General features: G+C 35.7%; 102 protein-coding genes and 6 pseudogenes. 32 read left to right on the top strand and 76 right to left on the bottom strand.

Annotated features, from left to right (window positions below; all coding sequences use genetic code 11):
• Positions 1-157 precede the first annotated feature (157 nt).
• Genes ACIQZA_RS20970 through ACIQZA_RS20950 form a run of 5 tightly spaced genes read left to right on the top strand, consistent with a single transcriptional unit; the run spans position 158 to position 5727 of the window.
• The gene (locus ACIQZA_RS20970) at positions 158-1603 is read left to right on the top strand and encodes a discoidin domain-containing protein (protein ID WP_402883602.1); all 1446 of its coding nucleotides are present in this window, start codon (positions 158-160) and stop codon (positions 1601-1603) included.
• A gap of 18 nt (positions 1604-1621) precedes the next feature.
• Complete coding sequence (locus tag ACIQZA_RS20965) at positions 1622-2290, top strand: SPRY domain-containing protein (RefSeq protein ID WP_402883604.1); 669 nt, start codon at positions 1622-1624, stop codon at positions 2288-2290.
• Entirely contained in the window at positions 2287-2865 is a 579-nt protein-coding gene (locus ACIQZA_RS20960) for a discoidin domain-containing protein (protein ID WP_402883606.1), read from the top strand. The genes ACIQZA_RS20965 and ACIQZA_RS20960 overlap by 4 nt, the downstream gene beginning before the upstream one ends.
• 46 nt (positions 2866-2911) lie before the next feature.
• Positions 2912-3688 (top strand): hypothetical protein, encoded by a 777-nt coding sequence (locus ACIQZA_RS20955; RefSeq protein WP_402883607.1) that lies wholly within the window; start codon positions 2912-2914, stop codon positions 3686-3688.
• 2 nt (positions 3689-3690) lie between these two features.
• A complete protein-coding gene (locus ACIQZA_RS20950) occupies positions 3691-5727 on the top strand; it encodes a hypothetical protein (protein ID WP_402883609.1) in 2037 nt (678 codons plus the stop codon).
• Positions 5728-5904: 177 nt separating this feature from the next.
• Here the strand turns inward: ACIQZA_RS20950 and yfkAB are convergent, their stop codons facing one another.
• The 3 genes from yfkAB to ACIQZA_RS20935 form a co-directional block, all read right to left on the bottom strand.
• Complete coding sequence (gene yfkAB / locus ACIQZA_RS20945; protein ID WP_402883610.1) at positions 5905-7008, bottom strand: radical SAM/CxCxxxxC motif protein YfkAB; 1104 nt, start codon at positions 7006-7008, stop codon at positions 5905-5907.
• A gap of 547 nt (positions 7009-7555) precedes the next feature.
• On the bottom strand, positions 7556-8563 hold the full coding sequence (locus ACIQZA_RS20940; RefSeq protein WP_402883611.1) for an LLM class flavin-dependent oxidoreductase: 1008 nt from the start codon (positions 8561-8563) through the stop codon (positions 7556-7558).
• A gap of 73 nt (positions 8564-8636) precedes the next feature.
• Positions 8637-9062, bottom strand: coding sequence for a hypothetical protein (locus ACIQZA_RS20935; protein WP_402883613.1), 426 nt, complete (start codon positions 9060-9062; stop codon positions 8637-8639).
• 215 nt (positions 9063-9277) lie between these two features.
• Between ACIQZA_RS20935 and ACIQZA_RS20930 the strand changes: the two genes are divergently transcribed.
• The 3 genes and pseudogenes from ACIQZA_RS20930 to ACIQZA_RS20915 form a co-directional block, all read left to right on the top strand.
• A complete protein-coding gene (locus tag ACIQZA_RS20930) occupies positions 9278-10045 on the top strand; it encodes a TSUP family transporter (RefSeq protein ID WP_142506995.1) in 768 nt (255 codons plus the stop codon).
• A gap of 121 nt (positions 10046-10166) precedes the next feature.
• A pseudogene (locus ACIQZA_RS25590) lies at positions 10167-10673 on the top strand (IS66 family transposase); the annotation flags it as partial.
• An 82-nt stretch (positions 10674-10755) separates the two neighbouring features.
• Positions 10756-11043 (top strand): annotated as a pseudogene (locus ACIQZA_RS20915) (DDE-type integrase/transposase/recombinase); the annotation flags it as partial.
• A 206-nt stretch (positions 11044-11249) separates the two neighbouring features.
• On the opposite strand, the gene ACIQZA_RS20910 reads toward ACIQZA_RS20915, so the two are convergent.
• On the bottom strand, positions 11250-12146 hold the full coding sequence (locus ACIQZA_RS20910) for a DegV family protein (RefSeq protein ID WP_402883616.1): 897 nt from the start codon (positions 12144-12146) through the stop codon (positions 11250-11252).
• A 167-nt stretch (positions 12147-12313) separates the two neighbouring features.
• Here ACIQZA_RS20910 and ACIQZA_RS20905 point away from each other — a divergent pair.
• Positions 12314-12902, top strand: a pseudogene (locus ACIQZA_RS20905) (IS66 family transposase); the annotation flags it as partial.
• 228 nt (positions 12903-13130) lie between these two features.
• On the opposite strand, the gene ACIQZA_RS20900 reads toward ACIQZA_RS20905, so the two are convergent.
• Together ACIQZA_RS20900 and ACIQZA_RS20895 are read right to left on the bottom strand one after the other, a co-directional pair.
• Positions 13131-13817: a YqeB family protein gene (locus tag ACIQZA_RS20900; RefSeq protein WP_402883617.1), complete on the bottom strand. Its 687-nt coding sequence runs from the start codon at positions 13815-13817 to the stop codon at positions 13131-13133.
• Between the two features lie 43 nt (positions 13818-13860).
• Positions 13861-14022, bottom strand: coding sequence for a hypothetical protein (locus ACIQZA_RS20895; protein ID WP_402883619.1), 162 nt, complete (start codon positions 14020-14022; stop codon positions 13861-13863).
• A 298-nt stretch (positions 14023-14320) separates the two neighbouring features.
• On the opposite strand from ACIQZA_RS20895, the gene ACIQZA_RS20890 reads away from it, so the two are divergent.
• The 8 genes from ACIQZA_RS20890 (at position 14321) to ACIQZA_RS20855 (ending at position 22700) form a co-directional block, all read left to right on the top strand.
• Complete coding sequence (locus ACIQZA_RS20890; protein ID WP_323655275.1) at positions 14321-14839, top strand: RNA polymerase sigma factor SigV; 519 nt, start codon at positions 14321-14323, stop codon at positions 14837-14839.
• Positions 14832-15713, top strand: coding sequence for an anti-sigma-V factor RsiV (rsiV, locus tag ACIQZA_RS20885; RefSeq protein WP_402883621.1), 882 nt, complete (start codon positions 14832-14834; stop codon positions 15711-15713). Before ACIQZA_RS20890 ends, rsiV begins: the two co-directional genes overlap by 8 nt.
• A gap of 514 nt (positions 15714-16227) precedes the next feature.
• Positions 16228-17352 carry an endospore germination permease gene (locus ACIQZA_RS20880; RefSeq protein WP_400934586.1) on the top strand — a complete coding sequence of 375 codons (1125 nt, stop codon included), beginning with the start codon at positions 16228-16230 and terminating at the stop codon, positions 17350-17352.
• Positions 17352-18812 (top strand): spore germination protein, encoded by a 1461-nt coding sequence (locus ACIQZA_RS20875; protein WP_402883623.1) that lies wholly within the window; start codon positions 17352-17354, stop codon positions 18810-18812. The genes ACIQZA_RS20880 and ACIQZA_RS20875 overlap by 1 nt, the downstream gene beginning before the upstream one ends.
• Positions 18809-19966: a Ger(x)C family spore germination protein gene (locus ACIQZA_RS20870; protein WP_402883624.1), complete on the top strand. Its 1158-nt coding sequence runs from the start codon at positions 18809-18811 to the stop codon at positions 19964-19966. The genes ACIQZA_RS20875 and ACIQZA_RS20870 overlap by 4 nt, the downstream gene beginning before the upstream one ends.
• Positions 19967-20502: 536 nt before the next feature.
• Positions 20503-21264: a TerC family protein gene (locus ACIQZA_RS20865; RefSeq protein ID WP_402883625.1), complete on the top strand. Its 762-nt coding sequence runs from the start codon at positions 20503-20505 to the stop codon at positions 21262-21264.
• Positions 21265-21451: 187 nt separating this feature from the next.
• Complete coding sequence (locus tag ACIQZA_RS20860) at positions 21452-22084, top strand: Bax inhibitor-1/YccA family protein (RefSeq protein WP_142507004.1); 633 nt, start codon at positions 21452-21454, stop codon at positions 22082-22084.
• A 106-nt stretch (positions 22085-22190) separates the two neighbouring features.
• Positions 22191-22700, top strand: a complete 510-nt coding sequence (locus ACIQZA_RS20855) for a ferritin (RefSeq protein ID WP_248716244.1) — start codon at positions 22191-22193, stop codon at positions 22698-22700.
• A 111-nt stretch (positions 22701-22811) separates the two neighbouring features.
• Here ACIQZA_RS20855 and ACIQZA_RS20850 read toward each other — a convergent pair whose 3' ends face one another.
• The 25 genes and pseudogenes from ACIQZA_RS20850 to ACIQZA_RS20735 all read right to left on the bottom strand — a co-directional run bounded on the left by ACIQZA_RS20850 (position 22812) and on the right by ACIQZA_RS20735 (position 52824).
• Positions 22812-24878 carry an ankyrin repeat domain-containing protein gene (locus ACIQZA_RS20850; protein WP_402883627.1) on the bottom strand — a complete coding sequence of 689 codons (2067 nt, stop codon included), beginning with the start codon at positions 24876-24878 and terminating at the stop codon, positions 22812-22814.
• 13 nt (positions 24879-24891) lie between these two features.
• Positions 24892-25230 carry a hypothetical protein gene (locus tag ACIQZA_RS20845; protein WP_402883628.1) on the bottom strand — a complete coding sequence of 113 codons (339 nt, stop codon included), beginning with the start codon at positions 25228-25230 and terminating at the stop codon, positions 24892-24894.
• Between the two features lie 350 nt (positions 25231-25580).
• Positions 25581-26888 (bottom strand): DUF4179 domain-containing protein, encoded by a 1308-nt coding sequence (locus tag ACIQZA_RS20840; protein WP_402883629.1) that lies wholly within the window; start codon positions 26886-26888, stop codon positions 25581-25583.
• A complete protein-coding gene (locus tag ACIQZA_RS20835; protein WP_402883630.1) occupies positions 26889-27398 on the bottom strand; it encodes a sigma-70 family RNA polymerase sigma factor in 510 nt (169 codons plus the stop codon). It lies immediately after the preceding gene.
• A gap of 545 nt (positions 27399-27943) precedes the next feature.
• Complete coding sequence (locus ACIQZA_RS20830; protein WP_402883632.1) at positions 27944-29125, bottom strand: iron-containing alcohol dehydrogenase; 1182 nt, start codon at positions 29123-29125, stop codon at positions 27944-27946.
• Between the two features lie 17 nt (positions 29126-29142).
• Entirely contained in the window at positions 29143-29988 is an 846-nt protein-coding gene (gene ahlS / locus ACIQZA_RS20825; protein ID WP_402883633.1) for an AhlS family quorum-quenching N-acyl homoserine lactonase, read from the bottom strand.
• Positions 29989-30084: 96 nt separating this feature from the next.
• Positions 30085-31506 carry an aldehyde dehydrogenase family protein gene (locus ACIQZA_RS20820; RefSeq protein ID WP_402883635.1) on the bottom strand — a complete coding sequence of 474 codons (1422 nt, stop codon included), beginning with the start codon at positions 31504-31506 and terminating at the stop codon, positions 30085-30087.
• Between the two features lie 99 nt (positions 31507-31605).
• Positions 31606-32601, bottom strand: a complete 996-nt coding sequence (locus tag ACIQZA_RS20815; protein WP_402883636.1) for a LacI family DNA-binding transcriptional regulator — start codon at positions 32599-32601, stop codon at positions 31606-31608.
• A 90-nt stretch (positions 32602-32691) separates the two neighbouring features.
• The gene (locus tag ACIQZA_RS20810; RefSeq protein ID WP_400934565.1) at positions 32692-33924 is read right to left on the bottom strand and encodes an RtcB family protein; all 1233 of its coding nucleotides are present in this window, start codon (positions 33922-33924) and stop codon (positions 32692-32694) included.
• Between the two features lie 140 nt (positions 33925-34064).
• The gene (locus ACIQZA_RS20805; RefSeq protein WP_400934564.1) at positions 34065-35915 is read right to left on the bottom strand and encodes a dynamin family protein; all 1851 of its coding nucleotides are present in this window, start codon (positions 35913-35915) and stop codon (positions 34065-34067) included.
• A 233-nt stretch (positions 35916-36148) separates the two neighbouring features.
• Positions 36149-37030 (bottom strand): ribokinase, encoded by an 882-nt coding sequence (gene rbsK, locus ACIQZA_RS20800; RefSeq protein WP_402883638.1) that lies wholly within the window; start codon positions 37028-37030, stop codon positions 36149-36151.
• A 443-nt stretch (positions 37031-37473) separates the two neighbouring features.
• A complete protein-coding gene (locus ACIQZA_RS20795; RefSeq protein WP_185903359.1) occupies positions 37474-37644 on the bottom strand; it encodes a hypothetical protein in 171 nt (56 codons plus the stop codon).
• Positions 37641-38852: an MFS transporter gene (locus tag ACIQZA_RS20790; protein WP_402883639.1), complete on the bottom strand. Its 1212-nt coding sequence runs from the start codon at positions 38850-38852 to the stop codon at positions 37641-37643. The genes ACIQZA_RS20795 and ACIQZA_RS20790 overlap by 4 nt, the downstream gene beginning before the upstream one ends.
• 18 nt (positions 38853-38870) lie before the next feature.
• Complete coding sequence (locus ACIQZA_RS20785; protein ID WP_402883641.1) at positions 38871-40145, bottom strand: tetratricopeptide repeat protein; 1275 nt, start codon at positions 40143-40145, stop codon at positions 38871-38873.
• Positions 40146-40388: 243 nt separating this feature from the next.
• A complete protein-coding gene (gene leuD / locus ACIQZA_RS20780) occupies positions 40389-40979 on the bottom strand; it encodes a 3-isopropylmalate dehydratase small subunit (protein WP_402883643.1) in 591 nt (196 codons plus the stop codon).
• Positions 40980-41009: 30 nt separating this feature from the next.
• The gene (leuC, locus tag ACIQZA_RS20775; protein ID WP_400934557.1) at positions 41010-42419 is read right to left on the bottom strand and encodes a 3-isopropylmalate dehydratase large subunit; all 1410 of its coding nucleotides are present in this window, start codon (positions 42417-42419) and stop codon (positions 41010-41012) included.
• A 17-nt stretch (positions 42420-42436) separates the two neighbouring features.
• Positions 42437-43537 (bottom strand): 3-isopropylmalate dehydrogenase, encoded by a 1101-nt coding sequence (leuB, locus tag ACIQZA_RS20770; RefSeq protein WP_400934555.1) that lies wholly within the window; start codon positions 43535-43537, stop codon positions 42437-42439.
• Positions 43538-43707: 170 nt separating this feature from the next.
• Positions 43708-44049 carry an alpha-isopropylmalate synthase regulatory domain-containing protein gene (locus tag ACIQZA_RS25585; RefSeq protein WP_427495567.1) on the bottom strand — a complete coding sequence of 114 codons (342 nt, stop codon included), beginning with the start codon at positions 44047-44049 and terminating at the stop codon, positions 43708-43710.
• An 83-nt stretch (positions 44050-44132) separates the two neighbouring features.
• Positions 44133-44456: pseudogene (locus ACIQZA_RS25580) on the bottom strand (2-isopropylmalate synthase); the annotation flags it as partial.
• Positions 44437-45471, bottom strand: a complete 1035-nt coding sequence (gene ilvC, locus ACIQZA_RS20760; protein ID WP_400934553.1) for a ketol-acid reductoisomerase — start codon at positions 45469-45471, stop codon at positions 44437-44439. The gene ilvC and the pseudogene ACIQZA_RS25580, both read right to left, overlap by 20 nt.
• Before the next feature lie 98 nt (positions 45472-45569).
• Positions 45570-46085: an acetolactate synthase small subunit gene (gene ilvN, locus ACIQZA_RS20755; protein WP_049664470.1), complete on the bottom strand. Its 516-nt coding sequence runs from the start codon at positions 46083-46085 to the stop codon at positions 45570-45572.
• Positions 46082-47848: a biosynthetic-type acetolactate synthase large subunit gene (gene ilvB, locus ACIQZA_RS20750; RefSeq protein ID WP_400934551.1), complete on the bottom strand. Its 1767-nt coding sequence runs from the start codon at positions 47846-47848 to the stop codon at positions 46082-46084. The genes ilvN and ilvB overlap by 4 nt, the downstream gene beginning before the upstream one ends.
• A 463-nt stretch (positions 47849-48311) precedes the next feature.
• Positions 48312-49982, bottom strand: a complete 1671-nt coding sequence (gene ilvD / locus ACIQZA_RS20745; protein WP_142507030.1) for a dihydroxy-acid dehydratase — start codon at positions 49980-49982, stop codon at positions 48312-48314.
• 356 nt (positions 49983-50338) lie between these two features.
• A complete protein-coding gene (locus ACIQZA_RS20740) occupies positions 50339-51661 on the bottom strand; it encodes a D-arabinono-1,4-lactone oxidase (RefSeq protein WP_402883646.1) in 1323 nt (440 codons plus the stop codon).
• Positions 51649-52824, bottom strand: coding sequence for an amino acid deaminase/aldolase (locus tag ACIQZA_RS20735; protein ID WP_402883647.1), 1176 nt, complete (start codon positions 52822-52824; stop codon positions 51649-51651). Before ACIQZA_RS20735 ends, ACIQZA_RS20740 begins: the two co-directional genes overlap by 13 nt.
• 413 nt (positions 52825-53237) lie before the next feature.
• On the opposite strand from ACIQZA_RS20735, the gene ACIQZA_RS20730 reads away from it, so the two are divergent.
• Positions 53238-53783: a cysteine hydrolase family protein gene (locus tag ACIQZA_RS20730; protein WP_142507033.1), complete on the top strand. Its 546-nt coding sequence runs from the start codon at positions 53238-53240 to the stop codon at positions 53781-53783.
• Between the two features lie 194 nt (positions 53784-53977).
• Positions 53978-54235, top strand: coding sequence for a GlsB/YeaQ/YmgE family stress response membrane protein (locus ACIQZA_RS20725; RefSeq protein WP_142507034.1), 258 nt, complete (start codon positions 53978-53980; stop codon positions 54233-54235).
• Positions 54236-54623: 388 nt separating this feature from the next.
• Here the strand turns inward: ACIQZA_RS20725 and ACIQZA_RS20720 are convergent, their stop codons facing one another.
• Positions 54624-55319 (bottom strand): lytic transglycosylase domain-containing protein, encoded by a 696-nt coding sequence (locus ACIQZA_RS20720; RefSeq protein WP_402883650.1) that lies wholly within the window; start codon positions 55317-55319, stop codon positions 54624-54626.
• Positions 55320-55487: 168 nt separating this feature from the next.
• Between ACIQZA_RS20720 and mscL the strand changes: the two genes are divergently transcribed.
• On the top strand, positions 55488-55877 hold the full coding sequence (mscL, locus tag ACIQZA_RS20715) for a large conductance mechanosensitive channel protein MscL (protein WP_400934543.1): 390 nt from the start codon (positions 55488-55490) through the stop codon (positions 55875-55877).
• A gap of 106 nt (positions 55878-55983) precedes the next feature.
• On the opposite strand, the gene ACIQZA_RS20710 is transcribed toward mscL, so the two are convergent.
• Entirely contained in the window at positions 55984-56220 is a 237-nt protein-coding gene (locus tag ACIQZA_RS20710) for a Rossmann-fold NAD(P)-binding domain-containing protein (RefSeq protein ID WP_402883651.1), read from the bottom strand.
• Positions 56217-56531 carry a Rossmann-fold NAD(P)-binding domain-containing protein gene (locus ACIQZA_RS20705; RefSeq protein WP_402883653.1) on the bottom strand — a complete coding sequence of 105 codons (315 nt, stop codon included), beginning with the start codon at positions 56529-56531 and terminating at the stop codon, positions 56217-56219. The genes ACIQZA_RS20710 and ACIQZA_RS20705 overlap by 4 nt, the downstream gene beginning before the upstream one ends.
• Before the next feature lie 185 nt (positions 56532-56716).
• Here ACIQZA_RS20705 and ACIQZA_RS20700 point away from each other — a divergent pair, with 185 nt between their 5' ends.
• Both ACIQZA_RS20700 and ACIQZA_RS20695 read left to right on the top strand, forming a co-directional pair.
• Positions 56717-57850: a methionine biosynthesis PLP-dependent protein gene (locus ACIQZA_RS20700; protein WP_400934541.1), complete on the top strand. Its 1134-nt coding sequence runs from the start codon at positions 56717-56719 to the stop codon at positions 57848-57850.
• Positions 57834-59000, top strand: coding sequence for an aminotransferase class I/II-fold pyridoxal phosphate-dependent enzyme (locus ACIQZA_RS20695; protein ID WP_402883655.1), 1167 nt, complete (start codon positions 57834-57836; stop codon positions 58998-59000). Before ACIQZA_RS20700 ends, ACIQZA_RS20695 begins: the two co-directional genes overlap by 17 nt.
• A gap of 81 nt (positions 59001-59081) precedes the next feature.
• Here ACIQZA_RS20695 and ACIQZA_RS20690 read toward each other — a convergent pair whose 3' ends face one another.
• The gene (locus ACIQZA_RS20690) at positions 59082-59510 is read right to left on the bottom strand and encodes an NUDIX hydrolase (RefSeq protein WP_400934538.1); all 429 of its coding nucleotides are present in this window, start codon (positions 59508-59510) and stop codon (positions 59082-59084) included.
• 90 nt (positions 59511-59600) lie between these two features.
• Here ACIQZA_RS20690 and ACIQZA_RS20685 point away from each other — a divergent pair, with 90 nt between their 5' ends.
• A complete protein-coding gene (locus ACIQZA_RS20685) occupies positions 59601-60065 on the top strand; it encodes a GNAT family N-acetyltransferase (RefSeq protein WP_400935043.1) in 465 nt (154 codons plus the stop codon).
• A gap of 45 nt (positions 60066-60110) precedes the next feature.
• On the opposite strand, the gene ACIQZA_RS20680 is transcribed toward ACIQZA_RS20685, so the two are convergent.
• From ACIQZA_RS20680 to ACIQZA_RS20665, 4 genes are all read right to left on the bottom strand, one after another.
• Positions 60111-60281 (bottom strand): hypothetical protein, encoded by a 171-nt coding sequence (locus ACIQZA_RS20680; RefSeq protein WP_400934537.1) that lies wholly within the window; start codon positions 60279-60281, stop codon positions 60111-60113.
• Between the two features lie 172 nt (positions 60282-60453).
• A complete protein-coding gene (locus ACIQZA_RS20675; protein WP_402883656.1) occupies positions 60454-60969 on the bottom strand; it encodes a GNAT family N-acetyltransferase in 516 nt (171 codons plus the stop codon).
• A gap of 569 nt (positions 60970-61538) precedes the next feature.
• Positions 61539-61691, bottom strand: coding sequence for a YpzG family protein (locus tag ACIQZA_RS20670; protein ID WP_082172689.1), 153 nt, complete (start codon positions 61689-61691; stop codon positions 61539-61541).
• Positions 61692-61782: 91 nt separating this feature from the next.
• Positions 61783-62022 (bottom strand): DNA polymerase beta superfamily protein, encoded by a 240-nt coding sequence (locus tag ACIQZA_RS20665; protein ID WP_402883657.1) that lies wholly within the window; start codon positions 62020-62022, stop codon positions 61783-61785.
• A gap of 148 nt (positions 62023-62170) precedes the next feature.
• On the opposite strand from ACIQZA_RS20665, the gene ACIQZA_RS20660 reads away from it, so the two are divergent.
• Positions 62171-62803, top strand: coding sequence for a hypothetical protein (locus ACIQZA_RS20660; RefSeq protein ID WP_402883659.1), 633 nt, complete (start codon positions 62171-62173; stop codon positions 62801-62803).
• Between the two features lie 259 nt (positions 62804-63062).
• Here ACIQZA_RS20660 and ACIQZA_RS20655 read toward each other — a convergent pair whose 3' ends face one another.
• Positions 63063-64709, bottom strand: coding sequence for a sensor domain-containing diguanylate cyclase (locus tag ACIQZA_RS20655; RefSeq protein ID WP_402883661.1), 1647 nt, complete (start codon positions 64707-64709; stop codon positions 63063-63065).
• Between the two features lie 866 nt (positions 64710-65575).
• On the opposite strand from ACIQZA_RS20655, the gene ACIQZA_RS20650 reads away from it, so the two are divergent.
• Complete coding sequence (locus tag ACIQZA_RS20650; protein ID WP_400936843.1) at positions 65576-66166, top strand: hypothetical protein; 591 nt, start codon at positions 65576-65578, stop codon at positions 66164-66166.
• Between the two features lie 481 nt (positions 66167-66647).
• On the opposite strand, the gene ACIQZA_RS20645 is transcribed toward ACIQZA_RS20650, so the two are convergent.
• From ACIQZA_RS20645 to ACIQZA_RS20595, 11 genes are all read right to left on the bottom strand, one after another.
• The gene (locus ACIQZA_RS20645) at positions 66648-67214 is read right to left on the bottom strand and encodes a hypothetical protein (protein ID WP_400936841.1); all 567 of its coding nucleotides are present in this window, start codon (positions 67212-67214) and stop codon (positions 66648-66650) included.
• Between the two features lie 212 nt (positions 67215-67426).
• Positions 67427-68527 carry a C45 family autoproteolytic acyltransferase/hydrolase gene (locus tag ACIQZA_RS20640; protein ID WP_400936838.1) on the bottom strand — a complete coding sequence of 367 codons (1101 nt, stop codon included), beginning with the start codon at positions 68525-68527 and terminating at the stop codon, positions 67427-67429.
• A gap of 87 nt (positions 68528-68614) precedes the next feature.
• Complete coding sequence (locus tag ACIQZA_RS20635) at positions 68615-69469, bottom strand: MerR family transcriptional regulator (protein ID WP_400936836.1); 855 nt, start codon at positions 69467-69469, stop codon at positions 68615-68617.
• Between the two features lie 229 nt (positions 69470-69698).
• Positions 69699-70988 carry an alpha/beta hydrolase gene (locus ACIQZA_RS20630; RefSeq protein WP_400936835.1) on the bottom strand — a complete coding sequence of 430 codons (1290 nt, stop codon included), beginning with the start codon at positions 70986-70988 and terminating at the stop codon, positions 69699-69701.
• 13 nt (positions 70989-71001) lie between these two features.
• Positions 71002-72081: a DUF1648 domain-containing protein gene (locus ACIQZA_RS20625; protein WP_400936833.1), complete on the bottom strand. Its 1080-nt coding sequence runs from the start codon at positions 72079-72081 to the stop codon at positions 71002-71004.
• Between the two features lie 7 nt (positions 72082-72088).
• Entirely contained in the window at positions 72089-72466 is a 378-nt protein-coding gene (locus ACIQZA_RS20620) for a GntR family transcriptional regulator (RefSeq protein WP_142507049.1), read from the bottom strand.
• A 553-nt stretch (positions 72467-73019) separates the two neighbouring features.
• Complete coding sequence (locus tag ACIQZA_RS20615) at positions 73020-73319, bottom strand: carboxymuconolactone decarboxylase family protein (RefSeq protein ID WP_400936831.1); 300 nt, start codon at positions 73317-73319, stop codon at positions 73020-73022.
• Positions 73320-73529: 210 nt separating this feature from the next.
• Entirely contained in the window at positions 73530-74903 is a 1374-nt protein-coding gene (argH, locus tag ACIQZA_RS20610; RefSeq protein WP_400936829.1) for an argininosuccinate lyase, read from the bottom strand.
• Positions 74904-74986: 83 nt separating this feature from the next.
• Positions 74987-76180 carry an argininosuccinate synthase gene (locus ACIQZA_RS20605; RefSeq protein WP_400936827.1) on the bottom strand — a complete coding sequence of 398 codons (1194 nt, stop codon included), beginning with the start codon at positions 76178-76180 and terminating at the stop codon, positions 74987-74989.
• A 477-nt stretch (positions 76181-76657) separates the two neighbouring features.
• Positions 76658-77413: an SDR family NAD(P)-dependent oxidoreductase gene (locus tag ACIQZA_RS20600; protein WP_400936824.1), complete on the bottom strand. Its 756-nt coding sequence runs from the start codon at positions 77411-77413 to the stop codon at positions 76658-76660.
• Positions 77414-77421: 8 nt separating this feature from the next.
• Positions 77422-78369, bottom strand: a complete 948-nt coding sequence (locus ACIQZA_RS20595) for an MBL fold metallo-hydrolase (RefSeq protein ID WP_402883667.1) — start codon at positions 78367-78369, stop codon at positions 77422-77424.
• Positions 78370-78987: 618 nt separating this feature from the next.
• On the opposite strand from ACIQZA_RS20595, the gene proC reads away from it, so the two are divergent.
• The 3 genes from proC to ACIQZA_RS20580 all read left to right on the top strand — a co-directional run bounded on the left by proC (position 78988) and on the right by ACIQZA_RS20580 (position 82737).
• Positions 78988-79794 carry a pyrroline-5-carboxylate reductase gene (gene proC / locus ACIQZA_RS20590; protein WP_400936820.1) on the top strand — a complete coding sequence of 269 codons (807 nt, stop codon included), beginning with the start codon at positions 78988-78990 and terminating at the stop codon, positions 79792-79794.
• A 46-nt stretch (positions 79795-79840) separates the two neighbouring features.
• Positions 79841-80851 carry an NADPH dehydrogenase NamA gene (gene namA, locus ACIQZA_RS20585; protein ID WP_402883669.1) on the top strand — a complete coding sequence of 337 codons (1011 nt, stop codon included), beginning with the start codon at positions 79841-79843 and terminating at the stop codon, positions 80849-80851.
• A 1523-nt stretch (positions 80852-82374) separates the two neighbouring features.
• The gene (locus ACIQZA_RS20580; protein ID WP_402883671.1) at positions 82375-82737 is read left to right on the top strand and encodes a YobA family protein; all 363 of its coding nucleotides are present in this window, start codon (positions 82375-82377) and stop codon (positions 82735-82737) included.
• Positions 82738-82945: 208 nt separating this feature from the next.
• On the opposite strand, the gene ACIQZA_RS20575 is transcribed toward ACIQZA_RS20580, so the two are convergent.
• The 5 genes from ACIQZA_RS20575 to ACIQZA_RS20555 all read right to left on the bottom strand — a co-directional run bounded on the left by ACIQZA_RS20575 (position 82946) and on the right by ACIQZA_RS20555 (position 87258).
• Complete coding sequence (locus tag ACIQZA_RS20575; RefSeq protein WP_402883673.1) at positions 82946-83833, bottom strand: sensor histidine kinase; 888 nt, start codon at positions 83831-83833, stop codon at positions 82946-82948.
• Positions 83834-83847: 14 nt separating this feature from the next.
• Positions 83848-84630, bottom strand: a complete 783-nt coding sequence (locus ACIQZA_RS20570) for a hypothetical protein (protein WP_402883674.1) — start codon at positions 84628-84630, stop codon at positions 83848-83850.
• Positions 84623-85546 (bottom strand): ABC transporter ATP-binding protein, encoded by a 924-nt coding sequence (locus ACIQZA_RS20565; RefSeq protein WP_402883675.1) that lies wholly within the window; start codon positions 85544-85546, stop codon positions 84623-84625. Before ACIQZA_RS20565 ends, ACIQZA_RS20570 begins: the two co-directional genes overlap by 8 nt.
• 82 nt (positions 85547-85628) lie before the next feature.
• A complete protein-coding gene (locus tag ACIQZA_RS20560; protein ID WP_400936805.1) occupies positions 85629-86300 on the bottom strand; it encodes a response regulator transcription factor in 672 nt (223 codons plus the stop codon).
• Between the two features lie 409 nt (positions 86301-86709).
• Positions 86710-87258, bottom strand: a complete 549-nt coding sequence (locus ACIQZA_RS20555; protein ID WP_402883677.1) for a substrate-binding domain-containing protein — start codon at positions 87256-87258, stop codon at positions 86710-86712.
• A gap of 151 nt (positions 87259-87409) precedes the next feature.
• Here ACIQZA_RS20555 and ACIQZA_RS20550 point away from each other — a divergent pair, with 151 nt between their 5' ends.
• Positions 87410-88435, top strand: coding sequence for a DUF2332 domain-containing protein (locus tag ACIQZA_RS20550; protein WP_402883678.1), 1026 nt, complete (start codon positions 87410-87412; stop codon positions 88433-88435).
• Positions 88436-88757: 322 nt separating this feature from the next.
• Here ACIQZA_RS20550 and ACIQZA_RS20545 read toward each other — a convergent pair whose 3' ends face one another.
• The 15 genes and pseudogenes from ACIQZA_RS20545 to ACIQZA_RS20480 all read right to left on the bottom strand — a co-directional run bounded on the left by ACIQZA_RS20545 (position 88758) and on the right by ACIQZA_RS20480 (position 100832).
• Positions 88758-89816, bottom strand: coding sequence for an LLM class flavin-dependent oxidoreductase (locus ACIQZA_RS20545; protein WP_402883680.1), 1059 nt, complete (start codon positions 89814-89816; stop codon positions 88758-88760).
• A 15-nt stretch (positions 89817-89831) separates the two neighbouring features.
• Positions 89832-90773 carry a ring-cleaving dioxygenase gene (locus ACIQZA_RS20540; protein ID WP_402883681.1) on the bottom strand — a complete coding sequence of 314 codons (942 nt, stop codon included), beginning with the start codon at positions 90771-90773 and terminating at the stop codon, positions 89832-89834.
• A 52-nt stretch (positions 90774-90825) separates the two neighbouring features.
• Positions 90826-91269, bottom strand: a complete 444-nt coding sequence (locus ACIQZA_RS20535; protein ID WP_402883683.1) for a MarR family winged helix-turn-helix transcriptional regulator — start codon at positions 91267-91269, stop codon at positions 90826-90828.
• A gap of 97 nt (positions 91270-91366) precedes the next feature.
• A complete protein-coding gene (gene cdaS, locus ACIQZA_RS20530; RefSeq protein ID WP_400936793.1) occupies positions 91367-91987 on the bottom strand; it encodes a sporulation-specific diadenylate cyclase CdaS in 621 nt (206 codons plus the stop codon).
• A gap of 416 nt (positions 91988-92403) precedes the next feature.
• Positions 92404-93279: a hypothetical protein gene (locus ACIQZA_RS20525; RefSeq protein ID WP_402883684.1), complete on the bottom strand. Its 876-nt coding sequence runs from the start codon at positions 93277-93279 to the stop codon at positions 92404-92406.
• A gap of 13 nt (positions 93280-93292) precedes the next feature.
• Complete coding sequence (locus ACIQZA_RS20520) at positions 93293-94153, bottom strand: hypothetical protein (protein WP_402883686.1); 861 nt, start codon at positions 94151-94153, stop codon at positions 93293-93295.
• Positions 94154-94646: 493 nt separating this feature from the next.
• Positions 94647-94910, bottom strand: coding sequence for a hypothetical protein (locus ACIQZA_RS20515; RefSeq protein WP_403009970.1), 264 nt, complete (start codon positions 94908-94910; stop codon positions 94647-94649).
• A gap of 124 nt (positions 94911-95034) precedes the next feature.
• Positions 95035-95121, bottom strand: a pseudogene (locus tag ACIQZA_RS25575) (MazG nucleotide pyrophosphohydrolase domain-containing protein); the annotation flags it as partial.
• A gap of 117 nt (positions 95122-95238) precedes the next feature.
• Positions 95239-95810 (bottom strand): annotated as a pseudogene (locus ACIQZA_RS20510) (EamA family transporter); the annotation flags it as partial.
• Positions 95811-95886: 76 nt separating this feature from the next.
• Positions 95887-96186, bottom strand: coding sequence for a hypothetical protein (locus ACIQZA_RS20505; protein WP_402883687.1), 300 nt, complete (start codon positions 96184-96186; stop codon positions 95887-95889).
• A gap of 295 nt (positions 96187-96481) precedes the next feature.
• Positions 96482-97228: a 3-hydroxybutyrate dehydrogenase gene (locus ACIQZA_RS20500; protein ID WP_402883689.1), complete on the bottom strand. Its 747-nt coding sequence runs from the start codon at positions 97226-97228 to the stop codon at positions 96482-96484.
• Positions 97221-98171, bottom strand: coding sequence for a 3-hydroxyacyl-CoA dehydrogenase family protein (locus ACIQZA_RS20495; protein ID WP_402883690.1), 951 nt, complete (start codon positions 98169-98171; stop codon positions 97221-97223). The genes ACIQZA_RS20500 and ACIQZA_RS20495 overlap by 8 nt, the downstream gene beginning before the upstream one ends.
• A gap of 20 nt (positions 98172-98191) precedes the next feature.
• Entirely contained in the window at positions 98192-99502 is a 1311-nt protein-coding gene (locus tag ACIQZA_RS20490) for a GntP family permease (RefSeq protein WP_142507069.1), read from the bottom strand.
• Positions 99503-99526: 24 nt separating this feature from the next.
• On the bottom strand, positions 99527-100162 hold the full coding sequence (locus tag ACIQZA_RS20485) for a 3-oxoacid CoA-transferase subunit B (RefSeq protein ID WP_402883693.1): 636 nt from the start codon (positions 100160-100162) through the stop codon (positions 99527-99529).
• A complete protein-coding gene (locus ACIQZA_RS20480; RefSeq protein ID WP_400936782.1) occupies positions 100146-100832 on the bottom strand; it encodes a CoA transferase subunit A in 687 nt (228 codons plus the stop codon). The genes ACIQZA_RS20485 and ACIQZA_RS20480 overlap by 17 nt, the downstream gene beginning before the upstream one ends.
• A gap of 38 nt (positions 100833-100870) precedes the next feature.
• Between ACIQZA_RS20480 and ACIQZA_RS20475 the strand changes: the two genes are divergently transcribed.
• A complete protein-coding gene (locus tag ACIQZA_RS20475) occupies positions 100871-101089 on the top strand; it encodes a TetR/AcrR family transcriptional regulator (protein WP_400936779.1) in 219 nt (72 codons plus the stop codon).
• 258 nt (positions 101090-101347) lie between these two features.
• On the opposite strand, the gene ACIQZA_RS20470 is transcribed toward ACIQZA_RS20475, so the two are convergent.
• The 3 genes from ACIQZA_RS20470 to ACIQZA_RS20460 all read right to left on the bottom strand — a co-directional run bounded on the left by ACIQZA_RS20470 (position 101348) and on the right by ACIQZA_RS20460 (position 104022).
• Positions 101348-101578: an acyl-phosphate glycerol 3-phosphate acyltransferase gene (locus ACIQZA_RS20470; protein WP_132359946.1), complete on the bottom strand. Its 231-nt coding sequence runs from the start codon at positions 101576-101578 to the stop codon at positions 101348-101350.
• Positions 101579-101844: 266 nt separating this feature from the next.
• Positions 101845-102414, bottom strand: coding sequence for a DUF6434 domain-containing protein (locus tag ACIQZA_RS20465; RefSeq protein ID WP_400936777.1), 570 nt, complete (start codon positions 102412-102414; stop codon positions 101845-101847).
• A gap of 177 nt (positions 102415-102591) precedes the next feature.
• Positions 102592-104022 carry a DHA2 family efflux MFS transporter permease subunit gene (locus ACIQZA_RS20460; RefSeq protein WP_402883694.1) on the bottom strand — a complete coding sequence of 477 codons (1431 nt, stop codon included), beginning with the start codon at positions 104020-104022 and terminating at the stop codon, positions 102592-102594.
• 169 nt (positions 104023-104191) lie between these two features.
• Here ACIQZA_RS20460 and ACIQZA_RS20455 point away from each other — a divergent pair, with 169 nt between their 5' ends.
• The gene (locus ACIQZA_RS20455; protein ID WP_400936773.1) at positions 104192-104725 is read left to right on the top strand and encodes a TetR/AcrR family transcriptional regulator; all 534 of its coding nucleotides are present in this window, start codon (positions 104192-104194) and stop codon (positions 104723-104725) included.
• Positions 104726-104759: 34 nt separating this feature from the next.
• A complete protein-coding gene (locus tag ACIQZA_RS20450; RefSeq protein ID WP_402883697.1) occupies positions 104760-104960 on the top strand; it encodes a hypothetical protein in 201 nt (66 codons plus the stop codon).
• A gap of 36 nt (positions 104961-104996) precedes the next feature.
• Here ACIQZA_RS20450 and rnz read toward each other — a convergent pair whose 3' ends face one another.
• Together rnz and ACIQZA_RS20440 are read right to left on the bottom strand one after the other, a co-directional pair.
• On the bottom strand, positions 104997-105929 hold the full coding sequence (gene rnz, locus ACIQZA_RS20445; protein WP_400936770.1) for a ribonuclease Z: 933 nt from the start codon (positions 105927-105929) through the stop codon (positions 104997-104999).
• A 114-nt stretch (positions 105930-106043) separates the two neighbouring features.
• A partial coding sequence (locus ACIQZA_RS20440) for an IS3 family transposase (RefSeq protein ID WP_403009967.1) occupies positions 106044-106563 on the bottom strand: 520 nt, incomplete at its 5' end.

Here is a 106563-nt window from a genome sequence, read left to right as displayed (position 1 = left end):
CCCTTATTTAACAGAAAAGTAGCAGAACTAGAGCCTATGGCAATGTCAGATAAAAGTGAGATTTTAGATGTTGATGAAATAGGAAAAGTGTTTAGTAAAACAATAGATTTAAAGAAATATTTTGATATTAGAACGATTAGAACTGAGGTGAAATAATTTGCCTAAAATAACTATTGGCGATAAAAAACTGACATTTAATAATATCTTTTATGTTGATTCAATAAAAGGCTCAGATACAAATAATGGCTCATTTTCTTCTCCTTTCGCAACAGTAAATTATGCTGTTTCAAAATGCGCTACAGGTGATGCAGTTTTTGCAAAAGCAGGTACTCATGATGTCACTAGAATTGCAGGAACATATGACTCAGGTGGACTTTGGGATGATAATAAAGCAATATCATTTATTGGTGAAAAAGGAAAAACAATATTTCTATGTGATGGAAGAAAACATAACGGTAGAGATACGCACTGTATTATGTTTAAAAATGAAGGAACAAGAGCTTATCAAATTATTTTTGATTTTCACACAGGTAATAGAACCCTTAATTACGAAACCTCTATTTGTTATGTAGATGGTTCTAGCGTTAGAGGCGAAGTACACAATTGCGTTATAAAATACAGTACAAATGTAGCGCCAAGCTTAATGTATGGAAACAGCGCTTCATCTACTATTAAGTTTGTAAATTGTGTTTTTGATGTGCAAAAAAATTTTACTAGTAGTTATACAGGAATAGGTTCAACAACGTTAGAAAACTGTATTACAAACTTCACTTTTTACGCAGAAGGAACAAGACTAAATGTATACAACCAAAGTTCCTTTGATTCAAAATATCACATCTCAAACTATAATGAAGTTAATCTAGGGATTGGTGTTTACTCAGGAATATACCGTTGGGTTGCTGATAGATATTTATTTAAATCAAAACTTATAGGATACTCTTTTGAAGATATTGAACGTAATTTCGACTTTATTTTAACCTCTGATACTTCCCCTTCCCCATTTTCTGTAAGTTCTAGTGGTGTCTATGGTGTTGCTTATCCTGCTTGGAAAGCTTTTGATAGAGATATTACAACTTCTTGGTTAGCGCCTAATGGAAGTACAACAAATCAATGGATAACTCTTAATTTTGGTAAAAAAGTAAATATTGATTTTGTTAGTATTCAAGGTATATCTTCTGCCATAACTTCTGCATATGTAATAACAGCTAATCCTAAGCATTTAAGAATACAAGGCTCTAATGATAATGCTAGTTGGAACGAATTATACTACGCTACTAGTTTGACTTGGACAAAAGAAGAAATAAAAACCTTTTCATTTGAAAACAATAAAAAATTTCAATATATAAGAGTTTTCATTGAATCTAACAATGGTGCGCCATATATAGGAGTAAGCGAGATTAGGTTTGGTTTTAAGGGGCTAAAGTCTTATAAAATACCAACTTTTTCACAGAGTAATTTATCAGATTATGGTATGACGCTTATACCTCCTAATAGAGTTGTATTTGAAGATAATCATATATTACAAGATACTGTCTCAGAAAAAAAAGATGGTCTTTTGACAACTAAACTAGATAGAAAACCATTAAGTATAGGATTTAATTAAAGAACTGAGGTGAAGTAAATGGGTGAACAAGTTTCTATCATTTCTAAATATGGTAGTTGTACAATTAACGGCTACCAAGTAGCAACAGCTAGAGAAAGTGGTGTAATAACATCTAAAGTTGTAACAAACGGAAAATGGTTTTGGGAAGTAGATATTATTAAATTTGATATTAATTATAAACATGGTCTTATAGGTGTAGCTAGTAATAACATTACTGATTTTAGAAATTCGAATTATTCATTACAAAATAACATTAGCTATGCAGATTGGGCATTCGGGTTAACTGTTATACAACCAAAATTTTTTGATGGTTTGAATATTGGTGATGTTCTAGGCGTTTTTTTAGACGCAGATAAAAAAGAAGTAATTCTTTATAAGAATGGTGTTAAAATCAACACTTTAGATGTATCTAATCTTAATAACTTTTCTCCTTTTGTAGCTACCCCTAATTCAAACGCACTTATGACTATTAAATTTAATTTTGGTAACGAAGACTTCAAATTTATTCCTGATGACTTACCAAGTGGAGCTATATCATATGATGGCTCAAAAAATTTAACTAATAGATTACTTCTTCAATCTAACAATAAAACTTTTTCCTTAGATTTTATTGACAAATGGTATGAGCCAAAAATGACCTCTAATACCTCTCCTTCCCCCTATGTTGCTAGTGCAAGCAGTATTTGAACGGTACTTATGAGCCATATAAAGCTTTTAACGGTACAAACACAGCAAATACAGATGCGTGGATAACAGTTGGTGGCACTATAAAAGGTTGGATACTATTAGATTTTGGTTCCCCTATTAGCTGTAATCAAATAAAACTAACTTCAAGAGCAGGAGATACTGCTAATGCTTGCCCAAAAGATTTCACAATAACTGCTTCAAATGATGGAGTAGTTTTTGAGGAAATATTGTCTATTACTGGACAAACAAAATGGACATTGAATGAAACACGTAAGTTTACATTTAAAAACAATAAAAAATATCGCATATTTAAATTAACAATAATTTCTAATTATGGATACAGTAGCTATAGTGCTATCGGACAACTGCAATTTGGATATAAAAGCAATAGTATAATTGAGTTACCTAATTGTTCAGTCGATAATTTTATGAAATATGGTAAAACAGCGCTATCAGAGCCTGGTAAGCCAATAACTATTACAAGCTACATTTTACAGGATGAAGTTTCAGAAAATGAGCAAGGTGTTTTAACAACTAAATTAGATAGAAAACCACTCAGCATTAGTTTTAAATAGTGCTGTTTTTTTATTTTTTTAATACAATTAAGAAAGGATTGATTAAATGAAAGAAACTTATATAGTTGATCTTTTTGATTACTATTCATCTAATGGTGCAACCATTACTGAGTTAGAAACATATCTCAATGCTAAAAAGGTGTCATATCGAGTTTTAGGTGCTTATGATTCAACAACAAAGGGTCTACCTTATTACTGGAATAATACTAGTTATTGGAGTGTAGATAAGCTATCAAATGGTAATAAAACATATACAGATAACCCAACAGGTTCAAGTTCTTCTACCTTGTTCATATATAACAACTCAGTTTCTACAGCAGGACAAGGGAATTGGGCTAGGTTCTCAATAGAAACAGATAGCAAAATAGACAAAATAATTATAACAGCAGGCTCTCCCGAAGGTAGAATACCAAGACTAATTTCTGTTTATCGTGTGAAAGGTACTTATGACTCAAGTATTTTAAGTAACAGGTCATTAGACAATTTAGAAGAAATAAAGGTGTTAACATTTAATAGCACAAATCTAACACCTATGGATTTAGTAATAAATATTAATAAAGCAAGACTATCTATTAAAAGTCCAACAACCGATGAATACTACTCACTATCAGACAATACTCTAATCTACCTACCTGACAACTCAACTAAAAACATGATTTTACATGGCATTGAACAAGGTAAAGAAATTCAATTAGATGTGCCTTTTGATAAAAAAACCTATCCTATCACAGAAGGTAAAACACTAGGAATTGGGAAAGTGTTCGAAGTAAGTAATGGACTTAAAGAAAAAATAACAAATACATTTATAAGAGAGGTGAAATAAAGTTGGAATATGTAAGTATTATACCCGAATTTCCCTCTAACAAAGGAACAACAACAGTTGAGGGATTCACAGTTCAAGCGTCTGCAAGTAGTGGAGTTAATAATCCTACTAGTGGATTTGACAAAAAAGATAATACAATAACTCGAAGTAGTATTTTGCCGAAAGTGAATGATTATATTCAAGTAATGTTTCCAAAAGGATATTCATTATCTAGATACACAATTACAGTAGGACATGAATATGATACAGGTGGAGACTTAAAAACATGGGAGTTTCAAGGTTTGGTCGATGGTGTTTGGACAATTCTCCATAGTGGTAGTCATGGAATGGTAGTAGAGACTTTAACATTTGATTTTACACCAACACTAGTAACAGGAGTTAGACTTGTTCATAAATCAAGACACAGAACCAATAGTTGGGGGTTCGTTGAGTTATCTGTTTTCGAGCTTGTGTATACTAAGAGAGTTTTAGTTGAACATGAAAATACCTATAAAACATATAATCAATCAACCTCTACTTGGGAACTAGTTTCTACAGCCTATCCAACTGAAGAGCAATTTATAACACAGGGAATTGATGCTTCTTTGGAGCAAAATATTGAAATAGTGAATGAACTAGAAAATGCAAAAATTCTATATTACACAGATAGTGATTGCTCTTACATTAAGAAAATTGATGTAGTTGAACAATTTAGTGTTTATGACTACATCGGTGAATTACCTACTGTAGTAGCTTATACAGAGTCTACAGACGATATTATCGTATCAACAACAGTAGAGCCATTTGACATCTACGATGAATTTGGTGATAGTGTTGAGGTTCTTTATTACACAGATGATGAAGCCGTAACAAATGCTGATTTAATCTTAGAGGCAAATTGGTCGCCTGTCGATGAACTTGATGATGACTTCGAAGTTGTAACATGGACTGACGAAGCCCCTGAGACAGCTCAGAGAGCGCTTGAAATAAAAGCAGTACCCAAACCTCAGTTCATCAAATTAATAAGCCCTAAACGTGTGTATGGAGCTTTAGACGATGTGTTTGTTAATGACATATCTAAATCATATCGTGATGAAGCTCGTTACTTCATAGCAGGTGAAAAAACTGACAATTGGTATGCTTGGAGTAAAGCAGAAAATAAGTTTGTGGTGACTGATGCATCTACTGAGCAAGCAATCACGAAAAATGGTATGACACAAAAAGTCTTAAATAGCATTACTGACAAGCAATGGCGCACATGGAATAGTGAATATATTAATATCGGTATATTCTTAGTAGATAATCCTCGTGACACTATCAAAACAATTGTTGAGACAGTTTCATTTGAAGACTACCTTCCTCGTAATACTACAACTATTAAGGATACAAGTCTATACATCTTAAATACCACTGCTAAGATTGATATTTCGATAGATGGTAATATTCTAAAAGGTATTTTAAGTGATGATGATTTAACTCGTGTCCAATATCGTGTCCTATTAAACAATGGTCATTTCTACCCTACTGATGGAAGCTTTACAAAGCTTGGTGAATCACCACAAAACATTGAGTTAGTAATCGGAAGTAAAGATATTAAGATTGATGATTGGAATACACTTAAAGTTGAGTTCCAAGATTTCTATGGCACTATTGATTATTGGCAAGCAAACTTCATTGGAACATATTCAGGTCTTATGTTTAAAGATATATACGGGAAATACTTCTCTAGTGAGATTGGCGAAGTTCTACAGTATCTCGACTTTGGTATTATCATTGCAGGTCAAACTACACTTGAACATGAGATTGTTCTTAAAAACCAATATGGATATGATGTTGAAAATGTGCATCTATTTGCAAATACAACAAACTTTCCTACTGGTATGACTTGTGAGTTTAGCACAAGCAACTCCCCTTTCATTCCTCAGCCTGATTTAAGACTAAGTGGTGTGCTAAAAAACAACGAAGAAAAGTCATTCTTCATTAGACTAAAAACTGAATTAGGTTCAACGCCTGACGCTAACGGTTCATTTGACATTATCGTGAGAGCAGATAAAGCCTAATCACAAAAGGTAAGTTCTACTTCCAAACAGGCACATATGCTAACAAAGCTTCCGCTAAACAATATCTTCAAAAAAAGAAAGAATTGTAAATTCTTTGCGTTGACTCAATTATTAAAACATAAATTAATTGAAATAAAAAAATCTCCTTAACGTTATTGTTTAAGGAGATTTTTTTGTTTATTTGACAGAACCACTTGTAAAGACACTATCAGGATAATACATATTTTTCACAATTATATTAGAACCTAAACATTTTACAGCAGGACAATGACAATTAATACTATTAGAAATATTTGTATCCAACCATCTATTATAAATATTCTCCAATGATTCTGTTTTGATATTACCTAATGCAGAGCCATCATCTGAGAAATCTGATACTGATATATCACCTGTGAATATATTCAAGTTCATTCGAGAGCGACCATCTACATCATTTCTTACTGTGATATTTGGTGTTTTATTAATCTTTTCTAATAAAGCTAAATCACGTTGGTCAGAGCTACAAGCATAGAATGGCAGTGTACCAAATAGTACCCATATATCCTTATTTCTAAAATCAAGGATATTGTTCACTATTTCTCTATATTCATCAAGATTTATTGTTTCTAAATTACTTGCAAAATCACTAGAATACATAGGATGAACCTCATGTCGCTTACAAAGCATTTCATTAGCAACCTCATTATGAATCTTTTCAATGTAAGGAACCGTGTTGCGATTTAACATTGTTTCTGCGGATACAAACATACCGCCCTTTGAAAGTTCTCTAGCATTATCAAAAATATTTCTATATAGTTCTGCTCTTTGTTGAACTGTTGGTTTTCTTTCCATTATTGCGAAACCTGTTTCAACAAATTCTTTTTCATCACACCAATTATGTGAAATGTGCATAACATCTAAGTATGGTGCAACCATTTCATAATGCCCCATAGGCAATGTTAAATTAGAATTTATTTGAGTTTTAATTCCTCTACTTTTTGCATATTTAAGAAGTGGAAGCAAATTGTTTCTTATTCCACGTTTTGTTAATAAAGGTTCTCCGCCTGTAAAACTCATTACTCTAAGTGTTTCTACAGTATCTAAATGTTTTATCAACTCTGATGTAGGAATAGCTTCATCTTCTTTTGTTTGCAATGTATATCCTACTGCACAATGAGCACAACGCATATTACAAAGATTAGTAGTTGTAAATTCAATATTTGATAAAGTTAGTTTTCCATGCTTATCAATATCATGATAGCTTTCCCATTCATCATATGGTTTCTCTAGTGTTTTCATAAAAAAAAATCTCCCTTTCTATCCTATGATTTTCTCATAGATAAAGGAGATTTTAAAGTGCTAGTCTATATTATCTTCTTTTCCCTAAAAATTTGAGTTCCTTTTTTTACATTTGTATAAGCACATCTTATGTTTTTTCTTCTTACCATTTGATCTTCATTTTTACAAGTAATCTTATCTTTATCCTCAGCTTTCCCAGGTGTCACCTCTTATTTATTACTTTCATTTTAGCACGGACGAACTACTAACCCTCTTTTAAACACCCAAAATATATTTTGCTATTCTTAAAATCATAAAGTTCTTTAAAGAACTACACCTCCCTCAATTACAAGGTTCTTCATAAACAAAAAAAGTTTAATCAAAAAGCCATGCTCACATAGCGAACATGACTTCTTTTTATTATTTTCCACAAAACTTCTTTTTCCCAATATACATGGTGAATTGATTATTTACTGTACTCTCTTTTTCATGATTCATAGAATTCTTTCACTAGCAAATTCGAAGCTATCCTTGTTGATTAATAGGTTTTACATAAGTACTCCCGCCACTAATCCTGTGTGGTTCCTATTAATTCCTTTGCAATTAATTTGAAAGTATTCATGCGACTTTCTAATGCATATTGATTGCAGTTTAGCATCACTTCGTCAAATCCATAAAGCTCTTGCTCTGCTACTAAAAATTCAGCGACTTCTTTCGGTGTTCCGACCAGATTGGCTTTTCGATTATTGGCAATTGTCATTTTATCCAACTCCGTAAGTGGATAATCCTTTGCTTCCTCGGGTGACATCGCTTGAATGATTTGTCCCTTCATGAGATGGAGACGTGTAATATCAATCGGTTTCGCCAAATATTCCGCTTCCTCTAACGTATCTGCAACTGTCGCAGCATAAGTAACGATAATTTGTGGCTTCTCCATATAATAGGAAGGTATAAAGTAATCTCTATACGTATCAAATATATCCTTTGACATATTGCCAGTGAAAAATTGTGCATATGAATAACCTACACCTAATCGACCTGCCTGCATAGCGCTTTGACCACTTGATCCAAGTAACCAAGCTTCAGGTAATTGGATATTCACTGGTGCCGCAATTACTTGATCATAGACATCTTCCCCTGTTTTTTGATTATTCATCAGTTTTAATATTATTTCGAACTTATCGTATTGCTCTGTAAATCGTTGTCTCCGTCCCTCTGCTAGTGCATAAATAGAGGCATGATCACCACCAGGGGCTCTGCCGACGCCGAAATCAATACGATTTGGCGCCAAGCCACTTAATGTTTTAAAAACCTCGGCCAACTTATATGGTGAATAGTGCATCATCATAACGCCTCCAGTACCGATTCGAAGACGTTTTGTTTTTGCTGCTAAGAAAGCAGCTGTAACTTCGGGAGCTGAACTTGCCAGTGAATGACTATTATGGTGCTCTGCTAACCACATACGATGATAGCCAAGCTCTTCACCTAAAAGCGCTATTTGTTCTGTACGCTGAAAGGCTTCCTCAGCAGTATGATCTTTTGGAATAGGCATTTGATCTAAAATACTTAATCTCATTAAAAACACCCTCTCTGTCTAAACACTCCCCTCTACTGTAATATAGGAAAATCTTTTTACAAAGCAAAAGACCTTACTCATAGGCTAACCGCTTTGAATGCCATGTTTCATAAACCATACCAATAAGCAACCGGGTTTGTACGGGACTCAATACGACATCATTAAATTTCATTGCATAAGCAGTAAATTTCTTTGTTTGTTCATCCACTACGAATTGTAAAATGGCATGCCCTTTCTCACCTTCAAATGTAATATCACCTGATAATTCGACAACATGCTCACCTGTTTTTGCTTGGTAATACCGCCAATACGGTTCAAAAAATGCGTAATTAAATGCATTACGAACAGATACATCTGAAAAATTCCTCAAATATCCTTCTTTTACTATATCGATATATTCATTATCAGTTATATCTTTTTTGGCATTATATACATATCCGACAAGTAGCCCCATAAACACAACACAAATAAATACTCTTATATGATTCCCTAAACTCAAATGCTATCACGTCCCCTTTACGCAAAAAACATCATCACCTACATATTACATTAAAAAATACACACAAAGTAGAATATTTTTGTTTTTTGTAGAATTTTAAAATATTTAAAAATATCTAATTGTCAAAATTATTAGAGAAATACAATTTAAGCTATTTACAGTCCCGTTTCATTTCGCTACTATCAAATTATTATTATAGAAAAGAGATGACCACCGTGCCTTTCGATTTAGATGTAAACATTTTACTCATTCTTATCTTTTTTGGCTTTCTAGCAGCATTTATTGATTCTGTTGTAGGAGGCGGCGGACTTATTTCATTACCCGCACTTATGTTTGTTGGTCTTCCACCATCTGCAGCCGTGGCTACCAATAAATTAGCGGGCACTATGGGGTCATTAACGAGCACCATAACATTTTATCGCTCTGGAAAATTGGATATTAAAGCCGTTTATAAATTGTTCCCATTCGTTTTTATAGGTTCCATGATTGGTGCTTGGATTGTCCATCTTATGGACCCAAGCGTTCTAAAGCCGCTAATGCTTGTGATGCTCGCAGCTGTGGCTATTTATACTATTTTCAAAAAAGACTGGGGTAGCGTTTCTACCTATAAAAAATTGACGCCTAAACGTTACACATTTTTCGTAGTGATCATTACCTTAATCGGCTTCTATGATGGCTTTTTAGGGCCAGGAACAGGCTCGTTTCTACTGTTTGCCTTTTTAATAGTTGGCTTTGACTTTTTAAAATCAGCAGGCAATGCAAAGTTTTTGAATTTCGGAAGTAATATCGCCGCCCTTCTTATGTTTATATACTTAGGGCAAATAAATTATGCCTATGGTTTACCAATGGGACTTGCGCAAATTGCTGGCGCTATTGTTGGTTCTAAATTTGCCATTAAACGTGGAAGTGGATATGTACGTAATTTATTTATCGTTGTGACAATTCTATTACTTTTAAAAAATACATATGACTATTTTTCATGATTCTTTAGTAAGCCCGTAATCAAATAACGCATATAAATAACCAGGCATCTCCGGTACGATAAATGTATCAATTAGAGGAGGTGCTTCTTTATGTCAACTACCAAACTAACAATTGTCCCTCGGGCAAATTGGCGTGGATTACTGTGATCAACTATATCACTTAGAACGTCAATTCAAGCATCTTTCACCAGGTAAACGCCGAAAATCACGGCAAAAACATTCAAAGCCGATTGTAGAGAAATTCTTAAAATGGGTGGATGAATCACCTTTCTTCGGAAAAAATGCCTTAGCCAAAGTTGCGGAATACACATTAAATCGTGTACATGGATTAAAAGCTTTTCTGTTCGACGGTAGGATTGAAATCGATAATAATCCGGTTGAAAATGCGATTCGTCCAAATGTGATTGGTCGTAAGAACTGGCTTTTCTCTGTTTAGTGAAGCAGGCGCTAAAGCGAATGCCATCTGTTTAAGTTTGGCTGAAACGGCAAAAGCAAACGGCATCGATTTCTATCAATACCTAGTGACGCTAATGACAGAATTGCCAAATTTACCGATTCACCAGCAGCCAGAGATTTTAAATAATTACATGCCTTGGTCGAAAAAATCCAAGCCACATGTACAAACTAGCCATCTATCCGAAAAAAATTAGGATAGATCGCCATTCGTCGTGTGTACCGAAAAGGTGCGCTTTTTTTATATTTTGGGCTTACTCTATATCGGAGAAAGTGTAGCGCAAACAATTGATTCTACACAAGATACGTCATTCGTTTTGGATACTTTATATCAATTACCTGATTTACCGCAAGGCTGCATCTTGCATAGCGATCAAGGTTCTGTGTACACATCATATGCGTATCAAAAATCAGTCAAAGAAAAAGGAATTACCATAAGCATGTCCCGCAAAGGCACGCCCACTGATAATTCCCCAATTGAAACGTTCTATCTCGACGGAATCTACCGCACGACAAATGCGCATATGATTCAAATCGTCGAAGACTAAATTACCTATAATAACAATATCCGTATTCAAACAAAATTTAACAGCCAGTCCCCCATACCTGAATGAAAACACTGCTATCATTCAAAAAATAACGTTACATCTGCCAGTTTACTTAAGCTAAAATGCTCTCTGACTGTATAATAGTTGGTTTATAGGAATTTCGCAACTTCATGTACCTACAATAATTTAGATTACAATTATGTTTATATAGTAACTAATTCAGCTTTCTTTTTCTTAAGTGGTGCAAACTCTGTTAGACGTACCCAACTTAAACCAAGCGTTCCTTCACCTGCATGAACCGCTACACAAGCACTTAGTGGTAATACGGAGAAGTTTATGTGCGGATATTCGTTCTCTAAAGCTTTTTTCCAAGCGGTTGCGCCTTCTTCATCATTACAGTGAATAATTGCAACTTCAGGGATAATACTTTTTTCTAGATCTGTATTTAAAACATTTTGTACATATGTTTTAGCTCTAGTCGTAGCGCGTACTTTTTCTTTCATAACGGGCTTCCCATCTTCAAATGATATGACAACTTTAATATTCAACAAGTTACTTAAAAATGCTTGAGTCCCTGAAACTCGACCACTTTTATGTAATTGTGATAAGTTAGCCGGAATAAATGAAAGCTCACTGTTATCTGCCATCTCATTGATTCTTTCAACAATATAGCCAGGTTCAAAACCTTCACGCTCTAACTGCTGACCGAGTTTAATCATTTTCATCATCGGAAATGACCCGATTTTTGAATCCACTGGATATACTTCAAATTCAGCTTGACCAGCTGCTGTGAAAGTGCTTTGATAAGTGCCCGAAAGATGTTGAGAGGTATGAATTGCAATTGCACATGTATACCCTTGTTCTTTTAATGATTTATATAAGTCTACAACTTCACCAATAGTAGGTTGTGATGTCTTTGGATTTTTTTTAGCATTTCGTAGCTTTTCGTAAAACTGATCATGTGTCATATCAACAGTTTCGCGTAAAGCCCCTTCTTCGAACACTATATTAAGTGGTAATACGTGAATTTGATTGTCCTGTACGAACTTTTCATCTAACAATGCTGCTGTATCTGTAACCCATGCAATTTTCTTTCCCATTTAAAAGTAATCCCCTTCATCTATCGTAGAATATTATTCATTTTATCTTATGCAACTATACACAGATAAGATCATCATGAGTAGTGATATTTATAATACTGTATTTATTTTTTTACAATCTTCGACATTATTTCGACAATATTTGCGATAAAAATAGCATTTTATAAGCATACGGTAAGCTATCTAATATTTCATTCGCTAATTGTTGGGCGCATTTACGACGTTATTGGCTGAAAGCCGATAGCAAAAATGGGAAAATCGGCTTGGATTACTGTGATCAACTGTATCGCTTAGAACGGCAATATAAGCATCTCTCACCAGGAAAGCGTCGTAAAGCACAGCAAAAGTAATCAAAACCGATTGTCGAAAAGTTTCAGGAATGGGTAGATAAATCGCCTTTCTTCGGAAAAAACACCTTGGAAAAAGTTTCCGTAAACACATTAAATCGTGTACATGGGTTAAAAGTTTCTCTGTTCGATGGTCGGATTGGAATTGATAATAATCCAGCTGAAAATCCGATTCGTCCTAATGTGATTAGCCGAAAGAACTGGCGTTTTTCTGTGAGTGAAGCTGGTGCTAAGGCGAATGCACTGCTTGAGTCTGGCTGAAATAGCAAAAGCGAATGGTATCGATTTCTATCAATATTTAGTTAAACTAATGATGGAGCTGCCGAATTTACCGATCCATCAGCAACCCAAAATTTTAAATAAATACATGCCTTGTTCGAAAAATATCCAAGCCACATGTGCAAAATAGCCATCTATTCGAAAAAAATTTCAGATAGATGGACATTCGTAGTGCGGTCCGGAAAGGTGCGCATATTTTTTATATTTCGGGCTTACATTCTTTATAACTTTAAAAACGAAATAAAGCGGTGCAATTATATTAATTGCACCGCTTTATTGGTTTTGTAGATATATTGTTTTACAATGGTCAATTCTCAATTTTTGAATAGGCCATTTACTCTTCACTTTTCTTTGTCGTTTATCGATAATATTGACTTTTATTTTTTTCTTTTACAGATACTCTTAGCTTCCAAAGCTCTTTAGCTAACTGAAATACTTCTTCATCATTCCCATCTTCAATCGCTACTTTTCTTGCTTTTAATAGAGCATTTGCAGCAGGTGATAGATCAGGACAATCCAACACCCATTTTTTATAATCTTCTATAAAAGGTGCTGTATCACTCCAAACATAATGATGTTTTAAAAATGCAGCACCAACTGTATTTCTATTAAGCTCTTGTTTATATCGAAACAGCTCTTTCTCATCGTTACCTAATAATACTATTTGCTTTCCATCTATAAATACAAGTGAAATATCTTCCTTTTTTAAGATAGTTTCATCATCTCTAAGTTTTAACATAACTTTCTCATCGTAAATAGTCATTTCTAAGCTTTCATGAAAAGAAAATAATGTCACCATAATTCCCGCAAACAATCCAAGAACTATTGTGATAAAACCTACCCATGCTCCATTATAAGATGCAATTAGATTTAAAGGCCCTTGAAAGAAAGGTATCCATGGTAAAGTATTAGCCCATTTAGCAATACTCGGAAGAAACCAACCAAGCACTAAACCGAGAAGTGGGAAACCAAGCCACAAAATCCCTTTATCGGCTTTGGAAAAATTCAACAATGTATAATTATTATCCAAACTTTTATTCATCATTTCACCTTTATTTACTTAATATTAGGTAAATAATAACACTAGATTAATATACTGTCAAAACGATTTGTTGTTTGCTACTCGTATTACCCCCTGTATAGATTTGGCACTCTCCTAGAAACCCACCAACAGTTATTTCAATAATTTCAGAAGCTCTACTTCCTGCTTCAAATAAAGACTGCTCAACGACACTTCCAATTACACCCAACTCATTTTTTCCCCTTTCTAAGTAATAGCAAAAGGTTTATAATTTGCTATGATTTTTCGCCAAATTAAAATGGACGGTAAAGTGAAACTTTAATCTGCGGAGGTTTTCTTCATTCCCACTGATTGTTAGTCTTCACTATTGGGTTTTACGGATAATTAATGCTAGATAAATTACTAATTATTTTCCTTTGATGTTAAAAAAATAAGATAATTTTTTTATACTATCAACTTTTTTTCCCCTTTCACACGTCTAGTAGTTGTATACAATTTGAAAATGTTATAAAGGAGCTTCTTTGGACATGAAAACAAGAAATGCATTTCAACATGAAGAGGTGTTTGTCCAGTTAATTCGTGAACAGAAAGAGCGTTTTTATTTGCTCGCGTATAGCTATACGAAAAATGAACAGGACGCACTTGATGTCGTACAAGACAGTATTCAAAAAGCAATGCTTTCTCTAGATCGACTAGAAAATGTCGAGTATATGAAAAGCTGGTTTTACAAAATCGTCGTACGTACATCTATAGATTTTTTACGTAAGCATAAACGTTTACAAGTAACAGATGATGATACATTGCAATATTTAACACCTGCACAAGAGGATGTCTACGAAAACGTTGATTTAGAACATGCGTTAGAAGACTTACCTGTAATGTACCGTGAAGTTGTTATTTTACATTATTTCGAAGATTTAAAACTCGCTGATGTTGCAAATATTCTTAACATTAAGCTGAGTACTGCTAAATCACGTCTTTATAAAGCGCTAAAACTATTGAAAATACAGTTGGAAGATGTGAAGGGAGAAACAGCACATGGATGAAAAATTAAAAGAATTAGAAAAACAATATAATGAGGTATCTATTCCAAAGGAGCTTGATTTTGTGGTTGAAAACGCATTAAAACAAGGTAAAAAGAACAGAAAAAAAAGAGCACCACAATGGTTACTTGGATCTGCGGCAGCTGCAATGCTTTTTACAGCTGGTTTAAATGTCAGTCCTGCAATGGCACGAACACTTTCAGATATTCCTGTTGTTGGTAGTGTCGTAAAAGTCTTAACTTGGACTGAATATGAAGTAAAAGAAGAGACATACGATGCAGACATTAAAGTACCTTCTATTGAAAACTTAGAAAATAAAGATCTTGCTAATGCTTTAAATGAGAAATACCGTTCAGAAGGTAAAGCTCTTTATAATGACTTTATTACCGAAGTTGGTGATTTAAAAGCTAACGGTGGCGGCTTTTTAGGCGTAGATAGTGGCTACGACGTAAAAACAGATAATGACCAAATCTTGTCGATTGGTCGTTATACTGTCAATATTGTTGGATCTTCTTCTACAGTCATGCAATACGATACGATTGATAAACAAAATGAAATTTTAATAACACTGCCAATGCTATTTAAAGACGATCGTTATATTAAAACGATCAGCGATAACATTATCGAACAGATGCGCAAACAAGCCGCTTCCGACTCAGATAAAGTATACTGGGTAAAAGGTGCAGGTCATGTAGAGGTTACGGACAACTTTACAACTATTAAAGCAGACCAGCAATTTTATATTTCTGACAAAGGGAAACTTGTGATTTCCTTTGATAAATATGAAGTGGCACCAGGCTATATGGGCGTAGTAGAATTTGAAATCCCAACAGATGTCCTTAAAAAGGATCTTGTAAGCTCTAATTATATTCATTAATCATTTGCAATAAAGTGAAATTTTAATCCGTGGGGGTTTCTATACCCACGGATTATTAATTTTCACCAATCGGGCTTTTACGGGCAGTAAGTCTCCCACCTTACTTCTTAATGTGGGGAGACTTACTGCCCTTTAAAATATAATTCTAAAAAACGAGGTATTTGAATCGTCAATTACCTCGTTTTTTTCTATAAAAAATTTTTTCATGAACTATAGCAATTATGCCTCGGCATAATTGCATCCGGAATCGGCTTTAACTTCTTTCAGCGGATATTTTTTGTACCGAAAGCGTAGCGACAGGTACAGATGTTTGGACACCCACTGAAAAGTGACTTAAAACCGCTTTCACCTCACCACCTATAAAGGTTGGGGACTTCTGTAGCTGATTCTTTGCTTTCGCTACCAACTGCTGCAAGAAGTTAAAATTCTCTTTTCAGAGTAGTTTGTCATACTTATAATCCCCTCACTTTTTGTCTAAGCTAAAATGTATCAATTAACGTTAGAGGGTTTTTATATGAAAGGTGTAGGATCGATTAGTATTTTACATGTTGTCTTCTTATCTATGACTGTTATTGGCTTAAAAAATCACGTGACAATTATTCCCCCACTACTCGACGTTGTAGGGAGAGATGGTTGGGCATCTGTATTAATGGCTACTGTTATTATATTCTTCTGGCTATTTCTTTTAGTTTATATTCAAAAAAAGACGAATCAAGAACCTATTAGAGACTGGTTAGATGGGAAAATCGGGAAAATAGGCTCTACAATTGTCATCTATATTATCGTTATTTATTTACTCATTTTAGCTGCTTTTACGATGGTTGAAACATTGCAATGGGTAAACACAACGTTTTTACCTGAAACACCGGTCATTATATTATTACTCATTTATACGATTCTTTGTATTTTACTCGTTACAACTAGCTTACAAACCATTGTTATGTTAAATGTCTTTGTATTATTTGGTGTAGTAGTCTTTGGTTTTTTTGTAGCATTTACAAATATACAGGTAAAAGAATATGAGTTATTACGTCCATTTTTTGAGCATGGATTCCACCCCGTTATTAAAGGGATGGTTTACCCGGCATCAGGATTTATTGAATTAATCATACTGTTATTTTTGCAGCACCAATTTAAAGAACGTCTTCGTTGGTATCATTTAGGCATCATACTTTTCATTTTAATGGGGCTTACTTTAGGTCCACTCCTTGGAGCAATTGCAGAATTTGGTCCTACCGAAGCCGCAAAGCAAAGATATCCTGCCTACGAGGAATGGGGACTAGTATCAATTGGTCGCTATATTGAGCATCTTGACTTTTTCTCAATATACCAATGGCTTACTGGTACATTTATACGAGTTAGCTTCCTCTTATATGTTATAGCGGATTTATTGAAAATGACTGGGGCCCCGAAGCAAATATGGAGAATGCTAGCTCCACCCTTCTTTCTACTTTGTCTACCGCTAATTATTTTAAATGAAAACATATTTTTGAAGGTGAAAGGGAACTATATATTAACAGTGACTTTTATTTTCTTTTTTCTTCTGTCAATTTTTTTCGTACTAGTAGCGTTCTTTTCAGGTAAGTCTTCCCCAAAAAAGAAATCTGAAAAACAAGAGATGGAAAGTGGTGAATCATAATGTCTCAGCAGGAGAAGGCGATAGATCTAAACACCTTAAAAAAACTATTTCAAAAATCAGCAGATATTCAATTTCAGGAATATACATTTAATCAAAAAAAGGTTCAATTCATTACCTGTGATGCAATGATAGACCAGCAAATGCTCAATGAAATCATTATTCGGCGTGTTCAGTATCTTTATGACAATTTAGCTGATACAACCTTTGAAGATAATATTACACAGCAACTTCACATCCCGACTCTTCAAAAAATCAAAGATAAAGAAGAAGCCATTACCTTTGTATATACTGGTTTCCTACTGCTTTATTTTGAAGAGGAAGAACTTTTATACGCTAGTAATATTGCTAAAAAGCCTAATCGAAATCCAGAAGAAACGAGGATGGAAGTTCTCGTTAAGGGACCAAGGGATAACTTTATTGAAGACATCCGGGTCAACATTGCACTATTACGAAAACGTTTACCTACGAATTCTTTTTGTGTTGAAAAAATGGAGTTAGGCAAACGTTCAAAAACAAGTGTGGCTATTCTTTATTTTGATGATATTGTCGATATGGATATTTTACACGGAATTAAAAAGCAACTGACAGCTGTAGATACAGATATTGTCTTTAGTGGGGATATATTAATGGAGCGGATTAATAAAAACTCCAAACTTTTCCCAAAATTCGATTACACAGGACGACCCGATTATGCTATTCAGGCTCTAATTAGAGGACGCTTTCTTATTTTCGTCGATGGTGTAGCATATGGCGTCATCACACCTGTTAATTTATTTTTATTATTAAAATCCGCTGAGGATAATGAATATCCCATCGTTTTCAGTTCTATAGAACGACTTTTGAGGATCGTTGGCATTTTAATCGGTTTGCTATTGCCTGCATTTTGGCTCTCTTTGACGACCTATCATCAAAATCAGCTACCATTCCAGCTTTTAGCAACAGTCGTCCAATCAAAAACAGGTTTACCTCTCCCTTCCTCTCTCGAAATGCTAATCATGCTACTTATGTTTGAATTGTTTCGAGAAGCGGGCTTACGTCTGCCTTCTGTTATTGGTGGTACGATAAGTGTAGTTGGTGGTTTAATTATTGGTGATGCAGCCATTCGCGCTGGTGTGACAAGTCCAGAAATGATTGTGGTTATTGCGATTTCTACAATTGCATCATTTACTCTTGTGAACCAATCTCTTGTCACAACCATCAGTATATTGCGTATTGCGTTCATTCTTGCCAGCGCTTTCTTTGGTTTATTTGGCTTTTTCATCTCACTTTACTTTACACTTCTTTACTTATGTAACATCCGAATTTATGGTTATTCTTACATGAATCTTGCAACAGATTTAAATTGGACAACTATTAAAAAATCGATCTTCCGCTTATCACCAAAAGGCTACACCGAGCGTAATAAAGCACTTGCACCCCAAGATAACACACGTACATCTAAAAGCAGGAAGAAGCAATGAAGAAAAAAGTTATTTTACTGTCAAGCTTAGCTACTTCACTCCTTCTCTCAGGATGTTGGGATGTTAATGAAGCTCAAAGAATGTATTATGTAGATGGACTTGGTATTGATTATAAAGATGGTCAGTATGTAATATACATGCAATTAATTAACTTCACCAATGTTGCAAAATTCGAATATCCTAATCCTCAAACAGTACAGGCAGAAGTTGGACAATCTAAGGGAAAAACAATGGAAGAAGCACTTTATAAATTATTTCAATCCGTCGACCAAAAAGTGTTTTGGGGGCATATGACATTTATAATTTTCTCCGAGGAAGCGATGAAAAATAAAAATGCCCTCTCCATTATAGACACTGTGTTGCGGTATAGGGAAACAAGGTATCAAATATGGACCTATTGTACACAAGATTCTATAAAAGACATCCTTCTTCTAACGCCGATTTTGAATAAATCTCTTATATCATCAAAGCTTAGTACGCCTTTAGATACAGCTGATAAAGAAATATTCGTCGAGCCCGTAAATTTCCGAAATTTAGTTATTGGCTTAAATGAACCAAATCACGAAATTGGTATCCCTTATGTAACGATCAGTAATAACTGGGAAACTGCAGAGCAACAAGGTCAGGAAACTGCCTTAACAGGGGTCGGGGTACTTTCTAAAAGTGGGTTTAAAGGCTTTCTTAAGAATGATGCTGCAAGAGGCATGCAATGGATGCATAATAGAACGCACCGAGGTGAAATAACCTTTAAGTTAGATGATAACGAAACAGATTATTTGACAGCAACATTGGAAAAAATAAAAGTAAATATTGAACCACTTGTTAAAAATGATCAAGTAACATTTGATGTCCATGTAAAAATAAATGCAATTTTAAATGGTTTCAAAACGAATATTTCAGAAGATGAAATAAGAAAAAAGATTATAAAAGAAGTGAAGAAAGAAATTCGAACAACGTATAAAGAAGCATTAACGAAAGATATTGATATTTATCGCCTTTCTGAACAGCTATACCGAAAAAATGTGAAAGTATGGAAAAAGATAGAGAAAGACGGAAAGATCCCATTAACGCCAAGTTCTATTAGTAAATTAGAAATAGACGTTAACCAAGTAAATTCTGGCCGTAAAACATTTACGGGAACATTTAATGAGTAATCTAAAAATATCCCCTTAAATGTACATAACTATTTAAGAGGATATTTTATTTTGGATTAAATATAAATAAGACTTTATTTATTCATTTTCACATTCCAATTTATCTTGCTATTCCCCAAGGAGTCGCCCAGTCGTTACGAAGTTCAACTTATGGCAATATGCTGCGATATTGTCGAAATAATTATTTTTACCACAAAAAAATTAACATATCTTCACATATTGATTTGCAATTGATGATCAGCATGCTATAATTCATGTATAAAGAATTGAATAGCTTTTGACAATTATGTCAAAGGGGAGTAGCTAGCAGATGTAAACATAGCATCTGATTTCACATTCGTCATTACATGGTTATTTACCATCGGGTGTGAAGGCATATCTTGGCGTACAGATATTCTGTGCAACAACCAATTAATTAGCTTAGCAAGACCTTTGCCTATTTTTTTAGGCATGGGTCTTTTTATTTTGCCTAAAAAAGCAAAGAATAAGTTGAAAGCAATTTGATTTCTGTTCAAAGTATAAAGGAGGAAATACATTTGGAGGCAATTTTACTAGAATACGCATGGGTCCTCGTCGTATTAATTGTACTAGAAGGTTTATTAGCTGCAGACAATGCCGTTGTTATGGCTGTTATGGTTAAGCATTTACCAAAAAATCAACAGCAAAAAGCATTGCTATATGGTTTAGTGGGAGCATTTGTTTTTCGCTTTGCGGCACTATTTCTTATTACAACGCTCGTTAACTTCTGGCAAATTCAAGCTCTAGGTGCTGCCTATTTATTAATTATGTCAACGAAGCATATTTATGATTCCCGAAAAGCCAAACAAAATCCCGAGGAAACTCAGGAGAATAAAAAACAATCTGGTTTCTGGATGACCGTACTGAAGGTTGAGTTTGCTGATATTGCTTTTGCCATAGATTCAATATTAGCTGCTGTCGCCATTGCAGTTACACTACCTCATATCGGAAATTTCGATGTTGGCGGCATTAATGCTGGGCAATTCGCTGTGATGTTTTTAGGTGGTATTATCGGTGTTATTATGATGCGTTTTGCTGCTCGTTGGTTCGTGAAAATACTCGATAATTATCCATCACTTGAAACAGCTGCCTTCTTAATCGTTGGTTGGGTTGGTGTAAAGCTGGCTGTTCTAACATTAGCACACGAAAAACTAGGTATAATCCCACATGAATTTCCACACTCAACACTTTGGAAGGCCATTTTCTGGATTGTCTTAATTGCAATTGCCCTTGGTGGCTATTTAGTTGGTGTGAAAAACCAAAGTAAAAATGTAAAATAATTCCTAAAGCAATACCCGGTCTAGCAAAGGCCGGGTATTGTTTGTATCATTAAATCGTGGATACTTGGTAACCAGTCAGCACCACATGATGATAATAATACATATTTTTTTATAGTTGAATCTTTTTCAATGTTGATTCGTATGTTACTATATAAAAGTTATTTTACAAAAGAAAGGATTTTTCTATATGGCGTATGCTAAAAATCAAAACTTAAATAAGATCTTAAAACACTTTGCTTTTATGTGGGTATTAACAGTTGTCGGAATGTACATAGCAACATTATTACCTCCTGCAATTGTCATGCCAATATCCATTATTGCGCTTGTACTTCTTATCATTGTCATTTTTGTACGAAACTTGAAGCTTGCTAATTCTATTATGTATACAATCCCCTTTTTAATGGGAATTTCACTATTTTGGACAACACAATTTTACATTGTAGAGCTAGGGCAACAGCTTGTTTTACTTGTTTTCGTAGCGACTGTAGCTATTTTTATTGTGCTAGCACTGATAGGTATGATGATGAATAAAGACATTTCCAATTGGGGAACCTATTTATTCACCGTATTAATCGTCGTTATTGTATTTTCATTAGCCTTTATGTTTTTCCCTGTTAGCAACTTGGTCGCTTTGATTATTGCAGGAATTACTGTACTACTTTTTAGTCTCTATACGGTTTATGACTTTAACCGAATCCGACATAATCACGTTTCAGATGCTGAAGTAGTAGGCATGGCTTTAAATCTATACTTAGATTTCATTAATTTATTTGTCAATCTTTTAGAAGTCATTTGGCGTTTAAAAAATGAATTTGATTAAATTTCATAATTGAGAATAAAAATCAATTAAATTGCCACACTGTCCTTCTTCGCTGTATACTAAAAGAGATGCAGCAGGTATTTACTGCAAAGGGAGGAAAACTTTTATGTTATCTGAAAAACTACACACAGCACTAAACGAACAAATGAATTTTGAATTTTACTCTGCGCATGCTTATATGGCGATGGCGGCATATTGCACAGATCAAGATTACGATGGCTTTGCCAACTTCTTTTTAGTACAGGCTGAAGAAGAGCGCTTCCATGCGATGAAATTTTATAATTTCCTAAGCGATATGGGCTACCGTGCAACAATCCATGGCTTCGATAGCCCAGATAACCATTTCGAGTCTATTTTACATGCCTTCAAAACTGCTCTTTCACACGAGAAGGAAGTGACTCGCCGTATTTATAATCTATCGGATATCGCTTTAGACGAGCGCGAGCATGCGACAATGGCTTTCTTAAAATGGTTTATTGACGAGCAAGTGGAGGAAGAATCAACATTCGACACGTTAATTCGTAAAATTGAACGCATTGAAAATGATTCTAATGCCATCTTTATGCTTGACGCTGAATTAGCGACACGTTCATTTACACCAGATGCTGAAGCTTAAAATTTACTAGTAAATTGAGTCATTTTTTATTCATCCTCAATGTTTTAGTCTTACTTAACATTTACGCAGGAAGATTAAAAATGACTCTTTTCTTTTACATATTATATGGACTTAATCAAAATAGCCACTATAACTAAGAAACCCTACTTCTTCGTTTGGTTTTAAAAGCAATAGTTGATCTGTACCCTTTAAGTAAAATAACGGCGCTTCATCATTGACATACGGTTCTCCTAAATCTTTATACCATTTTTCATTTAGCTGTTTAGAATAAAATTCAAACGATATGTTTTCAATCTTATCGCTTTTACCTATATAAGAACAATATTGCGTCTCTATATCTTGTCCTGTACTGTCTTTCAAGTAATAAAAATCACAGTCTATTTCACCATATGCGGTATCGAACTGTTTCCTCTTAGCTGGTTTTCCTAACTTATTAACTACATCTTTTCTCGAATTACCTAGAGCAATTCCATTAACCATAAAACCATTCTTTTGTTTATCAATCTTAATAATAAATCTACCTTGCTCAAATAATCCCACCAAAGATTTATTAGACTTTTCAGCTATCTCTTGTGCTGAGTCACCGCTACTATTAACAGTTTTTATATCTGCCTTTTTATTAATTAGTTCTTCAACAGTTTTTTTATCCCCATTTACTATCGCTAAATATAATGGTGTTTGCCCTTGTTCATTGAATCCATTTACATTTGTTCCCTTTTTTATCAATTCTGCTAAAAAATCAAAATTATCTTTTTTATGATTTAGGAGAACATGGATTGCATTATTTCCAAATTTATCAACCTTATTAAGATCTAGTCCTTTATCTATAAATATTTGAACTACCTCTTTATTTTGAGTAAGAATAGCCGTTTCGTATGTATTTTGTCCATCTATATTCACTTTCTTTAAATCAATATCCAGGTTCAATAATTCTTTTATTAATGCTGTATTGTTTAACTGCTGTAATAAGGCTACTTGAACTATATTGTTTCCCTCGTTATCTACTTCTTGAAGATTTACTTTCATTTCATTAATAAGGTATTCAATCATCTCTCGATTCCCTGTTTTCATTGCAGAATATAGAACGGTATGCCCCAGCTCATTCTTTACGTCCATATCAATACCGTATTTATGAAAATCTTTTAATATTTCATATTGTTCATTATTGATTGCAACATGCGCAAGGGTATCCTTGTCTTTTCCAACTCTGATACTTCCCATTCCTTTATTCATTAAGGAAATAGCTAATTTTTTATTAGGTAATTTGATGGCTTCACTTATTGAATTTTCGCCATCTTTGTTAACAAAATTAGCATTGGCCCCGTTTTCAATCAAAAAATTTATATCATTCATATTTTGACTTTTTACTGCTTCAATCAAAGAGACATCCTTATCTTTTAATAAAAGATAATTTTCCCATGAAAAAGTAAACTTTGTTATAAAGCCATAAGTTGCAATACCAATAAGCAATAAAAGACTGATTAACACAGAGCTATATTTAATCATTTGCTTTACTTTTTTCTTAAATATTTCTTGTTGGCGTTCTTTTTCTAATAGCTCTTTCTTTTTTTTCTCTTCCAACTGTTTTTCATATAATTTAATTTGGTCATTAATCGCTTCTTCATTATTATAAATAGAAAGAACATGATCTTTTTCTCTTTTGCAACGCTTACATGTGTTCATATTCTCTACGTTAAGACGTCCACATACACATGTCCATTTATCATTCAATATTTGTGAATAATATTGTGCATCATTTCCTTCATGTGTTTTTACAAACGTTAATAGCCTAGGATTATTAATTTCTTTTAGTTCTACTTTTTCTAGCTCTGATTCAGTTTGAGTCCATGTAGTTCCATCACTAAAAAGTACTTTCTCAATGACTATATCAATGTTTCTTGCATGTGGAAAATTTTCTAATGAAATTTTTTCATTGTCACCAAATGCTCGGTTAGGACTTATTGATTCAGGTAGCTGAAGTTTATATTTAAAGCTATTTGATTCCCAACCAACTGGCTCACCAAATTGATCAAAACAATAAATGGTAGCATTAAAGCCTTTAATTCTATTTTCTGAAATATTATTAAATCTAAATGAGCAATAAACCTTACCAGTTTCTTTACTTCTATAAAGCTGATACTTAAGCACTTCAATTGGACAATTTATATCAACTAACATACTATTCCTCCGATTAATTTAACAACTCAAATTCCTCTTCTTGAGGCTTCTTATAAATTTTTAAACTTATGTCTTGAAGTAAGGAAATAATTTTCGCTATGGCTAGAAAGAATATTCCTGTTAATATAATAGATATTGCTGATACTAAAGTTATAGTGAGATGAGAGGTATAACTATCTTTTAATACAAAATATCTTTCTTCTATAAGGTTATTATCATAATGTTTACGAGTCACTTCTTCCCAATATTTCATATCCTCCCTTTCTTCTTTTAAACTTGAGATTTGAGATAAAGCAAAAATTATAGCGGAAACAATTAATATCACACTTGTTATCTGTAGTACTAATTTCACCAGTATGCCCTCCATATAATAAAATAATATCTATTATATACCAATTATTCATTATTTGCTATTCATTTACTAGGAAAATATTCATAATAACTTTCTTCTTCCTAATACTTTATTCATTATTAAAGTTTGTACTTTTTAATAAAAGGCTGTTTAACTTGATTGTTGTTTTTCTCAAATTAAAAGCGTATTCTTGTGGCAAATACTTATAATCTACCCTTTTAATTTGTCAGAACCAACTTTCGTAATAATTAAATATCAACACCGTAATTAAACAGAGCCTAAAAAAAAAGAAACGCTAAAAAACTAACATTTCTCTTTTTCTTACTTATTTCGGCACCGAAATTCCACCTCTATTTCAGTGGAATATCAACTGTTTGAGTTCCATCTAAAAAGTTTTCATAATGTGAGAAATAGATACGAACTGGGTTGACGACTCCCTTCATGTCATATGTTTCGGTTTGTTCGATTACGTATTCATCAGGTCTATAGTGACTTACTGAATTACTGATAACACTTTCGCCATTTGCATCTATGGCCGTGCCAAGTAAACCGATATTTTTATTTTCATAAGAAGTTGGAACATTTATTGTTACCATGTGCTTATTAACTTGAACTTTTAAGCCTGGGAGAGGTGGTTTTGATAGCACTTTCTTTTGGTTAAAATCTACCTCTATAAAATCTTGCCCTTTCGGCAATGCTTTTACTTTTCCAATGGATAATGTTAACTTTTTGGGCTCTCTAAAATAATTACTTTGCATAAAGAATGTCGCTTCCCAATCCATAAAATCCCCTGTAGCTGTTATGCCATTATTAATCGTCGTCCATTCCTCCCCTTTTTCATCCAATAGACGAATATCATCAAATCCTAAAATACGCTGATCATTATGTGGATCGAGAGCGATTGTAACACCTGTACGGAGCGGTGAAATTGATACAGACTTGATGATGATTTGCTGACCTTCAAAGCTCATTTTTTCATTCAATACATAGGACTTCGTTTTCGCTATTGGCTTTTTAAGTGAAAATGGGATCGTAAACTCTGTTTGTTTTTCATCTGCAAATTGTATATATAGTTCAAAATTAGCATTGTCATAATTTATAGGATTTTTAAATGAAGCCGCAAATTTATCTTCAATCAAAGATGTTTCTTTTTCGCTATACCAACTGTAACTTATTCCAGCGGGTAATACCTCACCATTTAGACGGAGCTCCATTTTCTTGATTGCTAAATCATGAACATCGAACGGTGCCGAAAATGTATAAGGCAATATCATACCTGTTTCATCAGCAATAACTCCTTGAAGTGTAAATGATACACCATTTTTCGTTTGTGACAGTCCTAGTTCCTCATAATAGTTGTTATGGAGTATATCTTTGACCCCTTTATCATACGTAATCATCTCTACTAACGGAGCAAAGCCTGGGATTTTTGCGATGGTACTCGCAAAAGCTGGAGATACACGGATAGACGTTACAAAAAGTAACAGCAATGCACAAGTAACAGCACTGCTTTTCCATATACGTTGTCGATTACGCTTTTCTTTTTGGAAGCGTATGACACTTTTCCTATGCGACTCTTTTAAATGCTCATGTGGTATGTCAATTTTCGCTAGTTCTTTGACAAAAACATCATAATCATGCTTTTCTACCTGTTTCATCTATAGCTCTCCCTTCTCCGTAAAATATAGTTTTAGCTTTTTCAATGCCGCATGTAACCTTGACTTCACAGTTCCTTCTGGAATATTTTGAAGTCTAGCAATATCCCGATTTTTATAATCTTGAAAATATTTTAGAAAAATAAGCTCTTGCTGCTCTTTTGGTAGCTTTGTAATGATATCTGTCATTTCAAAGCGCTCATAATTAGGGGCATTCTCGCTGATTTCTATGTCTTCTTGCAAATTAAGACGTCTGCTTCTTTCACGCATATCATGGCAAATATTGAGTAAAATTCGGACAAGCCACGTACTAAAATAACCTGGTTCTTTGACGGTATGTATCTTTTTTAGGCTTCGATATGTAGCTTCTTGTATTGCTTCAATGGCATCATGTTCATTTATTAAATAGGAAAATGCCATACGGTACATCGTCTGTTCATATTGTTTTATTAGATGTAAAAAAGCATCTTCGTCCCCAGCTATCGCACGCTTCACCAATGCTTGTTCATCCATCACATACACCCCCTTCTACTTATTAGACAGTCAAGCTGACATTTTCGTTCGATTTATTTTTAATTATTTAATCAATTGTAACAAATTTCATTTTCATTTATATTCTGTATCTATTACTTCATAGAATTTAAAAAAGGGCTTCTTTGATTGTTGCTGTTAAAACATAAAAACAGAGTTAATCTACAAGATGTGTAGAATCAACTCTGTTTTTATGTTTTCTTAAATCGAATATTTCACTAAAGCACTCCGTTACTTTAAGTGTATTCCTTCACAATCTTTAATTAATAGGTGTTAATATTCAATTTTCATTTGATGAAGAAAAATTAGTTTTTTCCATTAACAAGGAACTTAACGAAGAGGATTATTCTATTATTTTTGCAAAACCAAACAATAAAACCATTGCTGTATTAAAAGAGCATACGGATGCTTTGGAAATGTTTAAACATTATTTACCTGGAAGTAGTTATTTCACTAACAGGGACTTTAATCTTTGAGAAAGCTCCTAAAAAGAGAAACGCCCGCAATCAACGTTTCTCGTATCTTCTTTATAGTAGTTGTGGTTCTCGAACTTCTCCATCAAATGCAGCTCGATATATCGAATAGATATCTTCTCGCTTAAGCGGCATCGGACTACGTGCTAAAATTCTTGTTTGCATTGTCGCATCATCCGTTAGTTGTTCCAGTGCTAATTCTGGTATATTAAATCCTTGTAATGTGGACGGAATATTAACGTCCTTCACAAGTTGCTTCAATGCATCTATACATTTATAGGAAGCCTCTTCTTGCGATAAATACGCAGATGAAATACCCATTGCATCTAAAATATCTTTCATACGTTTTTCGCAACTTTGACGAATATAGCCCATGACATATGGTAATAGCACTGCGTTGGAATCTCCATGAGCAATATGGAACTGGCCACCAAGTGGATAAGCTAAAGCATGTACTCCTGCAACACCAGCATTGAAAAAGGCTAAGCCTGCCAAATAACTTCCATAACTCATATCCGAGCGTGCCTGCTTATTTTGACCGTCATGCACTGCAGTTCGAATGGAACCACTAATTAATTTAATGGCTTGTAGTGCAAGTGCATCAGTTACTTCATTGGCATTTACAGAAACATAAGCCTCTATTGCATGTGTTAAAGCATCTACGCCTGTAGCAGCGGTCACTTTGGGTGGTAAGGAAATCGTTAACGCAGGGTCTACAATGGAGACATCTGCTAATAAGTAATCATGTGTCACAACATCTTTAGTCGTTTCTAGTGATAGCACGGATATATTTGTCACTTCTGAGCCTGTTCCAGATGTAGTTGGAATTAAAACCTTAGGTAACCCTTTATTTTCAATATTTTTTGTTCCCGCTAAGTTTAAGTAATCTGCCACTTTCCCATCATGTGTTGCCAATACAGCGGCAAGCTTCGCTAAGTCTAATGCACTTCCTCCCCCTAGACCAATCACTAAATCAAAATGATGTTTTCTTGTAAATTCAACTAGTTTCTCACCAATTGCGAGCGGTGGCTCTGGGGCAATATCGGTATAAATAGTTGTAGCGTACCCATTTTCAAGTAATGGCTTTTCAAGATGATCTGTTAAACCTAACTCTTTTAAAAATGGATCTGTGATTATTAAAATATTATTTGCTTTCAATTTTTCTACTTCCGGTAGTAGCTGACTCAAACAACCCCAGCCTGTATAACTCGCAGGAGTAAAGGTTAATTTATGCATAATTGTTCTACTCCTATCTATTCATAATAGCCTTCTGTCGATTTTCTAAATGACTTAAATTGGACTGAATCATGGCCAAACCACACTTGCGAATTTGTTTCATTTGCTAATCTTCTAATTCGTTCAACCGTAGAATTATAGCCAACAGAATCATATAGTATTCCTGGTGGCTTGACAGGCGGCCCAAAGCTTTCAGCGGTGTAAATGGCATCTGAAGCTAAAATAATTCCACCCGTTTCTGGCATATTAATATGCAAACCTAGCATTCCCCAAGCATGACCGCTTCCAAAATTCAAAACTTGGATTCCTTCTGCAAGTTTCACATTATCCTCACCACGCTTAATTAATCGCCATTGTAAATTGTTTTTTATCCACATATCAATGTCACCCCAAATATAGGCACCTTCTTTTACATTTCTTGCGTATGTTTGTAAAGTTCCATTGAATTCATCTTCCTGTACAATAATCGTTGCATTTGTAAAAAGCTCTAAACAGCCTGCATGATCTAAATGTAAATGTGAAGCTACAACATATTTAATATCTTCTGGACGCACATTTAACTCTTCTAAACGATGATGTAAATAGCATTCTTCTGGCATATTAATCGGGAATGCTTTTTGAGTAAATTCACCCCAGCGCCCTTCAGATCCTATTGAATTTGGGTTACATGCTGTATCAAATAATACTTTTCCTTCTGGATGATCAATTAATACTGTATAAACTGGAAGCTCTATAAATTCATTTGGCTGGTTTGGATGATCAATCGTTGCAGGGTTATGCATGGCAATCAGATAGTTTTTATCCATTCGCATTGTTCCATTACCCATAACATACAATTTCGGGTGCTGTTTGATTATGTTCATTTACAACCATCTCCATTTCCGAATCATTTATGCCTCGACATAATTGTAGCTGTCGCTTTGCTTTCGCTACATAAAAACATTTGCTGCTGAAAGAAGTTAATTGTTATTCCAAATCACTAGCTTCATTTCTGTCATTTCCTCAACTGCATATTTGATGCCTTCTCGACCGGTTCCGCTTTCTTTAATGCCGCCATATGGCATATGGTCAACACGGTATGTTGGAACGTCATTAATAATGACACCTCCTACTTGTAATTTCTTTGAAGCTTTAAAGGCCATCTCGATTGAAGGTGTAAATATGCCTGCCTGTAAGCCGTAATTTGAATCATTGACAGCATCAATGGCTTCTTCTATGGAAGAAACCGCATTGACAATTACAACAGGTGCAAATATTTCCTCACAAGATACACGGCTTTGGGAGGATACATTATATAATACTGTTGGAAGTAAAATATTATTTTCAATACGACCACCTGTCAGTACTTCGGCACCTTCTGCTACCGCTTCTTCTATCCATGTGACAGCACGCTGTTGCTCAGTTTCTGAAATCATCATCGCTAAATCCGTTGTTACATCTAATGGGTCCCCTATTATTAGCTGTTCTATTTTTGCTTTTAGTTTTTCTAAAAATACATTCATCATATTTTCTTTTACATATATACGCTGTAGGGAGATGCAAACTTGACCTTGATTTGCAAAAGCCCCCATCACAATTCGGTCCATAATCTTATCGAGTTGAATCCCTTCATCAACAATAACACCAGCATTCGAACCAAGTTCTAATGTGACTTTCTTTAAGCCAGCGCGATTGCGGAGGGAAATACCTACAGCAGGACTTCCAGTAAATGTAATCATCTTTACTTTTGGATGTGCTAAAAAGGCATCTCCTACTAGTTTTCCTTGCCCAGTTACTAAGTTAAATGCACCTGCTGGTAATTTTGTTTGTGCCAATAATTTTGCTAAAAAATGAGCAGATAACGCTGTTTGGGTTGCAGGCTTCAAAACAATCGTATTTCCAGCTGCTAATGCGGGTCCAACTTTATGGGCTACTAAATTTTGCGGAAAATTAAAAGGCGTGATAGCCGCAATAACGCCCAATGGCTCTCGAATTGTATAACCAAATCTACCCTCTCCACTTTTAGATGCATCCATTGGAATCATTTCACCAGATAGTCGTTTAGCTTCTTCTGCTGCAAATTTGTAAGTTTCAATCGTTCGATCAATCTCAGCATAGGCATATTTTAAGGGTTTAGCTGATTCTAGTGAAATAATTCTAGCTGCCTCTTCTCGATTTTCTGCAAATAGATCCGATAATTGTTCTAAAATTTCTGCTCTTTGAAATGCTGTTAATGCTGCCATTTCGGCTTCTGCTGCATGAGCACTTTCAATTGCATGCTGTACATCATCTTCAGTGGCCATAGCAAATTGAGCAATGACCTCTTTTGAGTAGGGAGCTTGAACCTCCATAAATTCATCTGTCATTTGCCATTGTCCATTAATAAATAAGCTCTTTTTCAAGACCTTACTCACTCCTCTCTTTAAATGGTTACGTATTCATTTCTGAAAATAAAAAAATGAATACGTAACCATTTTGGTTTTAAAAAATAAACTGAGGCATCAGTTTATTTTTTTACTTGTTGTATTTCTCGGGAAAAGTTTAACAGATTCTGTTTGTTGGATGCAAGCACTTTTTTTCTCCATTACCTCAAATAACTTTTCAATAGCAATAAATCCGAGGTTTTTTTCGGATTCTAAACCTACTGTTGTTAAAGCAATTGAATGGTGCTTACTGAGCTCCACATTATCAATGCCAATAACATTAAAATCTTGAGGAACATGAAAGCCCCTCTCTAAGCAAAGGTTTAAAATTTCAATAGCAATTGCATCTGTTGCGGCACAAATAGCGGTAGGCCTCGTAGGAAATTTTAGTATTTCCTCAAATACTCGTTCAATATCGTCTTTTTTCGTATTTGTAAAAAATGCTGGCACTGTATTTATATCTATACCGCTGTCCTTTAATGCATTTTTAAAGCCAGTGTACCTTTCAAAAAAAGTACTGATTTCATGTGGGCCGCCAATCCAGCATATGTTACGATGACCTAAAGATAAAATATGATTCGTCGCTATATAACCGGCTTCCACATTATCAATTTCTACAAAATACCTGTTTTCTCGATGCTTACGATTATACATGATAAAAGGTATGCCTAGTTTTTCAAGCTTAAAAAATAAGTCATCTTCATATAACATAGACGATAAAATAATCGCATCAGCCCTAGTTTCCAAAACAGAATTATAAATGGAATCTAAATCATCTTCCGTACCAAAATAAACATTTACTTTATAGCCCCGAGCAGTAACATAATTAACGATTGCAGTAGTTGTATCGACAAAAAAAGGATTATGTAAAGGCCCTGATATCAAAGTAATAATGCCAGTTTTTTTCTGTACAAGCGATCTTGCAATATCATTTGGAATATAGTTTAAATCCTCAATTGCCCGCATCACTTTTTCAACAGTTTTCGGCTTTACGAGTTCAGGAGTATTTAACACCCTTGAAACCGTTGTTTGAGAGACACCCGCATACTTAGCCACATCTTTTGAAGATACCAAAAAACCACCCACTTCATCTTTGTAAGCCTATTTTATACCATTAAAGAAATAATGTTAATAGATAAGAGTAAATGCAAGTACTTTCTATTATTAGGAATTTTTTTGATTTTTTCGCTCATAAGGCTTAACGGCTTCGCTAGCTTTAAAATTATAAACAGGTGTAATTACTTTTATTATATCTGCAGTTTCCTCGAGAACAGATGTAATTTCTGACATCGGCTTATATGCCATTGGGGCTTCATCTAATGTTTCTTCGTTTACGGATGTTGTCCAAATGCCTTGCATCATTTCTTTAAAATCTTCCATGTTTAGTGCTTCTTTTGCAGCACGGCGAGAATACATTCTCCCTGCCCCATGTGGTGCTGAGTAATTCCAATCTGCATTCCCTTTCCCCATACAAATAAGTGAGCCATCTCGCATATTCATAGGAATAACGAGCTTCTCCCCTTTATTTGCTCGAACGGCTCCTTTTCTTAACGTCATTGTTTCTGTATCAATATAGTTATGGATCGTATCGAATGTTTCGTTAAAACGCCAGTTCATATGCTTGGAGATTGTTTCGGCAATTGTCCAACGATTCATCCGAGCATATTGCTGAGCAATTTTCATATCGTGAATATAATCATGGAAATACTCACCCTCTAAATAAGCTAAATCTTTTGGTACAATAGGATTTTGCTCTTTAAAAGCTTTAATCATCGCTTGAATTTCTTTTTCGCGCCCCTGATATTTCAGCTCGGCAATTTTATCTTTTAAATCTTCTTGTTGTAATGTTTCATAGGCTCTTTTTTGATGCCAATTCGCTACCTTAGCTCCGACATAACGCGACCCAGTATGGATAAGTAAGTAGTGTGTGCCTGCATCGTCTTTGGCAAGCTCTATAAAATGATTGCCTCCCCCAAGTGTACCAAGCGATAAATTCGTATAGTCATCTTTTAAACCACTTGCTACAAACTGTCTCCCCTCGAATTCAACAAAATGACGTGCAGAAGATACTTCCTGATGGATATTCTGTCCGCTTGGTATATGTGCTCGAATTGTAGTATCAAGTTTCGAAAAATCGATATCCGTCTCATTTAACTCAGCTACAAATACACCGCAACCAACATCAACGCCTACAAGATTAGGCACTACACGATTTTGAAGTTGAATCGTTGTGCCAATAACACAACCCTTCCCTGCATGATAATCTGGCATAATCCGTACTTTTGTTCCTTCCATAAAGGCTTGATTTGCCAATTCTTTAATTTGATCGATAGCTGATTGTAAGGCTGTATTTGAATAAATTTTCGCTTCAGTAAAACGTCCTTTAATTTGAATCATGTTAATCCCTCCTACTATCTATACGAAAACCGCCTTATTTAGTTCCAATTTTAGCCAATTAATCCATTTGTAAAAAACCGGAAATACATAAAAAATGTTCTAAAATTATAAATTAATTTTAGAACATTTTCTTTTAACATTTATTCTTCATATTGAATATCTAATTTTTTCGGTATTTCTGGTATATCGTTTGATTTTACATCTACTTCTGTTAAAGCTAACGTATGTAATGGATATTTTTTCTGAACATCGAAAGGAATTGCAATGCTCTCCATTTTATTGTTCATTTGACTACGTGCAAGTAGCCCATTATTTGTCAGGTCAATGCTTATAATACTGTTAATCGTTTCTTTTAGCATTAAAATATCTTTTTCTTTTAACGGCATTTGTTCGTCCATTAAAAATGGTTGAATATTTTCTTTAATATAGCCCTGCGCCTCAATTAAACAAGAAAATTCATTTAATTTATTTGCGTATAACTTTAATTGGCGCTTTTCTTTTGAACGTTGGTGATTTAGCTCTTGCACTTTTTGCTCAATGCGTTCCAAACGTTTTTTCGTTAACTCCATAAGATAACTTTGTATTGAATAAATGGACTGAAGCATCGTTGCCTCCGCTTCTTGCACTTTTTCATATTGTGCAATACAAACAACTTGCTGCTCATTTAACTTGTTGACACGTTCCTTGAAAAATCCATTTTGTGTATGCTGACCAAAAATAGCTTTCATAAGACCTTTTCCATGAATTTTTTTATGCTGAGCGTCCAATCGATCATATTCACGTATATAATCGCTATGCATATTACGGTATTCCCGTAACATTTGTTGATAAAAAACAGCCTTTTCTGTAAAGCTTTCCACAATTTCATCTTGAAAATAATCATTTTGTGAAATGGTTTGTAAAAGTTGGTATAATGTTTGAACATTTTCAAATACGTTGGCAACCTGCTCGTATTCTTGCTCATATTCAGTTACAATCGCTAAATCACGTTGATAGCGTGAAAATTCGTATTGTGTATCGCCTGCATACTTTTCAATGTTCTCAACTGCAGATTGGAATGGATCTCTTTGTGGAATAACAGTTAATTCGAAGCGGAATCGTTCAAGCCATTGCAAGAAGCGAATTAAAATGCCATACGTTTTCTTATCACTATTTTCTGCAACTCGATGAATTTCTGAAATTAATTGCTCATACTGACTTTTCTCCCAAAGCTCATCACTCTTAGTCTGTTTAGCTTCAATCGCTTCTCTTGCAGAGATAGCAACAAAATCACTTATTAAATACCCAATTCGTTCTCTCTCAGCATTAATAAACGCCTGCGTATTGTCATTTGAATCTATGGCATTGATTACACAAAGAGGCTCAACACCTTTGTTTTTTAGCGTTTCCATCAATAATATTTCAGGATAAATAGCCATCGAACCTGAGCGTAATACCCAAAAGATTTCGTCAACACGGTTCATCAATGCCTCTGGGAAGTAGGCTATTTCTCCTCCCCCAGCTTCCAATGAAACAGAATCAATAATTGTTACTGATTTTAATAAATCGTTTTTCAAATATACTTCTAAGTAATCTAAATGTTCTCGTAGTATTTGAGATGCAAAAGTATCGCTAGTTGTCAATAATTCTAGCTTGCTCATATCAAATATTGCTACAACGCCATCTAAAAAATAAGCCTTTATTTCTTCATGTTCACCGTATCGCAAAAATGTATTTACCCCTGTTGGATGCTGATCACTAACAGGCAAAACTTGACGTCCTAAAAGTCCATTTACAAGTGTTGTTTTTCCAACACGCTCTTTCCCAACAATAAGAATCATCGTTTCGTTGTTAGCATCTTGAATGATACGATTTAAATGTTTAGCTGTATCTTTTACATAAGTATTTTGTACAATAATGCCATGTAATTGGCGCAAATGGTCAACAAGCTGTGGCAAAATATTATTCGCTGAGGCTGTATATTCGATCGGAACATTACCAATATTTGTCATCCCCAAAACCTCTTTTCGTATGTATCTAAAGTTATTATAAATGAAAATATTCATTTATTAATATATAGTACTAAGAAATAACGACAAAAAAGGACAATATACTTAAATGCAAACGTCACAAATAGGTAATAAATCTTATGTTTTAAAACAGGTTATCTCAGATACTATTATTCATTCAGACTAAAAGAAATAAAAATTATTATTATAATTTCGTAAGAGAGTTAGTCTTTCCTTCATTCTTCCATTCCAGCCATACGTGAGTAAACCGCTCCAAGTGTTGGCATTCCACCTTGTGCACCGAATTTCTCCACTGATAATGAAGCTGCAATATTTGCAAAATACACTGCCTGATCCAATGATTGCCCTTCTACTAAAGCATAAGCGAGTGCACCGTTAAACGTATCACCTGCACCTGTTGTATCTACTGTTTTCGTCAAATAGCCCGGAACATGAATAGGATATTCACCATCAAAATAGCGTGCGCCATCACTACCTAGCGTAATAATCATTTTATTAGGATACTTTTCTAATATTTGTTCAACATCATCTCCAAAAATTTCGGCACACTCCGTTTCATTTGGTGTGATATAGGCAATATCCTCCATCCATTGCACATCAAAATTAGCCGCTGGTGCAGGATTTAATAAAACAGGTACATTCGCTTCTTTACAAAGTTTTATTGCATAAGCGGTCGTTTCCGTTGGGATTTCTAGCTGCATAATTACCATTTGACTTTTTTGAATGATTTCTTTCGCTGCCTCTATATGCGCAGGCATTAACTCATAATTTGCCCCTGGTACTACTATGATACGGTTATCATTATTGTAGATTAAAATATTAGCAATCCCCGTAGGTGCCGATACGCTTGTAATAGCTTCAGTTTGAACATGCTCTTGCTGTAAAACATTGCGCAATGTTTCGCCAAAACTATCGAAGCCTACGCAGCCTATCATTGTGACTTCACTTCCTAGACGTGCTGCAGCAATTGCCTGATTAGCCCCTTTTCCTCCTGGAATCGTTTGAAAATCTTTACCAAGGATCGTTTCACCTTGCTTTGGAAAAACCCCCATTTGTACAACTAAATCCATATTTATGCTACCTATAACTGTAATCATCTTTTGACCTACCTTCCATCTTATTTTTCCATTTTAACTGAGAAAACAGTAGAAAGACAGGCCATTTACATTTGAAAATTATGGGGTACTGATCTTCTTACTCAATGTTCTGCAATGCAGTTTTTCACCACCCTATATTAGTTATACCTCGACATAATTGCGTCCGGAATCGGCTTTGTCCTCGCACAAAGAACTCCTTTCCGATTTCCGTGACATCCGCCGGAGGCTTTGGGCCAACAGATTTTTTTGTGCGAAAGCGCAGTGCAACGTAGCGGCAGCAACAGGATGGTGGTCACTCAGTCATTGCCACAGGACGTGGCGTTCTTCGACTGAGTTCCTCTATTTCAGCGGACGTTTGGAATCCGCATTCATCTCACCACCTATAAAGGTGGGAGACTTCTATACCTGTCGCTTTCGGTATAATAAACACTCGCTAAAAGAGGTTAAAGTTTTCCCAATAAACCTTTCCTTGCCTCTAATTCAATTTTCCTATCACAATCTTCACAGGAAAACTTCCCGTCCATATTTTCTTTATATAGTTTATATTTCCTTGTGCCTTCTACAACTTCAAATATTTTCTTACAAAAAATACAATGAACCTTATAGCTAATCATGATACCTCCTCCTTTAACCCGATGTAGTTTTTCGGGGAATATAGTACAAAATATAATGAGAGCGACAATAAAATACTTATAATACCGAAAATAATTGCCGTCATTTGAAGTGTAAATAATTCTGCAAACAGACCTAATAGTAAAGTAAAGGAGATTTGTAAAATATTTTGAAAAACACTAGAAATACTACCAAATCTCCCCATCATTTCAGGTAGTACATTTTGCTGATAAAACGTTTCATAACCAGTATTACTAAATGCCATAAAAAAGCCTAAAAAAACAAAACTTACAAATGCCAAAATACTCGATGTCGAGGCATAAAAAGCTGTATAAAACAGCATTGTTAGCAACAAGCCAAAAGCCATATATGACCGAGTGGACCATTTTTTGGCGAAGCTTGCAGCAACCATTCCACCTAAAATTGCTCCGGCTCCTGCACTACCCACAAAGACTCCATATAAGCTATCGGATAAAGCCAAATCTTGCTTTATAAATGTTGTTTCCTGAGAATCAAGCGCAAATGCAATCATTAATGTACTTTGAAACAGTAAATAAATCGTTATAAATAATGAATTTTGTCGAATGAAAGCTATCACCGCTAGATAGTCACTTTTTAGTATTTGCCAAGTAATACGTTGCAGTGAAGTTTCCTTCACATCATCTACATCAGGTAATATGTATATGATTAAAGCACAAACAAAAAATGTAAAACTGTTTAACCAAATCGTAATTGTTGTATTAAAAAGCATAATGAGGAGTCCTGCAAGTGCTGGACCTACTAAAAACGAGCCTGAATTGAACGTGCCAAGTATTGCATTGAATCGTTGTCTATCTTCTGAGGGAACTAGCTTTGTAATATAATATGTACTACTCGGTCCAAAGAAACTACTCGCTATATTCGCTAAAAATAACAGCATATAGATGAGCCAAATAGATTCCATAAACGGCATACAAAAAACTATGAAACCTCGTATAATATCAGTTGCAATCATCAACTTGCGTTTATTCATACGATCAATGAAAGAGCCAGCTACCAAACTTGTTAAAACTCTTGCTATTGGTCCGACAATAAAGATTCCAGCCATCGCTGCCGGCGATTGCGTTAAATGCCATATTAATAAATTTAGCGCAACAAGGTAAATCCAGTTCCCTAAATTAGAAAAACCTAAGCCCCCAATTAACAAACTGTACTTTCGAAGGATTTTCATGATAGTTCCCCCCTCATGTTAACTACTCATTATTATACGAACCTTTTCACTTGCCATAAATGCTCTTTCATAACAATTACTTGCTTGTTTATATGTAAGAAGCGTTTTATAAAGCTCTGCAAATAATGGTGCATAAAATAAAATTAAAGAATAATATTTTTGTTGTTCAAAATAACATAATGTTTTTTCTTCTAATGCTTTTAATGACAATTGTTCAATTTTCTCGCTAGAGATAAAACTAAGTACTTCAAATTGGAGTTCTTCATGCTTCTTTTGAAAAGATAAATCTTTAAAACGTTTAATCATTTGTTCCATTTTTTCAAGGTTTTTATGACGATATAAAGTTCGAATATAATTTACAACAGTAAGTGACTGACATTCAAAGATTAAGGATTTTTCATAATTCTCGATGGCTTGTTCAAATAATTCCTGGCATTCATAGCAATAGCCTAAATTATTATAAATAGAACTCATTTGATTGGGTGTTTGTAAATCTACAACATGTTCAACTAAATCTAAACTTGCCTCATATTCTTTAATAGCTTTTTCAAATTGATAAAGCGAATTTAAAATAACTGCTTTCATTAAATATAAATTCAATTGAAATAAGGGTACGTAATAATGTGTAAATACATTATTCGCTGCGTCAATATAATTTAATGCTTCCTGATTTTGATATTCTCGGTTATAAGCAAACGCTAAATTATATAAACAATAGGCATGCTCGAAGCTTTTTCCATTTTTATAATATTGCTCTATATCGAACTGTTGATTCATGTTGATTAATTCTGCATATTTTTCAGTTAGTAAATAATAATTACTGATTGTTAAAATGTGCATTTGCGTGATGCGATTAGATTCCCATTGAATAAACGGCATAATTTTTTCTAAAAGCTTTTCAGCTTCCATCATTTTGTTGTCAAAAAGTAAATAACGACAATGAACAATTGCATATTTAAGTTGTATTTCATCTATATAATCAGTTTTAGAATATGCAATAATCTTTTCACATTCTTTTGAAGTTAATGGTCGATGACGAATGATTTTCTCCCAAATTATCTCCAACTGTTCATTTAACTGTTCTTGATTTTCTGTATGTTGATGCAAATCAATATTTAATCGTTGTAGCAATAATTCATAAATTGCTTTATCAGCAATCACGAGACCGTTTTCAATACGACTCAAATACGAAGATGTACATATGCCAATTGCTAAATCATCTTGTTTAATCTGCTGTTTTTTTCGTTGTTGTTTAATTAACTGACCTATATTTCTAGTAAAGCTAACATTCAATTGCCCCACCTCTATTTATATTTTATCAAAATATTAAATCAATTTGTTGTGTAATTATACTAAAAATAAACATTTGAATATTTAATTTTCGAAATATATACACAAGATTATTGGAACTGGCGGGGAAATATATTTTCTTTGCTTCTTAATGTTTATCCTTCGAATTATTATTCCTTTTCTCAGCAATAAAAAAACTGAAGACAACTAGTATGTCTTCAGTCAAAAGCTCATCGGCTCCATCAATTAAAAAGCAACACGTTCTGCTTCGTAAGCAGCAATATGTTCTTCGTATTTGAAGGTTAGCGCAATTTCATCCCAACCATTCAGCAATGTTTCTTTATAGTAAGGATCGATGCTAAATTTATAAATTACACCGTCTTCACCCGTTACTGTTTGTGCTTCGAGATTGACTTCCATCGTGTATGGATTTTCTAAGCCTTTAGCTAAAATTTCATCACACTCTGCTGCAGTTAGTTTGATGGGTAAGATCCCATTTTTGAAGCAGTTATTATGGAAAATATCTGCGAATGATGGTGCAATTACTACATTGAAGCCATAGTCTAAGATAGCCCACGGTGCATGTTCACGAGATGATCCACAGCCGAAGTTATCTTGAGCTACTAAAATTTTAGAGTTTTTATATTCGGGTTTGTTTAATACAAAGTCCTTAATTTCATTGCCCTCTCCATCAAAGCGCCAATGGTAAAATAAATACTGACCAAAACCTGTACGTTCAATACGCTTTAAAAACTCTTTTGAAATAATTTGGTCTGTATCGACATTTTTACGATCGAGTGGTGTTATTACACTATTTACGATATTAATTGGTTCCATTTGCAATCATCCCTTCCGTGTAAATGGCATTTACACAGTTTCCTTTACGAATTCACGTACATCCACAAAGTGACCAGCAATTGCTGCAGCTGCTGCCATTGGAGGTGATACTAAGTGTGTACGAGAACCAGCTCCTTGGCGTCCTTCAAAGTTACGATTTGATGTTGATGCACAGCGTTCACCCGCTGGTACTACATCATCATTCATTGCCAGACACATTGAGCAACCTGTCTCACGCCATTCAAAGCCAGCATCTGTAAAGATTTTATCTAATCCTTCTGCTTCTGCTTGTTTTTTCGTCGAATAGGAGCCTGGCACAACGAGCGCTGTTACATTTTCATGTACTTTACGCCCTTCGATGACATTTGCAGCTGCACGTAAATCACTGATGCGTGAGTTTGTGCAAGAACCGATAAATACGTGTTGAATATCGATTGAAGTTAATGGTTGACCTTCCTCTAAGCCCATGTAGGCAAGTGCTTTGCGAAGAGCAACTTTATCTGACTCATCCTCATACTCTGACTGTGTTGGTACATTACTTGAAACACCTGAACCCATTGACGGATTCGTTCCCCAAGTTATGATTGGCTCAATTTCTTCTGCTTGTATAATACGAACTGTATCATATGTTGCATCTTCATCGGACGCTAAGCTTACCCAATAATCTGCTACTTCCTCAAACTTGTCTCCTTGTGGTGCATGTTTGCGACCACGAATATAGTCAACAGTCGTTTGGTCAGGAGAAATTAGTCCTGCCTTTGCACCCGCTTCAATTGACATATTACAAATTGTCATCCGTTCTTCCATAGAAAGCTTATGGATAGCCTCTCCAGTGAATTCCACAATATGTCCTGTGCCGACACCGATACCGAATTTCGAAATAATCGCTAAAATTATATCTTTGGCAGCTACACCTACCGGAAGCTCACCTTCTACACGAATTTCCATTGTTTTCGGCTTGTTTTGCCATAGAGTTTGTGTTGACAATACATGTTCTACCTCAGATGTTCCAATACCGAAAGCAATCGCTCCGAACGCACCATGTGTAGACGTATGGGAGTCACCACAGACAATCGTTTTACCAGGCTGCGTTAAACCTAGCTCTGGTCCAATCACGTGAACAATCCCTTGGTCAGGATGCCCCATTCCTGCAAGTTCAACGCCAAATTCTTCAGCATTTTTAGCTAACGTTTCGATTTGGTTACGTGCAATCGAATCATGAATCGTTGGTAGATTTTTTGTAGGTACGTTATGATCCATTGTTGCAAAGCTTAAATCTGGGCGACGTACTTGACGTCCGTTCAATCGTAGACCTTCAAAGGCTTGTGGAGAAGTTACTTCATGAATTAAATGGAGATCAATATATAACAGGTCCGGTTTGCCCTCTTCCTGATAAACGACATGTTTATCCCAAATCTTTTCAATTATATTTTTGCCCATTATCTTCACCTATTTCTTTAAATGTATGTTGTCATAATGCTTTCTGAAACAAAGCTTGTATCTATCTCGTTAATGACTTTATCTGTCCATTCATTCGTCGATAGTATACGACTACCATCACGTGCAAGATCTGCTGTGAAATAGCCATCATCAAATACTGCACTTACAGCACGTTCGATTTCTGAAGCCTCTTCTTTTAAGCCAAATGAATATTGTAGCATCATGGCAACTGAAAGAATGGTTGCGGCAGGGTTCGCTACACCTTGACCTGCAATTTCTGGTGCTGAGCCATGTACTGGTTCATATAGACCAAAATTATCTCCGCGAATAGAAGCAGATGGTAGAACGCCTAAAGAGCCTGTAATAACAGATGCTTCATCACTTAAAATATCTCCAAACATATTTTCAGTAACGACCACATCATAATAACTAGGATTTGTAATTAATTTCATAGCAACTGAGTCTACTAAATTGTGCTCTACTTGCACATCTGGATACTCTTTTTTCTTCGCTTCTACAACTTCGCGCCATAAACGACTTGTTTCAAGTACATTCGCTTTATCAACAGAGCATAATTTGCCTCCACGTAAACGTGCTAATTCAAAGGCATTTTCAACGATACGTTCAACTTCAGCAGTTGAGTAAACAGTTGTATCTATCGCGCCATTCTCAGTACGCATACGTGGTTCCCCGAAGTATACGCCGCCTGTTAATTCACGTACAATCATTAAATCGACGTTTTCGGCTACTTCACGCTTTAATGGTGAAGCATCTAGTAAACTCGGGAACGCCTTTACTGGACGTAGATTTGCGAATAAGTCGAAATGTTTGCGAATGCGTAATAATCCTTTTTCTGGACGTAATTCCGGTGGATTATTATCCCACTTCGGACCACCAACGGCTCCTAGTATAACTGCGTCACTATTTTCACACATCTCAATTGTTTCATCTGGTAGTGGATTATTGTGTTGGTCGATGGCAGCGCCTCCGATTGTTGCATAACTTAAATGGAATGTATGGTTGAATCGCTTACCAATCACCTGCAATACACGTACAGCAGAAGCAACAACCTCTGGCCCTATTCCGTCACCAGGAAGTACTGTAATTTTTTTCTCCATCGTCAAAACACCTTTCTTTGTATAGCGTTGAACTACGCTATTTTAGTAAGACTCTCACCTATATTTATAGGTGAGGTCATCAATATTACGACTACACGTAATCGGAATCATTGCGTTTGGATGTGAATGATGTTGACTCTATTCACTACTATTAAAATTGCTGACATTGATTAACTTACAGATTGTGTACGAAGGCTTGCTTGGATTAAATGACGGTTGATGGCATTTAAATAAGCTTTTGCCGATGCTTCTAAAACATCTTGTGATGAATTTCGTCCGGTTGTTGACATACCATCATATCGAATATTAATCACAGCTTCGCCTAATGCATCTCGTCCTTTACCAACCAACTTAACTCGATAATCAACCACATGAATATCTCCTTGAACAAGTTGCTCAAGTGTATTGAAAATAGCTTCTACCGAGCCCGAACCCGTTGCCACAACTGTCTTTTCTAAACCTTCTGATGTTAAAAACAATCGCTGTAGCTGTTGGTATATTTTCTGTACCATATTGTACCTGTACCATCTTTAATTCGTAGAGTGGAACATCTTCTATTTGAACTTGTTCCTCAGTAAGAAGCGTTCGTGTATTCCATATGAATTGGGGAAGTTGCTAGGAAAATATGAATGTGTGGTTGTTCGGCCACTTGAATCGCTTCCCACGTTGTGCCGATGTCTTTTTGTACACAACGAGCTAAGCCTGTTACGATAGAGTGTTTCACTGTTTCTGCAATACGATTTACCGCCTCAAAGTCACCTGGTGACGAAGCAGGAAAACCTGCTTCAATAATTGTCACTCCTAGGCGCTCCAGTTGCTTGGCGATTTCAATCTTCTCTGCTGTGTTTAGATTAATACCAGCAGATTGTTCGCCGTCGCGAAGTGTTGTATCGAAAATATCAATTTTTCGTACTTGCAGCCACTTCTCTTACGACCTTTTCTTTACCTTCGTTGATGAATGGCATCATAGCACGTAATTTAGCACCAACTTCTTCGATTTGGTGGTTTGCACCAGCTTCTTTGAATTTTGTATATTCTGGACGACCGTTTTCATTTTCTTGAATCCAACGGCGAGCGAATGTACCATCTTGGATATCCGTTAATACATCTTTCATACGAGCTTTAACTGAGTCATCGATAATGCGCGGGCCTGCAACATAGTCGCCCCACTCTGCTGTATCTGATACTGAGTAACGCATTGTTGCCATACCACCCTCAAACATAAGGTCAACAATTAATTTTAGTTCGTGAAGTGTTTCAAAGTATGCTAGCTCTGGCTGGTAGCCTGCTTCTACTAAAGTTTCAAATCCTGCTCTAACTAATTGTGTAGCACCGCCACAAAGTACAGCTTGCTCACCGAATAAATCAGTTTCAGTTTCTTCTTTGAATGTTGTTTCAAGTAAACCGCCACGAGCTGCACCGATTCCTTTACCGTATGCAAGAGCTAAATCTTTTGCTTGACCAGTTGCATCTTGATGAATTGCGAATAAACCTGGTACACCAGCACCTTCTTGGAATTGACGACGAACTAAGTGTCCTGGACCTTTCGGAGCAACTAAGAATACGTCTACATCTGCTGGTGGTGTAATTTGACCGAAATGAATGTTAAAGCCGTGTGCAAACATAAGTGCTTTACCCGCTTCAAGATGTGGAGCAATTTCAGCCTCATATACCGCTTTTTGGCGCTCATCTGGAAGTAAAATCTGGATAACATCTGCTTCTTGCGCTGCTTCCGCAACAGTCTTTACATCTATTCCATCCGCTTTTGCTGCATCGAATGATCCGCCTGGACGAACTCCTACAACTACATCGAATCCTGATTCTTTAAGGTTTAATGCATGTGCATGACCTTGTGAACCATAACCGATGATTGCGATTTTCTTTCCTTTTAATACTTCCTCGTTGATGTTTTGTTCATAGTACATAGTAGCCATTGTTTTTTCCTCCTAATTTTGGGTTTGTTTTTTTCAACCTCAGATGCAAGTAAGCCAACAAGGGCTATGCATCCAAAGCTGTGAATTTTATATGCAAACTATTTTAAAATAGAGAGCTGCGTATTTGAGATTTTTTGTGTTTCACGAACAGATGCAGTAGCCCCTGTACGCGTTAATTCTTTAATACCATAAGGTCGAATTAGTTCAATAAAGGCATCAATCTTATCTGGATCGCCTACTACTTGATATGTGACAACGTTTTTCGCTGTATCAATAATTTGAGGACGGAATGGTTCCACTATTGAATTCATTTCTAGTCGTAAGTTTGGTGGTGAAATTACCTTCACAAGCGCTAACTCGCGTAGCACGATTGATTTATCTGTAATATCATTGACCTTTAATACATCAATTTGCTTCGATAATTGCTTCACTAGCTGTTCAATTTTACGCTCATCCTCAACGTTTACAACAAAAGTCATTTTCGAAAAGTTTGGTTGCTCTGTATGACCAACTGTGATTGATTCAATATTAAATTGACGCTTCATAAGTAAGCCTGTTACACGATTTAACACACCACTTTGGTTAATCACTGTTACTGTAATTACTCGTTTCAATTCTTTTTCACCCCAATCATTTCATGTAGGCCTTTGCCTGGTGCTACCATTGGGTAAACACATTGGCTCTGTTTTACACGACAATCAATTAAAACTGGCTCATCGGAAAGTAGTGCCTCACGGAAAATACTTTCCGCTTCATCGATTGTGTTTATTCGGTAGCCTTTAAGACCATATGCATCCGCTAATTTAACAAAATCTGGTTGGATCGGCATTAATGAAGATGAATAACGCTCCTCATAAAATGTTTCTTGCCATTGGCGTACCATTCCTAGACAGCTATTATTTAAAATCACTACTTTTACCGGTAAGTTGAATTCTTGTAGTATGGAAAGCTCTTGCGCAGTCATTTGGAATCCTGCATCACCTACAATGGAAACAACTTTTTTGTCTGGTTTCGCAAACTGGGCGCCAATTGCAGCTGGGAAGCCGAAGCCCATCGTACCAAGTCCACCAGACGTTACCCATCCGTGATCATTGTTTAAGCGATAATATTGTGCAGCCCACATTTGATGCTGGCCAACATCTGTAGTAACAATTGCGTCACCTTCTGTAATTTTATGCACAAGCTCTAGTGCTTCCTGCGGTAAAATCTCTTTGTCCCCTGGCTCCTTGCTGTACCATAATGGATATTCATTTGCATGGTTATTTAAGTACGCTAGCCATTCAGTTGTATCAGGACCATCAAAGTCCTTTTTCAATAATGCTTTTAATGCTTCTTTGGCATCTGCAACGATTGGAATATCTGTCGGCACGTTTTTTCCAATTTCCGCTGGATCAATATCGATGTGTATAATTGTTGCATTTGGAGCAAATGTTGCTAAATTACCAGTTAAACGGTCATCAAAGCGAGCTCCGATATTCAACAGTAAATCTGATTTTGTAATAGCTGTGTTCGCTGTTGCAGTTCCATGCATTCCTGCCATACCTATGAATAATTCATGCTCTCCATGAATTGAACCCAGTCCTAATAGAGTGTTTGCTACTGGAATTCGATATTTTTCAGCGAATGCTGTTAACTCTTCTTTAGCATCTGCAAAGAGGACACCCGCTCCAGCTAAAATGATTGGATTTTTGGCCAGTGAAATCGCCTGAATGGCCTTTTGAACTTGTAAATAATTCGGTTTGTATGTTGGTTGATAACCCGGTAAATAGATTTCATCAGGAGCCTGTGGTGGATTCTCCACATCAAATAACATTTGAGAAACGTTTTTCGGGAAATCCACTACAACAGGACCCTTCCGACCAGTGCTGGCAATATGGAAAGCCTCTTTAACAATACGCGGGATATCATTAACATCCTGTACCTGATAATTGTGTTTCGTAATGGGTGTCGTAATTCCCATAATGTCCGCTTCTTGGAAAGCATCTGTACCAATCACAGATGTTGAAACTTGACCTGTGAATACAACTAATGGGATGGAATCAATCATTGCATCAGCAATACCAGTTACTAGGTTTGTTGCCCCAGGACCGCTTGTCGCAATAACAACACCTGTTTTATTTGAAACACGCGCATAACCTTCCGCTGCATGGATTGCACCTTGTTCATGTCTAGTTAAAATATGACGAATCGGATTTTTATACATTGCATCATAGATTGGTAGTACCGCTCCACCTGGGTAACCAAAAACAATTTCAACACCTTGTTCATGCAGTGCTTGCACTAATACGTCAGCACCATCTTTCGCTTGATAGGTTTGTTCAGCTTTTGCCGTTGTTGCTAATTCTTCTTTCTCATTGATAGAAACATTCGTACTCATCAAATATGCCTCCTTCTTATCATTCAATTTCACATCAGTAATGTGCATCATTGAAGTATTACAAACTGGCTATCTCCTTGAAAAGAGATGACAGACTCTTTTAACGTCCTAAAAAAAATAAAAAGCCTTTTTCTCCACACGCAAAGAATTACCTTACGTAGGGATGAAAAAGACTTTCCATGGTACCACCCTTTTTTATAGCAAATAATTGCTACCTCGTGAATAAATATCAGCATTTATGCACCAATGCGAGATCATTCGCATCCAATACGGTGTCATAAATTATTTATTCATTAATAACGAGCACTTTCGATTATGCCCGGAGCTATCTAATGGCGAACACGCGTTTAATAGCTCACTCAGAGGGGATGTCGGATCTAGTTGTATTGCCGGCTTCCAGCACGACCGGCTCTCTGGTAATACAAGGCTCTAGAACCTTTAACCTCATCAACGCTTTATCTTTTTAAATTTTCATAACGCCACCTGTAGAGGCGCTTGTTACTAATTTTGAATATCTTGCTAGCCAACCGCGCTTAATTTTCGGTTCAAATTCCGGTAGTTTTGTACGACGTTCAGCTAATATTTCATCCGAAACTTCTAAATTAATAGTACGATTTGGTAGATCAATCGTAATAATGTCACCGTTCTCTACTAAAGCGATTGGACCGCCTTCTGCTGCCTCTGGTGAAATATGTCCGATTGAAATACCACGAGATGCACCTGAGAAACGTCCATCTGTGATTAACGCAACTTTTGTGCCAAGACCACGACCTTGAATCGCAGACGTTGGTGCAAGCATTTCAGGCATCCCTGGGCCACCTTTTGGTCCTTCGTAGCGAATGACGACTACATGGCCCTCTTTAACTGTCCCGTTATCGATATTTTCTTGTGCGGCTTCTTGTGAATCAAAGACGATTGCTTCGCCTCTGAATACTTTAATAGAAGGGTCTACAGCTCCTACTTTAATAACAGAACCATCTGGCGCAATATTACCAAATAACACTGATAAACCACCAACTGGGCTATATGGATTGTCTTTCGTACGAATAACTTCAGCATTTGTAATATGATAATCTTTTACAAGCTCACCCATTGTTACACCTGCAACTGTTGGTCGATCTGGGTGAATGGCACCTGGGATAGATGCTAATTCATTAATAATGGCACTAACGCCACCTGCTTTATTAATATCATCCATTGAAATATCTGAAGCAGGCATGATTTTCGCTAGATATGGCACACGTTCTGCCACTTTATTAATATCTTCAATGTTATAATCGATTTCAGCTTCATTGGCGATTGCTAGTGTATGAAGGACTGTATTTGTCGACCCCCCCATCGCCATATCAAGTGCAAATGCATCATCAATTGCTTCTTTAGTAATAATGTCACGAGGTTTGATGTCCTCTTTAATCATACGGACTAATTGTTTAGCAGCTTCTTTAATAAGCTTATGGCGCTCTTCAGAAGTAGCTACGATTGTTCCATTACCTGGTAAAGCTACCCCTAGCATTTCCATTAAGCAGTTCATAGAGTTTGCAGTAAACATTCCTGAACATGAACCACATGTTGGGCATGCATTGTTTTCAATATCTAACAGCTCTTCAGCTGACATTTTGCCTGATTTATGAGCCCCTACACCTTCAAAAACGGATGTTAATGACAATTGCTTGCCAGTAACAGATGTTCCTGCCTCCATTGGACCACCAGATACGAAAATGGACGGTACATTAGTACGAACTGCTGCCATTAACATTCCCGGTGTGATTTTGTCACAGTTAGGAATATAAAATACGCCATCGAACCAGTGTGCATTAATAACAGTTTCAGCAGAATCTGCGATAATTTCACGACTCGGTAAAGAATAACGCATACCAATGTGCCCCATTGCAATACCATCATCTACACCGATTGTATTAAATTCGAATGGAATACCACCCGCTTCAATGATGGCCTCTTTGACAACATCAGCAAATGTACGTAAATGAACGTGACCTGGTATAATGTCGATATATGAATTACAAACACCAATAAATGGCTTACCTAAATCTTTCGCTTTTACTTTGCCTGTTGCATATAAAAGACTTCGATGCGGCGCACGATCTACGCCTACTTTAATCATGTCACTTCTCATTTTAAACGCCCCTCATTTATTGCTATGTTCGTTGCTATATACGAAATGTTCTGTCTATTCCATTTTTGCGTATATGTTAATCTCTTAGGAGATTACTAACTGCTGTAACGAACGTGTTAAATTGTTGTAATCATAGTACGAAAAAAAGGTCTAGTCAACAGTATTTTTAGAATTGTTTGAACAATTTAAATAATACATAAAATTTGAAATCGTTTTCATGCTGATTAAGTGTCATTTTTATCTCGCTCCGAAGAATATTTTGACATTTTGTTCAAATTTTATTTTTTTAAATAATCTATCAATAATGTTGCCAAATCCTCCAAAAGTGGTTGGACAGCTTTTTAACGAGATAGCGCTTATAAAGTAAATAATTTTCTTAAGTACCCTGTCAAAAACACATGATCAGGATCATATTGTCTTTGAATGGCTAAAAATTTCTCGATATCTGGGTATAGCTCGTAGACATATTTAGCAGTTAAATGACTTAGCTTACCCCAATGCGGTCGTCCTTTATATTTCTTCATCATCGTATGGACCCATTCAAAATAAGGATCTTCCTGCATTCCTTTATACATATGAAAGGCAATAAACGCTGATTCTTGTCCTTGGGTAGGACTTAAAAAACCAGCTTCCCCTGCCGTTGTCCGACATTCTACCGGAAAATGCACATTAAAAATCCCACTTTTAAAGGTTGCGTGGATCTCTTCTATACATGCTCCAAATTGTGCTAACGGAATAGCATATTCACTTTCTTGGAACTTAACGCTACGTGGAGACGGATAAATTTCATAGCTTATCCCCGTTTTCTCCCCCTCCATAACATTGGCTGCTGCTAATTTACTCATAGCGCCACTTAACGCAGGCTTCCATTTACAAAGTTCAGACATAGCAAAAAAAGCACCGTTCTCTACTATTTGAAGCTTCAATGTTTCGATTCTCTTATTCCAATTACTCTGATAAACAGGCGCTATAGCGTTCATGCGCTTCACTTGAATGGTTTCGCTACCTGGGAAATAAAACCACTCAACATGTCGATGCTGTCGAATATCTTCAGCAAACATCGCCAGCCCATTTGCTAAAGTATCCCTTGTGCTCACATAATGTAAGCTATAAAGAGGTATCACCTTGATCGTTACTTTCACAAACACACCAAGCATACCAAGTGAAACATGCAAGGCTTCTGATAAATTATCCATTCCTCTCGTATGCTCCCTATAAGTACCTGTACCATCTACAAACCCCCATCTTGTTACAGCTGAGGATAACGAACCGAGTGTTACACCTGTTCCATGGGTACCCGTTGACACTGCTCCTGCAATCGTTTGCTCTTGAATATCTCCCATATTGATAAGGGCAAATCCGTGCTTCGCAAGCAATGGGCCTATTTCATATAAATACGTTCCAGCCCAAAGTGTCGCCTCTTGCTTCTCCTCATTTACAGCTATGAGCCCACGCATATTATGTAAAGAAAGTGCTATATGTTCAGGCATCGCAACAGCGCTAAAGGAGTGAGCTGCACCTGTGACACGAATCGTTTTTCCTAATTCACGTGCATGCTTCACGATATTTGTAACCTCTTCAATAGAGCGAGGCAAGTACATCTCAGATGGATAAGAGATGACATTACCAGCCCAGTTTGTCCACTTCTCACCATTTTTCCACTTATCTATAGAAAACATTGTCCATCCCCCCTGTAGGTTGTATAAGTTCCTACATACTTGTCTCCTCTAATTCCATGTAGTTCTTGAAATCTTTCACAAAGTTCACCAGCCTTCGCATGTCGAAAATAAAGCGTGTCTCCTATATTAACTGTTTTACGCTTTACTTTAACGGGTGTTTGAACTTCTCCTGCTCCTTCTAGACTAAGATATGAAAAAAAGGTCGGCTCATAGAATACCGGTAAACGATCAGCACTAATTGTCCCAGACGCCGTATAACCTCCACCATGACAAACAACAATATTTCTTTCTGGCTTTCTTGTTACACTTAAAGCAAATCCAGCTGCCTTTTCCAGCTGTAGATGCGTAAATTGATCAAACAAAGCTGGAGCATAAAATGCAGAGCCAACCGTAATTTCTGTTATTTCCTTCTGTTGTGCCGTGTATGCCATACTCCCTGAACCACCACCATTCACAAAGTGCAAGCTTGGAAAATACGCTTTTATATGCGCAATTGCTAATCTACGAAACTGGGTAACTTGCTTTTTAGCTTGCAATTGCATTACTTCAATAAATTTCCCTTTAACAGCATTGACTGGACGATTACCGACTCCTGCAATTTGAGCCTCATAGCCCATCGCTCCAACCACCTTAATAAATTCTTGATTTTTAATATAGTCGAGGAATGGTGTAAGTGACTCAAGTGAATGAAGCGAAGAGCGTTTTGTACCAAAATAAAGCAACTTAAAATCGTTAGATACATTAATATCAATACATACTTGCACGCGTACACTTAGCTCTTGCCCTAGCTCCGCCAAAAATCTGACATGTTCCCGCTTATCCACCATAAAGGTGACCGTTTTTCCCGCCTTTACGAAAAGTAATAACTGACGAACAGCAGTTTCCTCCATCACCGGATATCCTATTAATAAATTATCAAAATGCTGTTGCAGTAAAAATATTGTTTCTGCCGCTGTAAACGTCATAAATCCCGTCACATTGGGTAGATTCTTTTGTAAATAACGTAATATCTCCACAGAACGAACTGATTTCGTAGCGATACGTATTTTTTTCTGTCCACAAGCATTGTGTACTGTTGAAACATTGTGATCCAATGCATCAAAATCCAACCAAGCAAATGGACGTTCTAGTTCATGAAACGCGTGATTAAATCTAGTGGTCATGCTATCATTCCTTTATTTGTACTTTTTCTTTAATATTCATGTTAAAAATTATATTAAAACAATAAAAAACAACCGTGGACATATAATCAAATTTGCCTTCACGGTTGTTTTAATAATGGACAAGCATTTAACTCACCTTTCTATTATGTTAAGAGATTACGAGGAAAATATGAAATCCGCTGCTAAATTTAACAATACTAGCAGATGTATGCCTGCAATCAGTAATCCTTGGCGATTTAAACGTTTCATAGCTGTCATATTCATATAGACCACTCTCCTTTTTTCACATTATACTCTCAGAAAAGTCAATTTTCAAACTATTCGTAATATTAAATAAGAATCATTTTTCTGACAAACAGGCCCAAATATGGCATGATAAAAGTGAAATTATACCTATAGGGAGAGTGAAAAGGTTGAAAAAGGCTTTATTAGTCATTGATTATACGTATGATTTTGTCGCTTCTGATGGAAAACTAACTTGTGGAGAGCCCGGTCAAGCATTAGATAAAAAAATTTCATCCTTAATTCAAAAATTTATGACTGAAAACGAATTTGTCGTTTTTGCGAATGATTTACATGAGGAAGATGATCCGTTCCATCCTGAAACAAAGCTATTTCCCCCTCATAATATTCGCGGCACTAAAGGACGTCATTTATTTGGGCAAGTTGGCGAAATTTATAAGCTTCACAAGGATAAAGTTTTGTGGCTCGATAAAACTCGTTATAGCGCTTTTGCCGGAACCAATTTATCGATTTTATTGAATGAGCGAGGAATCAAAGAAATTCATTTAGTTGGCGTTTGTACTGATATTTGTATTTTACATACAGCAGTTGATGCTTATAATTTGGGCATTTCAACAGTTGTTTATGCAGATGGTGTTGCAAGTTTTGATGCTGCAGGTCATGAATGGGCATTACGTCATTTTGAACATACATTAGGCGCAACAGTTGTTAAGTAATTCATTTTCGCCTTCCATCTTCAGAAACGGGAATCTTCTGTACGTGCTGCTACGGTCAAAAAAACAATGCTGAATGACAAACATTATCGTGAATTTGTAATAATTACTAACGAAGCGAGACGCGGTTAATTTACTTCATTCAGGGCATAACTAAACAATCGCCATTATATCTTAATTTTAAGGAGATGAAAAAAATGATTAGCTTCATTTGGTATTTAATCATCGGCGGAGTATTAGGTTGGTTAGCTGGCGTAATTTTAGGTAAAGATGTACCTGGCGGCATCATCGGAAATATTGTTGCAGGGGTTGTGGGTTCTTGGATCGGTAGTATGGTTCTTGGCAACTGGGGTTGGCGAGTTAGTAACTTTTACGTATTCCCAGCATTAATCGGTGCGGTCGTTCTGATCTTCATCGTAAGCATTATTCTAAAAAGTATGCGTAAAGCAACCTAAATATGTAATAAAGAGCCATCATTTTTGATGGCTCTTTACATATATTTTTGAAAATAAAATGATCAAGGAATTTACATGAGTTTGTTGAGTCCTTTTCGCATGTAAAATATCCATTATCGAATTCCCCTTTTATAATAACAAATGATTTAAATTACATAACAGCTGATGTGGTTGATTGTGAGGCAGGGCTACTCCTTGGCGATTAGCAATAGAGGAACAAAGCCTAAAACCATCACATTCTGTGATAACACCTTCGTGACCAACACCATGTTGGCCAAAAGACCATGCAAGCATCGCGAGTGAAGTGGTTCATCGGACGCCCCCAGGGAAGTGCCATGTAGGAACGGAAATTACCGCCCATATTTTGCTAAATCGTAATAGAGATATTTTACTTTTCTTTATAAACGACTGCTTCCTTTAGCTCGTCATGATAGTCATTATACAAATTGAAATAATGTAACACCTTTTTTACATACTCATCACTATGATTGTACTTAAAAACAGCTTGCTTTATATGACCATCTGCTGCACCATTTTCCGATAAATAATTCGCAGCACTAAATATAGCGTCCTCAATATCATAAGGATCTGCTATGCCGTCTCCATTAGCATCTACGCCATACCCACCATATTTTTTAATGGTTTCTGGATTTATTAATTCAGCCTTCGATATGTCCCCTTTTCCTAACCCCGAGCAGGAAGGATGTTGCCAGCCGACAAAAGTACAAGGCATAAATTGCATCGGTCCTTCTGCCCCAGCTGGTGAAACAAGCGACTTCATTGAGGAAAATCGTGTTTCAATTCGATGATGGGCAGCAAGTAAAGTCCAAGGTACGCCGTACTTTTCTTCTGCTGCTACATAGATCGGAATATATTGCTCTGGAATTTTCATATCGAAATTTTGTTGAATTTCTTCTAGTGCTTTTTCCCGTGCTAATTTTTCAAATATAGGTAATGTTTGTAGCTCCTTCCATGCAAAAAAAGCGAAAACACAAACAGTTATCGCTATTGGTATTAATAAAGCTATCATGCCCAATTGAGCGGAAGGCGATAGCATTGGTTTTTTCTTCTTTTTTTTAGTCATATGTCACACCTAATCTTTTATTCTATTTCTATATTACCAAAATTTTTGATTATATAGCAGATTTTTCGGTATATAATTACCACTACTTTAATAGTTGAAAAGGGAGGGGGAAATATAGTAAAATATAATTCGATTATTTTATATGGATAATAATAGGAGGAATTGATTTTGTGGAAAGACTTTAAAGAATTTGCTATGAAAGGTAATATTGTCGATCTAGCAGTAGCAGTTGTAATTGGTGGTGCTTTCGGTAAAATTGTTACCTCTTTAGTTGAAAATATCATTATGCCATTAGTCGGTATCTTAACTGGTGGTATTGATTTAACAGAAAGTTTTAAGTATGGCTCAGGTAACGCTCAAGTAAATTTAGGCGTATTTTTACAGTCAATTCTTGACTTTTTAATAATCGCATTTGCAATTTTCATGGCATTACGAATTATGACTAAGCTATCTCGTAAAAAAGAAGAGGCTGTTGTGGAAGAACCAGCACCAGAATTAGATGCTAAAGAAGAGCTTCTAAAAGAAATTCGAGATTTATTAAAAAAAGAACACGCTTAAATTGAAATCAATTATGCCTCGGCATTTCAGCGGGCTGCAAGAAGTTGAAAAGAATCTGTCTAATTACCTCGACTTATACCGAGGTAATAGGCAGATTCTTTTTTCTTTAAGGTCGTAAATTCCATGGTTCAAAAACGCCTACATGTTTTTCCGGTACTTCTTGTTCTATTGCATCGATAATTCCTTGGGCAATTTCACTATTTGTTAGCCATCTTGAAGAGTTGTTGTCTTCAATGATAAACCCAAGTTTCACCACTCTATAAGTTATATTAGAAGGGATATTATTTTTTGTACGTTCATTATTTACGTAAGAGCTACTCCCTTTAATATGGTATAAAATCACATTCTTCGTGTTAGGAATTGCTCGAAAAAGCGCCTCCCAGACTCTTGTATCAGAGCCATGAATCCAAGAAAAACACAATCAAACGAACCATGTGTTTCTTGAGACCCCATTAACGCCGTTTTAAAGCTATTATAGTTCGTATAATCAACTATTAACGGTGACAATTTCGAAGAATAGTTAGCTTCATTTATCAAACTTTGCATTTTCTTTTGTTGTCTCCCGATAACGGTTACATGATTTCCTTGCTGTATAAGCCATAAAGAAACATCCTTTAGCATTCCTGTTCCGCCTATTACTAACCAATGTTTCATCGTTTCTTCCTCCCTCTCACATTTCCTACTATCCCTAGATGATTTAATATAAACAATCTCGCTAATTTTCTGAAATTATCTTGTTCTTCTTTAGTATACATGTTAAATTGGTAACAATTATTGAGATTATGGGGAAAAGAAGTAATAGATTCCCCTTTTATTCTGATGAAGAAAAGAGTGACGACATGACAAACAGCAGAAGTATTGAAACAAAACTTGTACAACTTGGGAATTTAAGTGATCCTAGAACTGGCGCTGTCAGCCCACCTATCCATTTATCGACAGCTTATAAACATACAGGTATCGGTGAATCCACTGGTTTTGATTATACACGTACAAAAAATCCAACTCGTGCTCTATTAGAAGCAGGAATTGCCGATTTAGAGGGCGGAGATGCGGGCTTTGCCTGTAGCTCTGGGATGGCAGCTATTCAATTAGTTCTATCCTTGTTTAAGCCTGGTGATGAATTAGTGGTGCCTGATGATTTATATGGTGGTACATATCGACTTTTTAATTTCTTTGAAGACACATACAATATTAAGCCTGTCTACTCAAAATTTGAATCAGTTGAACAGGTAGAAGCATTAATCAACGACAATACGCGTGCTCTATTTATAGAAACGCCAACAAATCCGCTTATGCAGGAATTTGATTTGCAAGTATATGCAGAATTAGCTCACAAGCATGGGGCTTGGTTAATTGTCGACAATACGTTTTACACACCATATTTCCAACGTCCAATCGAACTAGGTGCAGACATTGTCATTCATTCGGCTACTAAATATATTGGCGGACATAATGATGTGTTAGCTGGTTTAGTTGTCGCAAAAGGTACTGAATTAGCCGAACGTATTGGCTTTATTCATAATGGTAGCGGTATGGTTTTAGGTGCAATGGATTCCTGGTTACTTATTCGCGGATTAAAAACGATGCATCTTCGATTAAAGCAGCACGATGCGAACGCCAAAGCAATTGCCTCATATTTAGAGGAAGAAGAGCTTGTAACAGACGTGCTATACACAGGAAAAGGTGGCATGCTTTCATTCCGCTTGGCAAAGGCGGAGTGGATTGACCCATTCCTTCGAAACTTGAAGCTAATTACTTTTGCTGAAAGCCTTGGCGGTGTTGAAAGCTTTATTACATATCCAGCTACTCAAACACATGCGGACATGCCTTATGAGGAGCGTATTGAACGTGGAGTATGTGACCGATTACTACGATTTTCTGTTGGAGTTGAAGAGGCTGAAGATTTAATTACGGATTTAAAACAAGTATTCGGTACCCTTAGAAAAGAGGTTAAAAATGAAGCAGCATATTGAAACAAGTCTAATTCACGCAGGTGTCCGTGACGGCTATGAAAATAAAAAAGGTGCAGTCAATGTCCCTATGTATGTTTCATCTACTTTCCATCAGGAGAGTATCGATGAATTCGGCGAATATGATTATGCACGTTCTGGCAACCCTACGCGGGATGCATTAGAAAAAGCAGTAGCTGAGCTAGAAGGCGGCGTACGTGCCCATGCATTTTCTTCTGGGATTGCTGCTGTATCTGCAGCATTAATGCTATTATCTCAGGGAGATCATATTGTCATTACGGAGGATGTATATGGAGGAACATACCGCTTCGTCTCCAAGGTTTTACCACGCTTTGGTATTTCTCATACTTTCGTTGATTTCACAGATTTAACAGCAGTAGAAGCAGCCATTATACCAGCTACAAAGCTACTCTATATGGAAACACCGTCAAATCCAACACTTGGCATCACTGATATTCGCGGAGTCGTAGCACTTGCCAAGCAGTATAATTGCTTAACATTTTTAGACAATACGTTTATGACACCTTTACACCAACGTCCACTTGAGCTAGCTGTCGATGTTGTTATTCATAGTGCGACAAAGTTTTTATCTGGGCACTCTGATATTATCGCGGGATTGACAGTAACAGCTGACGAGAAGCTTGGTCAGGATCTGTACTTTATCCAAAATTCATTTGGCAATATATTAGGTGTACAGGACTGCTTTACTCTATTGCAAAATATTAAAACAACCGATGTACGTTTTAGTCGTTCTGCTGAATCGGCACAAAAGATTGCAGAGTTTTTAGCTACAAATCCCCTTGTCGAGCAAGTATACTATCCGGGACTTGCATCACATCCTGGCTATGAGATTCATCATAGTCAATCCACGAGTGCAGGTGCAGTACTATCCTTCCGCCTACCAAGCTATGGAGCTGCAAAAGCGCTAGTAGAGGCGATGAAAATTCCAGTTTTTGCTGTCTCTCTTGGCGGTGTTGAATCGATTTTATCCTACCCTGCTAAAATGAGTCATGCAGCAATGGAGCCTGAGGAGCGCGCAAAACGTGGTATTACTGATGGACTTTTACGTTTCTCAGTAGGACTTGAGCATGTTGATGATCTAATCGCCGATTTCGCTCAAGCATTAGAGGTAGTTGTCGCAAAGGCTTTATAACCACAAAACAACCGCGTTTCCTATTTACGGAAACGCGGTTTTATTCATTAAATGTACCTTCTATATGTTTGTGCTTAACAATCAGTTGTTCACACGAGCTAACACTCTATATAAATAATCTCCATGTCCCTTCACCAAAGTTACTTCTTGTTCATTCGATATCCAGTAAAATGAAAATTCTAAGCCTGCTTCGTTTACACCTGTCGGACAATGCTTCCAAGAATCTCGTTCTTCATTTGTCGTTAAATGATAAAAATAGCGTTTTTGTAATAGCCCTGAATGATGATTAAAATAATCCTGGGCAATTAACCCCTTCACTTCTAAAAAGGATAAACCTGTCTCTTCAAACATCTCTCGTGTTACTGCCTCTAGCGACGTTTCCCCTTCCTCTACCGTGCCTTTAGGAATTTGAATTCCTGCTCCTTCTGTATTTTGCTCAAATACTAACACTTGTAACTGACCCTCATGCTCTCTCGTAATATAGCCAAATGCCTTTTCAACAACTTGCATGAAGTCATCCCCTTTCGCGTCATTTAATGTTACAATAAATAGAAAAATTGGAATTGTTGGTGAAAAGTATTGATATCAATTATACGGCATATGCAAAAGAATGACATCATTTCTGTACAAGAAATTGCCAAAAAGAGTTGGCATCAAACATACAAGGGAATTATCCCAATTGAGATTCAAGATTGTTTTTTACAAGCTGCTTATAGTAGTGATCAATTACTAAGTCGTTTAGAAAAAAGTCTATTTTTAGTTGCTATACTTGAAGAATCAATAGTAGGCTTTGCAAATTTTTCAAATGTTGTAGATGGTGAAGCAGAACTTTACTCCATATATTTACTTCCAGAAACTCAGGGCAAAGGAATTGGTACAACCCTATTACAGGAAGGGATCAAAATGCTTCCAGATTTAACATCACTATTAGTTTGTGTAGAAAAGGAAAACACGAAGGGCATGAACTATTATCAAGCGAAGGGCTTCAAGAAATTGGAGGAGTTTGACGAGCTATTTGATGGTCATTTATTAAAAACAGTTAAACTAGGGTTAAATATAACTTAGTGTAACGGAGCTATAACTTACGCCGTTACACATTTTTTATGTCATCTATGAAAGATTGAATTGCTCTGATTGGATGACAAGTGCTGTTAACCCTGAATTACTTCCAGATTCATGTGCTTCACCTGTTTGCCAAAGAACACCTTCTCCAGTTTTTATAAATACTTGCTCTTGATCCTCACCGCAAACCCATCCTTCACTGTGGTACAGGCGCCTCATGCATCCCAACGACACCACTAGGCTCTATATACATGAAGCCAATATTTGTAGGCTACTCTGTTTTCATGATTTTCGTATAAAAAGCATCTATCGATTGATAATTATTAATTTTGGTTAGCCAATTCTTGTGTGAAATTATATTTTTTCAAGTAAGGATTCCCCTTCAAATTTTTTATACTATCTTGTACATTAAAATATCATCTATATATTTATTGTCTTGTAGCTTAATTTCATTTATTTTTCTTCCTTCTTCAACAAATCCCATCTTTTTATAGAGCGCAATAGCCCTTTCGTTTGTTGAAAATACGCCAAGGCTAATTTTTTCGATATAAGGGTTGTTCTCTGCCCATTCTAGTAGCTTTTCAATTAAGCGTTTGCCAATCCCTAGACCACGATATTTATTAAGCACCATCATACCAAAGGTACCTGTATGTGCTAATCGTTTTCTTTGTGGCGATTGAAATACAAGCCACCCAACTATTTCCCCTTGATATTGTGCGATAAAAATTGTTTCTCGTTCATTTGTTATTTTCGCTTGTATCCATTCTCTTTGCTCATCAATCGTTCGCTGAAATTCATCTATTGTAGTGATTAAGTAAGTTTCTTCTGCTAAAACTTCTTTCTGGATTTCCAACAAAGCTTCAGCATCTTCTTGATAAGCAACCCTAATTTTGATATTTTCTGTCATTAATCCACTCTCCTTTTATACTTACGAAGTCTTCTTAGGTGATTCATTTTATATTTTGTTGAGTATGTAGCATCAAGTACTTGCTGATTCGCTCCGTTTAAACTATTGACAAGCTTTTCATTTGTTTGAATATACAGAATAATTATAACGATAACATTAAGTTCAATCTCTTCGTTAAATTAGCCTGCTGTTCCGCACGAATAGTCTGTTGTTCAACCAAAATTAATTTCCCTCCATCCTTGAAAATTGAAGCGATTTTTTGAGCAATCTCTTCTAGAATATCTTGCAGTTGAATTTGGTTATCGAATAACTTACATGCTTACGCCCCGATTGTTACAGCGTCCTGTTCTTTTTACTGTTTGAGAATTTACACCCTTAGTTTAAACATTCGTAGATTGGAGAAAATTAACCGTATTCGTATAGGACGTTATCTTCATAATAAAAATGACCCCCTCTTTATTTGTGTTAAAGACTATATATAAAATAATACTTGGATAAATTTACAATTTCAAGAAAATAAAAAACCCAGAATATTTTCTGGGCTTGATGACACTTACTTTTCTAGCTGATTAAAACTGACGGGCTTTTGCTTCACTTCTCAAGATACGGTTATGGAGGGTAATCTCCGTTTCACCATTTACTTGAGATTTTGAGCGTTTAATCCTTGACCAGTTACGGTGGATTTTCTGAGATTTTGGGTCTAATTGTTCGAACCTACTCATTTGCCATCCTCCTCATCAATATAGACTTCATAAGTGAAACCTTTTTTAGTATGACCTTACAATTAATAATTATTCAATTTTTCCATCACCATTATCCCCAAACTTCTTGCAATGTCCTTCTAAATAACGCATCTAATTTTTGTGTAGGATCATCGACTTTAACAAAAAGATTTTTACAGTATGTCTCAATATGCAGTATTTCTTTATCTAAATATTCATTGATACTTTTAATTCGCAGCTCCATATTTAGTTCATCACCTGCCATTTTTCTCTGTAAAAGTTGCTGAATTTCTGTTTTTAATGGGCCCTCAGAAATTATTTCATTTAACAATTCCTGAAAATCAATTGGTGGAACAGTATTTTTTTGTTCGATCCATTTTCATGCTAAGATTGGTCTTAGAGGTATTCAAAGTATTAGTCCACAATCAGATGATAAGAAAGAGTTAATTAAGAAATGGGGAAATTAAGGAGGTTTTAGTATGTTGATCACTTTTTCAAAACGCGTCATCACACTAACAGTTGTTACACTCTTAATCTTATTATCTTTGTTTTTAATAATGGGAAAGAAAAAAATGACTCCAGTGGTTCAGGAAGACACAAATGAAATTCCAGTGGTTCAGGTAGACGCAAACGAAATAACTTTTGAAACTCCTGATGAACTGGATGCTGCTGCAGATCTCATTATTATCGCATCTCCATCTGATGAGTTTATGGACCGTGAACACAAGGTATCCTACTTTGATGACGGTACGATTCAAGACTATTATACTTTAACAGAAGTCCAAATTGATAAAGTTATTAAAGCACCTAGCGACTTTAATCTTGCAAACAATAATACTATCAGTATTGTTGAACCCGTCGGAATTGTAGACCGAAGTGTAGGTAAGAGAAAGTTAGTAACCAATCATTATGAGGAACTCAAGGAAAAAAGTTCTTACATTTTATTTTTAAAACAAAACTCAATGGGACAGTACGCAATAATTAATAACAATTTAGGGAAATTTATCCTGGATAATACGGATTCTTTATATAATGGAGATAAGAAATCATCAGAAGCTGAGAAATTTAAAAATGAAGTTTTCCAAAAATATTCTATCGACGAAACAAATTAAAAGTACACTTTCTTTGAGAACCGTAAAAAGCACTTGATTCCATAAATTTATGGATAAATATCCTAATGATGAAAAAGCCCAGGCTCAAATTGAGAATCTGTGCTTTAACATTAGTCTAGAATTCACTCAGCATACGGTTGTATGCCAAGACGTTTATTTCGAGGATAGCATTATTAGCAACCGCCTTTGAAAAAGCTGAATGCGATGATTTTAGGATAACGCCCTTTATTGAACTCCTTTTCGATTCCGTAACATCCCGTTAAAGCATTTGCCTTGTATCAACTATACCTGTTTTATCACATACTCTAAGTTGGTTTCGACCGCTTTCCTTTGCAATATAAAGTGCTTGATCCGCCTTGTCAAGTAGCTCGTAAAATGTTGAAATATTTTCAGAATCACCGTATCCTGCGATGCCAATACTCACTGTCACATTGATCTCAAAATCCGCAATATAAGGATGATCTTCAACATGTTGCCGGACTCTTTCCGCAATTTTCACTGCACTCTCTAGCATAGTATTTGGAGATAAAATGACAAACTCCTCTCCCCCATACCTTGTAACAATATCGATTCTTCGCACAGAATTTGTAATGATGTTTGCGACATGCTTTAGCACTTCATCACCGATTAAATGTCCATAGGTATCATTAACCTTTTTGAAAAAATCAATGTCAATCGCTATACATGAACAATGGTTTTGTTCTTCTAAACATTTCTGAAAAGCAAGCTCCCCCTGCTCAATCAAATAACGACGATTATACAGCTTCGTCAGCTGACAGGTAATCGATAATTCTTTCAGTAAAATAGTATCTTTTCTCACTTTGTCGCTCATTTCATTGAAGGACGCACAAAGCTCCTGAAATTCTTGCGCATATGGTGTCAGCTGTTGGTCATTTATTTGATATTCATAAAAACCTTGTTCTACCTTTCTAACACCTGTTAGAAGCTGCTGGATAGGTTCTTCAATTTTTTTAGAGAGATGTAACATCATTTTAATCATAAAAAATGACCCTACTACTAAACAAATAGTTATCCATAAAATTCTATTGATTAATGGTTTATAGGCCTCTAACAGACCAATTTCTGATATAATAAACCATTTCCCTCCATTTATAGGCTTACTTTTAGCAAGAACCCACTTATTATTCACGTCTTTATAAAGCTCGAGGCCGCTTGTTTTATTTTTTAAAGCTACGTTTAGGATATGGTCATCAACTAAATAATTTCCTGAAGACCGTTGTTGTTTATTGTTAAATTCAGAGAGCATAGTACCTTCTTGGTCTATAATATAAGCATGACCTAAAAAGCCCACTCTCGATTCTTGCAGCAGTTGATTGATGATATCTAAATTTACTGCGCCAAAAACTACACCATTGAATTGTTGCTGTGCATTAAGAATCGGTGAAGCAAATGCCATAATAGGCTGCTTTGTAACTTTACTTATTAAAATATCTGTTATATATGGTTGTTTCGTTTTTTTAGCAACTTGAAAATACTTTCGGTCATTAACATCCACGCTAACACCATTTTTACTGTATTCAGTAACTGTATCAACTTGCACGATGCCCTCTTTATTGACGAATATTAAGTCTGTGAAATTTGTTTTTTCTTTAAAATCTTGAAAAAATTTTTGTAATTTTTGAAAATTATAGTCCTTGACAAAATCAAAATTAGCTATTGTATGTATATCACTGGATCGCTCTGATAACCAGCTTTCAAAAAAATAGGATTGAGCATCCAAATAATGCGTCATCTTTTCATTTTGATGTTGAATGGTTTGTCGATATTCAATATAAAGCGTTGGAATAAAAATACATAAACCAGTAATAAAAGTGATCCATACAAGTGCTCGATGAAGCTGACCTTTTATTGTGTTTGGCTGTGGAAACTTTTTTAAAACCCTCAAAACACTAACCTCCAAATTAATCTAAACATTTCCTTAAAATGGGCAATAAATAGTAATTTACTCATTAAAAATACCACAACCGTAAAATTGCGGCAGTGATAAATTTAACTTTTTCAGAAAATGTTTTGGTAGTGAAAGCAAAGCGACCAGCTACAATTATGCCGAGGCATAATTAATTAGTTTATAAAATTTATTGCAACAAAATTTGGAGAGTATATAACAGCCGCAACAATAGGTACTATTGTCAAAGAGGTATAGCCGACTGAAGAAGTACATATTTGCTCTAACGGATCTTTCGTTGGCGAAGCTAGATTTGAAGAAAACATTGCCGGTCATAAGTCGGTAATCCTACTATTTCATATAGCTCTTCAAAATCATCCTTATAAAAAGAGCCATCACTCCACGAATTTTCAGATGCTGATAACTTGAAAGAAATTGGTGCTGTAGCGCAACTTGCTCATGCACATATTGGGACGAATCATTGAATAGAATGGAACCACCATCAGGTTTACATCTCCAGCTACACATTTGATAATGTAGATTTACCTGCTCCAATACCCATTTTAAATGTGGCATTCACACCATTATATTTTTTCACAATATCCTTCACAATAAGCTCCAAAATAAACCTCCCTTTTTATATGTTCATGACTATACAGGGGTTGCAAAAAGTTCATTTTGCGAAATGAAAATAGATGTTTCTATAAAATGATTTTTTATGTAAAATAAATAATTATTGGTAATCGAGGGAATAAAATCATCTTAACAAGATTCTGACTGAAGATGTCTATGAGCGGTTAAGGGAAAATTTCATCTTGTTTTTACTGCACGATTAATAGAATACTAAATTAAAGGGAGTAACCTAAGTGAGCGATTTTGAAGAACTTAAGTATTTTTTAGGACCACATTTTGGTCCGGAGATAGACTGGGAGCTAATCGAATACGCTGTTATTGATCATCGACAATTAAGTAAAAAAGAACGATCCAATTTCAAAAAAGAGCTCCTATATATGAAGCAACTGTTAGAACAAAATCAATATGATAAAATACAACAAATTATTAAGAAGAATAATTTAGAAGAAACAAAGCTTTACGATATTGATAAAATGCAAAAATTTATTGATGAAATTTTACCTATTATTGAGAAGTATGAATATAAGAAAGGTATCCCTTATGTCCCCTTTAAAGCTTTAAACTATTTGTTTGATACCATTATTATTCCAACTAAAACATTATTATCCTTCGACTTTATTGCCATAGATATTAAAAGAGAGGGAGATACATTTATACATCATATCTTGCAAGATTTAAAATATGTAGAAAAAGCCTTTATGGAGAAAGATGAAGCTAAGATTCAAAAGTTGCTACAACTATCCAGAGAAAAAGGCGTTAATATTTTAGAATCACAATATCGAGATGAATTTATCCAAGTTGTAACAACCGAATTAAGTTACTAAACAATTATGTCCTATAAAAAGAAAAAATTGACTACGAGAAATAACCACTAAATAGACTGTTCAGCCCCCATATTATTTGACCTATAAAATAAAAATACTTATTAAAAGTGATTCTTTCTACTTATAATTAGTAAAGATAAGCGGGCATTTACGCTTTAAAAATGTCAACACCGAGCACTATTGCAGAACGAATTTGGTGTGCTATTTCGTTCTCTTTCTCACTTTCGAACAGATTGCTTGTACATACAAAAAAGACCTTTCTACTCTGTAATATTAAAGACAAGTAAATGTACATGCTAGTTTATTACATCATAACTTGAGATACAAAATAGCCTTGTTAAATTATTTTTAACAAGGCTAACTTAACTTTCTTCTTTAACTAACGTATCTTATTATTTTATGTACATATATTCTCAATCTTTTAAGGTTTTTAACAAAAATAAATAAGTTAAATATAAATTATGTTCAATACATCAAGAATTTACTCTGGGGATTCTTGGCGTAATGCTTCCAAGAATATCTCGGCAATTCCATTTGGGTTTCCATTTTTCGTTGTTTCTTCTGAAAACCAAGAATATTCCAAATCGTGAATAATTATAGGTATTTCTCTTTTAAAAGTATTAATAATAACTTTATTGTCGTGTAATCTTTTTGCTACACTTGAAACTATCTGTAATAGCTCATAATAGCCGTTTGGTCCTTTTCCTATATAGTTATAATCCTCATCATACATTAATGTTTCGTCTTCGTACCCAATATCTTTTATGCCATTTTCCTTAAACCATTGTAATAAAATATTTGTTGATTCTTCATCACCAATAATTTCATGTTCATCTTGTCTCCAAAAGGCGTAATTCCATCTCTGCTCACTGAGCTGTGGACTATACTCGCAATCCTCCTCCGTATTGTAACTGATTACAAAAGTAGGGATATTATCTGGAACTTCATTTGTATATACAAAAAAGGATAATGCATATATTCCTTCCTCATTCCAACTTTCAATAATCGGTTTTATCTTTTTGTACAGATATTCAGTTAAGTTTACCATAGTGTCCCTCCTACAAAAGTAGTTAATTTATAATCGATTATATTAAATAACTGTTTATTTGTCATATTATTGACTACTATTCTTCCCTTTTGTTCAATAATACAAATTTAAGGCCTCACAAATATAAGCTGAACTAATTAGTTCAGCTTTTTAAATAAATTGTTATAATGTTGAACATTAATAAAAATCAAGAAAGGTTTTTTTGTTGTTTATTATTTTATGATTTTCCAAAACTCTGCTCCATAGCTTTTATTTTTAAATTCAACAGATGTTTGTGTTTTCGTAAAATTCTCACCAATCCCTATCTTGTTTACCTGATTTTGTAATGGTGAGCCAAATGAAAATTCCATTTGCAAATCAGTAAGGTTAAACAAAATTGAATGTACTGTTCCAAAGCTTTCTTTGTAATTATGGATGGACAATCCTTTAGGGAACTCTGTTAAAAGAAGTTCTTGGATTTCATCTATAGATCTTTTTCCACTTTCTTTAAATTTCTCCTCTAAAATATTATATCTTAATTGAGAATGCTCGAGCTTGCCAGGCTCCATTTCTTGTATTGCGGAAAATAGTCCGTGATTAGTTGCAATAAGATAATCTAGTTCTGCACGTTTTACCTCTTTTATTCCGTCATATGTTCCAATCAAAGCTGCGTCGCCATTTGCATCAGCAATAAGTAAATTCATGTTCGTTCCTACTGGCATAGTGTTAACCATATAAATTGCTTCTTCTACATTTTCGCAATTTTCTAATAGGGCTCTAACAATAACCATAAACTGTAATCCAGGTACTACTGGTGGTCTCATACCAGGATAATTGCCAATGGGCATGCCACACGATGCATATGCAACACATAGCCCCTTCTCATTTAAACCTTCACTTCGACCGAATGTTGAAACTGAAAATCCTGTATGAGCATATTTCCCTTCAACACGAGTAGTACATAAGCGCATATCCGAAATATCAGGTGATAAATCATAATTTCTTAAAACATATGTTTTACCATCTGCCATTTTTCCAGGTAAAATAGCCCCTAAACTACATCCCCCAGGTATTAACCATGCATTTTGATAAAAATTTAGTTGTTCAGGCGCATAGCCAAAGCCTTCTGCAAAGCCTTCTAATTCTTTATTTAAACCTGGGCAATACTGCTCTATTTGTGCTTTCATTTCAAAATAAGCGTTGTCACCAGTTAAATTTTCCGTAAAGAATAGCGATTTTGCAAAAGGATTCTTTTGAAACTCTCGCGCTTGTTGTTGTCCAATCTCATATGAACTACCTTTAAGAAATGCAAACTGTCCTGTATTTGTTTTCATCGATATACCCCATTCTATATTTAAGTAGCAAGACATTTCTTACCTTGCTAAATACAGAATAAAGTCTCCAGCTACTGGAGAGTTTAGCTAGTTTCTTAGTTTCACAAATACTTTTGTCAAAAAATCATTTGGATGTAGCTCAATATTTGGTTTAATATTAATTGGATTTACAACTTCAGTTGGGATTAAGCCCTTTATGTACTGCTCCATATATGTCCCTTCTGACTGGAGGGATTGCTCAGTCAGCCATTCCTGCAAGCGACTATAGCCAAAATGTAACTCTGAATACGGTCCCTTTATATTTATACAAGCATACTTGCCTTCTGTTATTACTTTAATATACTCCCCTTGTTGAGTTACTTTTACTGGTAACAGTAGTTCAACATCTGCTATATTTTGGTTCCTGTCCCTTTGGTGGAAAATTGCAACAAGCGCCCCATCTATCTCAAATTGATACGCATATATTCGTTCAAATAATTTTTGTACTAGCTTATCCATTTCTATAATATGTATCTTTTCACGGATAGAAAACACCTGTATGTTTAGACGTTCTTCTATGTAACAACTTGATAATATTGGCTTTGGCTTTGGATTAAACGTCTCAGTGTTCCTTATTGAATTTTTCACTTGGACAATATTTTGAAGTTGTTCAGCGATTACTTTTTGTTGGTGCTCTAATTCCTGAACTTTTTTATTTAATCTAATCTCTAAATCTTGCTTATCATTTTTCCCTTTAATAATCTGTTCAATTTCGTTTAATGAAAAATGGCAATGTTTAAGTACCTGTATAGTATTTAGCTCTTTCATTTTATCGTAATCATAATAACGATAGCCCGTCACTTCATCTATAAAAGATGGCTCGAGTAACCCAAGATCGCTATAATAACGAATCGTTTTTATAGGAACATTACACAGTTTCGAAAATTTCCCAATGCTATACATAATAAAACCTTCTTTTCAAATATTGTTGAATTCGATTAACCCGCTTAGTTATTACTATATCGTACGATAAAAATATGGTAAATAATTTAACAAATAACATCCCAAGCCCAAAAAAAGTATGCTCTGATTTGAGCATACTTCCTTTTGTTAGATACTAATTATGAGCATTACTTTTTTCGCAAGTTTTTCTCCATTTCTCGCAAGTATTCACCTTTCTACCGTGGATAGCTTAGTCTCTACTTCCATTCATAATAAACTGCTGAATGGCTGGCAGTAATTCTTTATGAAGTGGTAATGATGGGTCTGAATAGGTTGCTGCATTCTTCGTACGATCTGCTGGAGCATTTTTTAACACATGATTCATTCCGTCCATATATACAAGCTTGGCGTCTGGCTTACCTTTTTTTAACGCTTCCGCATCCGTTGAAACTACTTGTAAATCGGTTGTTCCTTGAAGAATTAAAACTCGGCTATTTACTTTCGCTAACTCATTTGCAGGATTATATTTTAACCATGAAATCATATACGGTTGAACTGAAGAACGGAAGAGTGACTGTAAATCTGGAGAAACGTTCTTTACTAGCTCGCCTTTTTTCAAGGATGCAAGAGCATCTGTTGATTCTTTTAGAAGCTCTGGCGATAATTGACCTTTTAATTGCTCTAACAAAATTTCATCGGCTGGTCTACCAGAGCCTGCTATAGAAACAAAGGACTCTACTTTTGTTTTTTGTGCTGCTAGTAAACCGATCAGTGAGCCTTCGCTATGTCCAATAATATGAACACTCGAATACGCTTTATTAGCTAAAAGGGTGTTAATCACTTGAACTGCGTCATCTACGTATTGATCAATCGTAATATCCTCTTCCTTAGTTAAAAGGGACTGATTATCGCCAAGTCCACGTTTATCATAGCGAACAGTAGTAATACCGTCTTTTGCTAACCCTTCCGCAATCATTTTTAAGCTATTATTTTTACCAGCTATTGCTGAATTTCCATCCTTATCAGTTGGACCAGAACCTGCTATAATAAGTGCAACTGGAGATGGCTCCTTGCTAGCCTTTTGAAGAGCCACTGTTAACGCACCATCTTTAACAAGAATCTTGGACGTTTCATACGTAACTGGTTGTTCTTTGAATGGCTTTAAGACAAGTGGGAATTTGCCACCACTTTGTTGAAACGTTGCTGTAATTTGCCCATCTTTTAATGTTCCGTTAATGACAACAGCCGAGCCATTTAAATTGATCGAAACACTTACTTGATCACCATCGTATTTGATGCTTTTAAATGGATAATCGGATAATCCTTGGGCTGGTACTGATAATGTCCCACTATCTTTCTGCAAATCAACGATAATCGGAAGTGCTCCGTTTGGCGTTTTAATATTCCCTTCCCATTTACCTACTAGCTGTTCATTCATTTTATTGTCCTCCTTTATCTCTTTACCTTTTGTGTTGTCCTCCTTTTGTGCGCATGCTGCTAATAAAAAAAGTGCACAACATAAAAATAATAGTTTTTTCATAAAATCTCTCCCTCTAGACGAAAATGACTAATAAGATTGGTAAAAATATTACAAGTAAAATGATATAGCTCCATTTATTCGCTAAATTCACAGTCCAACCAACGCCGTATTTCTTTTGCACTAATAGTGAAGGATCATTTTTATTGATATAAACAATCCCCCATTTCCAGTATCGATCATCGGCTGCAGCTGTTTCGTTTGTATGTAAATCATCAAAGCGCTCATTACTGTTACTTAACTTCCAAATGAAGAGGATAAGTCCCCCTAAAGAGACGATCATAAAAACGATAAAAAGCGGGAAGAAGTAAGGAGCTGTTTGATTTTTTAAAATAACTGTCGTGTAATGTAAAACAACAAGAACAATAGTCATACTATAATTAATCGCTGCTAAGTACCAGCTACCATATTTACGCTGGTTAAGCTCTCGATTGACTGAAGCATCTTTTGCTTGTGCACTCAATTGTATTTTGGCACTTTTCATACCGATACTGATGATGAAAAAGCTAATTTGTGTCCCTAGTAAAATAAGTGGCATTACAATAACTGATAGCCATGTTTTTTCAGTCCTACCGTCTATCTCACCTGCTGCATTCCAATGGGTAGCAAAAACATCTGGGATGGCATTGTAATTCATATAGGTAAAAGTAATCAATGCTAAAGTGATAATAATCGGTAATGCGAAAAATGTAGGTGAAAGTACTTCATCTCGATCTCGAAAAGATAAATCCATCACATAAACAGTTTTTACATGTGCTTCCCAATTTTCTTGTTTTTTCAGTTTTTTTGTTTTTATATGATAAAACATATAAAGTCCAGCTGCTATGAGAAGCACAACATAAAGCAAAACAAAGGATAATAAAACAAATTGCTCTTCTTGAATGGACGTAAACAGTAGTAAAATTTGAGCTATAAGACATGCAACTGCTATGCTCCCGACCATCATACTGTAATGCTTTTTAAAAATAAGTAATTGTTGATGTTGCACATAAGGTTCTGGAATAGATACACCAAACACAGTTGTTTTTCTCGCTAAATATGGTGTTAAAGTTTCCAGTACACCTACAAAGATAAAGATGCTTAATATAAAAAGCATATTTCCCCTACTTCCATTGTTTTAAAATTCGATGAAACAAACTCGTCATTTGTTCTTTTTCGAGACCCCGTGCAATGGCCTCTGCCATAATTGGTTTTAATGCATTTTCTACTTTTTCAACTTCCGTCTCTTTCAGTTCTTTTTTTTGACCACCGATAATGATCGCTTTTGCTTTCGGCTTTAATTCGATTAAACCTTTTTCTTCAAGTTCATGATAACTCTTACTAACCGTGCTGACATTAATCCCTAAATCCGCAGCCATTGAACGAACTGAAGGTAAAGTGTCACCATTTTTTAGGTTTCCCTTAGCAATCAACTCAATTAACTGATTCGCTAATTGTTTATAGAGCTGTAATTCACTGCTTGGATCTAAATGAATATTCATTTTACCCCTCCCATCTGTATCGCTTATCACCAAACAGAAATCTGTCATATGTAGAGTAATACAGATTTCTTAAAAAGGCAAATTTTCTCTAAATTAGGGATTAACCAATTAGGCTATTTTCTCTGAGGTTTTTAAGGTATTTAATGCGAAATAAAAAAGGACCCAGAAAAATTCTGGATCCCAAGAACACTTATTTCTATTTGATTTGATCTGTATCGGTTTTTGCTTCTTCTTAAGATACAGCAAAACAGAATATCCGCCTCGCTGATTCCATAAGATTTTAGAAGCTCACCCTATACAGTTGTGGCGGACTTTCCTGAGATTCCTGGTCTTTGGGTGTTTGACTACTCATTCTACATCCTCCTAATCATTTTAGATTAATAAGTGATTCCGTTCTTAATATGAACCGTTTCGTAAATGTTTATTCATGTGAAGCACATTTTTATGAATATGCCTTGTTATAGAATTAAAACTCCTAAGCTTCTTCTTTAAAAATTTGTTGGGCAATGGTTAAAGCATTTTGGACACGTGGAAAACCAATGTATGGTACTAATTATAATAATGCTTCCACAATTTCTGGCTGTGTCAAACCTGCATGTAAACCACGTTTAATATGTGTTTTTGTTTGTGGGGCAGCACCTTGAGTTACTACCGCTTTAATGACAACAAGTGCACGGCTCTTTGCATCTAGCCCTGGTCGTGAATAAACATCACCATAGGTAAATTCAATAATCATTTTGCGTAAATCTGGTGCTATGTCAGCTAGTACATCTGCCTCCATCATTCGTGCCGCTTCTTCCTTTGTCACATACTGTTTAATTGTTTCTAACCCCTTTGTAAAACGCTCATTCATTGACAATCCCTCCAATGTTATTTCTTTACACAAAAACCCCAATTCCGCGTCTCCAGAATTGGGGATTGTCCTTCACCTATGTAAGGGTCTCTTTTTCGTTTCACCCTCTGGCTCGAACGAAAAGGGAAAATATTTTTTCATAGTGCCTCACTGGACAGCTTTAATGAATATCTATGCAAAAGTCACAAGGACATGCACGCTAAGTTATGGTTACGAGAGACAGGCTTTCGCCTTTTCAATTTGGATAATTACTTGATCAAATCCTGTACCACCTAAAGAATGTCGACGACGAACAGCAGCTTCAGGTGTTAATACTTCGTAAATATCTGCTTCGATAAGCTCACTTTCTTTTTTCATGTCTGCAAGCGGTAAATCTAATAAATAGATGCCCTGTTGAATACATGTGAATACAAGTTTTCCTGTCACTTCATGTGCTTCTCGGAAAGGCATACCCTTTGTTGCTAGATAATCTGCAAGCTCCGTAGCATTGGAGAAGTCAGCGTGTACTGCCTGATGCAAACGCTCTGTATTGACAGTCATTGTGCGAATCATACCTTCAAAGATTTTTAATGAACCAAGAATTGTCTGCACTGTATCAAACATACCTTCTTTATCTTCCTGCATATCTTTGTTGTATGTTAACGGTGTTCCTTTCAGAACAGTTAATAAGCCCATTAAGTTACCGTAAACGCGTCCCGTTTTTCCACGGATTAACTCCGCCATATCAGGATTTTTCTTTTGTGGCATAATAGAAGAACCTGTTGAGAAGGCATCATCTAATTCGATAAATTTGAATTCATCTGTCGACCACAAAATAATTTCCTCTGCAAACCGAGATAAATGCGCCATTAATAATGATGAATTACTTAAAAATTCAACGATAAAATCACGGTCACTTACTGCATCCATCGAGTTCGCATAAACTTCGCTGAAGCCTAAAAGTTCCGCGGATTTTAAGCGATCGATTGGGAAAGTAGTACCTGCCATGGCACCTGCACCTAAAGGCAGAATATCAATACGCTTAAGCGACTCCGTGAAGCGTTGTTTATCACGCTCTAACATCCAGAAATAGGCCATCAAGTGATGGGCAAATGAGATTGGTTGCGCACGTTGTAAATGTGTATAGCCTGGAGCAATTGTTTCTACATGCTCCTCAGCCTTTTCAAGCAATGTCTTTTGGAATATCTCAATTAAACCGGTTGTTTCCTTCACACGTTTTTTCAAGAAAATATGCATATCCGTTGCTACTTGGTCATTTCGGCTACGGCCAGTGTGAAGCTTACCACCTACAGGACCAATTAAATCAATGAGCATTTTTTCCAAATTTAAGTGGATATCTTCATTAGCAACTGTAAATTCAAGCTCCCCTGCGATTGCTTTTTCTTGTAATTGTGCAAGGCCACCGAGAATGGTCTCTACGTCAGCTGCTGGTAAAATTCCTGTTGCGCCAAGCATCGTAACATGTGCTACGCTACCTTCAAGGTCTTCTAGAACAAGCTGTTGGTCAAAGCCAATCGATGCGCCGAACTCGTCCACCCATGCTTCTGCTGATTTTTGGAAACGCCCGCCCCAAAGTTTTGTCATAACAGCTCACCTTTTCCTTAAACTCTTTTTGAAAAAGGTGTAGTACAGCGTTTAATGCTACACTACACCCTGCTGTCAAAAGATTATTTTTTATTTACTGAAGAGTTAACCACTGTTGGCAGACCCCATAATTCGATGAAGCCTACTGCTGAAGCATGGTTGAATTGATCTTCTTTAGAATATGTTGCTAGCTTTTCACTATAAAGTGAATTTGGAGATTTTCGTCCTTCCACAATTGCATGACCTTTGTAAAGCTTCACGCGCACAGTTCCGTTCACAAACTTTTGTGATTCAGCAAGGAACGATTCCAGTGCTACACGTAATGGAGAGAACCATAAACCATCATAAATTAATTCAGATAATTTTTTCTCAATGACTGGCTTGAAGTGTGCTAACTCTTTTACAAGCGTTAAGTCTTCAAGTTCTTTATGAGCCGTTAATAGAACTTTTGCTCCTGGAATTTCATATACTTCACGAGATTTAATACCAACTAAACGGTTTTCAACGTGATCGATACGCCCAACACCATGTGCTCCAGCTACTGCGTTTAGCTCTTGGATTAAATCGGCAAGCTTCATTTCGTTACCGTTTAACGATACTGGTTTACCTGCAACGAATTCAATTTCTACGTATTCCGCTTCATCTGGAGCGTTTTCCACAGAAACTGTTAAACCGTATGCTTCTTCTGGTGGAGATACCCATGGATCTTCCATTACGCCCGCTTCATTTGCACGGCCCCATAAGTTTTGGTCGATAGAGAATGGTGAATCTAATGTTGCAGGAATCGGTACATCATGTTTCATAGCATATTCGATTTCCTCATCACGGCTCCAGCCCCACTCACGTACAGGTGCTAACACTTCTAAGTCTGGATTTAACGCTTTAATAGAAACTTCGAAACGAACTTGGTCATTACCTTTACCTGTGCAACCATGAGCTACTGCGTCCGCACCCACTTGGTTTGCAATTTCCACTAGTTTTTTAGAAATTAATGGACGAGAAAGTGCTGATACTAGTGGATATTTTTGTTCATACCAAGTATGAGCTTGTAATGAGATTAATGCATATTCTTCAGCGAATTCATCCTTCGCATCTACCATATATGATTCAATTGCTCCTACTTGAAGAGCTTTATTTTTTACAAACTCAAGGTCTTTACCTTCACCAACATCAAGACAAACTGCAATAACGTCCCAACCTTGTTCTTTTAACCACGGAATTGCTACAGAAGTATCAAGACCTCCTGAATATGCTAATACTACTTTTTTATTCGCCATAAAAAACGCGCCTCCAATTAATCTATTAGATATGTATGTTTATACATTCGTTTAAAACTTTATACACGAATAGTATCATGTTATAAAAATAAAAACAAGTGCATTTTTATAAATTTATAGACTTTTATGTTTATTGTAAAAAGTGTGTCATTATAACACTTTAAGCGCTTGTACAGACTATGAATAGTTTTACTCGGAAAAACGATTTTTTACGCGCAACATGAATGTATATAGTATTCGTCGGAGCGCGTAAACTAGCGCTAACTTAGCGGCGTATTTTGCGCGAATGGACATCCTTTCATCACCAAGTTGACGGACTTGCCAGGCATACAAAAAAGAGTTGTCTCAGCGCAAGAGACAACTCTTTACTTAATTTCGTTCGTTTTAATGAAGATTTATCGAAACTATTTGAGCTTTTATCGAAACAAAACCTCATTTTATCGAAACTTTTTGGGCTTTTATCGAAAAACAAGCTCTTTACTTCTTATTGAAAAATGATTTACCTAAAAATTCTACAGTTGCAGGTGCCATTGCATACAGCTTGCTTGTTAACCCCATGACCCTTGGTAAATTAACCTCTCGAACTGGTCGTTCAATTGTTTTTACTGTAGCTTGTGCCACTTCTTCAGCTGTAAGTAAAAATCTTCCTAAAGACTCGCGATAGCCGCTTTCATCACTCGCCTTATCTAAAAATGGTGTATCGATTGGACCTGGATGTATCGCCGTAACTTTAACATTATACGGAGCCAGTTCCATGCGAAGCCCATTTGTAAAACCGACAATCGCATGCTTTGTAGCAGCATAAACACTAGCCTTAGGTGTTGCTACCTTTCCTGCCTGTGAGCCGATGAAGATTAATTGACCTCGCTGACGTTGTATCATAGGTTCTGCTAGACGTTTTGCTAAATACATCGGTACACTGACATTTAGCTCTACCATTTGTCTAATAGCTTCATCTGCTAAGTCTGTTGCAATGCCAAATTTACCTACCCCTGCAGATAAAATAGCTACATCAAGAGGCGGTAGTTGTGCGCATACTTCATCGATTGTAGATAAATTAATTAAATCTGCTTGGATCACATTTGCGCCTACGCGTTCTAATGCTTTTAATGCAACTACATTGCGTCCTGTTGCATAAACCGTATGACCTTGTGCTACTAATAATTCTGTAATTTTCAATCCTACACCACTTGTTGCACCTGTAACGAAGATGGTCTTTTTATTCATGTTCATATTTAAACCTACTTCCTTTGAAATAAATAGATACCTTCTTCCGTTTTTGTAGATGTAATGAAATTGTTGGCCTCTAAGTAATCTAAATAACCGAGCGTTTTGGACAACGTCAGACCAAACTGACGCTGAAAAACAGCTGGGTAAAAGCGCTTCGTTACTTGTACAGCAGTTAATGATTCATCTACAAATAATTCACAAACCTTCAAAGATTGCTGATGCTGACGGTCTAGTCGTTTATCAATTATATTAGGAATATTCTCTAGCTCAGCACCATGTCCTGTATACATCTTTTTTACAGGTAATCGACGTAAAATTTCTAGTGATTCATTATATTGTAGTAACGATTTAGTACGTCCTAATGTACGGTCTAGTGGTGGCTCAATTAATGGGTTTGGCGTTATTTTTGCAAGCAATAAATCTCCACCTATTACATCATGAGTTTTTTCATCCCAGTATATTAAGTGACTTTGCGCGTGTCCTAATGTTTCAATAGCCTTTAATCCAGGATGTCCTGGCACTTCATCTCCATCGTTAAGTATATGTGTTAAAGGTCGTTCACCTACAAGCTCTATTTCACGGCGGACATGGACACTCGGCTGGATATATTCTTGAGGAACTCCGTGCTCAAATAAGCGCTCACTGTAAAACTGCACATGGTAACGTAAAAAATCCTCGTCATGACGAAGCCATTTATCGTTATAGGCATGCCCTAAAATTTCAGCGTTCGGAAAGGCATCCACCCAACCTGCATGATCTGGATGATGATGGGTTAACACAACCTGTTCAATATCTCGCATATCAAAGCCCACTGCTCGAATACCCCTTTTAAGTGCATCATAGGCTTCCATTGTTTTTGGACCAACATCAAAAATGGTCAATGCATCTCCTTTTACAACAAATGCATTCACATCTCCTACTTCATAGGGTGTTGGTATTTCTATTTTGTGTATAGACAAAAGCTGTTTCCCCCTTTAATGCAACTAGTGAATACCTATTCATTCTATTTTACAAGTTTTTCTTCTTTTCGTCACCCTCCTGTTGACAGGTTGACGTATTATTAATATAATTTTGAATAATCTAATTATTTTTGTGCGTTGATGAAGCCAAGTACGTAATTGGTGAAGGTGTCTTAGAGAGTGTTACATTTGCTGAAAGTGACATCACCCGCTCCCATTACAGAACCTACTTCTGAGCAGTTATGAAAACATAACCGTTTCCCTTGCGATAAAAGGGCTATGAGTTGTGCCAATTGGCAAACAAAGGTGGTACCGCGGAAACAACAGCGTTTTCGTCCTTCTTTATAAGGACGGGAGCGCTTTTTTTATCTTCATTTAGCAGATGTTTTGGTAGCGAAAGCGAAGCGGCAGCTGAATGAAGATAAAGCCTCCGGCGGATGTCACGGATTTTCAAAATCCGGACGCATTGTTTATCTGTAGCGAAAGCAAAGCGACAGATACTAATGTTTTCTGTAGCGAAAGCAAAGCGACAGATACTAATGTTTTCTGTAGCGAAAGCAAAGCGACAGATACAATTACGCCAAGGCGAAATTGATTTTGAGAACTGGAGGTTTTATCATGAAAAAAATACTATTTATTGGTGCAGGCTCTATGGCAGAGGCATTGATTCAGGGCTGGATTAAACAAAAGGTATTTACAGCGCAAGAAATTTACGTCACCAATCGCACAGACAAGGAACGCTTACAATTTTTACACGACACATATAATGTAAATGGCAATTTTAATGATGCTATTTATCAGCAGGCTGATTTAATCATTCTAGCAATGAAACCAAAAGATGCCGTTGTAGCGATGCGTGAGCTAAAGCCTAAAATTACAGAGCAATCAGCCGTTCTTTCTATTCTAGCTGGTATTGCCATTACTACTATTACAGAACATTTAGGTGCTCGTCCAGTCGCACGCGTTATGCCTAACACTTCTGCTACTATTGGGATGTCTGCGAGCGGGATTGCCTTTAATGACGAAGTGACAGCAGAACAACGCGCTCTTTTCTTACAGCTTTTAGAGGCGATTGGTTCAGTTATTGAGGTAGATGAGGATCAATTACATGCTGTAACCGCCCTTTCCGGGAGTGGGCCAGCTTATATTTATTATTTAATGGAGGCATTTGAACGGGTTGGTACAAAGGTCGGTCTCTCGAAGGATACAGTAAGACTATTGATGACGCAAACACTTGCTGGTACTGCAGAAATGCTGAAGCAATCCGTCGATGAGCCTGATGTATTACGCCAAAAAGTAACCAGTCCGGGCGGTACAACAGAAGCTGGAATTAAAGCTCTTGAACAATATCAATTTAATGAAGCCATTGAAGCATGCATTAAAGAAGCTGAAGCTCGATCTCGATCACTTGCAAATAGTAAATAATGTGTGCCAAAATAAAGTATATCACTAGGGATTAGGGGGCTTTAAATTGGCTAAATTATTCGAACCTTATCAATTGCAAAATATCACTTTAAAAAACCGCGTAGTGATGGCGCCGATGTGTATGTACTCGGCACAGGATGATGGACTTGTCACACCTTTCCACCAAGTACATTATGCAACGCGGGCTGCTGGTCAAGTTGGTTTAATTATTGTCGAAGCTACTGGTGTTGTACCAGAGGGTCGTATTTCTAGTAGCGATCTTGGTATTTGGGATGACGCTCATATTGAAGGTTTAAGTCAATTAGTTCAAGGAATGAAAGTATACGGAGCAAAGACCGGCATACAGCTGGCACACGCTGGACGTAAAGCAACTGTAGATGGAGAAATATTTGGGCCATCAGCTATTGCATTTAGCGATGCTTTTAAAACGCCAACTGAAATGACACTAGAAGACATTGAATATGTTGTAGAAGCATTTAAACGAGCAGCTGTCCGGGCAGCTAAAGCTGGCTTTGATGTTCTTGAAATCCATGGAGCACATGGCTACTTAATAAGTGAATTTTTATCACCAGCGACGAATAAACGCAATGACCAATACGGTGGCTCTCAAGAAAATCGTTATCGACTATTACGTCAAGTCATCGATGCTATTCGTAGTGTTTGGGAAGGCCCCTTACTTGTACGCGTTTCCGCTGAGGACTATGCAGAAGATGGTACAACAATGGATGATTTTATCGTCTTCAGTCGTTGGATGAAATCACAAGGTATCGATTTAGTGGATGTTTCTACAGGTGGTGTAGTGCAAGCACATATTAATGTTTTTCCAGGCTATCAAGTAACTCATGCTGAAGCGATTAAGCATGGTGCTGATATTCCAACTGGAGCAGTCGGCCTTATTACGACAGCTATTCAAGCAGAGGAAATTTTACAAAATAATCGTGCTGACTTAATCTTCCTTGCGCGTGTTCTTCTGCGCGAGCCATATTGGCCACTTCATGCTGCTAAGGATTTAAGAGAAGAAGTTAAACCTCCAGTGCAATACGTACGTGGTTGGTGAAAAATAGCGGTATAGCGACTATTCATCAACATATAAAAAAACAGCTTGTTGGTTTATGCTAACAAGCTGTTTTCATGTCAATAAACAGGATTTTGTTTAATTTCTTCATCAATTGCCTTCACTAACGTCTCTGCATCATCTGCCGTTATGACTTCTCCATTGACGATGGTGAAAATCCCTACTACCTCGCTTACATTATACTATCTCTAGATATCGTTTGATCTTTTATCAATTCAATTCTGCACGAGAAAATATTAATGGGTATGAATATCTTTTGCCTCAACAATGTGTTAGAATCATAACCCTCATTTTCGACGGAATATACCTATTGCTATCGAAAAAAAACGATATAAAATCTCTTTTTCCTGGAACATCGTCAGATACAATTTCATTAATCTCAGAAGTCAATATTCCCTGCCAAGAATTCTCAAACAAAATATCTTTATTCAGAAAGTCATTAATGTACCTTTTGAATTTTTATTTATGTCTACTACCCCTTGTTATTTCAAATTTTTGTATTCAACTACATTGTGTTAAGAAAACACCTGCATGATCTTGATCATTATTTTTATTTAAGAACAAATATCGACCGAGTTACTAAGGCTAAACACATCTTGAAATCCTTCAAGAAAATCACTTGCCATAAATTTGTAGGTAAAATTGATAATCCTCCAAACCCATAAATTTAGCCATAAAAAAACTACACCTCCAATTGTTAGATGCTGTGTCTAACAATTGGGGTGCAGTTCAACTTAGGATTATTCGTTACTTTTTCATTCTATCTCTCGCGAAAAAAATTTTTTATACTATATATATTTCAAATCGCTTTTCACTTTTAAAAGTGTATATGAATATATACCTGCATATGTATGGAAAGATCTCGTGTACAATAAGAAAACAGATGCTAAATTATTCGCTTCATCTTCATTAATTTTAACCCCTCTTTATCTAATTCTTGAGGATTTATAATTTGATGTAGTACCCAATATACCATTTCATGCGTGTTGCCTATAAAATAAATGTTATTTCCTTGTGTTTCCAATAATCATAAAACAAGGTATCTTATTCAGCATAATTTTCTACAATATTCATACTGCTAGGACTCTCCCTCTTTTGTCATAGTCCATACTAATGACAATGGTTCCCATTAACTCAGTCACTTCAATAATATCAGGTCTGTTATCTAGCCCTACATATCCACGCATTTCTTAGCAAATATTTGTAACTTGGTAAGAGTTCATACTACGTTCATCTAATTTAGGAAAATCAATATATTCTCTAAGAAACTTCGCACTATCTGAGCTTAGATTAGAAATTGATGAGTTTTAGAGCAAAAGTATAGTGTCATTTTAAAGGAGCTTTTGTTGTAAAAATCAGAATTTTGCGATAAATTAGATGCGACATAGTAGGATGAAAACTTTTAAGGAATCGTTATATTGTTCTGTAGAGTTTTCCTTCCTTTTGGAGATAGTATATAAGACTAGTTAATGAGTCAATAAAATTGAAAGGAGCCTTATTAATATTTGAAAACTCAACTAAAAATGATAAAAAAATTAGTTATTTCTATGCTTTTAATTACAGGTCTTGTTACCTGCATTATTGGTTGTTCAGAAGATACAACCAATAATGCAGAATCAACTATGGAAGGAATTGTAGCGAAAATAAAGGATAATCAGATATTAGTAGTAAAAGGAGTGACAAAAGAGGAAATTAAAGGTTTATCTGAAGAAGAAACGATAAAGAAAGCACAAAGTGCGGCTTATTTTGAATTAAAACGAGAAGTAAAAAATATAAAAGTCGGTAGTAAGGTAAAAGTTTGGATTGAGAGCATAGACACTTCGAATCCAGCTTATGGAATTAGTAGTAAAGTAGAAGTTATAAATTGAATAGAGGCTTTACACTATATTAAAAAATTACCATAAATGGTTTTATATCCATACAATAGTTATAACATTGTTTTTTCCCGCCTAAAAAATCGCTGATAGCATCGTGAACATCGCTGATAAAAGTGTAAGAATCGCTGATAGAACCACGAACATCGCTAATGAAATTACAATTGTTATTGCCAAGATGTACTAAGCTTCTTGGCTCCTTCTATTTTAAATCCTTTTTTACACACACTAAAAACTCAATCATGCCATTTTCTATTTTGGCCGTTGCATTTCCACCTAGTTTTTCTGCTAGCAGCTTGACAATAGATAGCCCTAGACCCGTGTTTTTACGTCTGGAATTGTCTGTTGTATAAAATCGATTAAAGAGCTGATTAGGATTTAGTTGACTATTTTCGTCAATCGGATTTTGAAAACAGATATATGCATGTTCTTCTTCTATCCACATCTTGATCGTTACATCACCTTGAGCATGCATGATACTATTTCGTACTAAGTTTTGCACAATGCGTAAAAGCATTTCTTCATCAGAGTGAATAATGAGCGGCTCAAAATTTGGTAAGTTGACGGCTATTCCTTTTTGTTTAAATTGTACAAAGGCATCAGCAATCTCTTCAAATACTATGTTTGAAATATTAATACGATCTTTTTTGGGCTTATCTTCATTACTATGTAAATAGGAATATTCAAAAAATGTTGCTAATAATTGCTCTAGTCTTCCAACATGTTTTTGTGCGATTTCAAGCTTTGCAAGCTGCTTTTCTGTTAAGGGTTCTTTTAAAAGCATTTGTTGATAGCCTTTTATCGCAGTGAGTGGCGTACGAAAATCATGCGAAATGTTTGAAATCATTTCCTTATAGTATTTTTCTTCTCGCTTAATATACGACCTTGATTTTTGTGATTCTATTAATATGCGATTTATATTTGCCACTAGTTGATTTATTTCTTTGTTTAATAGCTCTACGCTAATTGGCTGTGTATATTGCTCATGTAGACGTTGTGACAATTGTACATTCATCATTTGTAGTTGCCTTTGTATATAAAAAATATAAAATAATAATCCTACAATGATTACAATTGCCACAATCCACATTCCCTACCATCCCCTTACTTGATTTCTGCTTTTCTAAATGTCATGAATGTTACATATATATTGATTACTATAAATACGACACAAATGGAAACGGCCGAAATTATATCACCTTTACTCATGCTTAAATTAATCGTAAGATACTCCGCTGAATATGGTGTGAAGGATAATATTTTATCTATCATCTCAAATGAATCCTGAAAACTAGCGACCTGCCCAAAGAACATGGACATCATGTAATACGCAGCTACTACAAGCACCGATTTTCTGAAGGCAAACGCCAGTAAAATACAAGTCGTTAACTGCGCAAGATAGACTATAGTCATTGTGCTCATTATTGTTACGTAATCGGCAAAGCTACCATTAGTAGTCGCCGTTAGAATGCTTAAAAAACCTGCTGCTTTCCCGCCCATACTAAACGTGCTGTCCATTGATAAACCAATTATTGTCACGATGATATACGGGCTTACAAGAACAATAAGTAATATCCAGAAAACAATCGCTTTACTTATGACAATTTGGATTCTTGCAAAGCCGCTTATAATCGGATGATGGATATTTTTTGTATCAAAATCTGAACAAATAAGTGTAGTGGCAAGTACTGCGCCTACTATTGACATCGTATTCATATCAGATAGTAAAAAACCAACGTTGCTGATGCTTTCATTTATTGAGTTATTGCCTATACCATAAGCAATACTAAACATTGCTGTTGCAGAACATGTTGTAAGAGCCAGTAAGACCCAAAATATTTTGGATTTAGTTGTTTTATAAAGGTAAGCACGTACTAAATTAAACATGGCGCTCACCTCCAATTAACGTAAGGAAGTAGTTCTCTAATGTGTCTCCTTGTAGACTAAATTCCGTAAGTGTTACCCCATTTTCAAATAAGGCGGTTGATACGTCCCCAAGATTCTCTAAGAAATCATACAATTTAATCGTTTTATTTGGCATGACTTGAAAATTTTGTGTTTTAAGAATTGTTTCTAATACATGTGCACATTGTTCGGGAGCTGTACAACCAATGCGAATATAATGTCTACATTCTTCGTCGAGCTGTTGTTGCGTCATTTGTTTCATAATTTTCCCTTTATGAATAATGATATAATCAGTCGTTGTTTGATAAAGTTCCGGTAAATTATGACTCGAAATTAAAATCGTCATCTGTCGCTCTTCACAAAGACGTGTTAAAAGCTGACGAATTTCAACAACACCTATAGGATCTAATCCATTCACTGGCTCATCTAAAATCAATAGCTCTGGATTAGTTAATAACGCAATAGCAATGCCTAAACGTTGTTTCATGCCGAGTGAAAAATGCTTAGCTTTCTTATTGTTTGTACTCGTCAATCCAACCAATTGCAGTATTTCATCTTCTAGCTCCTCATTCGGAATCCCCCGCATTAAACGATGATATTTAAGGTTACCTTTTGCGGTCATATCAGGGCTAATCGCTGGTTGTTCAATCATACTGGCAAGACGTTTTCGTTGCTGCTGTATTTCCTTGTCAGATGATTTTCCAAATAACTCAAATGAACCTTCTGTTTGAAAACTAATCCCTGAAACAATCTTCATTAAGGTTGTTTTTCCCGCACCGTTTTCACCAATAAGCCCATAAATACGTCCTTCTTTTAATTCGATTGATACGTCGTGAAGTACTGTATGCTTTTTATATGTTTTCGTTATTTGATTCGTTTTTAATATGGTTTCTCCCATATTAAGCACCTCCCTTTCATATTCATAGATTACTCATGAAAGGTATAGATAAAGTAAAGATGACGTATAGATTACGGATGATTTATGGACGTAAACGATAACCAAGCCCACGAAGTGTCTCGATATAATCTGCTTGTGGATTTTTTGTCTTTAATTTATGTCGAAGATTACTAATATGAATTTTAATAATATGTTCATCCCCTAAATATTCTTCTTGCCAAATGGATTCATATAAATTTGCTTTCGTGAATACTTTTTCTTGGTTTGTCATAAACAATTCGAGCAGTAAATATTCCTTTGCAGTTAGTAAGACCTCTTCACCACTCACTGTAACTCGCTTAGCGACATCATCCAGCACTATATCCTTGTATTGCAGCTGCTTCATTGGTGTAGCTTTTTTAACACGACGCAATATCGATTCAATACGGGCAAGAACCTCACCAAGGTCAAAAGGTTTCGTAATATAATCGTCCGCTCCTAAACGAAGCAAATCAATTTTTGTTGACACTAAATCTTTTGCTGAAATCATAACAACAGGTACATCCGAAATAGCGCGAATTTCTTTTAATAATTCATCACCACTTTTATAGGGAAGCATAATATCAAGAAGCACAATATCAAACTCATTTTGCAGAAATGCTCGATGTCCTTCTACTCCATCCATCACACTTGTTACCTGATAATCTGCTTGCTCAAACAATTCTGTTAACATTGCATTTACATCTTCATGATCCTCAACCATTAAAATTCTCAATACAACCACACCTTTAATCAATTATGGCTCGACATATTTGCGTCCGGAATCGCTTTGCGCTTAGGCCTGCAAATATTTTTTGTGCGAAGGCGTAGCGTCAGCAGCAGGATGCAGGTCGTTCTGCTCGAGCCTTCCGTCGCCTTATTTCCCATCCGTTTTAGCCGTTACCGCGTGGATGCGATGATATTTAGGCTAACATCCTTTAGTAACTCCTTTTCGATTCCGTGACATCCGCCGGAGGCTTTACCTTCTTTGCTGAAAAAAGTTAAAATATCCCTATTAATATTATATGGGAATTCATATTAATAAACATTAAATAATTTTATTAGCTATCACCCTAACGTTGGGTTCATTTTAATTTCGGATAGGTTATCTTCCATTCGTTAAATTGGGATAATCGACAATAATTTCACAAATATTCCCTCGTCTGAAATAAACATAGTAACCCTTCTGGAATTTCTACTGAATCCTTATAAAAAAGATATACAGGCACACTTGGGAAAGTTATTTCTTCGAAGGGAATGATGTTAAACCTCCCTTCCATCCGCTCTCTTCTCACAATCATTCGTGGCAAAAATGACATACCTAATCCGTCTTTTATTAAGCGCTTTACCACATAGGATTGAGATATGGACACTTGTTTAGTAACGACATATTTTTCCTCAAGTTTATGTAATAAATCCACCCAAATAGTTGGATGATGGTGTGTAAATAAAGTGTAGGTTTGCAATAATTCCTCATAATCAATATATGCTCCTGTCTCATCATCGCACGCATCTAGGGGAATAACCAATTCTAGAGGACTCTCTACAAGAAGCTCTTGGTGCCAATGGCGGTAACGTGTTGGCAATAAGGAAATACCAATATCCGCCTGATCATTATTTATTAAATCCTCAATTTTTGCAGAATCCTCCACTAGAATCGATATTTCAATGGCAGGATTTTCATTCCTCGGCATAATTGCGTCTGGAGGCTTCAGCGGATGTTTGAACACCCGCTGAAAGATTAATCTTTTTAATCAACTTCATTAACTATATTTAATTTACTAAATTATCGAACAATAATAAACTAAAATTAGATCGATTACTTTTAACAAAGGGGAGAATCGTATGTTAGCTAAATTAAGTAAGCAATTCCGTACTTTTGCCAAAAATGAATGTGAAAATTCAAGTCCACTATATGAACATTTAGCCAATAAGATTGCCGATGATGATGAAATATTAAAAGTTGCCGCATTTATACCTAAAGGACAACCTGTACCTAATTTATTATTAGCTGGCGTTCAGTATTTACTGTCATCAACCAAAGACGAATTAGTTTATTTTTATCCATCCTTAACGACAACACCAAAACCAATAAATGAAGTCTATCCTGTTTTTAAAGCATTCGTATTATCCCATTCAGATGAATTGAAGACTTTATTTCAAGAAAAACTTGTTCAGACTAATGAGATTCGCCGTTGTACTTACCTTTATCCGATGATGACAGAAATTTATGAAGGGCATCAAAAACCTTTAGCCTTAATAGAAATCGGGGCAAGTGCAGGACTTCAACTTGGGATGGATCAATATAATTACTGCTATAATAAACAGCTTCATATAAACCATTCAAATAGCGCTTTCGTTTTGTCCTCAGAAAATCGGGGAGAACCGCTCCCAGCTTCCATTACAAATGCTCCTGTTGTTTGTAAACGTGTTGGGATCGATTTAAATCCTATTGATATTCATAATGAGGAAGAGCTTCGATGGCTCCAAGCTTTAATTTGGCCAGAGCATCAAGAACGTAGACTTTTATTAAATCAAGCACTACCTATTTTAAAAGAACTCGATTTAGAACTGATAAAAGGAGATGCTATTAAACTTATAAAAGAAATTAGTAGAGATATTAATCAAGATGCGCTATTAGTTGTTTATCATACGCATGTGGCCAATCAAATCCCAATGGAGTTACGCCTTGAACTAATTGAACAATTAAAAGAGATCAGCATGGAACGCCCTCTCTATCATTGTTATAACAATTTATTTGATATACAACTGCATCAAGATTTTATGGATCAAGGTGAAATAGAATCTATCCGAATAATGGAACGCCCTGATGGTCATGCTCGATGGTTCAAGTGGTCCAACCAAAAATAAAAGTTGCCACGAAAAAACGCTGCATGAGATTTTTCTCTCATGCAACGTCATGTTGATTAAAAACTATTAAATCAATGAAATTAAGTTTTCTCGGCAAAAAGAGGGGTTGATTTCCGTTCCGGCTGGGCGCTTTCCTAGGGGCGTCCGATGAGCCGCTTCGCTCCGCTGAAGGGTCTCGGGCCAACACAATGTTGGTCACGAAGGCGTTATCACAGGACGTGATGCTTTAGCCTTCGTTCCTCTATCACTGATCCCAAGGAGTCGCCCAGCCTCCACTCCAATCAACCGCTTTATTAAGCAAGTATCTTATAGATATATCACTCTATTTTTTTGCAGTATATTTTCTAATTGCTGGTAAAATATCGTTCCCGATAATTTCGATATTTTTCATTAATTTATCGAATGGCACACCGCCAAAATCAATTTGTGCCATAAATCGTTGCATGCCATAGAGCTCGTATTGATACAGTAATTTTTCAATAATTTGCTCCTTACTTCCGACCATTAAGGCGTCTTTTGTATCCGGTGCTTCCGCGAATTGTTGCTTTGGATAACCTGCGCCACGAATTGCTTGGAATCCTCCATTTAAATGGGGATACATCCCTTGTAGTGCCTCTTCCGTCGTATGTGCAACGTGGAATAGGCTTGTTGTAGCAATCGGTAACTCTTTCGGATCAAAGCCACTTCTCTCCGCTGCTTCTCTGTAGGCATCTACTGATGGCTTAAAGTTCGCAGCGGGACCTCCTAATGTCGTTAGCATCATCGGAATGCCCATATAGCCTGCTTTAATAGCACTAGCAGGTGGTCCGCCAACCGCACGCCAAATTGGCAACGAGCCATTTTTAGGTTGTGGCAAAATTTGCGCATTGTGAAGTGGTGCACGGAATTGCCCTTCCCAAGTGACCAGTTCGTTGTCATTTATTTTTTTCAGTAACGCTAATTTTTCTTCAAAAATTTCTTCATAATCCTTTAAATCAATGCCTAGTAATTGATATGCGCCAACTCGAGAGCCACGCCCTGCGACTATTTCTGCACGTCCACCTGAAATTAAATCAATCGTTGCAAAATCTTCATATACACGTACTGGATCAGAGACACTTAGTACCGTCGCAGAGCTTGCTAATTTAATTTTTGATGTAGCGTGTGCGATTGCTCCTAAAACAACTGTGTGTGCCTGTGTCGTAAAGTACGATTGATGACTTTCGCCAACAGCAAAGACATCAATACCTGCTTGTTCTGCAAGCTGACTTGCTTCAATTAGCTCTTGGATTCGTTGTTGAGCTGAAATACGTTCACCTGTTAATGGATTTGGAATATGATCCCCTAATGAATATAGGCCAAATTCGATGCCTTTCGATTGATCAAAACGGTATTTATCCATGATGAATATCTCTCCTTAATCTAGCGGCTCTAAAATAGCTTCGATTTCTGCACGTCTTTCTTCTAAAAATGGTGGAAGATCAAGTTCTTTGCCAAGATCCTCTATTGCCGAATCAACTGTAAATCCTGGGCCATCTGTTGCCATTTCAAATAAAATTCCATTACGATCTCTAAAATAAAGACTTTGGAAATAATAACGATCCACAATGCCAGTACTATCAAAGCCCTGCTCCTTAATTTTAAGATCCCACTGTTGCAACTCCTCCACTGTTCCGACACGCAGTGCAAGATGATGAATACTACCACGTCCAGGTTTCTCACTCGGTCCTTCTAATTCTTGAACGACGATTTCTCCAAGCACTTCACCAGGAATGGATTGCAATACTGCTTCTTTTTCACTTTCTGTTACAACTGTGTAATTAAATAGCTCTTTTAATACGCTTACTGTCCGTTGCAAGTAACGAACTGTAATTTCAACTGTACCCATCCCTAAAATACGATGTTCTGCAGGGATATCAGAGCCGTCCCATGGTTGCCAATGAGCTGGTGTTTTATGACTATGATTGTTTAAAAGCACCATTCTTAATCCTTCATGATCCTCAAAAAACAATGCATCTTTACCTGCATAAGTTGTTATTTCACTATGTTCAATCTCTAACTGTTGAAAACGATTTTTCCAATATTGCAGACTGTCATAACTTGGCACTAGTAATCCAATACGTGTAATGGCATTTGTTCCGCGCACTGTCCGTCCTGCTACAGGCATTTCAAAAAATGTTAATTCTGTACCCGGTGCTCCTGTTAAGTCTCCATAAAACAAGTGATACATGGAAGGCGAATCTTGGTTTACTGATTTCTTTACACGACGTAAGCCGAGAAGTTTTGTGTAAAAATCATTATTACGTTTACCGTTTTTTGTTAGCATTGATATATGATGATGTCCACTTAATTTGTTCATGAATGTTTCCTCCCTGTTTTCACTTGACTAAGCAAGTGATAGTGTAAAAAAATCACGCTGGTGGTAATTTTTTATCACGACTATGCTTCTCTATTTTCGACATTAGTGTATTTAAAGTTTTCATTTCTTCTTCTGTTAATACTTCTTCAAAAAATGAAGATTGAAATTGTAGCTGACTTGGTGTTGCTGTATCAATCATCTGCTCGCCTTTAACTGTTAGTGAGATTGTTTTAGTCTTCCAATTTTGCTTACGTTCAATAAGTCCATCTTTTTCAAGACGAGTAAGCATCCTAGACATACCACCTTGCGTCACTATCACTTTCTCTGCTAATTGGGATTGCGTTAACGGTGCATATGTCTTAATTTGGATTAGGACATCAAATTGTGCAGTCGTTAAGCCAAAGCGCTTTAAAAACTCATTGGATAGCTGATTACTTTGATTTGTAAAGCGCATCATCCGAATCCACGTCACTGTTCCGAGCGTATGTTTTCGCATCGCTTCTCCCCCTCTCATTTGTCACTTTACCACGCAAGTGATGTACAAGCAAGAAAAATATCTCGAACTCAAGATATTTTTCAGTGTGAAGCTCACACTATATAATGCCATGCGTCGTAATTGGATATAAGTTTCCTTTAAAGGCAAAGGAAATTCTTCCTGTTTCTTCAGACACTATCATGACAAGCGCATCACTTACTTCACTTAACCCTAATGCTGCTCGATGCCTTGTGCCTAATTTCTTCTCCCCTGTATATCTCTCTGACAGTGGCAGTACATTTGCTGCTGATTTAATTAGATTTTGGCTTATTAAAACGGCGCCATCATGAAGTGGATTTCCAGGAAAAAAAATAGATTCTAATAAGGAATGCGTTACTTCTGCACCAATATGAATACCAGGCTGTATGATAGATGATACAGAATCCTCCCGTTCAATAACAATTAGTCCGCCGTGTCTTCTTTTAGACATATTTTGTACGCTATGCGAAAGCTCAGGATATTTTTCAGTAAACGGCGAAAGATAGCAATTCAAATAAAACGTAGCAGCCTTCATTTCAATCGTTACAAATTTCTCTTTTATTTTTTCAAAATTCCCAAGAAGACAGTTTGCATCCGTATCCATAGCTTCTACACTTTGCTGTAATGAATGAATGACCTGCAGAAGCTCTTCCTTTAATGTTTGTTTCATTGGTGAAAAATCGCAATTTGTTGGATCCATAAAAAAACACCCCGCTTTTCAAATTTAAAATGAAAAAACTCGTATTTATTTTTAGTTTCTCTCGATGGAATTATTTTATTCCCTTGAATTCAACATACACACAACATAAGTTGTAGATTGGATCCATCCATTTTCACAACTATTCAAAGAAATGTGCGCGAAGTGAAGCGTAATAAAGAAGCAGTAGCGTACTTAATATAGGCTCTAGCTCTGCTAACTGTATGGTTGTTTGCTTTCAAGTTAAAAAGCGTATTCAAATTGTAATTGAATACGCACACTAATCTTCTACTGATAAATGAATTAACTCACCATATTGCATAACCACTGATTTAAAGAATACTTAAGATGAATTGGTCTAGCATCTTTTTTTCAATGTGCAGTAAACGTCTTTAGAAAAAAGATTGATTATTCTCTCTTCAGTTACGCCAAATTCTTGCTGGATTCTTCGTCATATCACCATCTAATCTCTTCAGCTTTCCAAAATAAATTTCATCAATTTTCGCATAATGAGTTTGAACTCCGGCAAGTAATTCATCGAAATACGCTAATCGATTAGCTATAGCTATAACCGATCGATGTTCATAAACACTGTTATATTGGTTTAGAAGGTTGCTTGCAAAATCTTTTGTAATTTCCTTAACTAATTGCTTATCACTGTCATAGAATACTTTTCTATATGAAGAGATATTATTAATAATTATCTCTTTTTCTTTATCTGTCCATTTTTTCCTATTAACATATTCATTTGTATTTTTCTTAACTAATAGCGTATCACCAGCACCGCGTTCTGCACATCTTTTCTGTTTAACAAATATATTTCTATCTATTAACTTATTATCCGTATTTACCAAATACATTTCATCACTATTATAATTTAACAAATTGTCTTCTTTATTGTATTCTATGTAACTATTCATCTCTAAAAAAGACTCCATAAAAATACTCTTCAATTTTTTCAAGAAATCTTTCTTATTCTTAACTTCAAGTAAATCATCAAATAAATAATTGGCCTGAATTTTCAACGGATAATCCATATTGTCTACGCAATATAAAGTCAGTAGTGTGAATTTATTCATATCCGCAAAATCTAAAAAAAACTTCAAACGGATCCAATAGTTTGGCAATTTATTAGAGTGTTGAGTAAAATATTTAATCTCAATTTCATAATTATATTGAAGCTTTATTTCTTTAAAAAATATTTTAACAACTTCACTTTCCACTTCATTTAAAATACTTCTTAAATTTATTGGAGTTATATGTACATTTTCAATTGTATATATCCATCTATTCATATTCATATCATCCTTAAATATCTACTTCAAACACAATTGGTAAGTGGTCCGAGATTTTTTTATTAATGACTTTTTTCGTAATTTTAGTCGTCTTACTTTTCTTATCCCTCAGTAGTTGATTGCCGGATATAGTTGTAATTATTTTAAATGAATCGCCAATATATGTGTCCATCATTGCTGAGGAAAAAAGCACTTGATCTAACAGATTCCAATAAGGGTTTAAGGACGTGTCCTTATTTTCGTAATAATATGTTCCTTGAGGTGACTTTAATTTATAGGCATCCCAAGAAGCATTATAATAAAATGGAGTCTTTTTTATACCAAAATTCCTATCTGGATTATAACAAATTTCTTCCTTACTGAAAATTGCATTAAATCCTGTAGCTCCCATAATGCCTTTTTCATAAGGATTCATATTAAAGTCACCAATTGCTATAACTTTATCAACATTATAACTGTCGATAAATTCTCTATGTTGACCAGCTAAATCAAATAAGTCATCCACATTATGCGTATAACGATCTCTTAAATGTACTCCAACCACTAAAATATCTTCGTTATTAATACGATATTTACAGCTAGATAATCTTTTATCTTCATCTGAACTAACATTTTGACCATTTTGCAGGCTATCAATCAAAACTATTTTTTGGCCACTGTTAAAACGTGAAATAAATTTTTTTCCAGTTTTAATATTTAAATTACTAATTAAGTTAGCTAAACTAATAGCATTTCCTTGACCTTTATTAGAAGCATTTTGTTGAATTAATTCCGCTAATATTATTACATCTATTGATAATTCATCTACTAACTTAACAATTAAGTCAGAGCAATTTTTCTTATTAATATTCCAAAACAAAAATTTTTTCGTCATTGTATTCGTATCCATTTCATTTAGTCATTTACATTAATCAAACCCTACAACCGCAAAAGTTCCTACACCCCTGTTATTATGAATTTATTATCGGAATCGAATCACTTCCTTAGAGTGACCTTGACTCAATAACAGCTATCCAATCACCTCATTTAGTTCGAATTATTTGCAACTCTCAATAATTATGTCTTTATTTATATCTAGTAAACGCCTACCCAAATGCATTAATTTTACCATATAATCCAATATTTTTCACCTCGATAATCAAATAAAAAAGACCAAGACATTTAGTCCTGGTCAGTAAGAAAAATGTGTAGTTTATTTTACTAGGTAATAAATTTTTATTTAAACAAGCGCTTTCTGTTTATAAATTTCACCACAACTTGTACACAAGAGTTGCATCTAATAGGGTCGGTTAAATTATTTCAATGATAACTATTTCCCGTTGATTCAGCTAACTAACCGCGAATAAAATGCATCTAGCATCTTTTTTTCACTTTGTAAATGACATGACTACAAAATCCAGCCTTACATCCTTAACAACTTGATGTGAAGTAAGAATGTTTTTTGGTAAAGCACGGATTTGTATCCATTCTTGTAATTTTGTTAGATTCACTTCCCCAAACTCACAAAGAAATTCGCTGCCAAAGTATTTTTCTATAGAATAAATGTCCCAGATGGGCTTATTCGGTATTTTAGATATACTTCCCACTTCAGTTTTAAGACTACCCTCTTTCATATCAGCAAACGATTTCACTATTGTTTTATAATCCGCTTCAAGTCTCGCTTTTCTCTCACCATTGAACTTGATAAATCGTATTATGTTATCAACATTATTTTTCGAAAAGTCCTCTTCTACACTGAGATTGAAGGCCTATCCCTCCTATCTCAAGGACTCTTATAGCTCGTGCAACTTCGCCAGTTTCACCTGCTAAAAAACCAATACGAATAAAGATGTCTAACTCAGATCAGCCCCTAGACCATCTATAGGTCTATATTCCATTTGATGTTCATGTATTCTTGCTCAATAACCTGAGAACCAAATAAATGAGCCCTACTTTCAAGTTCACAAAAGTTATTCCTTCTTAATTAGCTTTTTTTAGACGTAATTTCGCATTTTGCTTCCAGTTCCAAACCCTAATGCGATGGCAGCGCCAATACAGCTAGAAAAACAACCAGCAAACAAATACAATGATGGATTTGACTCACCGATTACAACGGAAGCTATTCCTCCAATTGCCGGGAAAAGTGCAACCATATAACCACTTTGAGAACCTCCAATTTTCTCCACTAGTTTCAAATAGAATAACCAATGCTGCAAAAGACAAGGTTAAATATAATAACGCAGATAGGCATGAAACCGATGTTGGAAGTATAAATTCTTGTTCTTGAAATAATACAATTACTCCCATCAATATACTGCCTACTGTAAATCCAATTGCATTTGCATAGATAGGATTCACCTTGTGACTTGCATTTCGTGCTGAGCTGGCATCACCTACTGCTGTAAAAAGCGTGCCTAAGATCGCAATCATAATTCCTTTTATGTCATTGGACCCCTGAAAGTTGTACAAATTCGGATATCGGATAGATGAGAATACATACGCCTAATACACCAAAAATTCCCCCAATCAACGCGTGAATGTAACTTTTCCTTGGAAGCTTCAAATACTTTGTTTTTACGGTATCTATGTCTCTTTCAAGAAAATTCTTCTTGCGTTAGATTTATCCCATTAAGGAGATGCTGTGGGCTTTTTACGCACTTGATTGACTTTATAAGTGTGACTATGCCTTTGATAATACATATACAATTGATCATTACGTTTAATGGTATTTGGATTAATCCCTTTTCCTTGAGGGTCAACTTGTTTCGAATGCTCCCGAATAGCTTGATAGGTTACTTGAATCCCTTGTTCCACGAGAAAATCAATTGTATCCATACCAAGGGAAACAGAACGTTCCTTCGCTTCATCCCAATCAATTGACCAGGATTTATATATGAGAAAATTAAAAAGTATCACCGAATCAACCATAAATTTTCCTTAAATAAAATAAAGCATAAACTTTCCAAACGGAAAATTTATGCTTTACGTCACAACCTTTCAAGCAAATGTGTCGAGCTAAATATGCTGAGGAACTCGTTGTGTGGATAATATTGCCGAATACAATTTCATCAATCTGTGTTGGAATTTCACCCCTGAACGCTGCAAGGCTTCTTTTACAACAGCAACGCCAAGATCAATATCTGTGTGTTAATGCACCTCCAAAATTACCAAATGCTGTTCTACTACCATTTACAATATATACAGACATGGTCAATCCCCCTTTTTACATCCCACCTGAAACATTCAATGCTTCACCCGTTATCCCCGTTGCTTGCTTCGAAGAAATAAAGAATACACTATCTGCAATTTCTTGTGCTGTAATAAAACGTTGCATCGCTTGCTTTGGATAGACAATTTCATTTAATGCCTCATTTTCCGACATGCCTCTACTTTCTTCAAGATCTTTTAATTGTTTTATAAGTAATGGTGTTTTCACAGGACCAGGTAAAACAGCATTCACAGTAATTCCATGCATTGCACCTTCTAGTGCTGCTACACGTGTCAAGCCAATGACACCATGCTTCGCTGCGACATATGCAACTTTTTCAGGTGTAGCCATTTCACCATGAACCGATGATATATTAACGATACGCCCATGTTGTTGCTTTTTCATATAGGGGAACACATACTTAGTCATTAAGAATGGTCCTTTTAACATGACATTTTGAAGCAAGTCCCACTTATCTTCTGGAAAATCTTCAATTTTAGCACGGTATTGTATACCAGCATTATTCACAAGAACATGCAGTTCATGCTTTCTGCAAATGGTATCAATTACATGTTGGACAGAAACTGCATTTGAAACATCTAACTCAATTGCCTCGACCTTGCCTGGATATAAATCTGCCACTGCTTGAGCTGCTTCTAACTTTAAATCTGTAGCAAATACATAATCCCCTTCCTCAACAAACTTTTTCACCATCGCTGCCCCTAAACCGCCTCCTGCACCTGTCACTAAAATATTACGCATGCTCAATCTCCATTTTATCGAATGTTTTTAGTTGTTGAATTAATGAACGATCACGCTCTATTACGTATTCATCTAAGCTTTGCCCTGGATAGTCAAAAAAGCCTTTCGAAGATTTGACACCTAAATTACCTTGATCGATTTTATCTTTTATTACGCTAAACGAACGCACATTCGTTTCAATCTCTGGTTGTAATTGTCCTAATACAATATCCCAAATATCTAACCCACCAAAATCAATAATTTTCAGTAAACCACTTGACGAAAATCGGAATCCAGGTCCTGCAAAGATGGCCCTTTCTAAATCTCGCTCTGAGACAACACCATCTTCTAACAATGACAATGCTTCACGTGCTAATGCTACTTGGATACGATTGGCTACAAGACCTGGCACCTCTCGTCGAACTTCAATTGTAACCTTCCTCATTTTTTTCATAAACGCATTAACTTCATCATAGGTCTCTTGCTTCGTATCAGGCCCTTTTAGAAGCTCCACAAGTGGAACAATATGCGCTGGATTAAAAAAATGTGTTAGCATCACTTTATCCTTATGTTTTTCTACATTACGACTGATTTCTGATAGTTTTAAACTTGAAGTATTAGATGTTAAAATTACATTTTCCCCGCAAATTTCATCTAGTTGCCTGAAAATTTCCTGTTTGAGTTCAAGGTTTTCTGTTGCAGATTCAATTACCAAATCACATCCAGCAACACCTTCGATTTTTGTAGTAAAGGTTAACCGATTTGTAATTGTCTCATCTGAATCGCCAAACAATGTCCCTTCCTCACGAAAAATTTTTAAATAAGTTTTTAATTTTTCACCTGCTAATTGCAAAGATTCCTCCTTAATATCTTGTAAAACAACGGGCATTCCATTCGTGATAAATTGTAACGCTATCCCAAATCCCATTGTTCCAGCTCCAATAACTCCAACCTTTTGAATCATACTTACTTCCCCCTTAGGCATTAGTATAATAAAACCGTAGCAATCAACATTGGAATACTTGCAATTAAAGGCGCAATAACCGAAACAACGAAGATATGTTTATAGGCGTCTTTATGCGTTAACTTTGAAGCAACTAATATTGTAATGACAGCACCATTATGCGGTAATGAATCAAGTCCTCCCGAGGCAACTGCCATTACCCTATGCATGGCATCCGGATTTAATCCTAGATTTAGATAAGTTGATGATAGCGCTTCCATTGCAATCCCTAAACCACCACTTGAAGACCCCGTGATGCCTGCAAGTGCCGTTGTTGCTAAGAAAAGCGAAATTAGGGGACTACCTGGAATTTGTGTCATAGCTTCATTGAAAAGACTGAAACCTGTTGTAATTGCAATGACAGAGCCATAACCAACGTCTGCACTCGTATTAACAATTGGTAGTATGGCTGATACTGCACCTTCATTTAGTGTATTTTTCTTTATTTCAATATAATTCCAGAATAATATAGTTGTTAATACTACAACACCCATTAATGTATAAGTAATATCAATTTTGAAAACATTCAGTATCACTAGTAAAGCAATTGGGGGAACTAAACTCACAACAATATTTGGTAATGGACGACCTTCATAGAGATCCTTAATTCCTTCTTGACCATCTTTTTCTGGGTTTGTCATATTTGCATAAGTTTCCTTACGTTGTTCTGAACGTTTTAACGCGAACTTCATATACCATAGGTTAATCGCAATAACGAACACCGCTGCAATAATACCTAGTAAAGGTGCCGCTGTAACGGTTGTCCCAAGGTACTTTGTCGGGATAATGTTCTGTACAGAAGGTGTCCCTGGCAACATGGTCATCGTGAATGTCCCAATGCCTGTAAAGAACGGTGCCATGAATAGATGCCACGGAATATCTAGCTCTTTGAATAATGGTCTTGCGATCGGTAATACTGCAAAAACTACTACGAATAAGCTTATCCCACCATACGTTAAAAACGCACAAATGACCATAATTGCTACTAACACTTTGTATTTGCTATTCTTACCAATAATCAACAATAAGAGATTAGCAATTTGACGAGCTGCACCACTATCATCCATTAGCTTTCCAAACATAGATGCAAATAAAAAAATCAGGAAATATTTCTGAACATAACCTATAAATCCTGTCATGTACGTATCTTGGAACGTCTCTAAAATCGGAAATCCATTCGTTACCATTACAAATAAACTCACAGCAGGAGCGATGATGATAATACTAAATCCCCTTAAAGCTAATACGATTAAAAGAATTAATGAAATCACAATCGTAATTAAACTCCACATCTACTGTTCCCTCCTGATAGTTGTTTATTTTTGTCTCAACGGTAAACCAATTCGCCTTTTTAATTCTTCAAATGTCAAATCTCCATAAATATCATCTATGAAAATCTCATCATCTTGGAAAATAAAATTTGCATACTCCGTTACAAATTGATTAACATGTCGTTCACCACTTGAATCAAGCGTTAACGATTCTACTAACTTAGGAGTTCCATCTTTTTTAAAAAGAGTACTAGCTACAATTACTTTCTTTGCTCCAGCGACTAAATCCATTGCACCTCCAACACCTAAAATTGGTTGATCCGGTACAGACCAGTTTGCGATCTCACCATAACGGTCAACCTCAAGTGTTCCTAAAACAGCTACGTCTATGTGTTTTCCTCTAATCATTGCAAACGATAATGCGCTATCAAAAAATGACGCTTCGGGTGTAATTGTTACGGGATGTTTCCCTGCATCAATTAAATCTATATCTATTTCATCCATGAGTGGTGATGGACCCATGCCTAGTAGCCCATTTTCAGTTTGCAAATATACTTTTTTATCTGCAATATATTTAGAAACAAGTGTTGGAATTCCTACCCCCAGATTCACTACGTCCCCATCTTTTAGCTCAAATGCAATACGCTTTGCAATTATTTCTCGACTATTTAATGTCAACATAAGTACCTCCCTGTTTGATGTATTTACTTTCAACTATGAAATCTACAAAGATGTGTGGTGTTACAATTTCTTCAGGATTTAGCTCACCAATTTCAACGATTTCATCTACTTCAGCAATAACTACCTCTGCAGCAGTTGCCATTAGAGGATTAAAATTCCTTGCAGTTGTGTGGTACACTAAATTTCCTGCTTTATCGGCTTTCGATGCTTTAATAAGTGCTATATCCCCTTTAATTGCCTTCTCAAATAAATAACGAACCCCATCAATTTCGCGAACTTCTTTGCCTTCGGCTAATCGTGTCCCAACAGCTGTTGGTGTATAAAAACCACCTATTCCAGCACCACCGCAACGAATTGCTTCTGCTAACGTCCCTTGTGGCATTAAATCAATCTCCAATTTTCCAATTGACCAAGCCATAACAGCTTCTTTGTTAATTGTAAAAAAAGAACCAATCGCTTTAGCAATTTTCCTTGCCTCGAACACTTTATGAAGCCCTTTGCCGTCATCACCTAAGTTATTACTAACAATCTCATAATTTCCTGCCTCGAACTTTGCTACAGCATCTAATAATGTTAACGGCGTTCCTGAAATACCAAATCCTCCAACTAATAAACGCATATTATCCTTAAATAATGATTCCAACTCTTCAGAACTTCTTAATTTTCCCATTTTAAAACACCTCCATACATTAGATTGTGGTCTATATTATGAATGTAGCGCTCGAAATATTTAAAAGTCTTGGGTATGATAATGTTTCTGTGGATCGAATTACCAAGGAGAGTAAAACAACTAAGGGGTCTTTCTATCAAAACTTTTCTTCTAAATCAAGTATTTTCATGATGCGCTTTAAGAAAATGAATGAACATTATGTACAATCTATGAGGATAATGAGCACACTTTTTTCACAAATGAAAATCGTAAGTTGAACGTAATTCTTCGACAAAATATTGAAGAAGATAACTTATTTTTTTCCTAGAAATTGTACAAAGTTTAATGGGGGCCTTTTTCTAAATTAGAGGATTTAGGGGAAACACTTGTCAAGCAGCTCATCATGTGCCTTCGTTTATCAATGAGTTTTGACTTCTAATATCAGCAATAACTTTAACAATATGACAATAAAGACTTCAAAGAAAAAAACACGTGTATCCATTAGATAAACTAAAGAATACACGTGTTGTTATTACTTACATTTGTCCAGAACGAATTTTCTTGACGATACTGAATGTTGTGTAGGCAGCAGCCGGTGCAAGCACTACAATAAAAATAAGCCAAACCGTTAAGTTGTCCGTCGCTTTTAATGTGTCATAATTTGAGATAACAAACATAATTAGTCCAAATAGTAATAAATAGCTCAGCACATTGGGAAAAATAACGATTAAACGCAATAGTGCTGGTGGCATCTTTTGCTGATTCATATAAAACCACTCCCCTTTAATCAATTATACAAAAATTAACTATTAATCGCATTATAATTCTTCTATACTCCAAATTCCCATTCTAACTATTACTACTTTTCTTTTAACTTGAAAGGTAGAGACTACTTAATCATATGGCTGTTTTCTTACATAAATTGTTGCTACCTACTAATAGAGCAATTTACAATGAGGTATTGGTTTCGCTGGCTTGTAAATAGAAAACAAATGCTAAATTCCACTCGTTGAAAATTACCTCAATTATAAGACTAATTTTCAGGTATATATTTGTTACTCCCAGGGAGTTTCTTCATTTTATTCCAAGCTTCAATCGCTTCTGCACGACTTTTCCCTTTATTTTTTGAATCAGAGAAAAAGTCACGAATGAATTGATTGTATTCAAACTGAGGTGGAATTTTCTTCTGGTGTGATGGGTCTTTTTTGCGTTTTTCTTCTTCATACCAAGCATCCACAACATCACGATACATTTTTCCAATATTGTTTTTAATGTAGTTTTGGATATAGGTAGAAAAATGAAACTTTGGAATTACCGTCTTGAAAAATGCTCTCACATCTTGACTACAACGATGATTTTCCGTAATGACTGTATCAAGACTTAATTCACTGTTAGTTCGAGGTTTATTATTTGCCTTTGAATTTCTTTGTGGTTTTTTTATCTTTCCTGTCCGAAGAAAAGTTTCAATTCTATCAGAAATCTCGATCTTAGAGCCCGACGCGCTTATTCCATTATCTCTACAAAATGATTGTAATTCTTCTTTTAACCAATAAAAATCCATAAAATCTTGACTACTAATTTCTTTTGTAAGCATAGGTCTCATGCATAACACTCCTTATATGTACACATCCATATTATAGAACATTTGCTCTTTAGTGTAAGCAAATTTTTATTAAAAGCAGCAACAAACTTTACGAAAACAGCCAATTGTAAAAACATAGAGCCTTGCTACAGTTTATTGTAGTAAGGCTCTTAAAGTTGTTCTTTGAATGCTTAATCATTATGCTTGTTGTTTAAACTTATTTTTAGATGGAACAAATAGAGTTAATACAAATGCAATGATTGCTAAGATTGTCATGAAATAATAGGCATCACTTGAACCTAAGATTGAAGCAAGTGTACGAATACCTTCAGTCGTAGCATCTGGTGTCTCTACTAGCAATGTTTTCGCATGGTTTGTCGTTTGTGCTGTGAAAATTGTAATAACGACAGCAGATCCAATTGCGCCTGCGATTTGACGTAATGTATTATTCACTGCTGTACCATGTGTGACAAGTGTTTTCGGTAAGGCATTCAAACCAGCTGTATTCAATGGCATTGTGATAAAACTCAACCCTATACGTAGAAAAATAGTACGTATCATTATAAAGCTATAGGTTGTTGTTTCTGATAAATCCGTTACAACCCACATTGAAGGAATGACAAAAATCAAACCGATAATAAATAACGGCTTTGCTCCAAAGCGGTCATACATTTTTCCTGTCACTGGAGACATAAAGGCATTTACAAGTGCACCCGGTAATAATAATAAACCGGCATCTAAAGCTGTAAACCCTCTTCCGTTTTGTAAATATATTGGTAATAAAATCATATCCGCATACATCATCATTGTAACAATAATGTTGATGATGGACGTGAGCGTAAATAACTTATTGTTAAAAACGGATAAGTTAAGAAGTGGATCAGATGATTTAATTTGTCGAAGACAAAACATTGCTGTAATCATTATCCCTACAAGTATAGAAGCAATTACAACTTTATCATCCCAACCATGGCTTCCTGCATTACTAAATCCATACAAAATAAGACCAAAGCCAATTGTTGATAAAATAACGCTGATACCATCTAACTTTGCTTTTGCGGTTTCTGAAACATTATTTAAATATTTCATTGCCATAAATAGAATGATCACGACAAATGGAATGATGCCGATAAATAACCAACGCCAAGAATAATTATCTATTACAAAACCTGCTAATGTTGGTGCAATAGCTGGAGCGAAAATCATAGCTAGCCCAATTAACCCCATCATACTACCTCTTTTTTCAGGAGGGAAAATAAACATCACGATACTCATTAGCAACGGCATAATAATTCCCGCCCCTATTGCTTGAATCATACGACCTATTAGTAAAGTGGTGAAGTTCGGAGCTATTGCACAAAAAATAGAGCCTACTAATAAAAACAGCATTGAACTTATAAATAATTGGCGTGTTGAGAAGCGTTTCATTAAGTATGCTGTAATAGGGACTAGCACCCCGTTTACTAACATAAAACCAGTAGCTAACCACTGAACGGTTGTCGCAGAAACAGAAAATACGTCCATTAAATTACTTAATGCAACGTTTAACAGCGTTTGATTTAGTGTAGATAAAAAACACCCGAAAATTAAAACTGTTAATAGTACTTTTTTATTGATCGATTCCGACATTACATTCTTCCTCTTTCTACTTGTTTTATTAACACTATGTCAATAAAATAGATAATAACACGTTTATTTTTTGATTCCTATTTACAATTTTTCAAGAAGTGTCAATTAAACAACAAAGTTAAAAATACTATTCATTAAATTTGTATTTAATAGATAAAGGAGAATTAAATTGACCACACAAAAAAAGCAAGACCCACGAGCTATTCGCTCTAAACGGGTATTTAAAGAAGCTGTCGTAGATATATTAATCGAAAACCCAGATATTTCGAAACTTACAGTACAAAAAATAGCCCAACGTGCAGAGCTAAATCGAGCAACTTTTTATTTACATTTTATAGATATTAATGATTTATTAAAGCAAGTAGTTTACGATATGTTCGACGACTTGTTGTCGGAAATGTCTCCTTCTTTACAAATTGATAATTTAAATAATCAAGAACAATTAATTACATTTTTAGATTACTTTTATAAGCACAGAAAAATTTTAGCTGTTCTATTTGAGCACCCTGGTTTCATAAAAAAAATGCATAGGACATTAAAGGATTTGATTGTCATACAACGTAAAAGTGAAGGTGCTGATAGTACTCTATCGATGGATATTCTCGCATCTTCAATACTTGGCATTATCATGTGGTGGCTCAGAAACGGGGTTCACTTTAGCTCCGAATATATAGCCAGTCAAATTATTGAATTATATCGATAATTATTCGTACTAATAAATGGGTGACCTCAAAATATTGGGTGTATTTCGCTATGAAAACATTTGTTGCTGGCGCTTCGCTTTCGCACAGAAAAACATTTGTTGCTGGCGCTTCGCTTTCGCACAGAAAAAACATTTGTTGCTGGCGCTTCGCTTTCGCACAGAAAAACATTTGTTGCTGGCGCTTCGCTTTCGCACAGTAAAAACATTCGCTGAAAAAGATGAAAGTACCCTTTAAATGAAACGTCATCTAAAGGGTACTTTATGTTTTTGCTTAAGTTAATTTGTTGTTATTCCAAGAGAATACAGATTGATCGGATGTCAGGAAGGTTTGTGGGAAAACCTCCTGTGCATCTGCTAAAAATTTTGGTAAATCATGTGGTAAAAAGCGGGCACTTAAATGGTTTAGCAATAAATAGTTCGCTCCTGCCTGTTGTGCCACCTTGGCCGCTTCGACATTTGTAGAGTGTCCGTAGTTCGCTGCTAAATCTGTCGTAGTACCATCAAAGGTCGCTTCATGAATCACAATATCTGCTCCATTAGCTAATGAAACAGCCTCTGGACAGTATTTAGTATCTCCTAAAATAGTGAGCGTAAAGCCTTTTTTAGATGGGGCGACAACATCTTTCGCATATACAACGGTGCCATCCGCTAGCTCAATATCTTTCCCTGCTTTTAATTGTCCTAGTAAAGGACCTTTTGGGACACCAAGGGCCTGTGCTTTTTCCATTAATAGTTCGCCAGGTAAATCCTTCTGCTCAATACGGTAGCCATAGCATGGAACTACATGTCGCAATTCACTTGCACTTACTGTAAAATGTTCATCTTCATAAATAATACCTTCATGAACTTCAACAAATTGTAATGGATATGTTAAATGCGTCTTTGACAAGGCTAAAGTTTGCTCAATCCATTGCTGTAAACCTTGTGGGCCAAATATCGTTAATGGCTCGTCCCCGCCTTGAAATGAACGAGAGCTTAAAAAGCCAGGTAAGCCAAAAATATGGTCACCGTGTAAATGTGTAATAAATATTTTCGTTACTTTACGTGGCTTTAATGATGTATGCAAAATTTGATGTTGGGTCGCCTCCCCACAATCAAAAAGCCACATTTCCCCCACTTCATCCAAAAGCTTTACCATTAGGGCACTTGTATTTCGTTCCTTTGAAGGCATTCCTGCGCCTGTTCCTAAAAAATGTAGTTGCACATATGCCACCTCACTTCTATTTCTATATCGCTTTATTGTACCCTATCGCTTCCAATAAAAAAAACCTTTGGTCTGTTTTGAAGTGACCCCTAAAAGTTAGACACGGTTATTTCATTAGGCAGCTTGGGTAAATTGAGTTCGGTATTGCACCGGACTCATTTTTAATTTTGCCTTGATCCGTTTCGTATTATAGTAATTTATATATTTTTCTAATTCTATTTTAAAATGCTCTATACTTTCAAATTCCCTCATGTAAAGGAATTCAGATTTCATAATTCCAAAGAAATTCTCCATGACAGAGTTGTCGTAACAGTTTCCTTTACGAGACATACTTTGAACAATCCCTCTTGATTCTAAGGCGCGACGATATTTATTCATTTGATAATGCCAGCCTTGATCAGAATGCATGAGTAACTGGTGGTGCTCAGGTAAAAGTTCGAGTGCTTTGTCCAACATGTCTGAAACAAGTGAATAGGTTGGTCTAGAGCCAATTGTATACGTGATAATTTCCCCGTTAAATAAATCTAAAACTGGCGATAAATAAAGTTTCTCACCGAACAATTTAAATTCCGTAATATCTGTCACCCATTTTTCATTTGGGGCATCTGCTTTAAAATTGCGGTCTAAAATATTT

Origin of the sequence: Lysinibacillus sp. NPDC096382, from assembly GCF_044762845.1 — a bacterium.
GTDB lineage: Bacteria > Bacillota > Bacilli > Bacillales_A > Planococcaceae > Lysinibacillus.
The sequence above is the reverse complement of the archived record's forward strand: the minus strand, read 5'-3'. Positions and strand labels throughout refer to the sequence as shown.

What these genes read in the sequence shown, in the direction of transcription:
- ACIQZA_RS20520 (WP_402883686.1), bottom strand. Translation starts at nt 94,153, where the DNA reads ATGACGAAAAAATTTTTGTTTTGGAATATTAATAAGAAAAATTGCTCT.
- ACIQZA_RS20565 (WP_402883675.1), bottom strand. Translation starts at nt 85,546, where the DNA reads ATGGGAGAAACCATATTAAAAACGAATCAAATAACGAAAACATATAAA.
- ilvB (WP_400934551.1), bottom strand. Translation starts at nt 47,848, where the DNA reads ATGAGTACGAATGTTTCTATCAATGAGAAAGAAGAATTAGCAACAACG.
- ACIQZA_RS20695 (WP_402883655.1), top strand. Translation starts at nt 57,834, where the DNA reads ATGAAGCAGCATATTGAAACAAGTCTAATTCACGCAGGTGTCCGTGAC.
- ACIQZA_RS20795 (WP_185903359.1), bottom strand. Translation starts at nt 37,644, where the DNA reads ATGATTAGCTATAAGGTTCATTGTATTTTTTGTAAGAAAATATTTGAA.
- ACIQZA_RS20475 (WP_400936779.1), top strand. Translation starts at nt 100,871, where the DNA reads ATGAATGTAGCGCTCGAAATATTTAAAAGTCTTGGGTATGATAATGTT.
- ACIQZA_RS20500 (WP_402883689.1), bottom strand. Translation starts at nt 97,228, where the DNA reads ATGCGTAATATTTTAGTGACAGGTGCAGGAGGCGGTTTAGGGGCAGCG.
- ACIQZA_RS20485 (WP_402883693.1), bottom strand. Translation starts at nt 100,162, where the DNA reads ATGTTGACATTAAATAGTCGAGAAATAATTGCAAAGCGTATTGCATTT.
- ACIQZA_RS20570 (WP_402883674.1), bottom strand. Translation starts at nt 84,630, where the DNA reads ATGTTTAATTTAGTACGTGCTTACCTTTATAAAACAACTAAATCCAAA.
- ACIQZA_RS20535 (WP_402883683.1), bottom strand. Translation starts at nt 91,269, where the DNA reads ATGCGAAAACATACGCTCGGAACAGTGACGTGGATTCGGATGATGCGC.
- leuB (WP_400934555.1), bottom strand. Translation starts at nt 43,537, where the DNA reads ATGGAGAAAAAAATTACAGTACTTCCTGGTGACGGAATAGGGCCAGAG.
- ilvD (WP_142507030.1), bottom strand. Translation starts at nt 49,982, where the DNA reads ATGAGAAGTGACATGATTAAAGTAGGCGTAGATCGTGCGCCGCATCGA.
- ACIQZA_RS20630 (WP_400936835.1), bottom strand. Translation starts at nt 70,988, where the DNA reads ATGAAAAAACTATTATTTTTATGTTGTGCACTTTTTTTATTAGCAGCA.
- ahlS (WP_402883633.1), bottom strand. Translation starts at nt 29,988, where the DNA reads ATGAACATAATCAAACAGCACCCGAAATTGTATGTTATGGGTAATGGA.
- ACIQZA_RS20850 (WP_402883627.1), bottom strand. Translation starts at nt 24,878, where the DNA reads ATGTTAGTTGATATAAATTGTCCAATTGAAGTGCTTAAGTATCAGCTT.
- ACIQZA_RS20680 (WP_400934537.1), bottom strand. Translation starts at nt 60,281, where the DNA reads ATGAGGCGCCTGTACCACAGTGAAGGATGGGTTTGCGGTGAGGATCAA.
- ACIQZA_RS20700 (WP_400934541.1), top strand. Translation starts at nt 56,717, where the DNA reads ATGACAAACAGCAGAAGTATTGAAACAAAACTTGTACAACTTGGGAAT.
- ACIQZA_RS20460 (WP_402883694.1), bottom strand. Translation starts at nt 104,022, where the DNA reads ATGTCGGAATCGATCAATAAAAAAGTACTATTAACAGTTTTAATTTTC.
- ACIQZA_RS20540 (WP_402883681.1), bottom strand. Translation starts at nt 90,773, where the DNA reads ATGAACAAATTAAGTGGACATCATCATATATCAATGCTAACAAAAAAC.
- ACIQZA_RS20880 (WP_400934586.1), top strand. Translation starts at nt 16,228, where the DNA reads ATGAAAGGTGTAGGATCGATTAGTATTTTACATGTTGTCTTCTTATCT.
- ACIQZA_RS20875 (WP_402883623.1), top strand. Translation starts at nt 17,352, where the DNA reads ATGTCTCAGCAGGAGAAGGCGATAGATCTAAACACCTTAAAAAAACTA.
- ACIQZA_RS20705 (WP_402883653.1), bottom strand. Translation starts at nt 56,531, where the DNA reads ATGAAACATTGGTTAGTAATAGGCGGAACAGGAATGCTAAAGGATGTT.
- ACIQZA_RS20805 (WP_400934564.1), bottom strand. Translation starts at nt 35,915, where the DNA reads ATGACAAATATTGGTAATGTTCCGATCGAATATACAGCCTCAGCGAAT.
- ACIQZA_RS20620 (WP_142507049.1), bottom strand. Translation starts at nt 72,466, where the DNA reads ATGAATATTCATTTAGATCCAAGCAGTGAATTACAGCTCTATAAACAA.
- ACIQZA_RS20900 (WP_402883617.1), bottom strand. Translation starts at nt 13,817, where the DNA reads ATGATGAATAAAAGTTTGGATAATAATTATACATTGTTGAATTTTTCC.
- ACIQZA_RS20660 (WP_402883659.1), top strand. Translation starts at nt 62,171, where the DNA reads ATGTTGATCACTTTTTCAAAACGCGTCATCACACTAACAGTTGTTACA.
- ACIQZA_RS20495 (WP_402883690.1), bottom strand. Translation starts at nt 98,171, where the DNA reads ATGATTCAAAAGGTTGGAGTTATTGGAGCTGGAACAATGGGATTTGGG.
- ACIQZA_RS20855 (WP_248716244.1), top strand. Translation starts at nt 22,191, where the DNA reads ATGTTATCTGAAAAACTACACACAGCACTAAACGAACAAATGAATTTT.
- ACIQZA_RS20940 (WP_402883611.1), bottom strand. Translation starts at nt 8,563, where the DNA reads ATGAGATTAAGTATTTTAGATCAAATGCCTATTCCAAAAGATCATACT.
- ACIQZA_RS20600 (WP_400936824.1), bottom strand. Translation starts at nt 77,413, where the DNA reads ATGAACATGAATAAAAAGACCATCTTCGTTACAGGTGCAACAAGTGGT.
- leuC (WP_400934557.1), bottom strand. Translation starts at nt 42,419, where the DNA reads ATGGGCAAAAATATAATTGAAAAGATTTGGGATAAACATGTCGTTTAT.
- ACIQZA_RS20635 (WP_400936836.1), bottom strand. Translation starts at nt 69,469, where the DNA reads ATGTATAGCATTGGGAAATTTTCGAAACTGTGTAATGTTCCTATAAAA.
- ACIQZA_RS20490 (WP_142507069.1), bottom strand. Translation starts at nt 99,502, where the DNA reads ATGTGGAGTTTAATTACGATTGTGATTTCATTAATTCTTTTAATCGTA.
- proC (WP_400936820.1), top strand. Translation starts at nt 78,988, where the DNA reads ATGAAAAAAATACTATTTATTGGTGCAGGCTCTATGGCAGAGGCATTG.
- argH (WP_400936829.1), bottom strand. Translation starts at nt 74,903, where the DNA reads ATGACAAAACTTTGGGGCGGGCGTTTCCAAAAATCAGCAGAAGCATGG.
- ACIQZA_RS20575 (WP_402883673.1), bottom strand. Translation starts at nt 83,833, where the DNA reads ATGTGGATTGTGGCAATTGTAATCATTGTAGGATTATTATTTTATATT.
- ACIQZA_RS20810 (WP_400934565.1), bottom strand. Translation starts at nt 33,924, where the DNA reads ATGATTCAAATTAAAGGACGTTTTACTGAAGCGAAAATTTATTCAAAT.
- ACIQZA_RS20670 (WP_082172689.1), bottom strand. Translation starts at nt 61,691, where the DNA reads ATGAGTAGGTTCGAACAATTAGACCCAAAATCTCAGAAAATCCACCGT.
- ACIQZA_RS25585 (WP_427495567.1), bottom strand. Translation starts at nt 44,049, where the DNA reads ATGGTACAGAAAATATACCAACAGCTACAGCGATTGTTTTTAACATCA.
- ACIQZA_RS20955 (WP_402883607.1), top strand. Translation starts at nt 2,912, where the DNA reads ATGAAAGAAACTTATATAGTTGATCTTTTTGATTACTATTCATCTAAT.
- ACIQZA_RS20625 (WP_400936833.1), bottom strand. Translation starts at nt 72,081, where the DNA reads ATGCTTTTTATATTAAGCATCTTTATCTTTGTAGGTGTACTGGAAACT.
- ACIQZA_RS20465 (WP_400936777.1), bottom strand. Translation starts at nt 102,414, where the DNA reads ATGAGACCTATGCTTACAAAAGAAATTAGTAGTCAAGATTTTATGGAT.
- ACIQZA_RS20545 (WP_402883680.1), bottom strand. Translation starts at nt 89,816, where the DNA reads ATGGATAAATACCGTTTTGATCAATCGAAAGGCATCGAATTTGGCCTA.
- cdaS (WP_400936793.1), bottom strand. Translation starts at nt 91,987, where the DNA reads ATGGATCCAACAAATTGCGATTTTTCACCAATGAAACAAACATTAAAG.
- ACIQZA_RS20480 (WP_400936782.1), bottom strand. Translation starts at nt 100,832, where the DNA reads ATGGGAAAATTAAGAAGTTCTGAAGAGTTGGAATCATTATTTAAGGAT.
- ACIQZA_RS20870 (WP_402883624.1), top strand. Translation starts at nt 18,809, where the DNA reads ATGAAGAAAAAAGTTATTTTACTGTCAAGCTTAGCTACTTCACTCCTT.
- ACIQZA_RS20605 (WP_400936827.1), bottom strand. Translation starts at nt 76,180, where the DNA reads ATGGCGAATAAAAAAGTAGTATTAGCATATTCAGGAGGTCTTGATACT.
- ACIQZA_RS20860 (WP_142507004.1), top strand. Translation starts at nt 21,452, where the DNA reads ATGGCGTATGCTAAAAATCAAAACTTAAATAAGATCTTAAAACACTTT.
- ACIQZA_RS20735 (WP_402883647.1), bottom strand. Translation starts at nt 52,824, where the DNA reads ATGACCACTAGATTTAATCACGCGTTTCATGAACTAGAACGTCCATTT.
- ACIQZA_RS20835 (WP_402883630.1), bottom strand. Translation starts at nt 27,398, where the DNA reads ATGGATGAACAAGCATTGGTGAAGCGTGCGATAGCTGGGGACGAAGAT.
- ACIQZA_RS20470 (WP_132359946.1), bottom strand. Translation starts at nt 101,578, where the DNA reads ATGAATCAGCAAAAGATGCCACCAGCACTATTGCGTTTAATCGTTATT.
- ACIQZA_RS20830 (WP_402883632.1), bottom strand. Translation starts at nt 29,125, where the DNA reads ATGCATAAATTAACCTTTACTCCTGCGAGTTATACAGGCTGGGGTTGT.
- ACIQZA_RS20790 (WP_402883639.1), bottom strand. Translation starts at nt 38,852, where the DNA reads ATGAAAATCCTTCGAAAGTACAGTTTGTTAATTGGGGGCTTAGGTTTT.
- leuD (WP_402883643.1), bottom strand. Translation starts at nt 40,979, where the DNA reads ATGGAACCAATTAATATCGTAAATAGTGTAATAACACCACTCGATCGT.
- ACIQZA_RS20840 (WP_402883629.1), bottom strand. Translation starts at nt 26,888, where the DNA reads ATGAAACAGGTAGAAAAGCATGATTATGATGTTTTTGTCAAAGAACTA.
- ACIQZA_RS20890 (WP_323655275.1), top strand. Translation starts at nt 14,321, where the DNA reads ATGAAAACAAGAAATGCATTTCAACATGAAGAGGTGTTTGTCCAGTTA.
- rbsK (WP_402883638.1), bottom strand. Translation starts at nt 37,030, where the DNA reads ATGATTACAGTTATAGGTAGCATAAATATGGATTTAGTTGTACAAATG.
- ilvC (WP_400934553.1), bottom strand. Translation starts at nt 45,471, where the DNA reads ATGGCTACTATGTACTATGAACAAAACATCAACGAGGAAGTATTAAAA.
- ACIQZA_RS20685 (WP_400935043.1), top strand. Translation starts at nt 59,601, where the DNA reads ATGCAAAAGAATGACATCATTTCTGTACAAGAAATTGCCAAAAAGAGT.
- yfkAB (WP_402883610.1), bottom strand. Translation starts at nt 7,008, where the DNA reads ATGAAAACACTAGAGAAACCATATGATGAATGGGAAAGCTATCATGAT.
- ACIQZA_RS20740 (WP_402883646.1), bottom strand. Translation starts at nt 51,661, where the DNA reads ATGTTTTCTATAGATAAGTGGAAAAATGGTGAGAAGTGGACAAACTGG.
- ACIQZA_RS20720 (WP_402883650.1), bottom strand. Translation starts at nt 55,319, where the DNA reads ATGACTAAAAAAAAGAAGAAAAAACCAATGCTATCGCCTTCCGCTCAA.
- ACIQZA_RS20965 (WP_402883604.1), top strand. Translation starts at nt 1,622, where the DNA reads ATGGGTGAACAAGTTTCTATCATTTCTAAATATGGTAGTTGTACAATT.
- ACIQZA_RS20550 (WP_402883678.1), top strand. Translation starts at nt 87,410, where the DNA reads ATGTTAGCTAAATTAAGTAAGCAATTCCGTACTTTTGCCAAAAATGAA.
- ACIQZA_RS20690 (WP_400934538.1), bottom strand. Translation starts at nt 59,510, where the DNA reads ATGCAAGTTGTTGAAAAGGCATTTGGCTATATTACGAGAGAGCATGAG.
- ACIQZA_RS20640 (WP_400936838.1), bottom strand. Translation starts at nt 68,527, where the DNA reads ATGAAAACAAATACAGGACAGTTTGCATTTCTTAAAGGTAGTTCATAT.
- ACIQZA_RS20910 (WP_402883616.1), bottom strand. Translation starts at nt 12,146, where the DNA reads ATGGGAAAGAAAATTGCATGGGTTACAGATACAGCAGCATTGTTAGAT.
- ACIQZA_RS20505 (WP_402883687.1), bottom strand. Translation starts at nt 96,186, where the DNA reads ATGGTTGATTCGGTGATACTTTTTAATTTTCTCATATATAAATCCTGG.
- rsiV (WP_402883621.1), top strand. Translation starts at nt 14,832, where the DNA reads ATGGATGAAAAATTAAAAGAATTAGAAAAACAATATAATGAGGTATCT.
- ACIQZA_RS20645 (WP_400936841.1), bottom strand. Translation starts at nt 67,214, where the DNA reads ATGGTAAACTTAACTGAATATCTGTACAAAAAGATAAAACCGATTATT.
- ACIQZA_RS20555 (WP_402883677.1), bottom strand. Translation starts at nt 87,258, where the DNA reads ATGCCGAGGAATGAAAATCCTGCCATTGAAATATCGATTCTAGTGGAG.
- ACIQZA_RS20675 (WP_402883656.1), bottom strand. Translation starts at nt 60,969, where the DNA reads ATGACAGAAAATATCAAAATTAGGGTTGCTTATCAAGAAGATGCTGAA.
- ACIQZA_RS20615 (WP_400936831.1), bottom strand. Translation starts at nt 73,319, where the DNA reads ATGAATGAGCGTTTTACAAAGGGGTTAGAAACAATTAAACAGTATGTG.
- ACIQZA_RS20525 (WP_402883684.1), bottom strand. Translation starts at nt 93,279, where the DNA reads ATGAATAGATGGATATATACAATTGAAAATGTACATATAACTCCAATA.
- ACIQZA_RS20725 (WP_142507034.1), top strand. Translation starts at nt 53,978, where the DNA reads ATGATTAGCTTCATTTGGTATTTAATCATCGGCGGAGTATTAGGTTGG.